Origin of the sequence: Streptomyces umbrinus (assembly GCF_030817415.1) — a bacterium.
Lineage (GTDB): Bacteria > Actinomycetota > Actinomycetes > Streptomycetales > Streptomycetaceae > Streptomyces > Streptomyces umbrinus_A.
This window is the reverse complement of the sequence record NZ_JAUSZI010000002.1, coordinates 1,479,249-1,593,520: the sequence shown is the minus strand read 5'-3', so window position 1 is coordinate 1,593,520 and position 114,272 is coordinate 1,479,249. Positions and strand designations below refer to the sequence as shown.

The 114,272-nt window shown below is 70.6% G+C and carries 101 protein-coding genes and 5 pseudogenes (2 of these 106 cut by a window edge); 52 read left to right on the top strand and 54 right to left on the bottom strand.

All coding sequences use genetic code 11. From position 1 onward, the window contains the following. The 3 genes and pseudogenes from QF035_RS07865 to QF035_RS07855 form a co-directional block, all read left to right on the top strand. On the top strand, positions 1–1,117 hold the 3' portion of the coding sequence (locus QF035_RS07865; protein WP_307519199.1) for an alpha/beta fold hydrolase. The gene continues 185 nt to the left of window position 1, outside the view; only the last 1,117 of its 1,302 coding nucleotides appear in the window; its start codon lies off the left edge, out of view; it ends in the stop codon at positions 1,115–1,117. Positions 1,118–1,226: 109 nt separating this feature from the next. Further along, a complete protein-coding gene (locus QF035_RS07860) occupies positions 1,227–1,961 on the top strand; it encodes a PIG-L deacetylase family protein (RefSeq protein WP_307519198.1) in 735 nt (244 codons plus the stop codon). Next, positions 1,958–2,924: pseudogene (locus QF035_RS07855) on the top strand (sigma-70 family RNA polymerase sigma factor). The gene QF035_RS07860 and the pseudogene QF035_RS07855 overlap by 4 nt, the downstream one beginning before the upstream one ends. Positions 2,925–2,937: 13 nt before the next feature. On the opposite strand, the gene QF035_RS07850 reads toward QF035_RS07855, so the two are convergent. Then, positions 2,938–3,135 (bottom strand): DUF5999 family protein, encoded by a 198-nt coding sequence (locus QF035_RS07850; RefSeq protein ID WP_143634823.1) that lies wholly within the window; start codon positions 3,133–3,135, stop codon positions 2,938–2,940. A gap of 217 nt (positions 3,136–3,352) precedes the next feature. On the opposite strand from QF035_RS07850, the gene QF035_RS07845 reads away from it, so the two are divergent. Beyond that, positions 3,353–4,192 carry a pentapeptide repeat-containing protein gene (locus QF035_RS07845; protein ID WP_307519197.1) on the top strand — a complete coding sequence of 280 codons (840 nt, stop codon included), beginning with the start codon at positions 3,353–3,355 and terminating at the stop codon, positions 4,190–4,192. On the opposite strand, the gene QF035_RS07840 is transcribed toward QF035_RS07845, so the two are convergent. Next, the gene (locus QF035_RS07840; RefSeq protein ID WP_307519196.1) at positions 4,160–5,683 is read right to left on the bottom strand and encodes a cytochrome P450; all 1,524 of its coding nucleotides are present in this window, start codon (positions 5,681–5,683) and stop codon (positions 4,160–4,162) included. The genes QF035_RS07845 and QF035_RS07840 overlap by 33 nt on opposite strands. 108 nt (positions 5,684–5,791) lie before the next feature. Here QF035_RS07840 and QF035_RS07835 point away from each other — a divergent pair, with 108 nt between their 5' ends. Together QF035_RS07835 and QF035_RS07830 are read left to right on the top strand one after the other, a co-directional pair. Next, on the top strand, positions 5,792–6,400 hold the full coding sequence (locus QF035_RS07835) for a TetR/AcrR family transcriptional regulator (RefSeq protein ID WP_307519195.1): 609 nt from the start codon (positions 5,792–5,794) through the stop codon (positions 6,398–6,400). Positions 6,401–6,497: 97 nt separating this feature from the next. Further along, entirely contained in the window at positions 6,498–7,223 is a 726-nt protein-coding gene (locus QF035_RS07830) for a DUF2470 domain-containing protein (RefSeq protein WP_307519193.1), read from the top strand. A 33-nt stretch (positions 7,224–7,256) separates the two neighbouring features. Here the strand turns inward: QF035_RS07830 and QF035_RS07825 are convergent, their stop codons facing one another. From QF035_RS07825 to QF035_RS07815, 3 genes are all read right to left on the bottom strand, one after another. Beyond that, a complete protein-coding gene (locus QF035_RS07825) occupies positions 7,257–8,327 on the bottom strand; it encodes a hypothetical protein (protein ID WP_307519191.1) in 1,071 nt (356 codons plus the stop codon). 96 nt (positions 8,328–8,423) lie between these two features. After that, positions 8,424–9,671, bottom strand: a complete 1,248-nt coding sequence (locus QF035_RS07820) for an FUSC family protein (RefSeq protein WP_307519189.1) — start codon at positions 9,669–9,671, stop codon at positions 8,424–8,426. A gap of 152 nt (positions 9,672–9,823) precedes the next feature. After that, a complete protein-coding gene (locus tag QF035_RS07815) occupies positions 9,824–10,318 on the bottom strand; it encodes an FBP domain-containing protein (protein ID WP_307519187.1) in 495 nt (164 codons plus the stop codon). 97 nt (positions 10,319–10,415) lie between these two features. Between QF035_RS07815 and QF035_RS07810 the strand changes: the two genes are divergently transcribed. Further along, a complete protein-coding gene (locus QF035_RS07810; protein WP_307519185.1) occupies positions 10,416–11,357 on the top strand; it encodes a DUF3626 domain-containing protein in 942 nt (313 codons plus the stop codon). Here QF035_RS07810 and QF035_RS07805 read toward each other — a convergent pair. Together QF035_RS07805 and QF035_RS07800 are read right to left on the bottom strand one after the other, a co-directional pair. Then, positions 11,318–11,947: pseudogene (locus QF035_RS07805) on the bottom strand (PAS domain S-box protein); the annotation flags it as partial. The gene QF035_RS07810 and the pseudogene QF035_RS07805 sit on opposite strands and share 40 nt — an antisense overlap. Before the next feature lie 2 nt (positions 11,948–11,949). Beyond that, complete coding sequence (locus tag QF035_RS07800) at positions 11,950–12,336, bottom strand: hypothetical protein (protein WP_307519184.1); 387 nt, start codon at positions 12,334–12,336, stop codon at positions 11,950–11,952. Between the two features lie 266 nt (positions 12,337–12,602). Here QF035_RS07800 and QF035_RS07795 point away from each other — a divergent pair, with 266 nt between their 5' ends. Both QF035_RS07795 and QF035_RS07790 read left to right on the top strand, forming a co-directional pair. Further along, entirely contained in the window at positions 12,603–15,776 is a 3,174-nt protein-coding gene (locus QF035_RS07795; protein WP_307519183.1) for a cytochrome P450, read from the top strand. A gap of 74 nt (positions 15,777–15,850) precedes the next feature. Next, entirely contained in the window at positions 15,851–16,822 is a 972-nt protein-coding gene (locus tag QF035_RS07790) for a phosphotransferase family protein (protein WP_307519182.1), read from the top strand. A 27-nt stretch (positions 16,823–16,849) separates the two neighbouring features. Here the strand turns inward: QF035_RS07790 and QF035_RS07785 are convergent, their stop codons facing one another. From QF035_RS07785 to QF035_RS07770, 4 genes are read right to left on the bottom strand one after another with little or no spacing between them, the layout of a single operon-like run. Continuing rightward, the gene (locus tag QF035_RS07785; protein ID WP_307519181.1) at positions 16,850–18,208 is read right to left on the bottom strand and encodes a GH1 family beta-glucosidase; all 1,359 of its coding nucleotides are present in this window, start codon (positions 18,206–18,208) and stop codon (positions 16,850–16,852) included. A gap of 47 nt (positions 18,209–18,255) precedes the next feature. After that, on the bottom strand, positions 18,256–19,095 hold the full coding sequence (locus QF035_RS07780; RefSeq protein ID WP_307530958.1) for a carbohydrate ABC transporter permease: 840 nt from the start codon (positions 19,093–19,095) through the stop codon (positions 18,256–18,258). Positions 19,096–19,138: 43 nt separating this feature from the next. Continuing rightward, positions 19,139–20,128: a carbohydrate ABC transporter permease gene (locus QF035_RS07775; RefSeq protein WP_307519180.1), complete on the bottom strand. Its 990-nt coding sequence runs from the start codon at positions 20,126–20,128 to the stop codon at positions 19,139–19,141. A gap of 7 nt (positions 20,129–20,135) precedes the next feature. Further along, positions 20,136–21,452, bottom strand: coding sequence for an ABC transporter substrate-binding protein (locus QF035_RS07770; protein WP_307519179.1), 1,317 nt, complete (start codon positions 21,450–21,452; stop codon positions 20,136–20,138). Between the two features lie 166 nt (positions 21,453–21,618). Between QF035_RS07770 and QF035_RS07765 the strand changes: the two genes are divergently transcribed. Both QF035_RS07765 and QF035_RS07760 read left to right on the top strand, forming a co-directional pair. Next, a complete protein-coding gene (locus QF035_RS07765) occupies positions 21,619–22,914 on the top strand; it encodes an ROK family transcriptional regulator (protein ID WP_307519178.1) in 1,296 nt (431 codons plus the stop codon). Positions 22,915–23,063: 149 nt separating this feature from the next. Next, complete coding sequence (locus tag QF035_RS07760) at positions 23,064–23,330, top strand: hypothetical protein (RefSeq protein WP_307519177.1); 267 nt, start codon at positions 23,064–23,066, stop codon at positions 23,328–23,330. A gap of 246 nt (positions 23,331–23,576) precedes the next feature. On the opposite strand, the gene QF035_RS07755 is transcribed toward QF035_RS07760, so the two are convergent. Further along, positions 23,577–24,536 (bottom strand): SDR family NAD(P)-dependent oxidoreductase, encoded by a 960-nt coding sequence (locus tag QF035_RS07755; RefSeq protein ID WP_307519176.1) that lies wholly within the window; start codon positions 24,534–24,536, stop codon positions 23,577–23,579. Positions 24,537–24,830: 294 nt separating this feature from the next. Then, a complete protein-coding gene (locus QF035_RS07750) occupies positions 24,831–25,853 on the bottom strand; it encodes a PHP domain-containing protein (RefSeq protein WP_307530956.1) in 1,023 nt (340 codons plus the stop codon). A 179-nt stretch (positions 25,854–26,032) separates the two neighbouring features. Between QF035_RS07750 and QF035_RS07745 the strand changes: the two genes are divergently transcribed. The 5 genes from QF035_RS07745 (at position 26,033) to QF035_RS07725 (ending at position 28,793) form a co-directional block, all read left to right on the top strand. After that, positions 26,033–26,269: a hypothetical protein gene (locus QF035_RS07745; protein WP_266758148.1), complete on the top strand. Its 237-nt coding sequence runs from the start codon at positions 26,033–26,035 to the stop codon at positions 26,267–26,269. A gap of 316 nt (positions 26,270–26,585) precedes the next feature. Next, on the top strand, positions 26,586–26,951 hold the full coding sequence (locus tag QF035_RS07740) for a hypothetical protein (RefSeq protein ID WP_307519174.1): 366 nt from the start codon (positions 26,586–26,588) through the stop codon (positions 26,949–26,951). A gap of 3 nt (positions 26,952–26,954) precedes the next feature. After that, a complete protein-coding gene (locus tag QF035_RS07735) occupies positions 26,955–27,707 on the top strand; it encodes a hypothetical protein (protein WP_307519173.1) in 753 nt (250 codons plus the stop codon). Between the two features lie 2 nt (positions 27,708–27,709). Beyond that, positions 27,710–28,081 carry a peptidase inhibitor family I36 protein gene (locus QF035_RS07730; RefSeq protein WP_307530954.1) on the top strand — a complete coding sequence of 124 codons (372 nt, stop codon included), beginning with the start codon at positions 27,710–27,712 and terminating at the stop codon, positions 28,079–28,081. A 250-nt stretch (positions 28,082–28,331) separates the two neighbouring features. Continuing rightward, positions 28,332–28,793, top strand: a complete 462-nt coding sequence (locus QF035_RS07725) for a hypothetical protein (protein WP_307519172.1) — start codon at positions 28,332–28,334, stop codon at positions 28,791–28,793. Positions 28,794–28,911: 118 nt separating this feature from the next. On the opposite strand, the gene QF035_RS07720 is transcribed toward QF035_RS07725, so the two are convergent. The 4 genes from QF035_RS07720 to QF035_RS07705 form a co-directional block, all read right to left on the bottom strand. Further along, positions 28,912–30,183: a ricin-type beta-trefoil lectin domain protein gene (locus tag QF035_RS07720; protein ID WP_307519171.1), complete on the bottom strand. Its 1,272-nt coding sequence runs from the start codon at positions 30,181–30,183 to the stop codon at positions 28,912–28,914. A 227-nt stretch (positions 30,184–30,410) separates the two neighbouring features. Continuing rightward, the gene (locus QF035_RS07715; protein WP_307519170.1) at positions 30,411–31,034 is read right to left on the bottom strand and encodes a VanZ family protein; all 624 of its coding nucleotides are present in this window, start codon (positions 31,032–31,034) and stop codon (positions 30,411–30,413) included. A gap of 15 nt (positions 31,035–31,049) precedes the next feature. After that, the gene (locus tag QF035_RS07710) at positions 31,050–31,238 is read right to left on the bottom strand and encodes a hypothetical protein (RefSeq protein ID WP_307519168.1); all 189 of its coding nucleotides are present in this window, start codon (positions 31,236–31,238) and stop codon (positions 31,050–31,052) included. A 10-nt stretch (positions 31,239–31,248) separates the two neighbouring features. After that, positions 31,249–31,899, bottom strand: coding sequence for a DUF4230 domain-containing protein (locus QF035_RS07705; RefSeq protein ID WP_266758159.1), 651 nt, complete (start codon positions 31,897–31,899; stop codon positions 31,249–31,251). 607 nt (positions 31,900–32,506) lie between these two features. Here QF035_RS07705 and QF035_RS07700 point away from each other — a divergent pair. Continuing rightward, a complete protein-coding gene (locus tag QF035_RS07700) occupies positions 32,507–33,145 on the top strand; it encodes a hypothetical protein (protein WP_307519166.1) in 639 nt (212 codons plus the stop codon). A gap of 536 nt (positions 33,146–33,681) precedes the next feature. On the opposite strand, the pseudogene QF035_RS07695 reads toward QF035_RS07700, so the two are convergent. Beyond that, positions 33,682–34,292, bottom strand: a pseudogene (locus QF035_RS07695) (nucleotidyltransferase domain-containing protein). Between the two features lie 204 nt (positions 34,293–34,496). Here QF035_RS07695 and QF035_RS07690 point away from each other — a divergent pair. Next, positions 34,497–35,066 carry a hypothetical protein gene (locus QF035_RS07690; RefSeq protein WP_307519165.1) on the top strand — a complete coding sequence of 190 codons (570 nt, stop codon included), beginning with the start codon at positions 34,497–34,499 and terminating at the stop codon, positions 35,064–35,066. A 109-nt stretch (positions 35,067–35,175) separates the two neighbouring features. Here the strand turns inward: QF035_RS07690 and QF035_RS07685 are convergent, their stop codons facing one another. Continuing rightward, entirely contained in the window at positions 35,176–35,592 is a 417-nt protein-coding gene (locus QF035_RS07685) for a MerR family transcriptional regulator (protein WP_307519164.1), read from the bottom strand. A gap of 56 nt (positions 35,593–35,648) precedes the next feature. Here QF035_RS07685 and QF035_RS07680 point away from each other — a divergent pair, with 56 nt between their 5' ends. Further along, positions 35,649–36,329: an SDR family NAD(P)-dependent oxidoreductase gene (locus QF035_RS07680; RefSeq protein ID WP_307519163.1), complete on the top strand. Its 681-nt coding sequence runs from the start codon at positions 35,649–35,651 to the stop codon at positions 36,327–36,329. A gap of 9 nt (positions 36,330–36,338) precedes the next feature. On the opposite strand, the gene QF035_RS07675 is transcribed toward QF035_RS07680, so the two are convergent. Further along, positions 36,339–36,719: an anti-sigma factor antagonist gene (locus QF035_RS07675; RefSeq protein ID WP_307519161.1), complete on the bottom strand. Its 381-nt coding sequence runs from the start codon at positions 36,717–36,719 to the stop codon at positions 36,339–36,341. Between the two features lie 187 nt (positions 36,720–36,906). Beyond that, positions 36,907–37,335: a MarR family winged helix-turn-helix transcriptional regulator gene (locus QF035_RS07670; protein ID WP_307519160.1), complete on the bottom strand. Its 429-nt coding sequence runs from the start codon at positions 37,333–37,335 to the stop codon at positions 36,907–36,909. Between the two features lie 105 nt (positions 37,336–37,440). Here QF035_RS07670 and QF035_RS07665 point away from each other — a divergent pair, with 105 nt between their 5' ends. Next, positions 37,441–38,898 (top strand): aldehyde dehydrogenase family protein, encoded by a 1,458-nt coding sequence (locus tag QF035_RS07665; RefSeq protein WP_307519158.1) that lies wholly within the window; start codon positions 37,441–37,443, stop codon positions 38,896–38,898. 58 nt (positions 38,899–38,956) lie between these two features. Continuing rightward, a complete protein-coding gene (locus QF035_RS07660; RefSeq protein ID WP_307519156.1) occupies positions 38,957–40,066 on the top strand; it encodes an NAD(P)-dependent alcohol dehydrogenase in 1,110 nt (369 codons plus the stop codon). A gap of 90 nt (positions 40,067–40,156) precedes the next feature. Here QF035_RS07660 and QF035_RS07655 read toward each other — a convergent pair whose 3' ends face one another. Next, positions 40,157–41,107: an NADP-dependent oxidoreductase gene (locus tag QF035_RS07655; protein ID WP_307519154.1), complete on the bottom strand. Its 951-nt coding sequence runs from the start codon at positions 41,105–41,107 to the stop codon at positions 40,157–40,159. Between the two features lie 70 nt (positions 41,108–41,177). Here QF035_RS07655 and QF035_RS07650 point away from each other — a divergent pair, with 70 nt between their 5' ends. Together QF035_RS07650 and QF035_RS07645 are read left to right on the top strand one after the other, a co-directional pair. After that, positions 41,178–42,194, top strand: coding sequence for a GlxA family transcriptional regulator (locus tag QF035_RS07650; RefSeq protein ID WP_307519152.1), 1,017 nt, complete (start codon positions 41,178–41,180; stop codon positions 42,192–42,194). Positions 42,195–42,274: 80 nt separating this feature from the next. Then, positions 42,275–43,153, top strand: coding sequence for a hypothetical protein (locus QF035_RS07645; protein ID WP_307519151.1), 879 nt, complete (start codon positions 42,275–42,277; stop codon positions 43,151–43,153). 19 nt (positions 43,154–43,172) lie between these two features. Here QF035_RS07645 and QF035_RS07640 read toward each other — a convergent pair whose 3' ends face one another. Then, a complete protein-coding gene (locus tag QF035_RS07640; protein ID WP_307519150.1) occupies positions 43,173–43,724 on the bottom strand; it encodes a TetR/AcrR family transcriptional regulator in 552 nt (183 codons plus the stop codon). After that, on the bottom strand, positions 43,721–44,083 hold the full coding sequence (locus QF035_RS07635; protein ID WP_307519149.1) for a DUF1304 domain-containing protein: 363 nt from the start codon (positions 44,081–44,083) through the stop codon (positions 43,721–43,723). The genes QF035_RS07640 and QF035_RS07635 overlap by 4 nt, the downstream gene beginning before the upstream one ends. Before the next feature lie 144 nt (positions 44,084–44,227). Between QF035_RS07635 and QF035_RS07630 the strand changes: the two genes are divergently transcribed. Continuing rightward, entirely contained in the window at positions 44,228–44,710 is a 483-nt protein-coding gene (locus QF035_RS07630; RefSeq protein ID WP_307519147.1) for a GNAT family N-acetyltransferase, read from the top strand. Positions 44,711–44,739: 29 nt separating this feature from the next. On the opposite strand, the gene QF035_RS07625 is transcribed toward QF035_RS07630, so the two are convergent. Next, positions 44,740–45,993 carry a PucR family transcriptional regulator gene (locus tag QF035_RS07625; protein WP_307519146.1) on the bottom strand — a complete coding sequence of 418 codons (1,254 nt, stop codon included), beginning with the start codon at positions 45,991–45,993 and terminating at the stop codon, positions 44,740–44,742. A gap of 102 nt (positions 45,994–46,095) precedes the next feature. Then, the gene (locus QF035_RS07620) at positions 46,096–47,526 is read right to left on the bottom strand and encodes an MFS transporter (RefSeq protein WP_307519145.1); all 1,431 of its coding nucleotides are present in this window, start codon (positions 47,524–47,526) and stop codon (positions 46,096–46,098) included. 253 nt (positions 47,527–47,779) lie between these two features. Between QF035_RS07620 and QF035_RS07615 the strand changes: the two genes are divergently transcribed. From QF035_RS07615 to ccrA, 4 genes are all read left to right on the top strand, one after another. After that, the gene (locus tag QF035_RS07615) at positions 47,780–49,513 is read left to right on the top strand and encodes a fatty acyl-AMP ligase (RefSeq protein ID WP_307519143.1); all 1,734 of its coding nucleotides are present in this window, start codon (positions 47,780–47,782) and stop codon (positions 49,511–49,513) included. Next, positions 49,510–53,655, top strand: a complete 4,146-nt coding sequence (locus QF035_RS07610) for an alpha/beta fold hydrolase (protein ID WP_307519142.1) — start codon at positions 49,510–49,512, stop codon at positions 53,653–53,655. The genes QF035_RS07615 and QF035_RS07610 overlap by 4 nt, the downstream gene beginning before the upstream one ends. A 13-nt stretch (positions 53,656–53,668) precedes the next feature. Next, a complete protein-coding gene (locus QF035_RS07605) occupies positions 53,669–54,649 on the top strand; it encodes an alpha/beta hydrolase (protein WP_307519141.1) in 981 nt (326 codons plus the stop codon). An 88-nt stretch (positions 54,650–54,737) separates the two neighbouring features. Then, positions 54,738–56,039, top strand: coding sequence for a crotonyl-CoA carboxylase/reductase (gene ccrA, locus QF035_RS07600; protein WP_307519140.1), 1,302 nt, complete (start codon positions 54,738–54,740; stop codon positions 56,037–56,039). Between the two features lie 6 nt (positions 56,040–56,045). Here the strand turns inward: ccrA and QF035_RS07595 are convergent, their stop codons facing one another. Further along, positions 56,046–57,509 (bottom strand): cytochrome P450, encoded by a 1,464-nt coding sequence (locus QF035_RS07595; RefSeq protein ID WP_307519139.1) that lies wholly within the window; start codon positions 57,507–57,509, stop codon positions 56,046–56,048. 359 nt (positions 57,510–57,868) lie between these two features. On the opposite strand from QF035_RS07595, the gene QF035_RS07590 reads away from it, so the two are divergent. The 5 genes from QF035_RS07590 to QF035_RS07570 are packed head-to-tail and all read left to right on the top strand — an operon-like array spanning position 57,869 to position 62,120. Next, entirely contained in the window at positions 57,869–59,485 is a 1,617-nt protein-coding gene (locus QF035_RS07590; RefSeq protein ID WP_307519137.1) for an ATP-binding protein, read from the top strand. A 5-nt stretch (positions 59,486–59,490) separates the two neighbouring features. Next, positions 59,491–59,901, top strand: coding sequence for a roadblock/LC7 domain-containing protein (locus QF035_RS07585; protein ID WP_055611716.1), 411 nt, complete (start codon positions 59,491–59,493; stop codon positions 59,899–59,901). Further along, positions 59,898–60,269 carry a DUF742 domain-containing protein gene (locus QF035_RS07580; RefSeq protein WP_189844169.1) on the top strand — a complete coding sequence of 124 codons (372 nt, stop codon included), beginning with the start codon at positions 59,898–59,900 and terminating at the stop codon, positions 60,267–60,269. Before QF035_RS07585 ends, QF035_RS07580 begins: the two co-directional genes overlap by 4 nt. Beyond that, positions 60,250–60,870: a GTP-binding protein gene (locus QF035_RS07575; protein WP_269651842.1), complete on the top strand. Its 621-nt coding sequence runs from the start codon at positions 60,250–60,252 to the stop codon at positions 60,868–60,870. Before QF035_RS07580 ends, QF035_RS07575 begins: the two co-directional genes overlap by 20 nt. Continuing rightward, the gene (locus tag QF035_RS07570) at positions 60,867–62,120 is read left to right on the top strand and encodes a cytochrome P450 (RefSeq protein WP_307519136.1); all 1,254 of its coding nucleotides are present in this window, start codon (positions 60,867–60,869) and stop codon (positions 62,118–62,120) included. The genes QF035_RS07575 and QF035_RS07570 overlap by 4 nt, the downstream gene beginning before the upstream one ends. A 110-nt stretch (positions 62,121–62,230) precedes the next feature. Here the strand turns inward: QF035_RS07570 and QF035_RS07565 are convergent, their stop codons facing one another. Then, positions 62,231–63,262 (bottom strand): 7-epi-alpha-eudesmol synthase, encoded by a 1,032-nt coding sequence (locus tag QF035_RS07565; RefSeq protein ID WP_307519135.1) that lies wholly within the window; start codon positions 63,260–63,262, stop codon positions 62,231–62,233. Between the two features lie 358 nt (positions 63,263–63,620). Between QF035_RS07565 and QF035_RS07560 the strand changes: the two genes are divergently transcribed. Next, positions 63,621–64,013, top strand: coding sequence for a VOC family protein (locus QF035_RS07560; protein ID WP_307519133.1), 393 nt, complete (start codon positions 63,621–63,623; stop codon positions 64,011–64,013). Between the two features lie 45 nt (positions 64,014–64,058). On the opposite strand, the gene QF035_RS07555 is transcribed toward QF035_RS07560, so the two are convergent. From QF035_RS07555 to QF035_RS07545, 3 genes are all read right to left on the bottom strand, one after another. Then, complete coding sequence (locus QF035_RS07555) at positions 64,059–64,526, bottom strand: peroxiredoxin (protein ID WP_307519131.1); 468 nt, start codon at positions 64,524–64,526, stop codon at positions 64,059–64,061. A gap of 72 nt (positions 64,527–64,598) precedes the next feature. After that, the gene (locus tag QF035_RS07550) at positions 64,599–64,892 is read right to left on the bottom strand and encodes a DUF4235 domain-containing protein (protein WP_373466615.1); all 294 of its coding nucleotides are present in this window, start codon (positions 64,890–64,892) and stop codon (positions 64,599–64,601) included. Between the two features lie 108 nt (positions 64,893–65,000). Next, positions 65,001–66,017 (bottom strand): glutathione S-transferase family protein, encoded by a 1,017-nt coding sequence (locus QF035_RS07545; protein ID WP_307519130.1) that lies wholly within the window; start codon positions 66,015–66,017, stop codon positions 65,001–65,003. Between the two features lie 93 nt (positions 66,018–66,110). On the opposite strand from QF035_RS07545, the gene QF035_RS07540 reads away from it, so the two are divergent. Then, positions 66,111–67,121, top strand: a complete 1,011-nt coding sequence (locus tag QF035_RS07540) for a cation diffusion facilitator family transporter (protein WP_307519128.1) — start codon at positions 66,111–66,113, stop codon at positions 67,119–67,121. Positions 67,122–67,313: 192 nt separating this feature from the next. Here QF035_RS07540 and QF035_RS07535 read toward each other — a convergent pair whose 3' ends face one another. From QF035_RS07535 to QF035_RS07515, 5 genes are all read right to left on the bottom strand, one after another. Beyond that, positions 67,314–67,763 (bottom strand): nitroreductase family deazaflavin-dependent oxidoreductase, encoded by a 450-nt coding sequence (locus tag QF035_RS07535; protein ID WP_269651851.1) that lies wholly within the window; start codon positions 67,761–67,763, stop codon positions 67,314–67,316. Between the two features lie 142 nt (positions 67,764–67,905). Then, positions 67,906–68,367, bottom strand: a complete 462-nt coding sequence (locus tag QF035_RS07530) for a carboxymuconolactone decarboxylase family protein (RefSeq protein WP_307519126.1) — start codon at positions 68,365–68,367, stop codon at positions 67,906–67,908. A gap of 111 nt (positions 68,368–68,478) precedes the next feature. Next, on the bottom strand, positions 68,479–69,111 hold the full coding sequence (locus tag QF035_RS07525) for a LysE/ArgO family amino acid transporter (protein WP_307519125.1): 633 nt from the start codon (positions 69,109–69,111) through the stop codon (positions 68,479–68,481). Between the two features lie 244 nt (positions 69,112–69,355). Continuing rightward, positions 69,356–70,816 (bottom strand): aldehyde dehydrogenase family protein, encoded by a 1,461-nt coding sequence (locus QF035_RS07520; RefSeq protein ID WP_307519124.1) that lies wholly within the window; start codon positions 70,814–70,816, stop codon positions 69,356–69,358. Between the two features lie 124 nt (positions 70,817–70,940). Then, complete coding sequence (locus QF035_RS07515) at positions 70,941–71,513, bottom strand: TetR/AcrR family transcriptional regulator (RefSeq protein WP_307519123.1); 573 nt, start codon at positions 71,511–71,513, stop codon at positions 70,941–70,943. Positions 71,514–71,660: 147 nt separating this feature from the next. On the opposite strand from QF035_RS07515, the gene QF035_RS07510 reads away from it, so the two are divergent. After that, positions 71,661–72,119, top strand: a complete 459-nt coding sequence (locus QF035_RS07510) for a nuclear transport factor 2 family protein (protein ID WP_307519121.1) — start codon at positions 71,661–71,663, stop codon at positions 72,117–72,119. Between the two features lie 50 nt (positions 72,120–72,169). After that, on the top strand, positions 72,170–72,685 hold the full coding sequence (locus QF035_RS07505) for a flavoprotein (RefSeq protein ID WP_307519120.1): 516 nt from the start codon (positions 72,170–72,172) through the stop codon (positions 72,683–72,685). 18 nt (positions 72,686–72,703) lie between these two features. Here the strand turns inward: QF035_RS07505 and QF035_RS07500 are convergent, their stop codons facing one another. From QF035_RS07500 to QF035_RS07475, 6 genes are all read right to left on the bottom strand, one after another. After that, positions 72,704–74,014 (bottom strand): alpha-glucosidase/alpha-galactosidase, encoded by a 1,311-nt coding sequence (locus QF035_RS07500; protein ID WP_307519119.1) that lies wholly within the window; start codon positions 74,012–74,014, stop codon positions 72,704–72,706. Next, a complete protein-coding gene (locus tag QF035_RS07495) occupies positions 74,011–74,958 on the bottom strand; it encodes a carbohydrate kinase family protein (protein ID WP_307519118.1) in 948 nt (315 codons plus the stop codon). The genes QF035_RS07500 and QF035_RS07495 overlap by 4 nt, the downstream gene beginning before the upstream one ends. Positions 74,959–74,963: 5 nt before the next feature. After that, positions 74,964–75,827 carry a carbohydrate ABC transporter permease gene (locus QF035_RS07490; RefSeq protein WP_307519117.1) on the bottom strand — a complete coding sequence of 288 codons (864 nt, stop codon included), beginning with the start codon at positions 75,825–75,827 and terminating at the stop codon, positions 74,964–74,966. Next, entirely contained in the window at positions 75,824–76,792 is a 969-nt protein-coding gene (locus tag QF035_RS07485; protein ID WP_307519116.1) for a carbohydrate ABC transporter permease, read from the bottom strand. Before QF035_RS07485 ends, QF035_RS07490 begins: the two co-directional genes overlap by 4 nt. 95 nt (positions 76,793–76,887) lie before the next feature. After that, positions 76,888–78,210 carry an ABC transporter substrate-binding protein gene (locus QF035_RS07480; RefSeq protein ID WP_307519115.1) on the bottom strand — a complete coding sequence of 441 codons (1,323 nt, stop codon included), beginning with the start codon at positions 78,208–78,210 and terminating at the stop codon, positions 76,888–76,890. 12 nt (positions 78,211–78,222) lie between these two features. After that, positions 78,223–79,068 carry an endo alpha-1,4 polygalactosaminidase gene (locus tag QF035_RS07475; RefSeq protein ID WP_307519113.1) on the bottom strand — a complete coding sequence of 282 codons (846 nt, stop codon included), beginning with the start codon at positions 79,066–79,068 and terminating at the stop codon, positions 78,223–78,225. A 516-nt stretch (positions 79,069–79,584) separates the two neighbouring features. Here QF035_RS07475 and QF035_RS07470 point away from each other — a divergent pair. The 3 genes from QF035_RS07470 (at position 79,585) to QF035_RS07460 (ending at position 82,403) form a co-directional block, all read left to right on the top strand. Continuing rightward, positions 79,585–80,493 (top strand): alpha/beta fold hydrolase, encoded by a 909-nt coding sequence (locus QF035_RS07470; RefSeq protein ID WP_307519112.1) that lies wholly within the window; start codon positions 79,585–79,587, stop codon positions 80,491–80,493. Positions 80,494–80,642: 149 nt separating this feature from the next. Further along, positions 80,643–81,659 carry an NAD(P)-dependent oxidoreductase gene (locus QF035_RS07465; RefSeq protein WP_307519110.1) on the top strand — a complete coding sequence of 339 codons (1,017 nt, stop codon included), beginning with the start codon at positions 80,643–80,645 and terminating at the stop codon, positions 81,657–81,659. A 96-nt stretch (positions 81,660–81,755) separates the two neighbouring features. Next, entirely contained in the window at positions 81,756–82,403 is a 648-nt protein-coding gene (locus QF035_RS07460; RefSeq protein ID WP_307519108.1) for an HAD-IA family hydrolase, read from the top strand. 21 nt (positions 82,404–82,424) lie between these two features. Here the strand turns inward: QF035_RS07460 and QF035_RS07455 are convergent, their stop codons facing one another. Then, positions 82,425–83,258, bottom strand: a complete 834-nt coding sequence (locus QF035_RS07455; RefSeq protein WP_307519106.1) for a phytanoyl-CoA dioxygenase family protein — start codon at positions 83,256–83,258, stop codon at positions 82,425–82,427. 64 nt (positions 83,259–83,322) lie between these two features. On the opposite strand from QF035_RS07455, the gene QF035_RS07450 reads away from it, so the two are divergent. Then, positions 83,323–84,249, top strand: coding sequence for a helix-turn-helix domain-containing protein (locus QF035_RS07450; RefSeq protein WP_307519105.1), 927 nt, complete (start codon positions 83,323–83,325; stop codon positions 84,247–84,249). Between the two features lie 13 nt (positions 84,250–84,262). Here the strand turns inward: QF035_RS07450 and QF035_RS07445 are convergent, their stop codons facing one another. Both QF035_RS07445 and QF035_RS07440 read right to left on the bottom strand, forming a co-directional pair. Continuing rightward, positions 84,263–86,161, bottom strand: coding sequence for a glycoside hydrolase family 9 protein (locus QF035_RS07445; protein WP_307519104.1), 1,899 nt, complete (start codon positions 86,159–86,161; stop codon positions 84,263–84,265). Between the two features lie 194 nt (positions 86,162–86,355). Further along, positions 86,356–87,633: an SLC13 family permease gene (locus QF035_RS07440; RefSeq protein WP_373466933.1), complete on the bottom strand. Its 1,278-nt coding sequence runs from the start codon at positions 87,631–87,633 to the stop codon at positions 86,356–86,358. A gap of 377 nt (positions 87,634–88,010) precedes the next feature. On the opposite strand from QF035_RS07440, the gene QF035_RS07435 reads away from it, so the two are divergent. Beyond that, on the top strand, positions 88,011–90,266 hold the full coding sequence (locus QF035_RS07435; protein ID WP_307519103.1) for a ricin-type beta-trefoil lectin domain protein: 2,256 nt from the start codon (positions 88,011–88,013) through the stop codon (positions 90,264–90,266). Between the two features lie 37 nt (positions 90,267–90,303). Here QF035_RS07435 and QF035_RS07430 read toward each other — a convergent pair whose 3' ends face one another. Further along, positions 90,304–92,709 carry a SpoIIE family protein phosphatase gene (locus tag QF035_RS07430; RefSeq protein ID WP_307519101.1) on the bottom strand — a complete coding sequence of 802 codons (2,406 nt, stop codon included), beginning with the start codon at positions 92,707–92,709 and terminating at the stop codon, positions 90,304–90,306. A gap of 286 nt (positions 92,710–92,995) precedes the next feature. Between QF035_RS07430 and QF035_RS07425 the strand changes: the two are divergent. Continuing rightward, positions 92,996–96,050, top strand: a pseudogene (locus QF035_RS07425) (glycoside hydrolase family 2 TIM barrel-domain containing protein). On the opposite strand, the gene qcrB reads toward QF035_RS07425, so the two are convergent. Together qcrB and sigJ are read right to left on the bottom strand one after the other, a co-directional pair. Further along, positions 96,022–97,770 (bottom strand): cytochrome bc1 complex cytochrome b subunit, encoded by a 1,749-nt coding sequence (gene qcrB / locus QF035_RS07420; RefSeq protein WP_307519100.1) that lies wholly within the window; start codon positions 97,768–97,770, stop codon positions 96,022–96,024. The pseudogene QF035_RS07425 and the gene qcrB overlap by 29 nt on opposite strands. After that, positions 97,767–98,750: an RNA polymerase sigma factor SigJ gene (gene sigJ, locus QF035_RS07415; protein WP_307519099.1), complete on the bottom strand. Its 984-nt coding sequence runs from the start codon at positions 98,748–98,750 to the stop codon at positions 97,767–97,769. Before sigJ ends, qcrB begins: the two co-directional genes overlap by 4 nt. A gap of 196 nt (positions 98,751–98,946) precedes the next feature. Here sigJ and QF035_RS07410 point away from each other — a divergent pair, with 196 nt between their 5' ends. The 3 genes from QF035_RS07410 (at position 98,947) to QF035_RS07400 (ending at position 102,019) form a co-directional block, all read left to right on the top strand. Beyond that, a complete protein-coding gene (locus QF035_RS07410) occupies positions 98,947–99,192 on the top strand; it encodes a hypothetical protein (protein ID WP_143634966.1) in 246 nt (81 codons plus the stop codon). 3 nt (positions 99,193–99,195) lie between these two features. Then, positions 99,196–99,573, top strand: a complete 378-nt coding sequence (locus tag QF035_RS07405) for a hypothetical protein (protein WP_055617647.1) — start codon at positions 99,196–99,198, stop codon at positions 99,571–99,573. Positions 99,574–100,147: 574 nt separating this feature from the next. Next, complete coding sequence (locus QF035_RS07400; RefSeq protein WP_307519098.1) at positions 100,148–102,019, top strand: RICIN domain-containing protein; 1,872 nt, start codon at positions 100,148–100,150, stop codon at positions 102,017–102,019. A gap of 55 nt (positions 102,020–102,074) precedes the next feature. Here QF035_RS07400 and QF035_RS07395 read toward each other — a convergent pair. The 5 genes and pseudogenes from QF035_RS07395 to QF035_RS07375 all read right to left on the bottom strand — a co-directional run. Beyond that, positions 102,075–102,203 (bottom strand): annotated as a pseudogene (locus tag QF035_RS07395) (2-hydroxyacid dehydrogenase); the annotation flags it as partial. A gap of 71 nt (positions 102,204–102,274) precedes the next feature. Beyond that, positions 102,275–103,444, bottom strand: coding sequence for a lactate 2-monooxygenase (locus QF035_RS07390; RefSeq protein ID WP_307530948.1), 1,170 nt, complete (start codon positions 103,442–103,444; stop codon positions 102,275–102,277). A gap of 164 nt (positions 103,445–103,608) precedes the next feature. Further along, positions 103,609–104,610: a hypothetical protein gene (locus QF035_RS07385; RefSeq protein WP_307519097.1), complete on the bottom strand. Its 1,002-nt coding sequence runs from the start codon at positions 104,608–104,610 to the stop codon at positions 103,609–103,611. A 99-nt stretch (positions 104,611–104,709) separates the two neighbouring features. Then, a complete protein-coding gene (locus tag QF035_RS07380; RefSeq protein WP_307519096.1) occupies positions 104,710–106,293 on the bottom strand; it encodes a purine-cytosine permease family protein in 1,584 nt (527 codons plus the stop codon). Between the two features lie 435 nt (positions 106,294–106,728). Continuing rightward, complete coding sequence (locus QF035_RS07375; RefSeq protein ID WP_307519094.1) at positions 106,729–107,301, bottom strand: hypothetical protein; 573 nt, start codon at positions 107,299–107,301, stop codon at positions 106,729–106,731. A gap of 307 nt (positions 107,302–107,608) precedes the next feature. Here QF035_RS07375 and QF035_RS07370 point away from each other — a divergent pair, with 307 nt between their 5' ends. Then, on the top strand, positions 107,609–108,040 hold the full coding sequence (locus tag QF035_RS07370) for a protease inhibitor (RefSeq protein ID WP_307519093.1): 432 nt from the start codon (positions 107,609–107,611) through the stop codon (positions 108,038–108,040). A 217-nt stretch (positions 108,041–108,257) separates the two neighbouring features. Here QF035_RS07370 and QF035_RS07365 read toward each other — a convergent pair whose 3' ends face one another. Continuing rightward, on the bottom strand, positions 108,258–108,449 hold the full coding sequence (locus QF035_RS07365; RefSeq protein WP_307519091.1) for a hypothetical protein: 192 nt from the start codon (positions 108,447–108,449) through the stop codon (positions 108,258–108,260). Between the two features lie 172 nt (positions 108,450–108,621). On the opposite strand from QF035_RS07365, the gene QF035_RS07360 reads away from it, so the two are divergent. The 5 genes from QF035_RS07360 to QF035_RS07340 all read left to right on the top strand — a co-directional run. Continuing rightward, positions 108,622–109,350 (top strand): MerR family transcriptional regulator, encoded by a 729-nt coding sequence (locus QF035_RS07360; RefSeq protein ID WP_307519090.1) that lies wholly within the window; start codon positions 108,622–108,624, stop codon positions 109,348–109,350. Between the two features lie 267 nt (positions 109,351–109,617). Further along, positions 109,618–110,472 (top strand): ABC transporter permease, encoded by an 855-nt coding sequence (locus QF035_RS07355; RefSeq protein WP_307519089.1) that lies wholly within the window; start codon positions 109,618–109,620, stop codon positions 110,470–110,472. Continuing rightward, the gene (locus tag QF035_RS07350) at positions 110,469–111,356 is read left to right on the top strand and encodes a carbohydrate ABC transporter permease (protein WP_307519087.1); all 888 of its coding nucleotides are present in this window, start codon (positions 110,469–110,471) and stop codon (positions 111,354–111,356) included. The genes QF035_RS07355 and QF035_RS07350 overlap by 4 nt, the downstream gene beginning before the upstream one ends. A gap of 143 nt (positions 111,357–111,499) precedes the next feature. Further along, positions 111,500–113,158 (top strand): extracellular solute-binding protein, encoded by a 1,659-nt coding sequence (locus QF035_RS07345; RefSeq protein WP_307519085.1) that lies wholly within the window; start codon positions 111,500–111,502, stop codon positions 113,156–113,158. A 39-nt stretch (positions 113,159–113,197) separates the two neighbouring features. After that, positions 113,198–114,272: the 5' portion of a LacI family DNA-binding transcriptional regulator gene (locus tag QF035_RS07340; protein ID WP_307519083.1), read on the top strand. 29 nt of this gene lie beyond the right edge of the window; only the first 1,075 of its 1,104 coding nucleotides appear in the window; it begins with the start codon at positions 113,198–113,200; the stop codon falls past the right edge of the window.

The following is a 114,272-nucleotide window of genomic DNA, read 5'->3' as shown; positions in this document are numbered from 1 at the left end:
GAATCGTTTCGTCGGCAAGCAGGCCTGGCTCGGCCGCGCCCTGGAGGACTATCGCGTCCTGCTGCTCGACCAGCGCGGCACCGGCAGCTCCACGCCCGCCAACCGGCAGACCCTCCCGCTGCGCGGCGGCCCCCGCGAACAGGCCGACCACCTCGCGCTGTTCCGCGCCGACTCCATCGTCCGCGACTGCGAAGCGATCCGCCCGGCCGTCACCGGCGGCGCCCCCTGGGCCGTCCTCGGCCAGAGCTTCGGCGGCTTCTGCGCGGTCCACTACCTCTCCACCGCGCCCGAGGGCCTCAGCACCGCGCTGATCACCGGCGGCCTGCCCACACTCGACGGCCACGCCGACGACGTCTACCGGGCCGCCTACCCGCGCATCGAGCGCAAGGTCGCCGCCCACTACGCGCGTTACCCCCAGGACGTCGAGCGGGCCCGGCGCATCGCCGAGCACCTCCTGCGGCACGAGCCCGTCCTGAACGGCGGCTACCGCCTCACCGTCGAGGCCTTCCAGTCCCTCGGCATCCTCCTCGGCGGCAGCGAGGGCAGCCACCGCCTGCACTACCTCCTGGAGAACGCCTTCGTCCGCACCGCCCAGGGCCCGGCCCTCTCCGACGCCTTCCAGGAGGACGTCCAGTCCCTCCTCTCGTACGCCGGCCACCCGCTGTACGCCCTGGTACACGAGGCCTGCTACGCCCAGGGCGACCGCCCCACCGCCTGGTCCGCCGAGCGGGTCCGCGCCGACTTCCCGCAGTTCGACGCCGCCAAGACCCTCGCGGGCGACGGTCCGGTCCTCTTCACCGGCGAGTCCGTCCACCCCTGGACCTTCGACTGCGACCCGGCCCTGCGCCCCCTCCGCGAAACGGCCGACCTCCTCGCCGAACGCACCGACTGGGCGCCGCTGTACGACCCCGACCGCCTCGCCGCCAACGAGGTCCCCGTCGCCGCGGCCGTCTACCACGACGACATGTACGTCGACACCGACCACGCCCTGAGCACGGCCCGCACGATCCGCGGCCTGCGCACGTACGTGACGAACGAGTTCGAACACGACGGGGTAAGGGCGGGCGGCCCACGGGTCCTGGACCGCCTGATTGAACTGGCGCGAGACGAGGCCTGACGAGGGGGCGCGGGCGAGTGTCTTTAGGGGCGCGGGGAACTGCGCGCCCAGCCACATGCGGCCCGCGGACTTCCAACGGCATGGTCACTTAAACGCATAACCTACGACCATGACCGAGCCGACGAACAACCAGCTCAAGTCCATGCCCGAGGACTGGAAGCGCGCACTTGCCGTCGTCGCCCACCCCGACGACCTGGAATACGGCTGCTCCGCGGCGATCGCATCGTGGACGGACGGCGGCCGCGAGGTCACCTACGTCCTCGCAACGCGAGGCGAGGCCGGCATCGACACCCTGGAACCATCCAAGTGCGGCCCGCTGCGCGAGCAGGAGCAGCGGGCCAGCGCGGCCGTCGTGGGCGTCACCGAGGTGGAGTTCCTCGACCACAAGGACGGCGTCGTCGAGTACGGCACCGCCCTGAGGCGGGACATCGCGGCCGCGATCCGCAGGCACCGACCCGAGTTGGTCATCACCCTCAACCACCGCGACACCTGGGGTGGCGTCGCCTGGAACACCCCCGACCATGTCGCGGTGGGCCGCGCCACCCTGGACGCGGCCGGGGACGCCGGCAACCGCTGGATCTTCCCGGAGCTGGGCCTGGAACCCTGGAACGGAGTGCGCTGGGTCGCCGTGGCGGGCTCCAGCACCCCCACGCACGCCGTGGACGCGACCCCCGGCATGGAGCGCGCGGTCCTGTCCCTGCTCGAACACCGCACCTACATCGAGGTGTTGACGGACGAGGACCCCGAGACGTACGTACGCTCCTTCCTCACCGGCTACGCGCAGACCACGGGCGAGCGCTTCGGCGGGAAGCCCGCGGTCGCCTTCGAACTCTTCAGCCGATGAGTGAGGGCGAGCGACAGACGGAGACGGCCATGAGCGAAGATCTGGCCCTGGCCTTCGAGACCCATCGCGGCCGGCTCCGGTCCGTGGCCTACCGGATGCTCGGCTCGCTCAGCGAGGCCGACGACGCCGTCCAGGAGACCTGGCTCAGGCTCAGCCGCTCGGACACCTCGCAGGTCAACAGTCTGGCGGCCTGGCTGACGACGGTGGTCGGCCGGATCTGCCTGGACATGCTGCGTTCGCGGACCTCACGGCGCGAGGAGTCCCTCGACACCCATGTCCCGGACCCGGTGATCGACCGGCTCGACCGGATCGACAGAACCGACCGGCTCGACCCCGAGGAAGAGGTGGTGCGGGCGGACTCGGTCGGGATCGCTCTGCTCATCGTCCTGGAGACACTCGACCCCGCCGAGCGCCTTGCGTTCGTCCTGCACGACATGTTCGCGGTGCCGTTCGACGACATCGCGCCGATCGTGGACCGCAGTCCGGCCGCCACGCGTCAGCTCGCCAGCCGCGCCAGGCGGCGGGTGCAGGGGGCGGCCCCGGTGCCCGACCCCGACCTGTCGAGGCAGCGGACGGTGCTCGACGCGTTCCTCGCCGCCTCGCGCGGCGGCGACTTCCAGGCTCCCCCAGGCTCTGAAGGAGCTGGGGGGACCCCCAGTCGCGGTGCTCCACCCGGACGTCGTCCTGCGCGCCGACTCCGGCGCCCTGGTCGGCGGCGCGGCGGTGTCGAAGCTGGTCCGCGGTGCCAAGGCGGTGGCCGAACAGGCGCTGCTGTTCCGGCAGTTCGCCGAGTACGCCAGGCCCGCGCTCATCAACGGCGCGGTGGGGGTCGTCACGGCGCCCGACGGGCAGCCGATGTCGGTCACCGCGCTCACGATCGTGGACGGGAGGATCGTCGCCATGGACATCCTGTCGGACCCGGAGCGGCTCGCGAGCCTGGAGTTCGGAGGAGTGCTGGCGTGAGGCCCTTTCGGGCTCAGGCGGCCACCGGCTCGCGCATCGTGCGCAGCGGGCCCACGATGCGTCCGTCCGGCAGGAGTTCGCCGGTGTCGTCGAAGACGATGGTGCCGTTGCACAGCAGGTTCCAGCCCTGTTCCGGATGGGCGGACACGATGACCGCGTCGTGGTGGTCGGGGCTGTCGGCGGTGGGGCACGTGGGCCAGTGGGTGCACATGACGTCTCTCCGGGGTCTGTGAAGGAGCTCTTTCCTCCGTGATAGCGGAGTTTGTTTTCAGCTGTATTAGAGACGCCTCAGGCGCCGAAAACTCATCGGTGAGTTCGTTGCCCGCAAGGGAGTTGGACGTCCGGGAGGGAGGTGGATGCCTGGGAGGGCGAACGGCCTCCCGGACGCCGGTGATCGGCAGAGGCGCGCGCTGCGTAGGGTGGAGGACATGCAAGACGAAACCGGCACCGCAGCACCCGTCCCCACCGAACTGAAGGCGGACTGCGCTCAGTGCTTCGGGCTGTGCTGTGTGGCGCTGCCCTTCACGGCCTCGGCGGACTTCGCGATCGACAAGGCCGCCGGAAGCCCCTGCCGGAACCTCCGGACGGACAACCGCTGCGGCATCCACACGGAGTTGCGGCAGCGCGGCTTCAACGGCTGCACGGTCTACGACTGCTTCGGCGCGGGCCAGAAGGTCTCGCAGGTCACCTTCGAAGGCGCGGACTGGCGCTCGGGCTCCGGGGAGCGGGCCCGGCTGATGTTCGACGTGTTCCCGGTCGTACGTCAGCTCCACGAGCTTCTCCGGTACCTCACCGAGGCGTTGGAGCTGCCCGCGGCCCGCCCGATCCACCCCGAGCTGCGCCGCGAGCTCGACCGGACCGAGGCGCTCACCCGCCGGGCCCCGGAAGAGCTTGCCGAGCTGGACGTGTCGTCGGTGCGCCAGGACGTCAACGTCCTGCTGCTGCGCGCCAGTGAGCTCGCGCGTGCCGGTCTCGGCCGGGGCAGGAAGAAGGAGCGCCGGGGCGCCGACCTCATGGGCGCCCGGCTCAAGGGCGCCGACCTGAGGGGCGCCAACCTCCGCGGCGCGTACCTCATCGCCGCCGACCTGGCGGGCGCCGATCTGCGGAGTGCGGACCTGATCGGCGCCGACCTGCGCGACACCGATCTCACGGACGCCGACCTGACCGGCGCGCTGTTCCTCACCCAGCCGCAGGTCAACGCCGCGAAGGGCGGCCCCGGCACCAGACTTCCGGCGTCAGTCACCCGCCCCGGTCACTGGACACCGTGAAGCCGAGGAGGTCTCGGACCCCGCCGGGAGCTCCGGCTGCGCGGGAGCCGCGGGGGAGCGGCGGTCGAGGTGCAGCGTCAGCCCCTCCGGCATCAGCGTGAGCCGCTCGGCCACCCGTAGCCGGTACGCCGGATCCGGCCGCAGCTCGTAGCGGCGCAGCAGCAGCCCCAGCACCAGCGTCGCCTCGTGCAGCGCGAACTGCCTTCCGATGCACGCCCGCGCACCGGTCCCGAACGGCTTGAACGTGTGCGCGGGCCGGGCCCGTACGGCACCCGGCTCGAAGCGGTCGGGATCGAACCTCTCCGCGTCCGCGCCCCAGACCTCGGGGTCGCGGTGCAGCAGCGGGATCAGGACCAGGGCCCACGCGCCCCGGCGCATCGGATGGACACCGCCGAGGACCGTGTCCTCCTTGGCCTCACGGGCGTACGCCGGCGCCGTCGGCCACAGACGCAGCGACTCGTCGAGCACACGCCGTACGTACCGGAGCCTGGCGACCTGGTCGTAGGCGGGCTGGGGTGTGTCGCCCCAGACTCGGTCGACCTCCGCGCGGGCGCGGGTGGCGATGTCGGGGTGCTGCGCGAGGTAGTGCAGCGCGAAGGAGAGCGCGCCGGAGGTCGTCTCGTGGCCCGCGATCAGGAAGGTGATGACCTGGCGGCGGATGTTCTCGGGAGTGAGGCGCTCGCCCGTCTCGGGGTGGGCCGTGTCCAGCATCCGGTCCAGCAGGTCGCCATCCCCGGCAGGCCCGTTGATGCGGGCCTCGACCACGTCGTCGACCGTGCGGTTGAGGTACGCCACGTCGGCGTCGTTGCGGCGGGTGGCGGAGCGCATCAGGACCGGGGCCAGTGGCACGGGGACGACGTTGAGCCGCTGCGCGTACATCAGGGCGCCCACCATGGCCGTGACGAAGGGGTGCGGCCGGGTGCGCTCGAACGAACCGAAGTCGTGGCCGAAGCCGGTGCGGGCGATCGTCTCCAGCGTCAGCTTGGTCATGTCGCCGGGCACGTCGACGGGCCGTCCCGCCGCCCGCTCGCCGTCCCAGCGGTCCGTCAGCCGGCCCGTCACCTCCAGCATCATCGCGTGGTAGCTCTCCATCGCGTCGCGGCTGAAGCCGGGCGCCAGCACGTCGTGCGCCAGTTGCCAGTTGGGCTCGTGGTTGTACGCGGTGAACAGGCCGTCCCCGGCGACCGGCCGCAGGTTGGCGACCCCCAGCCCCACGTGCTTGGCGAACCGCGACTCGTCCGCCATCTCGCCCGAGAGCTTCGCGCCCCACACGAAGACGATCTCCTTGCCGAACCCCTTGCGCCGGAAGATCGGCCCGAGCTGTCGCCCGACGCGCAGCGAATCCTGCAACGGGGTGCGGAGGTTGACGCCGACGACGTCACCGACCAACGGCACGCGGTGCGGCGGGCGCGGGATGCGGTGCAGCTCGGGCCAGCCCAGCTCGGCACTGCGGAACCCCTTCGGCAGCGTGCTCCTCGTCGTCCCCGCCATCACGCCATCTCCCTTGTGCCGACCGCCGGTTGGGCTTGTTGTACGCGGATTCAATAGCGACTGTCAGTGTGATCCCGCTGTTGAACCGACGTCAAGTAAGGTGCGGACATGGCCGCCAACGAGGGGGAGCGCACACGCCGTCGGCTGAGCACCGAGGAGCGCCGTGAGCAGTTGCTCTCGGTCGGGGCGCGGCTGTTCTCGGAGAGCCCGTACGAGGACGTCTGGATCGAGCAGGTCGCCGAACTCGCGGGCGTCTCACGCGGGTTGCTGTACCACTACTTCCCGACCAAGCGGGACTTCTTCGCTGCCGTCGTGGAGCGCGAGAGCAGGCGGATGCTGCGGGTCACCGCCGCCGTGCCCGGTGTGCCGGTGCGTGAGCAGATCGACGCCGGGCTCGACACCTTCCTGGAGTACGTCCAGGCGCACGCGCACGGCTTCCGTGCCTTCCATCGCGCCGAGGCGGCGGGGGACCAGGCCGTGCGCAGGGTGTACCGCGAGACGCTCGCCGCGCAGCAGCGGCAGATCCTGGAGGCGCTCGCGGCGGACCCGGAGACCGCCTGGACCGAGGAGGACCTGCCGGCGCTGCGGATCGCCGTGCGGGGCTGGCTCGCCTTCATGGCGGCGGCCTGTCTGGAGTGGCTCAAGGAGCCCGGCCTGTCCCGGGATCAGGTGCGCGACCTGTGCGCACGGGCGCTGTTGGGTGCCATCGCTCCGTGAATTCCCCGTCACCAAGGTGTGACGACCGGTGCCGCGTGGTTGGCGTAGACCCCGAACTTCGATAGGTTAGGCAAGGCTTACCTAAGGGAGGTTTGGGATGGGTGACCGTCACAGCTGGACGGCCGCGCCGGCCACGGCACAGCGTGCCCGCTCGGTGCTCGCCGCGGCATGGTCCTGCGCGGTGACCGCGGAGGGCGGTCGGGAGGAGTTCATCGGCGTGCACACCGTCGCTGAGGACGGCCGGGTGCTGCTGCACCTGCCGGACGACAGTACGCTCGCCGCGGCCGCGATCTGCGCACCGCGCGGAGAGCCGTCCGCCGTCCTCGAGTTCGCCGACGTGGCGCCCGTCCCCGTACGGCACCGGATCCGCGCCAGGCTCTGGATGGCCGGCTGGTTCGCGCCCGAGGAAGGGCACTTGGCGTTCCACACCACGCGCGCCGTGCTCCGCGAGCCCGGCGGGGCGGTCGTCGTCGACCTCGACGAGTTCGCCGTCGCCGAACCCGACCCGCTGGTCCTCGCGGAGGCGCAGCTCCTCACGCACCTCGCCGACGCCCACCCGGACGCGGTCGAGCGGCTGACCCGTCTCGTCGAACCGGACAGCCTGCACGGCGCCGTGCGCGTACAGCCGCTCGCCGTCGACCGGCACGGACTGACGCTGCGCATCGAGCGTGCGCGCGGCCACGGCGACGTACGGCTGCCCTTCCACCGGCCCGCCGACAACGTCGGACAGCTCACCGAGCGCATGCACGTCCTGCTCACACAGGCGAGCAGCGCGAGCTGCCCGCGTGCGCTGCAGCGGCAGCGCACGGAGGGCGACGGGTGAGGTGAACACTCCGGCCGCGGGCCGGAGCCGCTGTCACCACTCGCCGTCCACGACGGGCTTGCCCGGCGCGTCTCCCAGCGGCTTGACCTGCTGGGGCGACGGCGGCTGCCACGGCGTGTGGTCGTCGCCGAGCCAGTCGCCGACCGGCTTGACCTCGCCGAGCGCGTCCGTGGGATCGAGGTCCGCGGCGTCCTGGTCGTAGTAGTCGAACCAGGGCAGTCCGGCCCTGGTGTAGGCCGCGCGGTCGACGGGCGACGGCGGGGGCGCCTCGCCCGTGATGCGGCGCCACTCGGGCGGCGTCACGAGGTGGACGAAGACACGGCCGGCCGCCGTGGTCGCCCAGTCCGACAGCGGACGATCGTCCTTGTAGACCTCCTGGCGCATCGAACCGCCGACGCCGAGACCCATCGCCGCCGCGGCCCGCGGCGCACTGCCCGCCGCCGCCGGAGCCGGAGCGGGAGCGCCCCACTGGGGCGCGGAACCGGGCGCCATGGGCATCGCCGCGCCGTAGCCGGCCGCCTCGGCGCTCCTGCGGCGCTGCTCCGCCGCCTCCGCCAGCCGGCGCTGCTCCTCACGCCAGGCGTGCAGGGCGGTGTCGTTCAGCGGGAACGACTGCAGCTGTACGCCGCCCCACACCTCCTCGCCGGTGACCTGGCCCTCGACCGTGGCACCGAGACCGAGCGGGACCGCCACGAACTGACGGACCGTGCCCTTCCCGGAGTTGATGCCGTCGAGCCACGGCTGGCGGGGCAGGACCACGTAGTTCTGCGGATTCCGCGCCGGCCGGGGGCTCCACGGCTTGCCGGAGACCGCGCACACCTTCCCGACGCCCACCTGGAGAGCGGCCGGTTCCGACGTACCGCCGAAGCTCAGCCACATCGCCTCGCGCAGATAGACCGGCAGCATCACCCCGCCGCGCGCCAGCCACTCGGCGGGCACCGTCTCCGGGTAGTCCTCCACGCGCCGCAGCGGGAACTCGCCGAGCCCCGGGGGCAAGGGGTGCGTGCCCGTCTCGGGCAGACGCAGGGTACGGATGAACCGGACCTGCACACCGCCCGCCAGTCGCAGTGAGTTCCCGTCGATCCGCACGGTGCCGTCGGCCATCCGTAACTCCCTTTGTCGTCATGTGGACATGTCGTTCTGCGATCACCGTGCTCGTACGTCCCTCGTCGGGAGGGACGTCGTGCGGCGCGCAGCACGTCACGTAGTACGACGTGAGGGGGCGGTACGGTTCCGCCGTGCGGAGCGCAGCCGTCGGCGGAGGCGGTCCAGGCGGGGCATGCGCTCGCGCTGTTCCCGCGTACAGCGGTCCAGCTCCTCCAGGAGCCGGCGCGAGCGGTGCTCCATGTCGAGTTCGTCGAGTATCCGGGTGACCTCGGTGAGGACGGCCCCGTGCAACTGCCACTGCCGGGCGTCCCGCTGGACCTCCTCCAGGAGGAGCTGGCCCAGCTTGTCGCGGGTGGCGGTCGCGGCGACGAGCTCGGAGGCGAGCCGGGACTCCGCAGACTCCGCGCTGTGACTGACATCGGTGGTGACGAGGACGGCGAAACTGACCACGGCGTCACCCACCTCGGCGAGCAACTGCTCCAGGGTCGCCCCGATCTCCGCCTCGAACAACGGCTCCGGCGCACGCTCCTTGGCGAGGTCCGTGAGGGTGCGCGCGAGGACCCGCAGCACCACCGTGCAGATCTCCAGCGTGTCGAGGCCGGTGCGCAGCACGACCCGGTGCAGCAGTCCCTCCCGTACACGCGGATTGAGCCGCAGGCTGTCCTCGGCCTGTTTGAGGGCCGCGTCCACCTCGACGATGTCGTGGTCGAGTTCCCGTGCCTCGTGGAGCCGCGCCGCCGCGACCGCCACCGGTGTGCGGCCGGCGGCCTCCTCGCCGACGCGCAGCAGCAACTGCCGCATCCGGCGCGCCAGATCCTCGATGGACTCGCCGGCCGCGCCGACCCACACCGGGGGAGCGAACAGCAGATTGCAGCCGAACCCCACCAGAGCGCCGATCAGCGTCTCCAGGATCCGCGCCCAGGCCGTGTCGCCGACCCGGGTGACGCCGAGGACCAGCATGGCGCTGATCGCCACCTCGGGCACGAACTCGCTGACCCGCACCAGGTGCCCGACGGCCAGCGAGGCGAGGATGAGCAGCCCCAGACTCCACCAGGTCAGCCCCACGAGCGCGCTGAAGACGATGGCGACGAGGACGCCCGCCACCACGGAGTTGACGCGGCGTATGCCGGTCGTGAGGGTGGCGTAGAGCGTGACCTGGACGACGAGGAGCGCGGTCAGGGGAGCGGTGAGAGGGGCGGCCTCGGGACTGAACCGCAGCGCGACCACGTACGCGATCGTCGCGGCCGCCGCAGAGCGGACCGTCTGGACGATCACCGGCTCCTGGCGCCACTTCGCGACCCGGGCACTGCCCGCGGCCCACGCCTCACGTACATCTCGCATCCTTGGGCACTTCCCGTTCCACAGCCGCACCGAACTCGTCCATACGGCGCAGCTCACCCGAGACGACGGCAAGGAGGCACAGGCCGAGCGGCCAGTCTGACACGGCCGAGAACGCGTTGACCACGGCCGTTACGGCCAGGCGGCGCGGTCCGTCAGGCGTACAGATGGTCCAGGAAGGCCGACAGATGGCCGGTGGCGCGGGCGATCTGCTGCTCCAGGGTGAGGCTCTCCTCGATGCGGGACCCGGAGTTGAGTTCCTTCTTGCCGCGTACGTACAGGGAGCAGGCGAGGTCGGCGCACATGTAGATGCCGACCGAGTTGCCCTCGCGGCCGGCCGTGCCCGCCTTGCGTGCCGTCATCAGGGAGACGCCGTTGCCCGGGTGGGTCGTCAGGCAGACCGAGCACATGCTGCGGTGCAGGAAGCCCCGTTGCCTGGAGGGAAAGCGCAGGGTCACACCGGTGAGCCGGCCCGCCCGCTCGGTCACCAGACAGCTGCGATCGGGCGCTCCGGGATCTCGCCAGCCCAGGAAGTCCAGGTCGTCCCACGGCTGTTCGGCCAGATCGCGCGGTACCGCCAGCCGTTTGGCCTCGCCCTTGGAGCAGTTGACAAATGAGTTGCGGATGTCCTGCTCGGTGAGTGGTCTCATCGTGAAGGGTTCTCCTGGCGAATCGTGACCGGCGATGTCCAAACCTAGGGGGACTAGGTTCTGGCCTAGGGTAAGTAGCCGAGTCGAGGGAGATCCAGTGAATTTCGGGGACACCCACTCACCGCGTGCGCGGGCCCTGCGCCACGTCGCGGCGCTGTCGTCCGGCCCCGCCCTCGACCCGGCGCTCCGGCTGACCCTGAATCTGCACCCGGACCGCCTGGTGCGCGGGCGCCCGATCCTGGAGGCGCTGGCCGAGGACGGCACGTACCACTCGCAGTTCGTCACGGGCACCAGCAACGGCGGGCTGACGGCGCATCCGGGCGGCGACCGATGGCGCTGGGAGAGCCGGATGTTCGGCGGGGCGTACGACGCGGCGGCCCCGCACGAGCGGCCGGTGTACGGCGCGCTGAACTTCCGGCACCAAGTGGTCGGCGCCGCACCGAGATTCGGCTCCGCACACTTCCGGCTGGCCTCGGACGCGCTGTGGCGCGCCACGTTCTGCTATCCGGACAGCTCCGTCGATCCCACGGCGTTCGGGGTCGCCGACGGGATGCCCCTCATCGTCCTGGCCGAGGCGGACGACCGGGACGCCCTCGACGACTACATCGAGGCGCAGGTGCACGGACGGGTCGCCCTGGACCGGGACATGGAAGCGCTGGTCCTGGACCCCTGCTACCGCGGCACCCCCGTCGAGGCCGCGGCCCGGCGGCTGCCCTGCCCGGTCGAATGGCACCCCGGGTACCGGCTCTCCGTCGAGGAGTTGCGCCGCCACCCGGACTACCGCGGTCCGCGGTACGTCGAGCTGGGGGCGCGGATCGCCGAGGACGGGCACCTCGACCCGCGGGTCATCGGGGATGCGGCGCGCACCGGGCGTCACGACCCGCAGGACCTGAAGAAGGTGTGGCACTGCCTGGCCAGGTTCGGGGCGCCCGCCGGACGAACCGCCTCGACGAGCGAGTCGGCGGGCCGGGCGGCTCGCTGGTCGAGGGGAGCGGTGGTCGGCGGCCAGGTGCCGGGGGTGAGCACGCCCAGGGCGTAGGCGCGGGCGACGAGTTCCGTGCGGTTGGCCGCGTTCCAGCGGCGGGTGAGGCGGCGCAGGTGGTAGTTGACGCCGTCCACGGTGAGGCCCGTCTCGCGGGCGGCGTGCGCGGTGGTCGCACCGCCGGCGAGCAGGGCCAGGATGCGGGCCTCGGCCGGAGTGGCCGGCGGCTCGGCGGGAGCCGGCGTCGGCGTGTGCGGTTCGTGCTCGCCGAGCACGCGTAGCAGGACGAGCAGGTTGGTGGTCGCGTCGACGGTGTCACTGACCGGGTCGGCGGTCAGCTCCCCGTACCGCTCGGTGCCGCCGGGGGTCCGCCAGCGGACCGAGATCTGGTAGCGCGAGCGGTGGCGCAGACGCAGCGCCTCGGCGATGCGCTCCACCTGTGTCGCCTGCTGGGGCTGGAAGAGATCCAGTACGTCCCGGCCGCGGAGGCCGCCCGGAGTCGCACCCCGTTCCGCCGCCATCGCCGGGTTGGCCAGGACGATCGTCCCGTAGACGTCGCACACCGCGATCGGCATGGGGATGCGGTCGAAGAGGGCCATGGCCCGGTTGCGCCAGACCACCGCGGACTCGGGAGGTACGTCGGGCATGGTCAGGCGTCGTCGTCGCTGTCGTCGTCCGGGTGCGTGTGAGTGTCCGAGTTGGACAGACGGAGCGCGAGAGTGCGCAGGAGTTCGGTGCTCTTGATCTCGGTCCGGCCCGTGTCGTGGACCTCGGCGAGTTCCGAGAACAGGAAGGCGAAGGCGCCGACCAGGGAGATCGCCGCGGGCATCAGGGCGTCGATGACGGCCTGACCCGCCTCTGCCGGGGTCGCGTCGCCGGGGACCTCGACCGCCGGGAACACCTCGGTCACCAGCCTGCCGAGCTGTGCCTCTCCGGCGTCTATGTCGACCTCGACGTCCTCGTTGAGCCTGCGCACCATCTCCTGGGTCTCGGTCAGGACGCCGATGGCTCGCAGGATGATCTCGCTCTGTTCCATGTGGCGGAGCCTATGCGCTCCGCTTGTTCGGCGGGGGAGACGGCTGGGCGTTGTGATTCGGGTGCGGGTCCGCTGTGGCTGATCGCGCCCACGCGGCGGAGCCGCACAGTGACACAGCCCCGCGCCCCTAAAAGCCGCCCAGCCGCAAGCCCTGTCCGCCGAAAAGTAATGCACGATCATGTAGCCCTGTGGCGCGAAGGGTCCCGAGGGCTGGTTGAAGCTGGGACGGCCGTGACTTCCGTACCACGAAAGGCAGTTGTCGCGTCATGACCCCCAGCGTGTCGCATCCGCATGTTGTCGGGACCCTTGATGGTGTTCCTGTCGTCGACATTTCCGCCGTCGGGCCTGGCCGCACCCCACTGCAGCAGGTCATGGAGTTGAGCCGGGCCCACGGGCCGGTGCTCGTGCGGCGGCTGCACGGGCGGGACACCCTGTTCGTGAGTGACCTTGAACTGGTGACCGACCTCGCCGACGAGACGCGGTTCGCCAAGCATGTCGGGCCCGCTCTGGAGAACGTGCGGGAGTTCGCCGCGGACGGGCTCTTCACGGCGTACAACGACGAGCCGAACTGGGCCAAGGCGCACGACATCCTGATGCCGGCCTTCGCGCTCGGGTCGATGCGGACGTATCACCCGGTGATGCTGAAGGTGGCGCGCAGGCTGATCGACTCGTGGGACCGCGGGGCCCGCGACGGTGCTCCGGTGAACGTTCCCGACGACATGACGCGGATGACGCTCGACACCATCGGCCTTGCCGGGTTCGGCTACGACTTCGGGTCCTTCGAGCGGGACGAGCCGCATCCGTTCGTCGAGGCCATGGTCAGGTGTCTGGAGTGGAGCATGACCAGGCTGAGCCGCCTCCCCGGCCAGGACCACTCCGTTGCGGACGCGGCCTTCCAGGGCGACTCCGACTACCTGGCGCAGGTGGTCGACGACGTGATCGAGGCCCGGGTCTCCGAAGGAGAAGGCACTGCCGAGGACCTGCTCGGCCTCATGCTCTCGGCCGAGCACCCCGTCGACGGCACCAAGCTGGACACCGCCAACATCCGCAACCAGGTGATCACCTTCCTGATCGCGGGCCACGAGACCACGTCCGGCGCCACGTCGTTCGCCCTCTACTACCTCGCCAAGCACCCAGCCGTCCTGCAGCTCGTACAGCGCGAGGTGGACGCGATGTGGGGCGACACGGCCGACCCCGAGCCGACGTTCGACGAGGTCGGGCAGCTCGCGTACACCCGGCAGGTGCTCAACGAGGCGCTGCGGCTGTGGCCGACGGCCGCAGTGTTCGGCCGGCACGCACGTGAGGACACCCTCCTCGGCGGGCGGATCCCGGTGCGTGCCGGGCAGGGCGTCATGGTGCTCGCTCCGATGCTGCACCGGCAGCCGGTGTGGGGCGACAACCCTGAGCTGTTCGACCCCTCGCGCTTCACACCGGAGGCGGAGGCCACGCGCTCCCCGCACGCGTTCAAGCCGTTCGGCACCGGTGAACGCGCCTGTATCGGACGGCAGTTCGCGCTCCACGAGGCGACCATGCTGCTTGCGATGATCGTCCACCGCTACCGGCTGCACGACCACGCCGACTACCGGCTCACGGTCAAGGAGACGCTGACGCTCAAGCCCGACGGCTTCACGCTCGCGCTCACCCCGCGCACGACGGCCGACCGGGAGCACGCCCAACTCCCGGGCTCCGCACGGCAACAGGACGTCGTGGCCGACGAGAAGGCGCTGCCCGCCAGGGTGCGCCCCGGCACCCGGGCGCTCTTCCTGCACGGCAGCAACTACGGGACCTGTCGCGAGTTCGCCGCCCAACTGGCCGACGAGGCAGCCGCGTTGGGGTGCGAGACCGAGGTGGCGGCGCTGGACAAGTACGCCGACGGTCTGCCCGCCGACCGCCCCGTCGTCATCACCGCGGCCTCCTACAACGGCCGGCCCACCGACGACGCCACCGCCTTCGCCGCCTGGCTCGACGAGGCCCCGGCCGCCGCCGACCTGACATACGCAGTCCTGGGCGTCGGCGACCGCAACTGGGCCGCCACCTACCAGCCCTTCCCGACCCGCATCGACGACCGGCTGGCCGAACTGGGCGGCACCCGGCTCCTGGACCGCACGGCCGCCGACGCCTCGGGCGACCTCGGCGGAACCGTCCGCGGCTTCACCGCCGAGCTGCGCACGGCCCTGCTGGAGAAGTACGGCGACCCCGACGCCACGGACACCACCGCACTGGAGGACACAGCGGCGACCTACCAGGTCCGTACGCTGACCGGTGGCCCCCTCGACGCGGTCGCCGCCCGGCACGGTCTCGTCCCCATGACGGTCACCGAGGCCTACGACCTCACCGCCCCCGGGCACCCGCGGACGAAGCGTTTCGTGCGGCTGGCACTGCCCGACGGCACGGCCTACCGTACGGGCGACCACCTCACCGTGCTGCCCGTCAACTCGCCGGAACTCGTCGACAGGGCAGCGGCCGCGCTCGGCGTGGACCTCGACACCGTGCTCGACATCCGGGCGAGCCGTCCGCGGCGCGACGGAATCGCCGTGGACCGGCCGTTGACGGTACGTCAACTACTGTCGCACCACGTTGAGTTGCAGGGGCGTCCCAACCTCGACCGGTTGGCGGTGCTCGCCGCCGCCAACCCGTGCCCGCCCGAGCGGGCCGCCCTCGCCAACCTCCAGGCCTCCGATCAGCGGACCCTGATCGAGCTCGTCGAGGCGTACCCCGCGCTGCGTGGCTCACTGAGCTGGCCGCTGCTGCTCGAAGAGATCCTCACGCCGCTGCGCCCCCGCACCTACTCGATCTCGTCCTCGCCCGCCACCGACCCCTCTCACGCCGACCTGATGGTCTCGCTGCTGGAGGCGCCGGCCCGCTCGGGGAACGGCATCTACACCGGGACCGGCTCCGGCCACCTGGGCGCGGTCAAGCCGGGCGACACCGTCCTCGCCCGGGTCCAGCCGTGCCGGGAGGCCTTCCGCGTCGACCACTCGGCACCGGTCGTCATGGTGGCCGCGGGGACGGGTCTCGCCCCCTTCCGCGGAGCCATCGCGGACCGCGCCGCGACGAACAGCCAACTGGCCCCCGCTCTCTGCTACTTCGACTGTGACGCCCCGGACGCCGACTTCCTGCACGCCGAAGAACTCCGTGCCGCCGAGGCAGCCGGAGCCGTCTCCCTGCGTCCTGCCTTCCGCGCGGCCCCCGTCGACGGCGCGGCCTTCGTCCAGCACCGGATCGCCGCCGAGGCGGACGAGGTGTGGGACCTGCTGAACTCCGGTGCCCGTGTCTACGTCTGCGGCGACGGTTCACGCATGGCACCCGGGGTGCGCGACGCCTTCCGTACCCTGTACCGGGACCGTACGCAGGACGCCGACGACGCGGCCTGCGAGCGGTGGCTCGACGAGCTGATCGCGGCGGGCCGCTATGTGGAGGACGTCTACGCGGCCGGGTGAGCCGCGGGGCGGCGGATCGCCGACCGGGCGACGCGACACCGAGCGGTACAACGACGAGAACGGGGTGGGGCGGAATGTCGGAGGAGCGGGCCCGACGGATCCTGGAGGCGGCCGGATTTCCGCCCGGTAGCCTCGCCGGCTGCCGTCCGATGAGCGGCGGGACGTACAACACCGTCGAGGAGCTCCGCCTCACCAACGGCAGCCGGCACATGCTGAAGATCCCGCCACCGCCGACCGTCCCCGGCATGAGCCACGAACGCGAACTCCTCGTCTCGGAGGCGGAGTTCTACCGCGCCGCCGTCACGGTCGACGTGCCCGCGCCGCGAGTCGTGCACGTCTGCCTGGACGCGTCCGAGGGCTGCCACCTCCTGATGACGGTCTGCCCGGGTGACGGTTGGGGCGACGCCTACTCGGACGCCGAACAGACGCTGTTGCGCCGGGAGTTGGGGCGGCATGTGGCCCGGCTCCACCAGGTGACGGGGCCCGGCTTCGGCTACCCGTCCGGGGCTCTCGGGCCCCTGTCCGCCGACTGGCGTACTGCCTTCACCGCCATCTACGGCGCCGTCCTGGACGACGCCCGCCGGTATGAGGCCTGGCTGCCGCGCCCGGTGGACGAGGTGGCCCGCGCGGCCAAGACGGCGTACGACGCCCTGGACGAGGTCACGGACCCGCGCCTGGTGCACTTCGATCTGTGGCAGGGGAACATCCTGGTCGACCGCCCGGAAGGCGGCGGCGCGCCCAGGATCGGCGGACTGATCGACGGCGAGCGCATGTTCTGGGGAGACCCGCTCGCGGACTTCGTCTCCCTGGCGCTCCTCGGTGACATCAGGAAGGACCACGGCTTCCTGACGGGTTATCAAGAGGCGGGCGGACGAGCCGAGTTCACCGACTCGGCCCGTCAGCGCCTCGCCCTCTACCGCAGCTATCTCTACCTGATCATGCTCATCGAGACCGTCCCGCGTGGCGCCGGGGACGAGCAGGTCGCCTGGGTCAGGGAACGCGTCGCCCCGGAACTCACCGCGGCCCTGGACGAACTCGGCCAGTGAGCCGCGGACGAGCTCGGCCGGTGAGCCTCAGGCCGCCTTTCGCGCCCTCCCGCCGTGCTCCTGGATGATCTCCGCGTACCGTCGCCCGCTGCCCTTCACGGTGCGGCGCTGTGTGCGGTAGTCGACGTGCACGAGCCCGAAACGCTTGTCGTAGCCGTACGCCCACTCGAAGTTGTCCAGCAGCGACCAGGCGAAGTAGCCCGCAAGGGGAGCCCCCTTGCGGACGGCCGACGCGCAGGCCGCCAGATGCTGTTCCAGGTACAGGGTGCGCTCGGGGTCGTCGACCGTGCCGTCGGCGCGGACGACGTCCGGGTAGGCGGAGCCGTTCTCGGTGACGTACAGCCGCCGGGCGCCGTAGTCGTCGGTGAGGCGCAGCAGCAGGCTCTCGATTCCGGTCGCGTCGACCTCCCAGTCCATGCCCGTGCGCGGCACGCCCGGCCGGCGGACCGACTGGGCGAAGGGGGCCGGCCCGTCGGGGTCGTCGACGACGGCCGACGGGAAGTAGTAGTTGAGGCCCAGCCAGTCCAGGGGCTGGGCGATGGTCGCCAAGTCGCCTGCCCGCTCGGGGAGTTCGACCCCATATACCTCACGCATGTCCGCCGGGAAGCCGCGGCCGTGCACCGGGTCGAGCCACCAGCGGTTGGTGTGGCCGTCCAGGCGCCTGGCCGCCGCGATGTCCTCGGGGCGGTCGGTGGCGGGCTCGATGCTGGAGAGGTTGTTGACGATGCCGACCTCGGCGCCCGGGGCCGCGGCGCGGATCGCCTGGGTGGCCAGGCCGTGGCCGAGCAGCAGGTGGTACGAGGTGCGGACGGCCGCCGTGAGGTCCGTAAGGCCGGGAGCCATCCGCCCCTCCAGATGGCCGATCCACGCGGAGCACAGCGGCTCGTTTAGGGTCGTCCAGTGCTTGACCCGGTCGCCGAGGCGCTCGGCGACGGCCGTCGCGTACGCCGCCAGGTGGTACGCCGTGTCGCGCTCGGGCCAGCCGCCCCGGTCCTGGAGCACCTGCGGCAGGTCCCAGTGGTAGAGGGTCACCGACGGTGTGATGCCCGCCTCCAGCAGGCCGTCGACCAGCGAGTCGTAGAAGTCGAGGCCCTTGGCGTTCACCGGGCCGTCGCCGCCCGGCACGACGCGCGGCCAGGCGACCGACAGCCGGTACGCGTTGGTGCCCAGCTCCTTCATCAGGGCGATGTCCTCGCGCCACCGGTGGTAGTGGTCGCAGGCGACGTCCCCGTGGTCGTCGCCGTCCACCTTTCCCGGTGTGTGCGAGAAGGTGTCCCAGATGGAGGGCGAGCGGCCGTCCTCGGCGACGGCACCCTCGATCTGGTACGCCGACGTGGCCGTCCCCCACACGAAGTCCTGGGGGAGCGCGGCGAGGTCGATGGTCACAGAAGTCCTTTCGGAGGAAGGGGAGTTGGAGCGCGAGGAGGAGTCGGTCACTTCACGGCTCCGGCGGTGAGCCCGGCGACCAGATAGCGCTGGAGCAGCAGGAACCCGGCGACCACGGGGACGCTCACGACGAGCGAGGCGGCCATGACCTGGTTCCAGTACACGTCGTTCTGCGTGGCATAGCCCTTGAGACCGACGGCGAGCGTGCGGGTGGTGTCGTTGGTCATCACCGACGCGAACAGCACTTCGCCCCACGCGGTCATGAACGCGTACACCGCGACCGCGACGATTCCGGGGACCGCGGCGGGCACGACGACCCGGAAGAGAGCGCCGAGTGGCCCGCAGCCGTCCACCATCGCCGCCTCGTCCAAGTCCCGCGGCACCGACTCGAAGTAGCCGATCAGCATCCAGATCGAGAACGGCAGCGAGAACGTCAGATAGGTGAGGATCAGGCCGATCCGCGAGCCGAAGAGCGCGATGCCGGTGGCGTTGCCGATGTTCACGTAGATCAGGAACAGCGGGAGCAGGAAGAGGATCCCGGGGAACATCTGGGTGGACAGCACGGTCACGGTGAACAGGCGTTTCCCGCGGAAGCGGTAGCGGCTGACCCCGTACGCGGCGAAGATCGCGATCACCACCGAGCAGACCGTCGCCGCGCCCGCCACGATCAGCGAGTTGACGAAGTACTTCGCCAGCGGAACGGTCGACCAGATGTCGATGTACGGGCGGATGGTCAGCCCGCTGGGCACCCAGCGGAACTCTCCCGACACGTCCTGCAGCGGCTTCAGCGAGCTGGACAGCATCACGTACACCGGCAGCAGGACGAAGCCGGTCAGCAGGGTGAGGAAGATCCGGCGCGACCAGAGGAAGGACCGCGGCGCGGCCATCGGCGACCGCGGCGCCGACACTGACCGCTTGGACAGCGACTGGCTAGACATCGGCGGCCCTCCGTCCGCGCGAGGTCAGGACGAGGTAGATGCCTGTCACGACCAGCAGGAACAGCAGCAGCATCACGGACATCGCCGATCCCGTCCCGAAGTTCCATGTCACGAACGACGACTGGTAGATGTGGATCGAGATCAGGTCCGCCGCCTCCGGTGCCGCCTGGCCGAACAGCACGTACGGCGTGTTGAAGTCGTTGAACGTCCACAGGAAGAGCACCAGGACGAGCACCTGGTTGACCGGGCGCAGCGAGGGCAGCGTGATGCGGCGGATCTGCTGGACCATGCCGGCCCCGTCGATCGCCGCGGCCTCGTACAGTTCCTTGGGGATGTTCTGCAGGCCCGCCATCACGATGAGGAAGGCGAACGGCCAGCCCTTCCACACCGACACGACGAGCAGTGCGACGAAGCTGTTGTCGCCGATCAGCCAGAAGGACGGGCTGTCGGTGAGGCCCAGTTGGTCGTGCAGCACGTGGTTCACCAGGCCGTTGTCGCGCTGGAACATGAACGCCCAGGTGATGACGGCCGCGTACACCGGAAGCGCGTACGGGATGAGGAAGACCGCGCGCAGGAAGCCGCGGCCGCGGAACGTCTCCTGCATGTAGACCGCGGCCACCGTGCCGAGCAGCCAGCACAGGCCGACGGACAGCACGGTGAAGGCACAGGTGACGAAGAAGGAGTGGAGCAGCGCCTCGCCGACGGGCGCGTCGAAGTCCACGGACAGGCTGTAGTTGTCGAACCCCGCCCAGGGCGCGGCGCCCCAGTCGCGGATGTAGAACTGCGTGAGCTCCTTGAAGCTCATCACGATGCCGATGACCATCGGCACCAGATGGACGAGGAGTTCGAGCAGCAGGGCGGGCAGGAGGAGCAGGTACGGCAGGGCGATACGGCGTACTCGCCCGGTGCGGCGGCGCGGGGTGGGCCCTGTCGCACCGGGCAACGCCTCCTCCCCGACCGCGGGTTGAGCGGTCACGGTCATCGAACGCTCACTTCTTCGGCATCTGCTGCTGAGCCTCGGAGAGCTTCTCCTTGACCGAGGCGGTCGTGACCGGTCGTCCGGCCGCCGCGTCCGCGAACAGTTCCTTCACGGCCGTGCCGACCGCCGTCTCGAACTGCGACTCGTTGGGCACCTGGGGCAGCGGGGCCGCGCTCTTGGCGAGCGTGTCTCTGATCACCTTCAGCGCGGGCGTGCTGAACGCGGGGTCCTCCTGGGCCGCCGTGACCGGGGGGATGGACCCGTACGTCTTGTTGAGCGTCTTCTGTTCGGCGTCGCTCGTCATGAACTTCACGAACTTCAGGGCGCCGTCGATGTTGTCGGTGTTCTTGAAGACGGCCAGGTTGATGCCCGCCACCATCGAGTTGACGGCGGTGTCCGCCCCCGGGCTGCCGGACTGGACCGGCACCGGTGCGACACCCCACTCGTCGTCGCTCATGCCGTGCGCCTCTAGCGTGGTCGCGGCGGTCTGCCACAGCACCATCGCCGTCTTGTCCTTGGCGAAGTCCTGCAGCGACTGGTTCTGCGCGTACTCGGCGTTTCCGGGCGCGACGACCTTGTCCTTGGCCATCAGATCGACGTACTGCTTGACCGCCGCGACGGCCCCGTCGGAGGTGAAGTCGGGCTTCCCGTCGGCGTCGAAGAAGTCGGCGCCGTGCTGCTTGCCGAGGACGAAGACGTGGTGGATGTTCTCCGACGGGTTCGAACCCTCGGCGGCCAGCGCCCACTTGCCGTCCTTGGAGATCTTCTTCCCGTCGGCGACCAGGTCGTCCCAGGTTGCGGGCGGCCCGGATATCCCCGCGTCCGCGAACATCTTCTTGTTGTAGTAGAGCGCATACGCCATCGAGTACAGCGGCACCGCCGCCGGATCCGAGCCGGTGGCCCCCGCCGAGCCGAGCGCCGACTCGACGAACCGGTCCTTGCCACCGATCTTGTCGAAGTTCTTGGCGTCCCAGGGCAGCAGCGCGCCGGTCGCCTGGAGCGAGGCCGACCAGGTGTTGCCGATGTTGAGCACGTCCGGGCCCTGGCCCGAAGTGGTCGCGGCGAGGATGCGGTTGAGGAGGTCGGACCAGGGGATGACCTCCAGCTTGACCTTGATGCCGGTGTCCTTCTCGAACTTCTTCAGCTCGGGCGTGAGGATCTTCTTGTCGGCCTCGATGCTCGGCCCCTGGTTGGAGGCCCAGTAGGTGAGCGTCTTCGGCGAGTCGTTGGACCCGCCGTCCGTCGACGAGCCACCGCCGCAGGCGGTCACGGCGGCCAGCATGGAGACGGTGACCGCGCTCGCGGCCGCGGCTCGGGTTCTGCGCATGACGTCTGGCGTCCCTTCCCGGAGGGAGATGCGCGAGGGCGCCGCGTTCACTTCTCGAACGCCCTCACGGCTTAATTTAGAACGTGAGTTAAGACCCGGAAGAAACTCGCGTCAAGGGATGACGCAGGGGTATCTTGCAGGTCGGGGGACGGCGGGAAGGAACCACATGGCGGGGCGGAACGGGCGCACGGTGCGTGACCTGCGGCGGGGCAATCGCACAGCCGTGCTGCGGCGGCTCTACTTCGAGGGACCGATGAGCCGCTTCGAGCTCGGTCCGGCCACCGGACTGAGTTCCGGTTCCATCAGCAACGTCGTCGCCGAGCTCGTCGGCGACGGTCTGGTGGAGGAGGCGGGCAGCGTCGATTCGGACGGCGGCCGCCCACGCACTCTGCTGCGGGTCGCCCCCGCCAGCGGCCACATGATCGGCGTGGACGTCGGCGAGACCCGCGTACGCGTCGAGCTGTTCGACCTCACCCTCACCGAACTCGCCCGCACGGAACGGCCCTTGGAGCATCAGGGCTACGACGTCGACGTCATCGTCGGCCACATCCGCGACGGCATCACCGAGGTCCTCGCCGCTGCCGAGATCGCCCCCGAGCGGCTGCTGGGCGTCGGCATCGGAGTGCCCGGCATAGTGGAGCGCACTCCGGCCGAGGGCGCCGTGGTGCACGGCCAGACCATCGGCTGGCCGGCCGTCCCGCTGGAGTCCCTGCTCCGCACCGCCTGCGCGCTCCCGGACTCCGTCCCGTACTTCACCGACAACGGAGCCAAGACGCTCGGCCAGGCCGAGATGTGGTTCGGCGCCGGACGCGGCGCGGACAACGCGGTCGTGGTCCTCTTCGGCTCCGGCGTCGGCGCCAGCCTCGTCACGGACGACGTGGAGCGCGGCCGGGCCGTGGAGTGGGGGCATCTGACCGTACGGGTCAGGGGGCGCCGCTGCCGGTGCGGCGCGCTCGGCTGCCTGGAGGCCTACGCGGGCGCCGAAGCCCTCCTGGAGCGCTGGGAGGAGGCGGGAGGACAGCCGCCGAAGCGGGTCGACGAGGAGACCGCCCTCACCGCGATGCTCGCCGCCGCCTATCCCGCGGACGCCTCGGCGGCGGCCGACCCGATCGCGCTCGCCGTCCTGGAGGAGACGGCCGAGTACCTGGGCGCGGGCCTCTCCGACCTCATCAACCTCTTCCAGCCCGAGCGCATCCTCATCGGCGGCTGGGCCGGACTCCAGCTCGGCTCCCGCTTCCTGCCCGCCGTCCGCGAACACGCGGCCTCGTACGCACTCCGTCATCCCGCCGAGCGGGTCACCATCGAGCTCGGCGCCCTCGGCCCCGACGCGGTCACGGTCGGCGCGGCGATCCTCCCGCTCGCCGACTTCTTCGCGCACGGCGGACGACGCCCGGGCCCCGAACCGGGCGACAACCAGCTCCCGGCCTGGCGCGCGGCCATGGAGGAACGCGCTCCGCATTGACGCCTTCCGGGGGTTTCACCGGTCGCGTCGGCAGGTACCCGCACCAGGGCCGACGCGGAGGTCCGGCGGATTTCCGCCCGACGACGAATTCCGTCCGACGAGGAGTTCCGCGCGGCCAGGAGTCACACCGACGAGGAGGGGAGCGCGCCGTGAGCGACGACCGGACGAAGAGGCCCGAGGAGGACGCGGGTCCCGTCCCCCGGGACATGCCCGACCAACAGGCCCAGGAGGGCGGGGACCGCTGGGACGTCACGCCCGCCGACCCCACGCGGAACGAGGGCTCCGACGAGGACGCGCCGGAGCGGCACACCGACATCCCCGACACCGACGAGGCGGGCACGCGTCGGCGCGGCGACGAGGCCTCCAGCAGCACGGTGCACCCCGAACACCCGGGGGCGGAGGAGTCCCCGGCCTGAGCCTGTACGTCGGCCGGGCCATTCGCGCCCGGCGCGCCGATGGTCGTCCATGGCCGGTCGCGCCCGCGCGGCGGAGCCGGACACCGACATCCCCGACGCGGACGAGGCGGGCACGGAACGGCTCCGCCGGGGTGCCGTTTGGTGTCTGCGGGTCGGCGGGGGCTGGTCGCGCAGTTCCCCGCGCCCCTCTCGGGGCGGTGTATGAGAGCCGGACGGTGACCCGACCGCGCAGCCGGGGTCAGGTCCTCAGGCGAAGGCGTTCACGCCGGTGAGTTCCGCGGAGAGTGTCCACAGGCGGGCCGCTGACGCCGGGTCGACGGCGTAGTCGCGTACGCCGATGCGTTCGCCGTCGGCCGGGGCGGGGTCGGAGATGTCGCAGTCCTCGCAGTAGACGCCGCCCATGCCGGACAACTGGGGCGAGGTCGCCGCCCACACCTGGGTGGCCGCGCCCTGTTCGGGGGTCTTGAAGCCGGCCGGGTTCAGCGGGGTGCCGTTCTCGTCGATCCAGCCGCGCTCGACCATCTCCTCCTTGGGGAGGTGCCGCTGGAGCGGGGTGAGGATGCCGCCCGGGTGCAGCGAGAAGGCCCGTACGCCGGAGTCCTTGCCGAGGGCGTCGAGCTGTACGGCGAACAGGACGTTGGCGGTCTTCGCCTGTCCGTACGCCTGCCACTTGTCGTAGCCCTGCCGCCAGTGCGGGTCGTCCCAGCGGATGTCGGAGTAGTGGTGGCCGGCCGAGGAGACGGAGACGACGCGGGCACCGCCCGGGGCGAGCGCCGGCCAGAGCCGGTTGACGAGGGCGAAGTGGCCCAGGTGGTTGGTCGCGAACTGGGCTTCCCAGCCGGGGCCGACGCGGGTCTCCGGGCAGGCCATGATCCCGGCGTTGTCGATGAGGATGTCGATGGTGCGGTCCGAGGCGAGGAACCTCTCGGCGAAGGCACGGACGCTGTCCAGGTCGCCGAGGTCGAGCTCGTCCACCTCGACACCGTCGAGGGCGGCGACCGCCTCCTCGGCGACCGGCCTGCGCCGCGCCGGGACGACGACCCGGGCACCGGCCCTGGTGAGCGCGCGGGTCGTCTCCAGGCCGAGCCCCGAGTAGCCGCCGGTGACGATCGCCAGCTTCCCCGTGAGGTCGATGCCGTCGAGCACGTCGTCCGCGCTGCTCCTGGGGCCGAATCCCGAACCGATCTTGTGCTGTGCAGTGGTCATACGGCCGACGCTACGAATTGAAGCGCCCTCGAAGTCAAGCCGGGCCCGGCGTGGCGCGCGGAGAACGGGAAAGGCCCCGACCGGACGGGGGAATCACGGTCGGGGCCGTCTGTGGGTGGCCACGGATGGCGGTCGCCTCTCGGCGGAGTGCTCCACAGGGCTTCAGCCGAACGATCTTCCCTGTGGGCGGAAGGTGAGGCCCGGGGACACTGTCCCATCCGCACCCACAGCTGATTCAACGGGGAACTACCGGCGAGTGTTCCCAGGTCCACACGGCGTTTCCCGTGACGTGTGTCACGACGGGGTTTCACGACGCCCTGTCCACGCCAGCAGCTCCTCCGCGGTCCAGGTATTGACCACGCGCTCCGGAGGCACCCCGCACTCCTCGGCCCGCGCGCATCCGTACGGCTGCCAGTCGAGCTGCCCGGGCGCGTGGGCGTCGGTGTCCACGGAGAACAGCACACCCGCCTCGACCGCCCGGCGCAGCAGCCGGCGCGGTGGGTCCAGCCGCTCCGGGCGGCTGTTGATCTCGACCGCCGTTCCCGTCTCGGCACAGGCGGCGAAGACCTCGTCCGCGTCGAACTCCGACTCGGGCCGCCCGCGCCCGGTGACCAGCCGCCCCGTGCAGTGCCCCAGTACGTCGGAGTGCGGATCGCGTACGGCGGCGACCATCCGGCGCGTCATCGCGGCCGCGTTCATCCGCAGCTTGGAGTGCACGGACACGACAACGAGATCGAGCCGGTCCAGCAACTCGGGCTCCTGGTCGAGGGACCCGTCGTCGAGGATGTCGCACTCGATACCGGTGAGCAGCCGGAAGGGAGCCCAGCGCTCATTGAGTTCCGCGACGAGGGCGAGCTGTTCCCGCAGCCGCTCGGGGGACAGCCCGCGCGCCACCGTGAGCCGCGGGGAGTGGTCGGTGAGCACCGCCCACTCGTGCCCGAGCCGCGCCGCTGTACGGCCCATCTCCTCGATGGGGCTGCCGCCGTCGGACCAGTCCGAGTGCAGATGGCAGTCGCCGCGCAGCAGCGCCCGCAGCTCCTCACCGCCCTGGACGAGAGGCCCCGCGGCCTCCTGTTCCAGCTTCTCCAGATAGCCCGGTGCCTGTCCGGCCAGCGCCTCGCGCACCACCTGCGCGGTCTTCGGCCCGATGCCCTTCAGTGACTCCAGCGACCCCTCGGCGGACCGCCGGGCCACCTCGTCGGCGGGCAGCCCCGTGACGACGCCCTCCGCCGTGCGGAACGCCTGTACGCGATAGGTGGGGGCCAGGGACCGCTCCAGCAGGAACGCGATCCGGTCCAGGGCCTCGGCCGGGTCCATACGTCCAGCCTGGCGCAGCCCGCCGCCGCCCGCACGGCAGCCGACAGGGTCGCCTTGTGCCACCATGAACTGCGACCTCGTACGGACGCCGGCCAGGCCGGCGCCGCCGAGTGCCACGACGACCGACAGTGCCGCCCGGGCAGGCTTATCGGCGGCACGCGTGTGGAACCGGTGGGATCATGACTGAAATCGCAAGCCCCCACATCTCGCACCCGCGGATCACGGTCCTGGGCGTCCAGCCCGGCGATCCGCCCTTCCGCATCGTGGAGATCGACGGCGCTGTCATCGGCGAGGCCAGGAGCTTCACGGACGTCCTGATGGCCGCCGCGGCGTACGGGATTCCGGTGCATGACGCCGATGACCCCGCGGTGGTGCGGTGGGTCGGTGGAGACAAGCTCACCTGGCATCTTCGGTAGGGCTCCGCTGAAGGGAGTGGGTACACCGCGGGCCGGTGGGGGTTGGTCGCGCAGTTCCCCGCGCCCCTATGGGGGCGCGTCATGGTTCTCGCCCGCTGTTCGGGTGAATGTGCTCGGGAGCGCGCGGACCTGGGTTTTCGCGCCGTGGTGAGCCGTCGCGGGCGGGACGGCTTCGCGCATCGGAATGCACCGGGAGGCGAGCGCTGCCGCGCATGGGCCCGCTCCCACGAGGGCACTTTGATCTTGGCGGTCACCGTGATCACGATCCGGCCAGGTTGCCCTGCGCATATCCCTCCCTCGTACGACTGGAGTCGTCATGTTCCGTCGCCTCGCCCTGCCCGCGGCCCTGCTCGCCGCCGTCACCGTCCTGGGCGCCGCTCCCGTCACGACGGCCGCGCCGACGGCACCCGCCGCGGGCTCCGTGTGCTTCTGGACCGGGGCCGGACAGCACGGCACGTCCTGGTGCTACAGACCACCGGGCTATACGGACGTACCGGAGTCCCTGCACGACAAGGCGGCCTCGTTCCGCTCGGACGCGAACACCGCCGTGTACGCCATCGACTGGGCCCGTGACACCTGTTACCACCGGCTGATCCGGGCGCACGACCTGGCCGACAACTGGCCCTGGGGCGCCCGGCTCGACGGGGTGTCCGACACCACGATGGGCTGCGAGGTCGGCTGAGCCGTGCGACTGCTGCGTGCGCTCGGCGCCGCTGCCCCGGTCGTATTGGCGCTGCTGGCGTTGCTGGCACTGAGCGGGTGCGCCACGCAGACCGGCGCCGGACGGGACGCGCCTGCGCTGCCCAGGACCGAGCGGGAGCGGGACGACCTCATCAAGGCGGCTCAGCAGATTCTCGTCGAACGGTGCCTGGCCCGGCGGGGGCTGTCCTTGAAAGGAGCCGTCGGCGAACGGCCGGAAGACGGAACCGATGACGTCGCGGACCGGCGGCTGCAGGGCGCCCTCTTCGGCCGCGGCCGTACCGAACTGTCCATCACCCTCGCCACCGGATACACCGTCAAGGCACACACCGACGGCTGCCTCGCCGCCGCGCAGCGCGAGCTGTACGGGGACGAGCGACGCTGGTTCCGCGCCCAGGTCGTCGTGAACAACCTCCGCGCCGAGGCCGGGCTGCGGCTGAAGGGCGACCCCGACCACCGGGCGGCGCACGGCCGTTGGGTCCACTGCGTCACACCGGACCACGGACCGAGGCCCGAGCGGCCCGACCCGGCCGTCGCCGCGCGCTGCGACCGCGAGAGCGGCCTCGGCGCGGTGCGCGCCCGGTTGGAACCGGCCCTGCTGGACCAGGTCCGCGCCGAGCGGCGCGACCAGTTGACCACCTACCGGCAGCTGCGCACCCGCGCACTGCACCGCGCGGCGGATCTGTACGCCGAGCGGACCGTTCCGGAGAACCGAGAGAAAGGCAGTACCCCTTCGTGATCATCAAGCGCTTCGCCGTCTCCGCCGCCGCGGCCGTCCTCGCCCTGAGCGGCGGTCTGGCCCTGGCCTCGCCCGCCGGCGCCGCCAGCTGTCCGAGCGGAGAGTTCTGCGTCTGGGAGAACGCGAACTTCGGCGGTCAGCGGGCCAACTGGTCGGGCGACGACGGCTGGTGGGAGAGCTGGATCGCCGACACCGACTCCTCCTGGGCCAACCACGGCATCTCAGGACCCGGAATCAAGGACCACGTCCGGGTGTACGAGAACTCCGGGCAGGGCGGCGACATGACGATCTGTCTCTCACCCGGACAGGAGGTCGGTTACAACGGCGTGGCCAACGACCGCGGCGACTCGCACACGTGGGCCATGAACTGCTGACAGCCGCCGGCCGCGCGCCCGGCGGGTGACTTCAGGAGGGGAGTGGCACGCCCGAGCGATCGGGCGTGCCACGTGACTGACGGGGCGTATGACGAACGGGGCGCACGAGGGAGTGCGTGACGAATGTGCGGCAGATGTCCGGGAACGGCAACAGCGACGGAGGAGAGCACAACGCCCGCCTGGGGCGGCGGGTCTGCTCCTGTGACCAGCCCAACTCATGGGCACAGCAAGGAAAAAACGGGGTACTCACATGTTCCGCACCGTCACGCGCCCGACCAGGCGCGTCGCTCTCGCCCTCGGCTGCGCGGCCGTCCTCGGTCTCGGACTCGCTTCCACCGCTCCGGCCTCCGCCGCACCCGCCGCGGACCCGAACGACCGGTACACCGCCGAGGAGATCCACACCTTCCTCGGGGACTTCTACGGCGACCACGGGCCCGGCGACTTCGCCCGGAAGTACGGCATCTCCGAGCACCTGAAGGAGAAGGTCGCGCAGAGCGAGGGCGTCGACGTCCTGCTCTGCGCGCAGAACGAGCCGCGGTCCATCGACATCGGCCCGGTCAGCACGGCCCAGTCCGCGGGCGTCGGCTACGCCACGGTGACCACGCACTGGGGCGAGCAGGGTCAGGACACGGCGACCTTCACGGCGTATGTCGGCCTGGACGCCACGCGGCCGATCCAGCTGCAGGACACCGACTGCGAGGCGACCGAGTGACAAGCCGGTGCGGGCGTACGGCCGACTCCCCTCGTCTGTCGGCCGTACGCCCGCACCTGCGGGTAGTGCTCTCGCGTCGGCGGGTAGTGCTCCCGCGTCGGTCAGCTGTTCCGTCCGGTCAGCCCACGGTCCACTTCTGGTTGGCTCCGCCCGAGCACGTCCAGATCTGGAGCCGTGTGCCGTTGGCGGAGTTGTTGCCCGTCACGTCCAGGCACTTGTTGGCCTGTGGGTTCACGATGTCGCCGGCCGCGCTGACCACCCAGCGTTGATTGGCCCCGCTCCCGCAGTCCCAGAGCTGCACGGTCGAACCGTCCGCCGTGCCGTTGCCCGTGACGTCCAGGCACTTGCCCAGCGCCCGGATCGAGCCGTCGGAGGCCACGGTCCACTGCTGGGCGGCGGAGCTGTTGCAGTCGTAGAGCTGAACGGGCGTGCCGTTGGCGGAACTCGCGCCCGCCACGTCGACGCACTTGCCCGCGAGCCCCCTGATGGGCGCACCGCCACCGGAGCCGTCGCTCGTCGTCACCTTCACCTCGTCCACGACGAGTTGCTGGGGGAACTGGGTCGAGCCGTCCGGGTCGCCCGGCCAGTAGCCGCCCACCGCGAGGTTGAGGATCAGGAAGAACGGCTTGTTGAACACCCACTGCCTGCCGCCCAGATCGGCAGGGGTGCGCCGCTGGTAGACATTGCCGTCCACGGACCAGGTGACCGCGTCGGGGCTCCAGTCGATGGCGAAGGTGTGGAAGGCGTCGGCGAAAGCCTGCCCGCCCGGGAGTGAGTAGGCGGCGCCGATGCCGCCCGAGCCGGAGTAGCCGGGGCCGTGCAGGGTGCCATGGATCGTCGAGGGCTCGAAGCCGACGTTCTCCATGATGTCGATCTCGCCCGAGTTGGGCCAGCCGACCTGTCCGATGTCGTTGCCGAGCATCCAGAAGGCGGGCCACATGCCCTGCCCGCGCGGCACCTTCAGCCTGGCCTCGACCCGGCCGTACGTCGTCGTGAACTTGCCCGCCGTGTTGAGGCGGGCCGAGGTGTACTCACAACGCCCGTACCAGCACTGGTAGTTGTTCGGGTTCTCGCGGCGAGCTGTGATCACCAGGTGGCCCTGGCCGTCCAGGGCCGCGTTGCTGGCGCCGGACGTGTAGTACTGCCGTTCGTGGTTGTTGACGTTGTCGCCGGTCTCGATCTGCCATTTCGAGGAGTTGACGGCCGAACCGGCGGCGCCGTCGAAGGTGTCCGAGAACGTCACGGCCGCGGCGGCCTTCGGCTCGGGGGCCGCCTGTCCGGCGGCGGCCCGCCCCGCATCCGCGTGCGCGGGCAGAACCGCGGCGGATGCGAGGAGTACGGCGGACAGGGTGGCGAGGAGGCATCTGCGGAGCAGGCGTGGCGAGTCCACGACTCTCCCTTCCGTACGGCGATCCCTGTGGGGGATGGGTGCCGACTGAGGTGGGGGGTGCGCGCTTCGACTCTTGATTTAAGAGGTGAGGTAAGGGGACGTCAAGACTTTGGTACGTACCATTCCTTCACAACTTGACGCCCACCCTCACGACTTCACGCCTTCAAGCTCTCCCGTGCCGCCTCGCACCGGGCTCCGCGCGTTCACACCTTCAAGACTTGAGGCCTTCACGCCTCCGAGTTCTTGCGGCGGCGCTTGCGCGGATGCACCGCACGGTTCAGCCGCCGGCCGAGGAGCAGGTAACCGAAGAGCGCCCCGCTGGTGTTGAGGATGACGTCGTCGACGTCGAAGGCGCGCCCGGTGATCACCGCCCCCTGCACCAGCTCGACCATCATCATCACGGCCGCCGTAAGGAGGAGCACTCGCAGGATCCCGCGCGCCTTGGGGACCAGGACGGGCAGCAGCACCCCGAAGGGGATGCCGAGGACGAGGTTGCCGCCGATCTGCTTGAAGGCGTCACGCAGTTCGGGCTGGTCCAGATAGGCGCGCAGGGAACGGCCCGGATGCAGGTTGCTGTGCGTCAGGGCCTCGGAGGCCGGCGACGGCTGCAACGTGATCTGGGCCAGCGCGGCGGCGAAGGCCACCATCGCCGCGAAGGCGATGAGCATGACCAGGAACCGTACGACAAAGGGAAGCGGCCGTCGTTCGCCCGCAGCCGTCGACGGGCGGGGGTCGGACTTGGTGCCGGGGGAGCGCGACTTCTTGGTGCGAGGGCTGGCTTTCTTGGCGCCGGAATGAGATGTGGAGCGAAGGCGTAGTGCGATGCGCGGGCGTGACACTGCGCGGGCCATTCAACCCTCCAGTTTTCAACTGTCGTCCGAGGACAGGCGAGTACCCCCGAAGGGGTCGAAGATGCCGACGACATGTGCGCCGGGTCCGAGCCGCCGATCGCCCCGGCATTCCTTTGTGCTGCCGGAGCGATCGGTGTGTTCGGGCCGGAGGGCGACGGTGGCGTCGACAGGCGTGCGCGGGCCGAGGTCACGGGCCGGAGTCATGGGCCGAGGCTCATGACCCGTACGTCACCTTCACTTCCTTGAAACCAAGCGAGCCCAGCAGCCCCTTGAGCATGCCGGTGGTGTTCTCCTCGGCGCGGGCGGTCAGTTCGGTCTTCTTCGCGGCGTCACCGATGTGGCGGGCGGCGAGCCGCTGGACGGCCCGCTCGTCGTTCGGGTTGTCCGAGAAGACGTCGCCGAGCCGGTCGAGGAGACCGCGCTGCTTGGAGACGGCGTAGGACTGGTCGGGGTCGAGTGCGGGCTTGCCCAGGGCTGCGTGGGGGAGCCTGAGCGTGGCCGATGTGCGGTCCTTGTTGACCTTCACATCCTCGTCGCGGATCTTTCCGAGGTCGACGTAGGCGTCCACGGTGCCCGCGCCCACGTACAGGGTGCGGGTGCCGCGGACCGCGTCCGGCAGGTACTTGGTGTCCTTCTCCAGATCCACCACCACCTGGAAGTTGCCCGAGGCGGCGTCGTAACGGCTCATGTCCTGAATGGACTTGAGGAGTGTGGGTCCTGTCCGGTCGTGGGTTTCCTCGCGGAACACGTCACGCAGACCGGGCAGCAGGCTCAGCTGCAGTCCGGCACCGAGTATCACCAGAACCAGCACGACCGCGCTCAGGATCTTGGCCCATCCGGGCATGCGCTTCAGGGACGTCGTCATGTGGCCGCCCTCCTTCCTCCTTCCTAGTGCCCCCCAAATCCCTGGCCAGACAGGCGTGTTGACCGAATGGTCGACTGCGTAAGGACTCGGTGACTTCCCGGTGCGAGGGCTGTTGCCCGAGGCGCACCACGAGCAACGGACAGCCACACAAGGTGTCTTCCGCCAACCCCGTCGTTCCCTGCCTCATCGGGACGCGAAGGACACGCTCCGGCTGAGGTGACTGTGGGGCCCTGCCTTTGGGCGGTCCTCGGCACGCTCGAGCCGACCGGGAACCGGATGGACGCCGCTGCTGCGACGTGTTCGAGCTGGTGGAGGGCAAGATCAAGCGCTTCGACTGCTACCAGTTGGTGGCCGACTGACGTCTCACCGTGCTGGAACGAACTCGGTTCCAGCACCGGGTGACGACGAGCGGCGAGCCGATCTTCTGCCAGCTCGTCGTGGGCCGAACCGGGTGAGGTGAACGACCCACTGGCCCAGCCCCAGGCGCAGCAAGCCCAACCGGGGCACTGATGCGGGGGCTTGGCCCGTTGGGACAGGAGGTCGGCGAGGGGGGCAGGCGACGGGCCGGGGGCTTTCTGGCGCGTCGGCCCTGGTAGAACAGTGATCGATGGGCGTCCGGGAGCGTGAGCGCAAGGTGTACGGGCCGCTGTGGCGGGCCGGCCTGGAGGTGATCCCGAACGCTGTGCCCGACGGCACGATGCCGTTCGTCCTCGGACACGGCACCGAGGACGTGACCGGCGGTTTCTCCCACCGGTACGACACCCCGCGGCTCGTCGAGCGACTCAATGCGGACTGGTACGACCTCGCCGTCTCGTCGGGCCTTCTCGACCACCGGCGCGAGTTCCTCGTCCAGCTTCCACAGGGCACCCGGACGCACCGGGCCGCCCTGCGGAACCTGCACGGCGGCGGTCACGCCGCGCCTGCGGTCTGGACCCGGGTCCAACTCCTGGAGCGCTGGGACATCATGGGCCGGGGCGCGGCATCGGCGTTCCTCGGCGTGCACGGGGGCCACCCGGGCTTCGCCATGATGGCCCTCGACACCAGCGTGTACGTCCATGCCTCGACGGGCGAGACCGGCGTCGACGTGCTCGCGGTACGCCACCCGGACCGCTCGGAGAACATCCTTCGGCACCTGGAGTGGATCTCGCTTCACGACAGTCCCTACGCCAACCGCGAGTTCAAGGAACGGATCGCCGCCTGGCTCGCGGGCCGCCCAAGGAGCGCCGTCATCCCTTCAGAGCGCTGACGACGAGGCCCAGGCGGTCGGCCAGAAGGACGGGGCCGAACCGGGCGCGGCCCGGGCTCCAATGGTGTGGTCTGCCCGAACTCGCTCAGCGCGAACTCGACGAGCCGTGCGTATCCGGGGGGATCACCGAGACGGCACGGCTGGGCGATCAGGGGTGGACCTGCGAGTCCACGCCGAGGCGGAGTGATTCGAGGATCATGAACGTCGTGCCGGCCGTGTAGACGTCGGCGGCGGCGATGGTTCCGGGAACGTCCTCGTTGAGGTTGGAACTTCGAAGGGGCCCAGCCCGGCTCGATGCGGTCCCCGCCGGCGCGCAGCGTGTGGTGCTTCTCGAAGGTGATGTCGGGAACCGGCCGGGCGGGGTCGTTGTCGCGGGCCAGGAGTTTCTTCGCCTCGGCGTGGCCGATCCGGACCATGCGACGGCCGAACAACGGTCCCGGTGAGCATGCCGCGTCCCACGAGATCGTGGCCTCTTCCGAAACACTGGCATTGCGCCAGGACGGATTCCGGGTATGTCACCAGTCCCGTCGCCGGCATCAACGCAGTAGTCGGCTGACCCACGGATGTGCTCCGTAGGCCTGGGTGATGGCGTGGACGAGCCACTGTCGCTGATCGTCGGTGAGTACGGGCAGGGCTGCGGCAAGGTCTGTTTCGTCCTTGGGCCGGGGCTCCTTGGCCTTGTAGAAGAGTTGCACCTCCGGTGCGAGGTAGGGGATACCGTCGGTGGAGATCAGGCCCAGCTTGTCGAGCGGGCGACGCACTCGCGGATCACGGCGTGACACCCACTCCTGGCCATGGGATTCGTCGAGCATGATCTGGATCCGCCAGGGTTCGCCTGGCCCCGGCCGGCACCAGATGTCGTGCACGCTCTCAGGAGAACCTCGTCGGACACCCATGGACGAAGGCTTCCGGGCGGATCGGCGGCCCACCATTCCCAGTCCGGCAGGGCTTGTTGGACGGTGAGTTGGTCGCGTCGCAGGAGCAGGACATCGACGTCGCCGTGATCTCGGCTGCGATGGCCCACCGCGAGTTCAATCGCGAAGCCGCCCGCGACCCACCAGGGATTCCTCACATCCCGGAACCGGTCGGCGACTTCGGCAAGGGGCGCGGGATCCCAACTGCCCAAGGAGGTGTGCTCGTACGTCATGTCGCTCATCCTGTTCCGTTGGCCGCCTCGGTGCTGATGACCTGCAGGAGTCGGGCCCCAGGGCGTCGGTATGGGCGTGGGCACGGTCGCCGGAGGATCTCCCGAGGGGCGCGCCATTCGTTGCGGCAGGGCAAAGATGATCCGTCCGCCTTGCAGGCGTGACGCAGACTTTGCATACTGCATCTGCTTTTATCCGGGGGGATCATGCGCCACATCATCAGCGCATCCGCGCTCGCAGCAGCCTGCTGTCTGAGTCTCACTGGCTGTTCCGGCAATGACGACAGGAGCGATCCGCAGCCGAGTCCGCGCACCGCGCTCACTTTCGGGCAGAGCGCCGACACGGCTGGTGCCGGTGGTAAGGGCACCGCGCAGATCACCCCGGATGCCGTCGTCTACGTCGACAAGGCCGGCACTGAACGGCCGGAGCACGGTCTCTTCGCGGTCGTCAGGTTCGAAGCCGAAAATCGGTCCAAGACCCCGGTGACGACCACGGCCCGCCAGGGTGGCTTTCGGTGGAAGGCGTCCGACGGGAAGACCGTCAAGGCGGGGAACAGCGAGGGGGCGGGAAGGATCGCTCCCGTCGGATTCAGCGAGAGTGGTCCAGATATCTCGCCCAAGACCTACCAGGCCGACTCTGTTGTCTTCGATATCACCGCCGCCGAGAAGGGCGGCACCCTCGTCTACGTCGATGGCGACGACGTCGCATTCCGCTGGAAGATGCCCTCCACGGACTCAGGGTCCCCTGCTTCCGCGCTGAAGTCGGCATTGAAGTAGGGCTTCATCACTGAGGCTCATCACTGAGGAGCCCTCGCGGAACTGCCCGGTTCCTGGCCGGAGTGCCTCCGGCCGAGGCGTGTTCGAGCGTGGGCCTCAAGGGGCGCGCTCATGCCGGGGCACGCGACTGACCTGGTCTTTTGAGGGCAGACTCGTGTGGCGGATCTTCCCCGTCCAGGGGGGCCGTGTCGAGAACGGCGTCCAGTATGCGCCGGGAGCTCTCGAGTTGGCTGATCGCCTCGGTGATGCGGGTGCGTTCGCGCCGCAACTCACCGATGAAGGTGGGGCAGCCGGACGGCACGCTCAGTTCGTCCTTGTCGCGCACGCAGTGCACGAGCTTGGCGATGACCGAGGTGGAGAGCCCGGCGGCGAGCATGGCTCGGATGTGGTGCACCGCTGCGACGTCCGTCTCGACGTACTCGCGGTAGCCGTTGCCCAACCGGACCGGCCGGAGGCCTTGCTCCTCGTAGTAGCGCAACAGCCTCCTGCTCACCCCGGTTTCGTGAGCGAGGTCGCCGATTCGCATCCGGCCTTCTCCTTGACCTTCACATATCGCTGATCGTGAAGCAGGGGAGCCCGGCCATGTCAGGTGCAGTGATCATTGGTGCGGGACCGGGGATCGGGCAGGCTGTCGCCCGTCGGTTCGCCAGGAAGGGTCTGCCGATCACGCTGATCGCCAGGGGCGGGCAGACGCTGCGCGCCGTGGCGGGCGAGGTCGCTTCCCTCGGCGCACCTCTCGGCGCTTCTCATGGCGTTCCGATCGTCACGCTGCAGGCCGACTGCACCGACCGGGCCGAGTTGGACGCGGCCCTCGACCAGGCCATCGACGAGCACGGCGTACCGGAGGTGGCCGTCTACAACGCCGCGCTCGTCCGCGCGGACGAGCTGGGTGAGTTCTCGGTACGCGAACACATGGAGGCGTGGGCGGTCAATGTGGTCGGCGCGCTCAACGCCGCGGCACGCCTCGCGCCCGCGATGGCGGCGCGCGGCAGTGGAACGTTCCTTGTCACGGGCGGCATGCCCGAACCCGAGCCGCGGTACGTGAGCCTCTCCCTGGGCAAGGCGGGCGTCCGCACCCTGGTCGCGCTGCTCGATCAGCAGTACGGCCCCTCCGGAGTGCACGTGGCGAGCGTCACCGTGGACGGCCCGGTCGCTCTCGGCACCGATTTCGACCCCGACGACATCGCCGAGCACTACTGGCAGCTGCACACGCAGCCGCGTCATCTGTGGGACCGCGAGGTGCTGCACGCCGGCCGCTGCTGAGGAGCCCGGTCATAAGGACTCCGAGGCTGCCTCGGGCTGGCCGAGGGCCTCGTCCATGCTCGACAGCGGAGGCAGCACGTCGTCGAGCCCGGTCACGTGGAGGATGCGCAGGGTCAGCGGGTGGGTGCAGACCAGGTACAGCCGTCCGCCCTGGGCGAGGACCCGGCGCCGGGCCCGGTACAGCAGGCGCAGGCCCGAGCAGTCGAAGAACTCGATGTGCCGCAGGTCGAGCACGACCCGCGCGGCCGGGTGCCCCGTGGCCGCGTCCAGAGCCGGGACGATGTCCAGCGCCGCGATGATGTCGATCTCTCCGTGGAACTCCAGCACGGTGTGCCCGCGGTCCTGGTGGACACGCAGATGAGGAGTGAACGGCGCGGACTCGTTGCGCACGACGACATCACCTCCAACAAGGTCACCGGGGGCCAGGGTGACGTCGTTCCGTGAGCGTAGACGCGGCCGTGTGCGGCTGGCGGCCGCCCAACCGTTCCCCACTCAGCAAGTTACCCTCGATGGGGTGAATTTCAGCATGTTCGATTGACATATGTCTTCGATTTAAAGGACGTGTCGCCCGCCAGTTTCAGGACAGCGACTGCCACGCCTTCGACAGCGCCTGCCTGAACTGGTCCGTCTGGTGCGCCGTGAGATCCCGGACCATGCGCTCCTCCAGCTCCCGCACCGGCTCGGCGTGCCGAGCGAGCACATCGCGGCCAGACTCGGTGAGGAGAATCAGCAGCTCGCGGCGGTTGCGGTGATTGCGCTCGCGCCGTACCAGGCCGCGGGTCTCCAGGGACCGGATCACATCGGCCACGGACTGTGCGGTCACGAACGAGTCGCGGGCGAGCTGCGCCGCGGACAGGCCGTCGTGCCGCTCCAGGACGGTGAGCGAGGTGTACTGCAGTGCGGTGATCCCCGTGGGCTTCAGCAACTCGTCGAGGCGGGACCGTACGACGAGTTCCACCTGCTTGACCATGTACAGCAGCGACGGGGGTGCCTTGGTGACGACCATGCGTTCAGCGTAGGGCATTGACAGGAAACCTGTCTGTAAAGAGACTGCGAACCAACAGGAATCCTGTTGGTTGAAATCTTGGCGATCGAGGCTGAGGAGTGGGCAATGACGACCACCTTCGAGAGCGGGCCCGGGCAGCTGTTCATCGGTGGACAGTGGCGCGAGGCGGCCGACGGAGCGCGTACGGACGTGTTCGATCCGTCCACCGGCCAGGTGGTCACGACGGTCGCGGAGGCCTCCGCCACCGATGTCGACACGGCCGTACGCGCCGCGCGGAAGGCGTTCGACCGCGGACCGTGGGCCACGATGAGCGGTCGTGAGCGCGGCCGGGTGCTGCACCGCGTCGCCGAACTGATCCGGGAGAACGCGGACGAGATCGCGGCCCTGGAGAGCCAGGACGTCGGCAAGCCGATCACGCTGTGCCACGCGGTCGACGTGACGAACGCGGCCAACGACTACGAGTACTACGCCTCCCTCGCCTGGACCCTGGACGGGGCGACCCGGGACACCCCGCTCAACGGCCTCGCCTACACCAAGCCCGGCCCGATCGGTGTCGTCGCCGCGATCACGCCCTTCAACTTCCCGCTGATCCTCGCGGGATCGAAGATCGCCCCGGCGCTCGCGGCCGGAAACACGGTCGTGCACAAGCCGGCCGAGGAGACCCCGCTCAGCGCCCTCTACATGGCCGGTCTGCTCCAGGAGGCGGGCGTCCCGGACGGTGTCTACAACGTCGTCACCGGCACGGGACCGATCGCGGGCGAGGCGCTCCTGCGCAACCCCGGCGTCGACAAGATCGCCTTCACCGGGTCGACCGCGGTCGGCAGGCACGCGGCGAGCGTCGCCGGCGAGGGCCTGAAGTCGGTCACCATGGAACTCGGCGGCAACGCGGCGCACATCGTCTTCGAGGACGCCGACGTCGAGAAGGCCATCGGCGCGGTCATCAAGGGCTTCGTCTTCAACACCGGCCAGTTCTGCATGGGCGGCCCGCGCCTGCTCGTCGCACGCCCCCTCTACAACACCGTGGTCGGCATCCTCGCCGACGCCGTCCCCGGCGTCCCGGTCGGCGACCCCCGGGAGCCCGAGACCGTCGTCGGGCCCATGGCGGGGGAGCGGCACCTGAAGAAGGTCGAGGAGTACGTCGAGCTGGCCCGCAAGGAGGGCGGTCGGATCGTGTGCGGCGGCGAGCGCCTGGACCTGAACGGCGGCTTCTACTACAAACCCACGGTCATCGCGGGCCTGTCGAACGACTCCCGTGTGGTCCAGGAGGAGATCTTCGGCCCGGTCCTGACCGTGCAGCCCTTCGACTCCGAGGACGAGGCCGTCGAACTGGCCAACTCCACGCCGTACGGCCTGGCTTCGGGCCTGCAGACCACCGACCTCGCCCGCGCGCACCGCGTCGCGGACCGGCTCCAGGCGGGCATCGTGTGGGTCAACGACTGGGCGATGCTCGACCCCGCGGTGCCCTTCGGAGGGGTCAAGGCCTCCGGCTTCGGCCGCGAGTACGGGCCCGAGGCGCTCGCCTCCTACACCAAGGTCAAGTCCGTCGTCATCTCGTTCGACTGAGTGCCCCCGCAGCCAGGCTCACCCCTTCAACTCACCCTCACCCAAGGGAGTTCGCAGCATGTCCACCACCACTCGCGCAGCCGTGGTCGAGTCCGGGGGAGCGCCCTTCACCCTCGCCGACGTGGAGCTCGACGAGCCCCGCGCCCATGAGGTCCTGGTCCGAATCGTGGCCGCGGGCCTGTGTCACACGGACCTCGGGGTCGCGAGCGGCGGCCTGCCGTTCCCGCTGCCCGGCGTACTGGGCCACGAGGGCGCCGGGATCGTCGAGGCCGTCGGCCCGGACGTCACGGGCGTCGAACCCGGCGACCACGTCGTGCTGTCCTTCACCTCCTGCGGCTCCTGCCGCAACTGCCGCGACGGCCACCCGGCGTACTGCGCCGCCTGGCTGCCGCTGAACCTCCTCGGCGGCCGCCGCGCCGACGGCTCCGCCACCATCAGCCGTGACGGGGCCCCGCTCGGCGGCCACTTCTTCGGCCAGTCCTCCTTCGCCGAGAGGGCGTTGGTGGACGAGCGCAGCCTCGTCAAGGTCGACAGGGACATCCCGCTGGAGTCCCTCGCGCCGCTGGGCTGCGGCGTACAGACAGGCGTGGGCGCGGTCTGGAACGTCCTTGAGCCCCGTACGGGCGACACGGTCGTGGTCCTGGGCGCCGGCGCGGTCGGTCTGTCGGCGGTGATGGCCGCGGCACTGACGCCCGCGACGACGGTGATAGCCGTCGACAAGGTCGTCGAACGCCTGGAACTGGCACGCGAGTTGGGCGCCACCCACACCGTGAACGCCAACGAGGCGGACATCGTCGACGCGGTCCAGCTGATCACGAGCGGGGCCGGGGCCGACGGGGTCGTCGAGACCACCGGCAACGTCATCGTCCTGCGCAAGGGCGTGGACGCGCTCGCCGCCCGCGGTACGGCGGTGATCGTCGGCGCCCCACCGTTCGGTTCCGAGGTAGCCCTGGACGTCAACGGCATGCTCGGCGGCAAGCGACTGGTGGGCCTCACCCTCGGCGACCAGGAGACCCAGACCGCGATCCCGGCCCTGGTCAAACTGGTCCGCGAGGGCCGACTGCCACTGGACCGGCTGATCAGCACCTACGCGTTCGAGGACATCGGCCAGGCCGTCCAGGACATGGCCGCGGGCAAGACGATCAAGCCGGTACTGACATTCGCCTGAGTGCCCCGTAAGGGGCGCGGGGAACTGCGCGGCCGGCCACAACCGGCTCGCAGCTCAACACCACCTGTGGTACCCGCGCCCCACAAGGTGCTACCGAACCTGAAGAACAAGCTTCCCCACGGTCCGCCCGGTGTCCCCGAGCGCATGGGCCTTCGAGGCCTCGGCCAACGGAAACACCTCGGCAACCGCGGCGCGCAGCCGCCCCGCAGCCACCAGCTCGGCAATCGCCCGCATCCCGGCCTGATCGGCCTCCACGACCAGTTCGATCGCCCGCACACCGAGCCCCTGCGCCTCCTGGGCAAGCGCCGGCGACCCGGACGGCAGGATCGACACGAGCAGTCCACCCGGCCGAAGGGTCCTGAGCGACCGCGACCGGTAGTCGCCCCCGATCGTGTCCAGCACGACATCGACATCCCGCACGGCCTCGGCGAAGTCGGTCTCCCGATAGTCGATCGCCTCATCGACGCCCAGGCCCCGCAGGAACTCGTGCTTGCCCGCGCTGGCCGTACCGATCACGTAGGCCCCGCGCTCCTTGGCGATCTGCACGGCGAGATGCCCCACTCCGCCGGCCGCCGCGTGGATCAGCACCCGCTGCCCCGGCCGGACGTCCGCCGTGTCGACCAGCGCCTGCCAGGCGGTCAGCGCGGCCAGCGGGATCGCGCCCGCCTGTGTGTGGTCGACCTCGGCCGGCTTGTGCGCGAAGGCCCGCGCGGGGCCGGTGACGTACTCGGCGTGCGCCCCTACGCCGTACGGGTACGGCAGCATGCCGAAGACCTCGTCGCCCGGCTTGTGGAGGGTGACGCCGACGCCGATCGCCTCGACGACGCCGGACACGTCCCAGCCGAGGACGAACGGCGGCTTTCCGAGGAAGTTGCCGTTCGCCCGGTGCTTCCAGTCGGTCGGGTTGAGGCCCGCCGCGTGCACCCGGATCAGCACCTCGCTCGGCCCGGGCCTCGGGATCTCCAGCTCCACTTCCTTGAGGACCTCGGGACCGCCGAGGACGTCCTGACTGATCGCGCGCATCGTGTTCTCAGTGCTCATGCGCTCCAGCCTGCCGGGCCGCGAGAGCCGAGGAAATGGCATGATTGCCATTGTTCGATAGGATCGTGCCATGCTGCAGACGCAATGCGGGGAGCGCCCCGACCCCACAGAGACCTCCCGGCACGGGGAGTACGACGGACCCGTGGAGCGGGTCGTCGTCCTGGCCCTGGACGGGGTCTACCCCTTCGAACTCGGCATCCCGAACCGGGTCTTCGGCTCGGCCGAGGGCCGGTACGAGATCCTGACCTGCACGGTCGACGGGCAGCCGGTGCGCAGCAGCTCGGACTTCTCGATCACCGTCGAACACGGCCCCGAAGCGCTGCGTACGGCCGACACTGTCGTCATCCCGCCGTTCGCGCTGTCGCAGCTCAGCGATGATCTCCCCGAGGCGGTGGCCGGCGCGCTGAGGGCCATCCGGCCGGACGCCCGGATCGTGTCCATCTGCACGGGCGCCTTCGTCCTGGCGGCGGCGGGGATGCTCGCCGGACGCCGGGCGACGACGCACTGGCAGCTGGCCCCGCTGTTCCGGAAGATGTTCCCGGACGTGGACCTGGACGCCGATGTGCTGTTCGTCGACGAGGACTCGCTCCTCACCTCGGCGGGAGCCGCGTCCGGTGTGGACGTCTGCCTGCACCTCGTGCGCAAGGACCACGGCAGCGAGCTGGCCAACCGCGTGGCCCGGTCCTGCGTGGTGCCGCCGTGGCGGGACGGCGGTCAGGCCCAGTACATCGAGCAGCCCGTGCCCGAGCCCTCGACCGCGGGCACCGCGGCCACCCGGCAGTGGGCCCTGGAACGCCTCGGCGAACCGCTGACCCTGGGCGATCTCGCCGCGCACGCCCGGATGAGCCTGCGCACGTTCGTCCGCCGGTTCAACGACGAGGTCGGGATGAGCCCCGGCCGCTGGCTCATCCAGCAACGCGTCGTCCGCGCACGGCAGTTGCTCGAAGCCAGCGATCTCCCGGTGGATCAGATCGCGGGCGAGGTCGGCTTCGCGACCGGCACCTCGCTCCGGCAGCATCTGCACGCGGCGATCGGCGTCTCACCGCAGGCCTACCGGCGTACGTTCCAGACGGCCCGGCAGAGCTGAAGCGAACTCCGTCCGAACGTCCTGAGGGGTCTGTGCGTCGGAGGAGGGACACGGCGACACGGCCGGCAGGGGGCGGAGCTATGCGGGGGATCAAGGCGGGCGGACTGGCGGTGGCGGGCATCGTGACGGTCGCGACACTTGTGACGGTGCTGGTGGAGAGCGAGAAGGGGCACACCGACGGAGGGCTCCTCGACGGTGGACCCGCGTCGACCACGCCCTACAGCGGACCGCTGCGCGTGCCGCACAAGGAGTACGACGAGGACAGCCAACGGGCGACCGAGGCCGAGTCGGGCGCGGCGGGGCTGGCCCTGGAGTGCGAGGGGGACATCCACTCGGGCGGGTTCGGGGGCAACTGGAGCAAGGGCGACGGCGGTTCGACCCCGGCGGAAGGGCTTGAGGCGTACTTCGACATCGAGCAGCCGGGCGTCCCGAGGTCCGGCTATCGCGTCGAGCGCGACGACGGGGACCGTGTGCTGTTCTCGTACGACGTCGGGGGTCGGACCAAGGTCGCCGTCATCGTCGCCAAGGACCAGCCGAACCGGCCCGGTTGGGGCCCGGAGACGACCGCCTCGTGCGACCCGGCCGAGTTCCCCGAGAGTTTCACCGACGACCAGGGGTACGAGGTCTGGACGGACGCGCGCGGCCGTCGGCTCCCGGTCACCACCATCAGCAGTTCCCAGGGCTCGGAGCACTGCGACTGGCAGTCGGCCCATTTCCTCGAACTCGGGCACGGCGCGAAGCGCGTGCTGTACGCCCGTGATCCCGAGGGCGTGCTGTCCGGGCTGCTCACAGCCCCGTACGACGGCGATGCCGCCCTGCCCGACGGCGCCCGCGACACCGGCTACCGCCACGGCGAGTGGGAACTGTGGCTGACGGCCGACAAGAAGAAGGCGTACGTCCGCACGCCGGACGGGGTGGAGGCGTGGCCGGCGGTGAAGAAGGGGATGGGCTGCGATTGACCCTCCGTCCGGCGGCGTCCTACCGGCTCGCGTGCAGGGCCACGAGCAGCCGCCACACTTTGTGGGCGATCTCCTCGGGAGTGGCTTCGACGAGCCCGTGCAGCCAGTCGGCCAGAACGCCCGCGAAGGTCGCGGCGACGGCGGAGGCGACGAGCGGCGCCTCCGGCGCGCCGACGAGTTCACGCTCGGCGAGGCTGCGGGCCCGCAGGTCCCGGTGCAGGACGCGGCCCAGCGGTCCGCCGCCGCCCGGGCTCAACAGGGCGCGGTAGAGCGGGGCATGAGGGGGCAGGCCCGCGAAGAAGGTGAGCAGGGCGTCCGGTGCGGTCCTGGGGTCGGGCCTGCCCCGCCAGGCGTGCAGGGCGTCCACGGCGTCCCGTACGACATCGGCGCAGGCGTCGACGGCCAGCGCCTCCATGTCGGCGTAGTGCAGATAGAACGTGGCCCGGCCGACCCCGGCCGCGCGCACCAGTGCGGCGACGCTGACCTCCGCGAGCGGCCGTCGGGCGCACTCGTCGAGGAGGGCCCGGCGCAGCTTGGCCCGGGTGCGCTCGGCCCTGGGGTCGGAGGTCACCGGGCGACGAGGACGGCGGCCAGGGCGAGCGCGCCGGGCAGGGCCTGCGCGAACAGGATGCGGCGGTTCGCGGTGACCGTGCCGTACACACCCGCGACGATCACGCACGCCAGGAAGAAGACCTGTACGCGGAAGCCCGTGGGGTCGTCGGCGATGAGTCCCCAGACGAGGCCGGCCGCGAGAAAGCCGTTGTAGAGCCCCTGGTTGGCTGCGAGGGCGGCGGTGGCCTTCGCCATCTCGGGGTCGAATCCGTGCAGCCCGCGCCCCGGCTTCTTCTCCCACAGGAACATCTCCAGAACCAGGATGTACGCGTGGAGGGCGGCGACAAGGCCGACCAGGACGTTCGCGAGTGTCTGCATGGGGAGGTGGGATCCTTCAAGGGGAATTTCCTGGGATTTCCTGGACAGGTGTCTACTATACATGGACACCTGTCCAGGAAATCCCAGGCGTCGAGGAGCGCTGCCCGGTGGCACTGTCGGACCCGGCAGCTACCGTCCTGTCCCATGAGTGACCACCACGACCAGCCAGTCGTCCGCCGGGCCCGCCGCGAGGACCTCCCGGCGCTCGTCGCCTCCAGCACCGCCCTGTTCGCCGAGGACGCGGGCACCCGGGACGCGACCGTCGACATCAACTGGCCTCTCGCGCAAGGTGCGGAGAGATTCGCCAAGGGCATCGACGATCCGGCCCGGCTGTCGCTCGTGGCCGAGCACGGCGGGGAGGTCGTAGGTCACCTCGTGGGCACCGTCGCGGAGGGCTCGGCCATGCGCCCGGTGAAGCTCGCCACCCTGCACAGCCTGTACGTGCGCCCGCCCCACCGCGGCACCCGGACGGGAGCGGGGCTCGTGGCGGCCTTCCTCGACTGGGCGCGGGAACAGGGCGCCCAGCTCGCGGAGGTGACGGCGTACGCGGCCAACGCGGACGCGATCCGGTTCTACGAGCGCAACGGTTTCGGACCGCACACGCTCACCCTGGGCCAGTCGCTGTGATACTCACCTTCGGTCAGTTTCTGTGACGCTCACCGTGCCCGGGCCGCCCTCCGGAGCTTGAGCGCCCGCAGCGCCAACTGCATCTCGAACTGGGTGGTGGGGTCGTGCAGCCGGTCGCCGAACAACTCGTCGAGCTGACGCATGCGATAGCGGACCGTCTGCGGATGGACGGCGAGACGGGCGGCCACCTCGCTCGCGTTGTGGCCGCACTCGAGCCAGCTGAGAAGTGTCTCCGCGAGGCGCTCGCGCTGAGGCAGCCGGATGGTGTCCAGGGGGCGCAGATGCCGGTCGGCCATCGCCTCCACCAGCGCCTCGTCGCGGAACAGCATCAGCGTGGCCAGATGGTCCCGGCAGCGCACCATCTGCGTGTCCGGCAGCACGCCCCGCCGGGCCAGATCGAGCGCCTCCGCCGCCCACCGCAGCGACCTCGCCCCCTCCTGGAGCGCGACGCTCGGCCCCATGACGGCCCGTAGGCCCTGCAGCGCACCGGCGACGGCACGCGCCCTGCCCGGGCCCTCCGGATCGGGCACCACCAGCACGGCCGGGCGCACGTCGAACCGTGCCAGGAACTCCGGTGGCACGATGGGCGGTTGGGACGCCCCGGCCTGCGCCCCGTGATCGATGACGACCACGGCCAGCGAGCGGGGCACGGGCCACTGCGCGGTGTGCGCGAGATCCGTGATGGCCGCGACCGACGCGGGCGGGTCCACGATCAGCAGATCGATCAACCGCGAACGCCGCTGCTGCAGTTCACCGGCCGCGTGCAGCCGCGCCTCGGTGTACCCGGCCGTCGTCGCGGCCGCCATCTCGTCCAGGTGCAGGAACAGCGCCTCCCCGAACGCGGCCAGCACATGACGCGGCAGCAGATCGGCGTCGACCAGCGCGTTGATCCGGCGCCATGTCACCCGCGCGCCGAGCCGCAGCGCCGACTGGAACGCGTCGAGACTGCGTCCCTCGTCCGCCTCGCCCCGGCCGATGCGCTGATACGTCGCCGTCACCGGCTGCCAGTCGGTGTCCGGCTTCGCCATCCGCTCCAGGAACCCCTGCAGCGCATGCTCCACGCCCTGATGCACGACCTGCATGTACGTGTCGTCCGTCGGCCGCGCGTACTCCGGGATCTCGGTTCTGATCGCCCGTACGACCTCTTCGGTGATGTCGTCGAAGAACGGTCTGAGATGGTCGTGCAGACCCGAAGGGAACGCCTTGAACGGGCCCTGGGCCTCCTCGGCCCTCGCCGTGGCGTTCGTGGCCTCGATCTTCTCCAGCATGCGGAATCCGGTCACGCAGCGGCTCCTTCTGCGCACGGGAAGTGGGGCACGGTGACGATACCCGCAAGAATTCTGCCCAGCTTCATCGGCGACTGACAGACATGCACCGGGGGCTTGTCACTTCATGACAAGGGGAATCCTGCTTCTGCTCCGCGCCACCACCCGCCGATGACGCCCACGACGGCGCAGCGTCACCAGCGTCACGAACGCACCCGCGAGTACGCAGCACGCCGCGAGCCGGAGCCCGAGGTCGTAGCCCTCCAGGAACGCGTCGCGCGGATCGGTGCCGGAACGCAGCTCGGAGCTTTCACGCCGGGTGAGCACCACGCCCACCAGGACCACCCCGAACACACCGGAGACCTCGCGGGCCGCGCTCACCAGACCGGTCGCCATTCCCATCCCCGTCTCCGGAACCTGCGCGAGACAGCGCACGGTCAGGGGAGTGGTGAACGCGGAACCCCAGCCGATCAGGAGCAGCCCCGGCTGCAGATCCCAGAAGCCGGCCCGCGCACCCGCGCCCGAGACGTACAGCAGACCGACCGCCACCAGGCAGAGGCCACCCGCGATCGAGACATGCGCGCCCAGTGCGCGGGCCGCCCGCTCGGCCACCGGCGTCCCCAGCAGCAGCGCACCCGCCAGCGGCAGAAACGCCAGCCCCGCCCCCGTCGGCGAGAAGCCGAGCACCCGCTGGAGATAGAGGGCCGTGAAGAAGAACACCCCGTTGACGCCGATGCCCCACAGCACCTGCGCGGCGATCCCACCGGTGAGGAACCGGTCGCGCAGGAGCCGCAGTTCGACGAGCGGGCGCGCGGTCCGCGCCTCCACGACGACGAACACACAGGCGGCGACCGCCGAAACGCCCAGGCACAGCGGTACGGGCGCGGTGCCGAACCCGTGCTCCTGCCCGCGCACGAGACCGTAGGTGAGCAGATAGAGCGCGAGCACGGACAGCAGCACACCGGGCAGATCGAGACCACCTCGCCGAGGCGCGGACCGGCCGGGTACGGCCGGCATCAGCAGCAGCGCGATCAGCCCGAACGGGACGTTGAGCGCGAACACCCAGCCCCAGCCCCACCGTTGGGTGACGAAGCCGCCCACCACGGGTCCCAGCGCCAGCGCCACGGCCAGCGCCGCGGTCCACAGGCCCACGGCCGTCGCGCGCAGCCGCGCGGGCAGATCGACCGCGATGACGGCGAGCGAGGCCGGGATGACCATCGCGGCCCCGACCCCCTGCACCGTACGGGCTGCGATCAACATGCCCCCGCTGTCCGCGAGGGCGGCCGCCGCCGACGCCGCCGTGAAGACCAGGATCCCGGCCGCCAGCACGGATCTGCGTCCGAACAGATCGGTCAGCCGCCCGCCGGGCAGCAGCAGCGCGCCGAAACTGAGCACATAGCTGGCGGCCACCCACTCCAGGTCCGGCACCGTCAGACTCAGTTCGCGCTGCACGGTCGGCAGGGCCACATTGATGACCGTGTTGTCGAGCGTCGTGATGAACCCGGTCAGTGTGAGCAGGGAGAACAGCGCGAACAGCCGTGTACGTCCCACAAGACGCTCCTTCCGCCGTCGCACGGATTGTCGGCGGGAGAGCGCCGCCCGGGCTCTGGCCCACGGCATGGAATCGACGGCACGCCTTTGTCAGCGAACTGACAGAAGGCGGAAGGCGAACTGTCAGCACGTCGTCTAACCCACCCCTCGCCCGGAGGCGGAACCTGGGGCACCGCCCCAAGCGGACGCACTCGCCCCTCGTCCCTCCCGCTCTCGCTCAACTCGCGCCGCCGCCGACCCAGTTGGAGCACCCATGACCTCCGTCCGGCCCGCCGCCGAATCCGCCTCACTCACGGACCATCTGAGGCACTGGGCCAGACACCGTCCGCAGCAACGCGCCTTCAGCCACGTCGACTTCCCCGACAGCGCCCCCACCGGAGTGCACCGGGCCCTCGGATGGCGCGCCCTCGACGCCCGGGCCAGGGCCGTCGCCGACCGGCTCGTCCAGATCGCCTCCCCCGGCGAACGCGCCGCCCTCGTGCTTCCCCAGGGGCTCGACTACGCGGCGGGCTTCCTCGGCTGCCTGTACGCCCGCGTCATCGCCGTACCTCTCTTCGGTCCGCAACTCCCCGGCCACGAAGGGAGACTGGCGGCCGTGCTGGCCGACTGCGAACCGGCCTGTCTGCTCAGCGACTCCGAAACGGCCCGTGCGATGGGCGAGTTCATCCGCGAACGCGGCCTGCCGGAGGTTCCCGTCGTACCTGTGGACCAACTCCCCGTCCAGCGCGGTGGATTCATCGATTCGGGCGAACCGTCGGGCGCCGCCGAGCCGGACGACATCGCGTACCTCCAGTACACCTCCGGCTCCACCCGCATCCCGGCCGGCGTGATGATCAGCCACGCCAACGTCGTCGCCAACGCCCGCCAGGCCATCCAGGCGTTCATCGCCGACCCGGACGCCGCCACCACGGTCGGCTGGCTGCCCCTCTTCCACGACATGGGCCTCGTCCTCAGCATCGCCGCACCCGTCGTGGGCGGCTTCCCTTCCGTCCTCATGGACCCCTCCGCCTTCCTCCAGGACCCCGCCCGCTGGCTGCGCCTCCTCGGCTCGTACGAGGGCACCGTCAGCGCCGCCCCGAACTTCGCGTACGACTACTGCGTGGCCCGCACCGACCCGGGGCTCGTCGACGAACTCCGCCTGGACCGCGTACGGGTGCTCATCAACGGCAGCGAACCGGTGCGCGCCGGGACGGTGGACCGCTTCCACGCGACCTTCGCGCCCGCCGGGCTCGACCCGGCCGCGCACTGTCCGGCATACGGCCTGGCCGAGGCCACCGTGTTCGTGACCGCGAGCTCCCGGGACGAACCGTCCTCGGCCGTCGTCTGCGACGCCGGCGCGCTCACGGAAGGGCGGATCGAGGAGACGTCGGACGAGGCGGGGGCCGTCCTCGTCCCGTGCGGGACACCCGTCGGGCAGGAGCTGCGGATCGTCGGCCGGGACGGCGTCGTACTGCCGCAAGGGCGGGTCGGCGAGATCCAGTTGCGCGGCCCCAACATCGGCCTCGGCTACTGGAAGCGCGCCGGACTCACGGCCGAGACCTTCGGCTTCGGCGCGGCCGAGGACTGGCTGCGCACCGGCGACCTCGGCGCCCTGCACGAAGGGCGGCTTCTCGTCACCGGCCGCCTCAAGGACGTACTCATCGTGGACGGGCGCAACCACTACCCCCAGGACATCGAGGAGACCGTACAGACGGCAGTGGCCCTGATCCGCCGGGACCACCTCGCCGCGTTCGGAGTGACCCGGGCGGATGACGTGGGCGAGGACCTCGTCGTGGTCGCGGAACACCGGCGCGACACCGACCCGACGCCCAAGGACTCGCGGAACGCCGAACGCGTCGTGCGCGCCGCGATCTCCGCCCGCCACGGGCTGCGCCTCGGCTCACTGCGGCTCGTACCGCCGGGCTCCGTCCCCCGCACGAGCAGCGGCAAGGTGTCCCGCGCGGCAGCCCGGGCGCGCTTCCTCGACGGCGGGTTCGGGCCACGATGAGCGTGTCGCGCAGGGAGATCCGCGAGCTGGTCGCCGGGCGGCTCCAGGACTGGTACGGGGTCAGCCCGGGCCAACTCCCCGACGACAGGCCCCTGGCGGAGGTCGGCCTGACCTCCCGAGACGCGGTGGCCCTCACATCCGACCTGAGCGAACTGGCCGGAAGACGCCTCCCGGACACACTGCTGTGGGAGGCCCCGACGATCGACACACTGGTGAGAAGACTGGAGGAGACCCGGCCCCATAAGGGGCGCGGGGCTGTGACATATGCGGCTCCGCCGCGTGGGCGCGATCAGCCACGGCGGGCCGGCACCAACCGAACTACCGAACCGACCCCCGCAGTCGCCGTCATCGGCGTCGGCTGCCGATTCCCCGGCGGCGTCACGTCCCCGGACGAATACTGGCAACTCCTCACCGAAGGCCGCGACGCGGTAGGCACACTTCCGCCCGGCCGCTGGGACCCCTTCGTCCGGGATCCGGAACGCCTGCCGGACGACGTGAACCGGCACGGCGCCTTTCTCGGCGGCCTCGACGACATCGCCGGTTTCGACGCCGAGTTCTTCGGCATACCCGCCCACGAGGCGACCGCCATGGACCCGCAACACCGCATGCTCCTCGAAGTCACCCGGGAGGCCCTGGACCACGCGGCCCTCGCCGCACCCACGCTCGCGGGCACCCGCACCGGTGTCTTCGTGGGCATCAGTGGCAACGAATACGCGCACCTGACGACCGCCGACCTCCGAGCCGTGGACGCCTGGACGGCCACCGGCGCGTCCATGAGCATCGCCGCGGGCCGCCTGTCGTACGCCCTCGACCTGCGCGGCCCCAGCCTGTCCGTCGACACGGCGTGCTCGTCGTCGCTGGTCGCGGTGCACCACGCCGTACGCAGCCTGGTGACGGGCGAGAGCGACACGGCACTCGCCGCCGGGGTGAACCTGCTCCTGACCCCCGCCGTCACCCTCGGTTTCCAGCGCGCGGGCGCCCTCGCCCCGGACGGCCGCTGCAAGGCCTTCGACGCCGCGGCCGACGGGATCGTACGCGGCGAGGGCTGCGGAGTCGTCGTACTGAAACGGCTCCCTGACGCCGAACGCGACGGCGACCGCGTCCTGGCGGTGATCCACGCGACGGCCGTCAACTCCGACGGCCGTTCCAACGGACTGACGGCCCCCAACTCCGAGGCCCAGTGCGCCCTCCTCGCCGAGGCGCACACCGCCCCGACGACCGTGGACTACGTGGAGGCGCACGGCACCGGCACCGCCCTCGGCGACCCCATCGAGGCGAGCGCCCTCGGCGCCGTGCTCGGCCGGGGTCGCTCCCTGGACCAGCCCCTCCTGATCGGCTCCGCCAAGACGAACCTCGGCCACCTGGAAGCGGCCGCCGGTATCGCGGGCCTGATCAAGACCGTGCTCGCCCTGCACCACGGCGAGATCCCCGCCCACCTGCACTTCAACCGCCCGGGCCCGCATGCCGACCTCGACGCGCTCGGCCTGCGCGTGGTCGGCTCACCCGAACCCTGGCCCCGCTACTCGGGCACGGCCACCGCGGGCGTCTCGGCCTTCGGCTTCGGCGGTACGAACGCCCACGTCGTCCTCGCCGAACACCGCCCGGCCGCCCGGGCGAAGGGCCCCGCCGGACGCCCCGCGCTGCTTCTGCTCGACGGGCCGACCAAGGAGCGCGTACGCGCCTACGCCGGCGAACTGGCGGACTGGCTGGACACCCCCGACAGCCGACGCGTACGCGACGCCGAACTCGCCCGCACCCTCGCCGGGCGCACCGGCCGTGGCCGCCATCGCGCGGCCCTCGTCACCCGCGACCGCGCCGAGACCCGCACCGCACTCGGCCGTCTCGCGGCGGGCGACCCCTCCCCGCGGCTGGTCACGGGGGAGGACCGGCCGGGCGGGCCTGGACCCATGGTGTGGGTCTTCTCCGGCTACGGCTCCCAGTGGCCCGGTATGGGCCGCCAACTCCTCGCCACGGAACCGGTGTTCGCGGCCGCCGTCGACCGGCTGGAACCACTCGTCCGCTACCACGCGGGGCTCTCCCTGCGCGCCGGACTCCGACCCGACGCCGACCTCTCGACCCCCGCCGCGGTCATGCCCGTGCTCTACGGCATCCAGGTCGCCCTCGCCGAACTGTGGCGCTCGTACGGCCTCGAACCCGACGCCGTCATCGGCCACTCCCTGGGAGAGATCGCGGCGGCCGTCGTGTCGGGCGCGCTGGACCAGGCCACCGGCGCCCGGATCGTCGCCGTACGCTCCCGGCTGCTGGACCGGCTGACCGGCGGAGCCATGGCGGTCGTGGAGCTACCGGCGGCCGAAATTCCTGTGCTGGCGAGGGAGTTCGGCACGCTGGAAGTGGCCGTGCATTCCTCTCCCGCGCAGTGTGTGGTCACGGGCTCGGCCGAGGACGTGGCCGGGCTGGTCGCCCGGGTGACCGAGAACGGCGGCTTCGCCCGTTCGCTGGGTGTGTCGGGGGCGGGCCACTCGCCCGAAGTCGAGCCACTGCTCCCGGAGTTCGCGTGGGAACTGGGCGAGGTCCGGCACTCCGCACCCCGCTGCCGCCGCTACTCCACCGCGCTCGGCGATCCCCGCGAGACCGTGCCCTGCGACACGGAGTACTGGGCGGCCAACCTGCGCAACCCCGTCCGCTTCGCACAGGCGGTGCGCGCCGCAGCAGATGACGGACACCGCGTCTTCGTCGAAGTCGCCCCGCACGCCACGCAGTTGCACCCGCTGACCGACACCCTGCGCGATGCCGGCGCCGGGGACGCGCTGATCGTTCCCACCCTGCGGCGCGACACCGACGACGCGCTCGCCTTCCGTACCTCGCTGGCCACGCTGCTCGTCCACGGCGTACGGGTGGCCCAGCCGCGGGAGGGACTGCATCCCGAGGGCCGCATCGTGGACGTCCCGTCGCCCCGCTGGCGGCACCGTCGCTTCTGGGCGGGGGAGGAACCGCCCGAGGAGCCGCCCCGGTCAGCGCCTCTCGACCCGGCCGCCCGTCCTCTCGAACGGCTCCGGCTGTGCGTGGCCGCGGTCATGGGCTACAGCCCCGAACGTCTCGACCCCGACACCCCGTTGACCGACCTCGGTCTGGACTCCCTCACGGCCGTGCGGATACGGGCCGCGGTACAGCGGGAGTTCGACATCGAGGTGGAGCCCGGAGTACTGCTCAGACGCGGGACGCTGAGGGGCGTGGCCGAGCTGCTGGAGACCGGGGGAGAGGCGGAGACGGCCGGTGCTCCGGGAGGGCAGGCGACGCCCGGCGATCCGAAAGAGCCGGGGACGGCGGTGAGTTCGGCCGCCGACGCGCTCGTACGGGGAGGATCCGCAACCCGGCCCGACACCCCGACCCCTCTCCGCCGGTTCCCGGGAACCGGCCCAGGCACCCCCCTCTTCCTGGCCCACGCCGCAGGCGGATCCGCCGAGGTCTACGCCCGGTTGGCGCACTGCCTGGACGGCGACCGCCCGGTGTACGGCTTCGACCGGCAGCCCGACCCCGACGATGTGCCGGGACGGGCCGAGGAGTTCGCCCGGAGAGTACGAGGGGAGCTGCCCAAAGGCCCCTGGGTCGTTGGCGGTTGGTCGTACGGCGGTCTGGTCGCGCAGGAGGCGGCCCGGCGGCTCGCCCCGCACGGCAGAGTCGCCGCCCTGGTCCTGCTCGACTCGGTACTGCCTCTGCCCACCAGCCTCACCACGACCGACCTGGCCCTGCGGCACTTCCGGGACTTCGCCGCGTACGTGGAACGCACCTACGGCGCCGCGCCCGACCTGCCGTACGACGAACTCGCCGGGCTCGACGACGCGGGACGGATCGACCTCGTCGTCAAGGTGCTGCAGGACACCGTCGAACTGCCGGAAGCGGTCCTCGAACACCAGCGGACCTCCTACCTGGACCTGCGCAGCGGCGAGTGCCACCGGCCCGGCGGTTACGCGGGCCGCACCCTGCTCTACCGGGCGAGCGAGACCGCCCCGCACACCGTCCACGACCCCCGTTACGAACGCGGCGACGCGACGCTCGGCTGGGACGCGCACTGCGCCGACCTGACCGTCGTTCCGTTGCCCGGCCACCATCTGTCGCTGCTCGACCCCCCGGTCGTCGACACGCTGGCCGCACTGCTGACACGCGATCTGCGGGACTCCTGAAGGGACTTGCCCCATGACTCGTAAGCGGAGATGCGCCGCGCTCGCGGTGACAACGGCCCTGCTCGGCGCGGGAGTCGGGCTCAACGCCCCACCCGCGACGGCCGCTCCCGCCGCCGCGGTGGCCGCGGGCGCCACGATCGTCGCCCAGAAGTGGCTCGACGCCCGAACCGTCGACCTCACGGTCGCCTCCCCGGCGGTCGGCGCGTCCCTGCCCGTACGGGTGGTCCTGCCGACCGGCTACGCCGCGCAGCCCGACCGCACCTGGCCCGTGCTCTATCTGCTCCAGGGCGCGCACGACGACTACACGTCCTGGACGAGGGAGACGGACGTCGTCGACTTCCTCGCCGGCCAGGACGTCATCACCGTGATGCCGTCGTCCGGCCCCACCGGTATCCCCACCGACTGGTGGAACTACGGAAGCGCCGGCGCACCGGACTACGAGACGTTCCAGGTCGACGAGTTGATGGGGGTGCTGCAGCAGAAGTTCCGGGCGGGGACGAAACGTGTGGTCGCCGGTGTCTCCACCGGCGGTTACGGGGCCCTGGCCTTCGCCGCACGGCACCCCGGGACCTTCACGGCCGCCGCCTCGTACAGCGGGATCCTCGACACCACGGCGTTCGGCATGCCGACCGTGCTCAACGCGATCGTCGCCCGGGAACAACTGCTGCCGCTGACGCTCTGGGGCAGCCCGCTGCTCAACCGGGACAACTGGAACCGGCACAACCCCTCCGCGCAGGCCGCCAACCTCAAGGGCACCAAGCTGTACATCTCCCAGGGGAGCGGCCTGGCGGGCGGTGACTTCGACAACCTCGAAGGCGCGGTGCTCGAAGGCGCGCTCTGGTCCCAGGCGCACCGGTTCACCGATCGGTTGGACACCTTGGGCATCCCGGCCCAGGTGCACTTCTACAACGGCGGAGCACACGCGTGGCCGTACTGGCGACAGGAGTTCAAGGCGTCGTGGCCGATGCTCGCGGCGGGCCTCGGCCTGAGCTGACCCGGGCGCCGGCCTGAGCCGCCCCCTGACCGGGCCCCGGCCCGAGCGGACCTCTGACCCGAGTCGATCCCCTCAAGGAGGAACCACCATGGATGCCCTGGCCGAGGCAGTCGTCGCGGGAGCCGCCCGCAGCGAACTGGAGCACCTGCCCCCACCCGACCGCTTCACCGCCGCCCACCTGCGCGCGGAGGACGTCGACAGCTTCACCGGAGTCGCCGACAAGGACGTACGGAAATCCATCCACATCGGCGCGGTGCCGATGCCCGAACTCGCCCCGAACGAGGTGCTGGTGGCCGTCATGGCCAGCGGCATCAACTACAACACCGTCTGGTCGGCGATGTTCGAACCCATCCCGACCTTCAGCTTCCTGAAGCACTTCGGCCGCCAGGACCGCTGGGCGGCCCGGCACGACCAGCCCTTCCACGTCATCGGCTCGGACGCCTCCGGCGTCGTCGTGCGCACGGGTTCGGGTGTGCGCAGATGGCGGGTCGGCGACCCGGTCGTGGTGAGCCCGGTGTACGTCGACGAGGAGGACCCGGCGACCCACGCCGACGGCATGCTGGGCACCGGCATGCTGGCGTGGGGCTTCGAGACCAACTACGGAGGACTGGCCCACTACGCCGTGGCCAGGACCAGCCAACTCCTCCCCAAACCCGCTCACTTGACCTGGGAGGAGGCCGCCTCGAACCCGCTGTGCGCGGGCACGGCGTACCGCATGCTGGTCAGTGACCGGGGTGCCCGGATGACCCAGGGCGACGTGGTGCTGATCTGGGGAGCGGCGGGCGGCCTCGGCGCGTACGCGGTCCAACTGGTCCGCAACGGCGGGGGCATAGCCGTCGGCGTCGTCAGCAGCGAGCAGAAGGCGGAGTACGCCCGCCGGCTGGGCTGCCACCACGTGATCAACCGGGAGGAGATCGGGCTCAGCGGCAGCGAGCCGCCCGCCGATCCCGCCCTGGTCGGCAAGCGGCTCGGCAAGCTGGTCCGGGCCGCGACCGGGGAGGACCCGCACATCGTCTTCGAGCACGTCGGCCGGGCCACCTTCGGCGTCTCGGTCTTCGTTGTCCGCCGCGGCGGGGCGGTGGTGACGTGCGGCTCCAGCACCGGCTACCAGCACGAGTTCGACAACCGGTACCTCTGGATGCGCCTCAAGCGCGTCATCGGCAGCCACGGTTCCAACCTCCACGAACAGGCCGCCGTCGGCCGCCTCCTCGACCTCGGTCACCTCACTCCCGCCCTCACCGAGACCTACCCCCTCACCGACACGGCAGAGGCGGCCCGCCTGGTCCAGAACAACGCCCACCTGGGCAAGGTGGGGGTGCTCGCGCTGGCTCCCGGGCCCGGGCTGGGCGTCGTGGATGCCGAGCGGAGGGAGCGCCTCACCGGGATGTGACCGTCATCAGGAAGGAGCGGGTTGCTCCTCGTGCTCCTGGGCCTTCGTCGGGACCCGCGGCTGCGGTGTCATCGAGAGCTTGTCGGGCTTGACCGTGACGATGGCCTGGGGGCGCGGGGGAGCGGAGGCGAGGGTCAGCCGCCAGCGTTGGACGACGGTGGCCAGGACGATGAGGAGTTCGGTCCAGGCGAACTCCTCGCCGATGCACTTGCGCCGGCCGTCCCCGAAAGCGAGGAACGAGGAGCGGTTGATGCTCTTGGCGCGCTCGGGCTCCCAACGGCCCGGGTCGAAGGCCGCGGGGTCCGCATAGACCTCGGGGTCGTGCTGATGGACGTACGGGCTGTATACGACGTCCGCGCCCTCGGGGATCGGGACTCCGTCGAGGACGACCGGTCGCGTGGTCGTCCGGGTGACGAGCCAGGCGGGTCCGTACATGCGCATGGCCTCCTTGAGGACACTGCGCATGTACGGCAGGGAGCCCAGGTCCTCCTGGCGCAGCGGGCGTTCACCGCAGACGGCGTCGAGTTCGGCGTGCAGCTTCCGCTCGATCCCCGGGTTGCGGCTGATCTCGTACAGGGTCCATGCCAGGGTTGTCCCGGTGGTCTCGATCGCGCCCGTGAGGAGGGTGATCGCCTCGTCCTGGAGCTGTTGGCGCGAGAGAGGGCCCGTCTCGGGGTCGTCGGCCGTGAGAAGAGTGGAGAAGAGGCCGGTCCGTGACTCGGTGCCCTCGGCCTGCGCGCCGTCCTGATGGGCGGGGCAGCCGGGCGGGGGCGCGGGCTGCTCCGCGGACGCCAACTGGGCTCGGTGGTGGTCTATGGCCTGGTCGATGAGGACTCGCAGCCGGGCGACCCGCCGCTCGTGCGCGCGGTTCGCGGGCAGGGGCAGCTTCGTCACCCAGCCGGGCAGGATGGTCTGCCGGATCGTGCCACGCATGATCTCCGGCATGAGGCCCTGGAACTCCTGCTCGACGTGTCCCGGCAGGCCCGAGCCGAAGAGTGCCACGAGGAAGGTCGACAGCGTCAGGTCGTTCATGTCCTCGTACGTGTCACGCGCGACCCCCTCCGCCCAGGCCTCGGTCGCCGTCCGTACGTGGCTGATCATGACGTCGCCACGGGTGGCGATGTGGGACTTGTTGAACATCGGCTGCATCAGCCGCCGGTGCTTCATGTGCAGGTCGCCGTCGGCGATCGTGGCGAGGCCGTCGCCGAAGAACACCCGCAGCGCGTCGATGATCTTGCCGCCCTTCGCGAACGCGTCGACCTCCGTCACCAGCACTCGGCGGGTGACGGCCGGGTCGGTGACCACATAGGCGGCGGTGGGGCCTATCAGGATCTTCACGACGCTGCCCTGCTCGCGCAGCGCGTTCATGAACTCCAGGGGACGTCGGGCCAGTTGGTGTCCGTGTCCGATCAAGGGCAGGCGGCCGGGCGCGGTCGGTGCCGCGGCGGGAGAACCTGATACACCGCTCATCGGTGAGTCTCCTCAAGATCAACTCGGGTGCTGTGATCATGACATGCATGCCCACGCGATCCGTGTCGTACCCGCCGTTTTCGTCACACCGCCCTTCGGTGTGGCTGATGGGTTAAGGGATTTGTCGACCCGTAAGGCCAGGTCGGAGCGTGACGAAAGCTTCACAGAACCGGACGGGAGAGGTTGATCTGAGGTAGATCAAACCCGATAAGGTTCCCTGAGGCGCGGCGAGTTGACGGGACATCAATCGGTTGTCGCTCGCTGTCCACGCATGCCCGTCGCGGGGTGGATCACCGCGCGACGAGTGCTGCCCCGAGCTTCTCCCCCCCTGTTCGATCGTGTTGCTTCGAAGGATGCAGATGGAACTTGCCACTCCGCCACCGGAGGCGCGGGCACCGGCCGCCTGGTACAGCTGGTGGCTGATGCCGCTGGCCTTAGGCGCTGGAACCGTCGCCGCCGCGGTCGCCGGACCCGACTCGACCCAGATACCCGCGATCGTCTCCGGCGTCGCGGCGACGGCTGCGAGCGCCATCTCCGTACGACTTCTCGTCCGCTCCCAGCTCCAGCTGCGCCGCAGTGCCGGCGAGTTCAGGAACGCGCAGGCCGAACACTCCCAGCAGTGGCAGCAGCACGTGGCCGGTCTGGAGCGCAAGTACGCCGCCGAACGCTCCACGTTCGACGCGCAGTTGGCCGAGCAGGCCAAGGCCTACGAGGCGCGGATCGCCGAGCAGACGCAGGCCTGGCAGGAGCAGCTCGACCGGCAGCTCGCGGCCGTCGCCCAGCTCGCCGACCAGCAGCTGCCCGAGGCGCTGGAGCGGCTGCGGGCCGGTGACTCCATCGACGACGTCCTGCCCTCCGTCAACCAGTGCGCGGAGGTCGGCGCCGACCTGCAGGCCCAGCTGCGCAAGGTGCTCAGGACGGCGCTCATCGGCGTGGAGCAGGAGTTCAACCGCTCCACCTCCGCCGAACAGGCCGTCATCAGCATCGGCAGCCGTATCCACGTTCTGACCAGCAAGCTGCGCGGCCGGCTCCACGAGATGCAGGGCGAACACGGCAGGCTGCCCTCCGTCGCCCAGGGCCTGATGGAGCTCGACCAGCAGCTCGGCCCCGCCGACTCGCTGGCCGCGAGCATCGGCGTACTCGGCGGCTCGGACCGGCCCGGCCGGCAGTGGCAGGAGCCTCAGCGCCTGCTCAGCGTGGTGCGCGGCGGCATCGGCCGGATCAAGGACTTCGACCGCGTCCAGGTTCAGCACCTGCCCGAACTCGGCGTCGACGGCGGCATGGTGGACCACCTCACGCTGATCTTCGCCCATCTGCTGGACAACGCGGCACGCTACTCCCCGCCCACCGAGCCGGTGATCGTCTCCGGCAAGGAGGTGCCCAACGGCGTCGGCGTCGAGATCCAGGACTCCGGCAAGGGCCTCAACGAGGAGAAGAAGCAGGAGGCCCTCCAGTCGCTGGAGGGTGTGGCCCCCGGCCCCGGCCTCGGTGGCGTGTCCGAGGACGCCCATCTCGGTCTGCGCGTGGTGGGAGCCCTGGCCCGCCGGTACGGCATCAGGGTCACCTTCGCGGACTCCCCGTGGCTCGGCACCTCAGTGGTCATCGTGGTACCTCACAAGTACTTCAGCCAGTTGCCCGCCGCCGTCACGGCGCCGGCTCCTGCCGCCGCGGTCTCCGCCGCGCCGGGCACCGGTTCGGCCCAGGCCGAGGAACCGGGTCCGGCCGAGGAGCCGGAGGAGACCGGGGACACCACTCCCGGCGGTCTGCCCCGGCGCCGCAGGCGAGCCGAGTCCGAGAGGCCCAAGTCGGTCGCACGGGAGGAAGAGTCCACCGCCACCGCCTCGCACGCGGTGCCGCCGGACGAGTCCTTCACCGGCCTGGCCGCCTTTGCCACGGCCGGACGTGAGCCGGCCGCCGGACACGAGCCGGCCGCCGGACGTGAGTCCACAGAGCACCGCACTGAAGAGAGCGACTAGTCCACATGACGCAACAGGGAACCGACGTGAGCTGGGCGCTCCGCGATCTGGTGGAGAGCATCCAGGAGATCCGCTTCGCCCTCGTGGCCTCCAGCGACGGCAAGGCCATCACCTCCTACGGCGCCGACGACCCCGACGACGTGGACCGTTTCGCCGCAGTGGTGGCGGGCCTGCAGGCACTGGCCCAGCCCGTGGCCGAGCAGTTCCCCAAATACGCCGGGCAACTGCGCCTCGCGATGATCGAGGTCGACGGCGGTCACCTCTTCGTGGTGCGCGCCGGCGTGGAGACGTACCTCGGAGTACTCGCCAGGGAGGGGCTCGACCAGGGCCTGCTCGGCCACCAGATGAGGGACCTTGCCCGCAGGATGGGTGAGCTCCTCGGCACCACTCCGCGCCTGGAGGAGCACTCTGGATGAGTGGTCCCCGCCGACCCACGGACCCGTCCGGTCTCGAGCGCTACTACGTCCTCACGGGCGGTCGCAGCGGACCGGGCGGTTCGTCGTCGAGCCTTGACGTGGCGACCCTCATCACCTCCCGTGCCGCGGCCGTCCCCGGCCTGCAGCACGAGCACGAGGAGATCCTCAGGCGCTGCCGCGATCCGCTGTCGGTGGCCGAACTCGGCGCCCATCTCGGATTGCCCTTCAACATTCTCGCGGTGCTCTTGGCCGATCTGCTGGACGCAGGACGCGTTGAAGCCCGTGACCCCATCCCGGCGTCGAACGCCGGTCGCGGGCCCGACCTCGCGCTCCTTGAGGAGGTACTCAGTGGACTTGAAAGGCTTTGACCATCCCGACCGGCACCCGGCCGACGGCACTCTGCCGGCCGGCGCCCGCTCGGTGAAGGTGATGATCGCCGGCGGGTTCGGCACCGGTAAGACCACCATGGTCCGCTCGGTCAGCGACATCAAGCCGCTCACCACCGAGGAGACGCTGACCCAGGCCAGCGCCGACGTGGACAACCTGATCGGGGTGGCGGACAAGCAGGAGACCACCGTCAGCCTCGACTTCGGCAAGATCGGCATCAACGACCAGCTGGTGCTGTACCTGTTCGGCACTCCCGGTCAGGAGCGGTTCTGGTTCCTGTGGAACGGGCTGTTCAAGGGGGCGCTCGGGGCCGTGGTCCTGGTCGACACGCGTCGACTGGCCTCCAGCTTCCGGGCGATCGAGGAGATGGAGCGGCAGAACGTCCCGTTCGTGATCGCCCTCAACGTCTTCCCCGACTCCAAGGACCACCCGGTCGAGGAGATCCGCGACGCCCTGGACATCTCCCCGCACACCCCGATCGTGGCCTGCGACGCCCGCGACCGGGCGTCCAGCCGTGATGTGCTCATCGCGCTGATACGCCACCTCAAAGAACGCTCCGCAGTCGCTCTGGAGTCCCGATGACCGACCAGCCCTTAAACGGTCCCGACGCCCCGAGCGGCTGCCCGGTCGCGCACGGCGGGGGAGACGGACTCACCCGTCTCTACGGGCCCGACGCGGCGACCGACCCGATCGGTATCTACTCGCGGCTGCGCAAGCAGCACGGGCCGGTCGCGCCGGTACTGCTGGAGGGCGACATCCCGGCGTGGCTGGTCCTCGGCTACCGGGAGAACCGGCGGGTGCTCGACAACCCCCGCCAGTTCAGCCGGGATTCGCGGATCTGGCGGGACTGGAAGGAAGGGCGTGTCGAGAGCACCTCGCCACTGATTCCGATGCTGGGGTGGCGGCCCGACTGCGTCTCCCAGGACGGCGAACCGCACCGCAGGCTGCGCGGTGCGGTGACGGACAACCTGCAGGCCGTTGCGGGCCGTGGCATCCGCCGCCATGTCACACACTTCGCGAACAAACTGATCGACACGTTCGCCGGTGCGGGCAGTGCCGACCTGGTGGCCGAGTACGCCGAGTATCTGCCGATGCTCGTACTGACCAGGGTGTTCGGGCTCGCGGAGGGCGAGGGGCGGAAGCTCGCCGAGTCCTGCGCACAGGTGATGAAGGGTGGTGCGGACGCCCTCGTCCACAACGACCGCATCATGCAGATCCTCGGTGAACTCGCCGAGCGCAAGCGGGTGGAGCCGGGCTCCGACTTCACCACCGGGCTGCTGGAGCACCACGCCGACCTCGACGACGACGAGATACTCAACCATCTGCGTCTGGTGCTGATCACCGCCCACGCCACCACCAGCAATCTGCTGGCCCGGGTGCTCCAACTGGTGCTCACCGACGCCAACCGGCTCTCCGGTCTGGTCAGCGGGCAGCTGAACATCTCCGCCGTCGTGGAGGAGGTCATGTGGAACACCCCGCCGCTGGCCGTCCTGCCGGGGCGGTTCGCCGCGGCCGACCTCGAACTGGGCGGTCACCGTATCCAGGAAGGTGACCTGCTCGTCCTCGGCCTGACCGCGGGCAACGTCGACCCGGAGATCCGGCCCGACGTCGGCATCTCCGTGCATGGCAACCAGTCGCACCTCGCGTTCAGCGGGGGGCCGCACGAGTGCCCCGGGCAGAACATCGGCCAGGCCATCATCGAGACGGCCGTCGATGTGCTGCTGCACCGGCTGCCGGGGCTGCGGCTCGCGGTGTCTCCGGATGAGCTCACCTCTACGGCCTCCACATGGGAGGCAAAGCTCAACCAGCTTCCGGTCGAGTTCGCGGCGTAGGCGCTCCGCCGGGTGGTGGGGGGCGACTGTTGTTTGTTTGTTGGCCGGCGGTTGGATGTGGCTGGTCGCGCAGTTCTCCGCGCCCCTTTCGGGGCGCGGAGAACTGTCTTTCAGACTGCCAGCAGGTCGTCCAGTGAGCCCTGGCCCGCCAACTCGGCCTTGGCGGCCGGGGATTCCTTGTCCGCCGCGTAGCGGCCCGACGTGAGTGCCCACTCGTAGTTGCCGTTTATCCAGTGCTGGATGGCCTCGACGCCCATCCGGACCTTCGCGCGGTCGTCCTCGTCCAGGCTCAGTTCGTCGCACATCTGCGGTACCTGCGCCTCCAGTTCGAGGTACTCGGCAAGGCTGTCCGTGGTCATCCTGACCGCCTCGTCGGAGGCCTCCTGCCATCCGCAGCGACGCTCGCGGTGCAGGACGGCTATCAGGTTGTGACCGTCCCCTCGGCGTTTCTCGCGCTCGAAGGAGTGGATGTCGTTCATGAAGCCGATGGTGTCGGCGGCCAGGTCCCGCATTCTCTCCATCAGCGGATGCGCCTGCACCTCGGCGGGCACCTCGAAGCCGCGGCTGCGCTCACCGGCGTCGATGCTGTGGTGGATGCCGACAGTACGGCGGCGGAACTCGGCGTACTCCTGAAGGTCGAGCGTGCCGGCCAGGCCGCGGGCGGCCAGGTCGACCTCCTCGGTGTGCGCCACAAGAAAGCGGCCCCAGGAGGCCGCGAACCGCGTGCGCCATGTCAGAGACATGCCATCCGAAAGGTGGGCCCAGACCTCCGCCCACGCCATGGTGATCGGGCACGCCACTCTCGGAGTGATGCCCGCCGGACGCAAGGGGGTGGCGATGAGCTCCCGCGCGACCTCCGCTATGCGATCGGCGCGATCCGGCCTACCTGAGTCGAACTGGTCGTCGAACAGGAAGGCCAGCGAGAACCAGTTCATCAGGACGACCATGTCGTTCGCCGAAGCGTAGGGATAGGTGCGGGCTGCCGCCTGAGGCAGATCCCAGGAGCGGTATTCCTCGAATCCGGGCTGGCTGCGGACCAGGCCCTTGTCCCATACCCAGCGCAGATGGCGGGCGCGGGCATACTCGAGGTGCTCGCTGACGGGAGTGGTGAAGGGGAGGTCGAACCTGACGTCCTGCGGCATTCGCGTCCTCTCTTGAGACGATGCACAGGGCCCCCCATCCCTGTGGGGCGGACGTCGAAATTGACGCCCGCTGGCTCGAACTGCGTTTCCCGAGGCGAAAGTTGACTCGATTTACGCTACGAGGCTGCCCTGATCGTAAATGATCTATGCCGCGACCTCGGTGACTTGACCGTGACCTGCGTTACACCACTCCGTGACCTCGGTGATTTGTCGGTCTCCGTGGCCGAATGGGCACGTTCGCCACCGGCACCGACGGGGCGTGGGCGCGTGGCCGACTGATTTCCGCAGGCGGGGTACCCGGTCGCCGTGGAGCCGTGGGCGGAGCGCCGCTCGTGGTCGGTCGGTGTACGGAGGAGACATGGCACTGGTAGTGGCGGGCGTTGTGGTGTTGGACTGTGCCGAGCCCGAGAAGCTCGCCGCGTTCTACATGGAGTTCCTCGACGCGGAGGAGACGGACGCGTCGGCGAACCGTGTGGAGATCAGGGGAGCCGACGGGTTTCGGATCGCGTTCCGGCGGGACGTGAACGCCACTCCGCCGAGCTGGCCGCGCCCAGAGAACTCCCTGCAGGCCCACCTGGACTTCCACGTGGAGGACCTGGACGAGGCCGAGCGCAAGGTCATCGGGCTCGGCGGCCGGCCGCTGGAGGCCAAGGATCCGGCCGGTCCGTTCGAGGAGCGGGGATTCGCCGACCCGGCCGGCCACTCGTTCACCATACGCAGCAACCGGACCACCGCCCCCAAGCAGGGCTGAGAAGGCAGGCGGGGTCCGCGAAGAGCAGGGCTTGGCCGCGTTCGTTCAGCCGTTGTGCGTGCGCAGGGCCGCCAGGGCGCGGTTCGCGTGCGCGCTCATCTTGAACTCGCTGCGCACCACTTCCAGTACCTTCCGGTCCTCGGAGATCACGAAGGTGACCCGCTTCGTGGGCGCCATCGAGAAGCCCCGCTTCACACCGAACCGCTCGCGGATCAGCCCCTCCGGGTCGGACAGCAGCGGGAACCCGAGGGTGTGCTTCCCGGCGAACTCCTGCTGGCGCTCGACCGTGTCACCGCTGATCCCCACCGGACGGGCCCCGGCGGCGGTGAACTCGGCGGCCAGATCGCGGAAGTGGCACGCCTCGGCGGTGCAGCCGGCGGTCATCGCCGCGGGATAGAAGAACAGCACGACCGGCCCCTCGCCCAGCAGCTCGGAGAGCTTGCGCGAGGTGCCGGTCTCGTCGAGAAGCTCGAAGTCCTCGACGGTGTCGCCGACCTCTATCTGGTTCTTCACGATTGCTCCCCTGACTCCCGGCCGGCTCCGGGCCGACTGCGTGGAGGCCAACCGTACTGGACGGTACGGGAGTCAGTCGCGGCCCCCCTTGTCGTCGGAGGGCCACACTCCGGTCGACCTCTCGATGGCCGTCGCCCCCGTACGGTCCACCGCGCTGCGGACGACCGCGAAGAGGGCGCCCTGGATGGCCGCGGCCAGCAGCACCTCGCCCCAGCCGCGGTCCCTGTCCAGCGCGTCGGGCGCGTCCTCCTCGTGGCGTATGGCCTTCCAGGTCGCCTGGAAGGCCATCCCGGCGAGGGCCCCGCTCGCCCAGCCGAGCACGAACCCGAGGGGCTTGTACACGAGTGGCAGCTTCTTCTTCTGCACCTGGATCTCCTTCGGCTCGCATTTCCGGTCTCACCATGGCGAGTGTCCAGTTCAGCGGCACATACGCAAAGAGCCGGCGGGATGCGTGGCGGCCCAGGCGCCGACGGTTCAGGGCCTGCCCGCCGCCGGCACCTCCTCGCCCTCGCGCACCGGCCCCGGCGGACTCCCGTCCCCGAAGGGGCGCCCGCCCAGCTCCTCGCGGCCGTGCGAGGTGAGCCAGCCGGACAGGTCCGGCCCGAGCGGCACGATGCCGGTCGGGTTGATGCCCGTGTGGACCTGGTAGTAGTGCCGCTTGATGTGGTCGAAGTCGACGGTGTCCCCGAATCCGGGCGTCTGGAAGAGATCACGGGAGTACGCCCACAGAACCGGGTCCTCCGTCAGCTTCCAGCGGTTGCACTTGAAGTGGCCGTGATAGACGGCGTCGAAGCGGACCAGTGTGGTGAACAGCCGGATGTCGGCCTCGGTGATCGTGTCCCCGACGAGGTACCGCCGCCCCTCGAGCCGCTCCGACAGCAGCTCCAACCGCCGGAACACACCCTCGCAGGCCGCCGCGTACTTCTTCTGACCGTTGGCGAACCCGGCCCGGTACACCCCGTTGTTGACGTCCTCGTACACCTCCGCCATGACCTCGTCGATCTCGGCGCGGAGGTCCGCCGGGTAGAGGTCGGGCGCCCCTTCCCGGTGCAGGGCCGTCCATTCGGTGGCGAGGTCCAGGGTGAGCCGCTGGTAGTCGTTGGTCACCAGACGGCCGGTCGGCACGTCCACCAGTGCGGGCACGCTGACGCCGCCCGGAGCGCCCGGCTCCCGGGCCTCGTACGCCTCGCTGAGGAAGCGGATGCCGAGTACGGGGTCCCGGCCGTCCGGGTCGAGGGTGAACCGCCAGCTCCGGTCGTCCTGGATCGGGTCGGCGATCGCCATCGAGAGGGCGTCCTCCAGTCCCAGCAGCCGTCGGGAGATCACCGCGCGGCTCGCCCAGGGGCACGCCCGGCTGACGACGAGGCGGTAGCGCCCCGCCTCGACCGGCCAGCCGTCCCGGCCGTCCGCCGTGACGCGGTCCGCGAAGTGGCTCTTGGACCGCTTGAAGGACTTCTTCCCGTACGCCCTGTTGCCCTCGGTGTCGCTCATACCTGGCTCCTTCCGTGCGCGTGCTCTGGGGAGGGTTCCCCGAAAACCGCCGTCGCCCCGTGTGAGGGCCGGTGGGAGGGGCATTCGGCCGAGATGAGTCACAAGCCCTCCACACCGTCCGATCGCAGGACCCGGGTCACCGTGCTGGTGGCGCTGGCCGCGAACCTCGTGATCGCCGTGGCCAAGGCCGTGGGCGGGCTGATCGCGGGATCCCCCGCGCTGCTCTCGGAGGCCGCGCACTCGGTGGCCGACAGCCTCAACGAGGTCTTCCTCCTGGCTGCCCTGCGCCGCAGCCTGCGCCCTGCCGACAGCCGGCACCCGTTCGGCTACGGAAAGGAACGCTTCTTCTGGTCCCTGCTCGCCGCCGTCGGGATCTTCGTGATGGGCGGCTGCTTCTCCTTCTACCAGGGCTTCGACGCCCTCAGGAGCGGGAGCACGGAGACCCACGACGGCTATGTGGTCGGACTGGTCGTCCTCGTCGTCGCTCTGTTCGCCGAGGGCGCTTCCCTGCTACGGGCCCTCCACCAGGTGCGCAAACAGGGCGGCCTCGCCGCCGGAGCCCGAGACCCTGCCCTGCGTACCGTCGTCGCCGAGGACGGCACCGCCGTGCTCGGCGTGACTCTCGCGATCGCCGGGATGGCCCTTCACATGGTCACCGGCCGGATCGTCTGGGAGGCGTCGGCGTCGCTCGGCATCGGGGCGCTGCTCGTGTACGTGGCGTACCGGCTGGGCCGTGACGCACGCGACCAGCTGATCGGTCAGGCCGCGGATCTGGAATCGAGCAGTCGTATCCGCTCGCTGCTGGACGCCCAGCCCGAGATCGACTCGGTGGAGTCCCTGCTGACCATGCAGCTCGGCCCCGACTCGACGCTCGTCGCCGCCCGGGTCGACCTGGTCCCCGGCCTGGACAGTGAGGAGGTCGAGCTCGTCGCCGTGCGCATCAAGCGGTCCGTCGCCCACACGGTCCCGGAAGCCGACCAGATCTTCCTCGACGTGACGGATGCCGCCATCGCGCGCCGCGCCGCGCGGGCCGAACACGCGGATTCCCGCCCCGGCGCACACGTCGGCGGCCCCGCCGCGACGGGGGAGCGCGGCGGGGCCTGAGCGTCGGGTGCCCGGCGGTCCGGGAATCATGCCAACTTTTTTCGAACGAGTTCCGGGAGCCGCCGCGGAGCCACGGAAGAGCCCCTGTCGGGACTCGCCGCGGAGCCACCGAGGAGCCCCTGTCGGGACCAGAACGGCGGGCCGTACCGGAACAGTGCCCAGGTACGGCCCGCCGTCATGTGCCCGCGCTGCTCACGCCCCGGCGGCCGGCTCCAGTACGAAGACCGGGATCTCGCGGTCCGTCTTCTTCTGGTAGTCGGCGTAGGCCGGATACGCCGCGACCGCCCGCTCCCACCACTGGGCCTTCTCCTCGCCGGTCACTTCGCGCGCCGTCATGTCCTGGCGTGTCCCGCCGTCCTGGAGTTCCACGCGGGGATCGGCGACGACGTTGTGGTACCAGACGGGGTGCTTGGGCGCGCCGCCCAGCGAGGCGACGGCGGCGTACGTGCCGTCGTGCTCCACGCGCATGAGCGGCGTCTTGCGGATCTTCCCGCTCTTGGCACCCAGGGTGGTCAGTACGATCACGGGCAACCCCGTGTCCATCAACGTCGTTCCCTCGGTTCCGTTCGAGCTCTCGTACAGCTCGACCTGGTCGCGTACCCACTTGGTGGGGCTGGGTTCGTACTCACCCTTGAGAGGCATGACATCCATCCCATCGATCGTCGTTCGTGCGACTCGTGCCGACGTCGATTCAACACGGCCACCCAAGGGATTTCATCCCTCCCGCAGGCCCCTCCCGCCCACACCACTCGTGCAGACCACTCCCGCTCACCGGAAGCCGGACCTAGCCCCAGGTGGCGCCCGCGGGCTCCTTGACGGTGGCGTTGAGGCGGTTGAAGAAGTTGGTCGTCGCGATCCACAGGATGAGCGAGGCTAGCTGCCGCTCGTCGTAGTGGTCGGCGACCACGTCCCACAGCTCGTCCGGCACCGCGTCGTCGGAGCGGTCGCCGAGCCGGGTCATCGCCTCGGCCAGGGCGAGGGCCGCGCGTTCGGCGTCCGAGTAGAAGGGTGCCTCGCGCCAGGCCGACACCGCCCAGAGCCGCTCGTCGCTGAGCCCCGCCTTGTGGGCGCTGTGGCTGCCCCCGTAGACGCAGGCGCTGCACCCGTTGATCTGGCTCGCGCGCAGGTGCACGAGCTCGAGCGTCTCCTGGGGCACACCGCCCTTGCCGGCCGCCTTGATCAGCCCCTGGATGGCCTGCCCCGCGTCGGGAAGGATGGCCGCCGGGTTCTTCATCCGTGCCTGCATCAGGTGCTCCTCATGAGTTCCGAAAGTGTCTGTCATCGCCCTGACGGAGCGCGGCGCGCAAGTGTGACGGGCGGCCGGAATATTTTTCCGGGAGGCGTGCGATGCCGCCCGTCACGACGGCGCCATCAGCATGCGTACGGCCAGGGCGAGGATCACGGCACTGGACACCAGCGCCGTCACCAGCCGCCCCCTCCGACCCGTCAGAACCTGGCCCAGCAGCGCGCCGCCGCCCGCGAGCAGCAGTTGCCAGGTGGCCGACGCGGCGAAGGCGGCGAGGACGAACACCCCCTGTTCCAGGAGGCCGACGGCCTCACCGGCACTGCTGCCCAGCACCAGCGCCGCGAAGTACACGACGGTGGTGGGGTTCAGCATCGTGATGCCGAGCAGGGCCAGGTACGCGCGGCCGGGGCTCACCGGCGTCCGGTCGGAGCGGGTGGCGAGCCGCTGCTCGCGGTACTGGCGGAGTGCGGTGACTCCGCCTCGTACGGCGAGGGCGACGAGCACGAGTCCCGAGGCCCAGCGCAGCGGGACCAGTACGGGCTGGAGGGCGGTGGCGAGCGCGGAGCCGCCTAGCGCGGCCACCAGGGCGTAGAGCCCGTCGGCCGTCGCCACGCCGAGCGCGGCACACACGCCGATCCGCAGGGACGTACGGGCGGTGAGGGAGACGAGGTAGGTCGCGACCGCTCCGACGGGGATGGCGATGCCATAGCCCGCGAGAAGCCCCGCGACGAGCGCGGCGGTCACGACCGCGGAAGTGAGAGCCTCCGCGGTCGGCCGGACTGCTGCTGGACCCGCACCGGACGAACGGTTGCGAAGGTCGGCGGCAGAAGGGCTTCGGTCGTGGTCATGGGCAGATGGTGGCGTCGGGGCAGCCGCCTGGGCAACTCATTTGTCGTGTACGGGAACGCGTTACCGACCGGGGCGGGGAAGGGCCGCGGCACTCGCAAGGTGTGCCGCAGCCCGTGTACCGCCGAGTCGGGCGGACCGTCTAGAACGGGAAGTGCGCCTGTTGCGTCGCCAGTGTCACCCAGCGTGTGTTGCTGAACGCCTCGATGCCCCAGCGCCCGCCGAAGCGGCCGTATCCGCTGGCCTTGAACCCGCCGAAGGGGGCGTTCGGTTCGTCGGCGACGGACTGGTCGTTGATGTGCACGATGCCGGTACGGATCCGGCGGGCAACCCTGAGCCCGTGGGTGCCGTTCTCGGTGATGATTCCGCAGGTGAGCCCGTGTTCCGTGGCGTTGGCGAAGGCGATCGCCTCGTCATCCGTGCCGAAGGTGCTGATCACGGCGAGCGGGCCGAACGCCTCTCCGTGGTAGAGGTCGGCGTCCTCGGGAAGGTCGGTCAGCACGGTCGCCGGATGCACGGCGCCCTCGGGGGCGGCGCCGCCGGTCAGCACGGTGGCGCCCTTGGCGACGGCGTCCTCGACGAGCGCGGCGACCCGGCGGGCGGCGTCCGTCGTGACGAGCGGGCCGACGACGGTGTGCGGGTCGGCCGGGTCACCGGACGCGAGCGACTCGGTCTTCGCGGTGAACTTGGCTGTGAACTCCTCGGCGAGGCTCTCGTGGACGAGGATCCGGTCGGCGGACATGCAGATCTGCCCGGAGTTCATGAAGACGGAGAAGACGGCGGCGTCGACCGCGTAGTCGACGTCGGCGTCGTCGAGCACGATCACGGAGTTCTTGCCGCCGAGTTCCAGGACCGCGGGCTTCAGATGCCGGGCCGCGTGCACACCGATGATCCGGCCGACGCCCGTGGAACCGGTGAAGTTGACGGCCCGTACGCGCTCGTCGGCGATCAGGGCCTCGGCGACGGCGGCCGCGTCCTCCGGAGCGTTCGTGATCACGTTCAGGACGCCGTCGGGCAGGCCCGCGTCGCGCAGGACGTCTGCGACGAACAGCCCGCAGGCGATCGGTGCGTCCTCGCTCGGCTTCATCACCACGGTGTTGCCCGCGGCGAGCGGCGCGGCGACCGCCCGGACGCCCAGGATGACCGGGGCGTTCCACGGCGAGAACGCGGCCACGACACCCACCGGTTCACGGACCGCGAGCCCCAGCGCGCCCTCCTCCTGCGCGCTCAGCACCTCGCCGCGCGGCGCGGTCACCGCGGCGGCCGCCTCGCGGAGGATGTTCGCGGCAAGACCGACGTTGAACATGGCCCAGGGCCGGGTCCCGCCGACCTCGCCCGCCATGATCCGTACGGCCTCGTCGGTGCGGGCCTCCAGCAGATCGGCCGCGGTGAGGAAGATCTTCCGCCGCTGGGCGGGCCCGAGCTCGGCCCAGTCGGCGAACGCCGCGTCGGCGGCGTCCACGGCCCGGGTGACGTCCTCGACGCCGACCGCGGCGACCGTGGCGTACACCTGTGAGCTGTAGGGATTCACGTCCTCGGCGGTGCGGCCGGAGGTCGCGGGCAGGTCCTTGCCGCCGATCAGCAGGTCACGATGGAGGGTCATGCGCGGCTCTTCCCGTCGTGCGAGGCGCTGCACCGTGCTCCGAACGGGAGTCGTGGCGCGTTCGCCTGGTGAATAATTCTCCGTTGAATCTTCAAATGGAGTCTGCAACTCGACGGGGCGGCAGTCAATGGCCGACGGTCCCGCCGTATCCCTCCACCAGCATCCGGGCCGCCCGCCCGGCCTGCTCGGCGGGCTTCGAGCCGCTCTGCTCGATCCCGGCGGTGACCATGGCGCCTTCTGCCAGCAGATACACCTGGTCGGCCAGGTCGGGCGGCAGCCCGGCGTCGCGCACGAGGCCGGTCAGGTAGTTCTTGAAAGCCTGCTTGTGGGCGCGGACCTGGGTGGTGACCCGCTCCGACGTCGCGCCGAGCTCCCCGTACGAGTTGATCCAGGCGCAGCCCCGGAAGTCGGGCTCGCGGAACCACTCGCCGAGCCAGTCGAAGACCGCCAGGACGCGCCGCCCGGGATCCTCGTGTCCGGCCACGTGGTCGGACAGCCGCTGCCGCCAGCGGATGTCGCGGCGCTCCAGGTAGGCCACGATCAGCTGCTCCTTTGCGGGAAACAGCTGGTAGAGCCGCTTGAGCGAGACCCCCGACGCGCCGCGGATGTCGTCCATGCCGACGGCCTGTATGCCCCGTCCGTAGAACAGGGTTTCCGCCGCGTCCAGGGCCTGTTCCCTGGCGGTCGCGCTGTCCATGTACCGGCCCGCTCCTTGGCGTCTTGACGGGAGAACCAACGTTCTCTACGTTATCGGCCAGGCCGGAGAACGCACGTTCTCCCGCTCGTCGCACCGCCATTGAGCCGCGTCGCCTTCGAGTTGCACCGCCATCGAGAGGAAGCCGTCATGACCGACCGCCCGCCCCTGCCGCCGTTCACCCGTGAGACCGCGGCCCAGAAGGTCCAGGCGGCCGAGGACGCCTGGAACACCCGCGATCCCCATAAGGTCTCGCTCGCGTACTCGCAGGACTCGGTCTGGCGCAACCGCGACACCTTCGTCACCGGCCGCGCCCAGATCGTGGACATGCTCACCGACAAGTGGGGGCGCGAGCAGGAGTACGCCCTGCGCAAGGACCTCTGGGCATTCGACGGCAACCGCATCGCCGTCCGTTTCCAGTACGAGTGCCGCGACGCCGACGGCCAGTGGTGGCGCTCCTACGGCAACGAGCTGTGGGAGTTCGACGAGCACGGCCTGATGACCCGGCGCGAGGCCAGCATCAACGACGTACCGATCGAGGAGAAGGAACGCCGGATCCACGGCCCGCGCCCGGACGCGGAGCGAGGGGATTCCTTCCCCGTCCAGTAGCGGGCCGCGAGGCGCCGGGGCTGCGAGGCGGCGTTCAGTAGGGTTCCCGGGTGACTGAACAGGCCCGGAAGCCCTTCCTCTACGTCGTCGTCTGCGCCGCCGGAGTCGCCGAGGGGGTCGAGGAGTTGATCGCCCTGGCGCAGGAGCGGAACTGGGAGGTCGGGGTCTTCGCGACCCCGATCGCGACCGGCTTCTTCGACACGGCGGCGCTCGAGTCGCGGACCGGCAGGCCGATCCGGTCCGCCTGGCGTGCCCCCGGCGACCCGCGCCCCTTCCCCGACCCGGACGCCGTCACCGTGGCGCCCGCGACGTTCAACACCATCAACAAATGGGCGGCCGGGATCTCCGACACCCTCGCCCTCGGCACACTCTGCGAGGTGTACGGGATGGGGGTGCCCATCTCCGTACTCCCCTGTGTGAGCGAGGCGTTGACGGCCCACCCCGCGTATCAGGACAGCCTGAAAAGGCTGCGCGGGATGGGCGTCCGGTTCGGCGAGCACGCCTTCGGCGGCCCCGCGGGCCGGGAGTTCCGCTGGGAACAGGCCCTGGACCTCCTGGAGCGGTGACCCGGTACGGGCCGGGTGTCAGTGCCCCAGCTCCTCCCGCAACTCCGGCTGCAGCAGCTCCCGATGAGCCCGTACGAGGTCGTCGCACAGGTCCCAGATCCGCTCCACCGGAAGGGCCGCCGCCGTCGCGGGGTCGGCCATCGCGGCATGGCGGATGTGCCGCGGATCGCCGTCCGTGGCCGCGCGGACGACCAGGTCGGTGACGGAGACGTATGCACTGTTGAGCGCCGCGCACTGCGGGGGCAGTGCCCCGACCCGGGTCGGCTGGACGCCCAACGCGTCGACCAGACAGGGCACTTCGACCACGGAACCGGCGGGCAGGTTGTCGATGAGCCCGCGGTTCGGGACGTTCCCGTAGATCGTGCGCGGGGTCCCCGTGACGACACTGTGGATGACCTGGGGCGCGTACTCCATCGTGCCCTCGACGGGCAGGGGAGCGTCCGCGAGCAGGGCCCGGCGGGTGCGCTCGTAGTCGGCGGTGTTCTCCGCGATGATCTCCAAGTACGCGCCCACCGGCAGCCGGAGACGTTCGATCTCGGTGTCGTGGTGCAGATACCAGGGGACGTACTCGGCGGAGTGCTCGCTCGTCTCGGTGGGGTAGTGGCCCAGCCTGCGGTACATGTCGACCCGTACGCGGCGCAGGAGGCCCGGATCCTTCGCGATCGCGGCGTCGAGGAGCGGGTGGAGGTCGCGGCCGTCGCGCTCGAAACGCAGCACCCAGGCCTGATGGTTCACGCCGGCGGCCAGATAGGAGACCTCCTCGAAGGGGACACCCACCAGATTCGAGAGGTCGTGCATCGTCCAGTACACCGAGTGGCACAGACCGGTCGTGCGCAGGGCCGGTGCGATCCGCGACAGGTACAGGACGTTCATCGCCATGGGGTTGGTGTAGTTCAACAGCAGGGCGTCCGGGCAGAGTTCGGCCATGTCCTCGGCGAGACCGCGCAGCACGGGGAAGGTGCGCAGGGCGCGGAAGATGCCGCCGATACCGAGGGTGTCGCCGATGGTCTGGCGCACTCCGTAGCGGGCCGGGACGTCGAAGTCCGTGCGGGTGGCCTCGTTCATGCCGACCTGGACGGTGTTGACGACGAAGTCGGCGCCTTCGAGGGCGGCGCGCCGGTCGAGGTGCGCGGTGATCGTCGGTTTGGCGCCTCGCTCGTCCGCGATCTGGCGGGCGGCTCCCTCCGCCGTGGCCAGCCGTTCCTCGTCGATGTCGTGCAGGGCGATCCGGGCGTGCCCCAGCTCGGGGAAGGCGAACAGATCGGCCAGGAGCCCCTGCGTGAACACCACGCTGCCGGCTCCCACGAAGGCGATCTTTACCTCGGTCATGTACGGCTCTCCAGGTCGGTGTGGGCGAGTGCCTCGTGCCACGTCGGCTGTGCCGCCGTACCGCCGTGGCCGCGGGTCGAGAGGGAACCGCAGACGGCGGCCAGCGCAAGGGACGAGCGCAGGTCAAGACCGCGCAGGGTCGCCGCGACGAAACCGGCGTCGAAGCTGTCGCCTGCGCCCACGGTGTCGACCGGCTCCACCGGCACGGCCGGTACGCGCCGGACCCGTTCTCCGTCGTGGGCGAGAGCGCCCTCGGAGCCGTCCTTGACGACGACCAGCGGGACGATTCCCGCCAACGCGGCTGCCGCCGCCTCCAGTTGGGTCTCGCCGGTGAGTGCGCGGGCCTCGGCGGCGTTCGGCAGCAGGATGTCGGTGAACTCCAGTACGGGTTCGAGCAGTTCGCGGTCCCATCTGTCGTCGGGATCGTCGTTGGTGTCGAGCGAGGTACTCGCCCCGTGGGCCCTCGCCCGGGCGAACACGGTTGCGAGGGACCGGGCCAGACGGGGCATCAGGAAGTAGGACGCCGCGTGCACGTGCCGGGCGTCGGCCAGCAGTGCCTCGGGCACGTCCTGCGCACTCGTCGCCGTCAGACAGCCGGGCGACGTGAGGATGGCCCGGTCGCCGTCCTTGTCGTTGAGCACCACCGTCAGGGGCGTGGGCAGGTGAGGGTCGATGGTGAGACGAGTGGTGTCGACGCCGTGGTCGGTGAGCTCTCCGCGGACGAACGCGCCCGCGGGGTCGTCCCCCACGCGCCCGGCGAAGGCCACCCGCAGCCCCAGCCGTGCCGCTCCGCACGCCATGATCGCCGCCGAGCCGCCGAGGACCAGCCCGCCCCGCTCGACGAGCTGTTCACGCTGGCCGAAGGCCACCGCGCGGGGCACCGGACCCACTACGACATCGGGATTGACGTCACCGATCACCAGGAGGTCGAAGGAACGGGACAAGGCGGCTACCCCTTCAGTCCGCTGGACGTGAGCGACTGGACGAACGTCTTCTGCGCCAGCAGGAACGCCACCAGCACCGGCAGCACCGTGATGACGTTGCCCGCCATCACCGCGGACCACCGTGCGTGGTGCTGCCCCTGGAAGGTGGTCAGACCCAGCTGGAGCGTGTACTGGGTGTCGTGGTTGATCGCGATGAGCGGCCAGGACAGGTCGTTCCACGTCGTGAGGAACGTCAGCACCGCGACCGTCGCGAGGGCGGGCCGGGCCAGCGGCATGACGATCGAGAAGAGCACGCGCAGCCGCGAACACCCGTCGATCCAGGCGGCCTCCTCGATCTCCCTCGGCAGTGTCAGGAAGAACTGCCGGAACAGGAACACGGCGAAGGGCGTCACCAGCGACGGCACGATCAGCGCACCCAGCGTGTCGATCAGACCGAGCCACTTCATCACCAGGAAGGTCGGGATCATCGTCAGCTGGAACGGGATGACCATGGTCGCCAGCATCAGCCCGAGCAGCACACGCGACCCCGCGAACCGCATCCGCGCGAACGCGTAGCCGCCGAGCGACCCGAGCAGCAGATTCGACACCACGGCGACCGACGCGACGATCAGCGAGTTCGCGAACCAGCGCGGGAACATCGCGTTGCCCAGCACATACCGGTAGCCGCCCAGATCGATGCTGTCGGGCCACAACGCCGGCGGAAACCGGTTGATCTCCGCGTTCGTCATCACCGAACTCAGCAGCAGCCACACCAGCGGCAGCGCGAACGCCAGCGCCAGCGGAGCGAGCAGCAGATGCCAGGGACTCACGCTGCGCGAACTCGCCCCGCCCGCACTTACCTTGAGCGCACTCGTCGGACGCGTACTCATCGGAAGGCCCCTTCCACGACGCGCCCCTGCCGACGCCGCACGACACGCAGTGCCACCCCCGCGACCAGCATGGCCAGCGCGAGGACGTACGCGGCCGCGGCTCCGTACCCGGCCGTGAACATCTGGAACGCCTGCTGCCAGACGAAGTACACGATCACGGTGGTCGAGCCGAGCGGGCCGCCCTTGGTGGTCACGTACACGAGGTCGAAGACCTGGAGCGCGGTGATCAGCTGCCACAGCAGCAGGAACACCGTCACGGGAGTGAGCGCCGGGAGGGTGATGTGCCGCAGTACGCGCCACCGGCCGGCCCCGTCGATGCGGGCGGCCTCGACGAGTTCGCGCGGTACGTCCTGCAGCGCGGCGAGATAGACGACCACGCAGAAGCCGACACCACTCCACAGCGAGATCAGGACCAGCAGGTAGATGGCCTGGTCGGGGTCGGTCAGGAAGCCCTGCGGCGAGACGCCGAACTTGTGCAGCAGCGAGTTGGCCGCGCCGAACTCCGGATCGAGGATGAACGAGAACAGCACGCCCTGCGCGGCCGCGGACACCACGAACGGGATGAAGAGCAGGGTCCGGTAGAGGCCGATGAACCGGATACGCCGGTTGAGGGCGAGTGCGAGCGCCAGGCCGCCGAGCAGGCTCAGCGGCACGAACAGCGCCGAGTACAGCAGCGTATTGCCGACCGCCGTATGGAAGTTGGGGTCCTGGGCCAGTGCCCGGTAGTTGTCGAGGCCCACCCAGCGGCCCGGCGTGACCAGGTCGTCGGCGCGGAACGACAGCAGCAGCGACCAGACGACCGGGACGATGCCCAGGCCGAGGATGACGAGAACCGACGGGGCGATGAACGCCCAGGCGGTGGCCTTCTCCCGCCGGGCGCGCCGCCGCGCGCCGCGCCGGGAGGCGGCCGGTGCCCGCGGCTGGGACTGCGGTGCGAGGGTGATGGCGCGGGGCAGTGATGTCATGCGGCCTTCCTCCCTTGGTACAGCGCGGGATCAGCACGGTTTGAGCGGGGATCCACGAGGGATCCGTGAGGCATCACGAGGATCCGTGAGCGTGGTCAGCGCGGGATGAGCAGCGCCGCGTCGGCCTTGTCGGCGCACCGGCGCAGCGCCTTGGCGGGGGAGTCCCGGCCGAGCAGCACGGAGACGATCGCCTCGCCGAGCGCCTGGGAGATCTGCGGATACGCGGCATGGACGGGCCGGACGCGGGCGGAGTCCAGCGCGTCGGTGAACACCGCGAGTCCCGTGGTCTCCCGGGAGTGCTTCCGCCACTGCGGGCGCCGCTCCGTCGCGGAACCGAGGGGCAGGCTCCCGGCCCGGATGTCCCACCGGGCGTCCTGCTCCGGCCGCATCATCCACTGGACGAACTCCACGGCCGCCCGCGAGCGCGCGGAGCCGTTGTCGAAGACGGTCCAGGTGTCGGGGCCCGAGATCGTCACAGGGCGCCCGCTGTAGGACGGCAGCGGTACGACGTCGTAGTCCACCTCGGCGTCCAGGATGTCCGGCAGCTGCCAGGGTCCGGTCGCCACCATCGCCATCCGGCCGCCCAGGAACACCTGGTACATCTGCTCGCCGCCGGGCTTCGGATCGACGTACACGCTCTTGTCCCGGACGAGTTGCCGCAGGGTGTCGAGCGCCCGGACGCCCTGGCCGGCGAAGCCGATGCTCTTGCCGTCGTCGGCGACGACGTCCCCGCCCAGGTCCCAGATCATCGGCCACAGCCGCCAGACCGTGTCCTCGTCAACCGTGCCGGGCCAGCCCGTTCCGAAGACGCCCCGGCCGGAGTCGGTCAACTTCCGTGCCGTGTCGGCGAATTCGTCCCAGGTCCAGCCCGCTTCGGGGAAGGGAACACCGGCCTGCCGGAACAGCTTCCTGTTGTAGACGACGGCCAGCGAGTCGAGCAGTGCGGGAGCGGCCCGCACCTTGCCGTTGACGCTGACTGCTTCGCGTACCGGCGCCCAGAAACTGTTCCAGGGCGTGGGGCCGCCGCGCATCGCGTCGGTCAGGTCGACGACACGGGGGCTGCGAGCGATGCTGGCGAGGTCGGAGCCGAAGACGTACGCGATGTCCGGATACGAACCGGCGGCCAGCGCGGCCGTCACCTTCTGCAGCATCGCGTCGGAGATGACCCCGCCGCCACCGGCGTCCACCCGGATCCTCGGATGCGTCCGGTTGAACTCCGTGACCAGCGCCTGTATCGCGTCCTTGGCGATGTCGACCTGGCCGTGCCACAGCTCCACGGTCACTCTCCCGTCGGCATCCACGCCGTCGGACGCGCCCTGCGAACAGGCGCCCAGCAGCGGCGCGGCGGCGATCGCGGCAGCCCCTTTGAGCAGGCCGCGGCGCTCAACAGGGCACAGAACACCTCGGGTTCGAGTCATCGGGAGCCTCCGTCAGCGGGTCTTGCGGACGTAGTCGGCGCTGTCGGGCGTCGACACCAGCACATCCCGGCGCACGATGCTCAGCCGGTCGCCGAAGCCCGAACGGGCCTTCCTGAAACCGTTGTCGGTGTACTCGATCACCACGACCCGGTCGTCGAACGCCTCGGCGTACTCACCGCACTCGTCGTACTCGCCGCACTCCTCCGCCACCGCGAAGTCGAGCCCCGTACGGCCTCGTTGACCGGCCAGCTCCACGGTGTTCTTCTGCCCGATGGCCAGGCCCCGGGAGTGCGCGTGGTCCGAGAGCAGTTTGACGAAGGCGGTGGCGTCGGCGGAGCTCAGCAGACCGCGGGAGCGGGTGAAGCTGTCGAGGTTGTCCGGCTCGACGGCGTCGTAGCCCTTGTCCGCGCAGCCGTCGATCCACTCGTTGATCCTGGCCGCGACGCGCTCACGCCTGGCGGGCGTGCCGATGTCGAGCAGGGCCTCGTCCCAGTCGCCGTCGACGACGACCTTGCCTTTCTTGTCGCGCAGCAGCAGGTCGGCGGGCCAGTCGTCCCGCTCGTCCGGCTGGGCCTGGAACGCGTTGACGTAACAGATGTTGTAGAGGCCGCGCGCGGGTTCGGCCTTGCGGTCGCGGGCGACGACACGGACACCGGCGGGCGGCGGATAGGCGCCGCCGATCTGGTAGTCGAAACCCGCGTGCACGGGGGGCAGCCGAACGGCCTTGGGGCTCGGCTTCGTGGACTCGTCCGGGCCCTTGTCGTCCGGATCCGACGTACAGGAGGCCAGTGCCGCGAGGACGATCAGGGCAGCGGCCGCCCGGAACACTCCCACGCGGGCGCCACGCTTGACGGGCATGTCCGCTCCATCAATCGCGAGTACGTCCCCGCCTCGGACCCCGTGACGGTCCTGGCGACTTTGGCCGGACTGAGAACCTTGTCCGATACCGGCTGGGCGTACCTCTGCGTGCCGGGCTGCGCGGCCCGGCACGCCCAGGATCAAACCGTGCGAATTCTTGCGCGTCAAGTCCGCGCAGGGTGTGTTGTGGCTCCGCCGGGGTCTGTTGCCGGCTGCGGGTGGGTGGGGGCTGGTCGCGCAGTTCCTCGCGCCCCTAAAAGATCGCGCAGTTCCCCGCGCCCCTGGGTGGGTGGGGGTTGCGGCCCGTTGGACGGGTGCAGCACCCCGCCCCGTCAGGGGCGCGGGGAACTGCGCGAGCAACCCAAGACGGCCGACAGTCGGCAACGGCCCTGAGCCACCGGCTTCTTGGGGGCGCGGGGAACTGCGCGAGCAACCCCCACCCGCCCGCACCCGACGACGACAAGGCCGGCCACCCCACGGCAGGGCCCGCCCGAGGGGACGTTCTAGTGTTTGATCATGATCCGAGACCACGTCACCCTCGCCGTCCACGACCACGGCGGCAAGGGCACCCCGCTCCTGCTGCTGCACGGCGCCGGCCGTACTCTCGCGGACTGGGCCGCCGTCGCCCCGCTCCTCGCCCGCCACCACCGGGTGCTGGCCGTGGACCTGAGAGGACACGGGTACTCGCCGGACGGCACGTGGGGCATCGCCGAGGTGCTCGCGGACATCGAGGCGGTCCTGGACACGCACGGCATTCCCGGGGCGCTCCCCGTCGGCCACTCGCTCGGCGGGATGCTCGCCGTCCGGTACGCCCTCGACCACCCGGGAATCACTCCGGGCGCGGTGAACCTGGACGGATACGGGTGGGGGAGCCCCGGCCAGTACGTCGGCCTCGATCGGGCGTACGTCGAGGAACGGCTCGCCCAGGTACGGGAGTTGGCCGCGACGGTCGCGGGCCAGGTCGTTCCCCCGGGCGGGCTCAAGGACCTGCTCGCCCAGCAGAGGGCGATGTCCGTGCAACTGGGCATCCCTTACGAGCTGTTGGAGGCGGGTGTCCGGCGCTCCGTCCACGAACGCACCGACGGACAACTGGAGTTGCGGCCCGGGCGGGAGCACGCCCTGGAGCTGCTGGCCGAGATCGACTCGCTCGACCTCTTCGCGCTCTTCCGCCGCATGGACCGGCCCCTGCTGCTCGGCCGCGCGCTGCGGCCGGTGCCCTCGATCCCGGGCCTCGACTGGTTCGACGAGCTGATGGCGGCCTACGCGAAGGGACTCGCCCGGGATCTGGCCGAACTGGCCGACAGCCGTGCCGAGGTGACCGTCGCCGACATCGACGGCACCCACGCGATGCTGCTGGAGAACCCGCGCCCCGTCGCCGACGCGATCCTGGGCTTCGCGGCGGGGCTCTCCGTCGACCGACCGTGAGGCCTGACCCTGTGAGCGGTCGCTGCTCGGACCCCTGAACACGAGAGACGGGCGCTAGGCCATGGTGCCGTGCCGGCGGCGTCGGGCTACCGTTTGGCGAGGCCGACGCCAGTGCCTGTACGAGAACCGTGACGGAGGCAAGGAGAGCCGTGAGCACCCCGCACAAGCCGCTCGTGATCCTGCAAGCCGACCCGCACCCCAAGGAACGCATCTTCACCCCGGACGCACTGGCCCGGCTCGACGACCGCTTCACCGTCGTGGAACCGGACACCGGGGAAGCCTTCGACAAGGCGCTGCCCGACGCGTTCGCCGTCGTCGGCCAGCCCGATCTCCCGGCCGAACGCCTCGCCCGGGCAGGCGAGTTGAAGGCCCTGCTCAACGTCGAGGGCAACTTCTTCCCGAACGTCGACTACGAAGGGTGCTTCCGTCGCGGCATCCACGTCCTGGGCTGCGGACCGGCCTACGCCCAGGCCGTCGCCGAGTACGCACTCGGGCTCGCTCTCGACCTGGCGCGCGGCATCAGCCGCGAGGACCGGGCCTTCCGCGCCGGACGCGAACGGTACGTGTCCGACGGCAACGCCGACGCCGTACTTCTGCGCGGCGCGGACGTCGGCCTGATCGGATTCGGGAACCTCGGCCGAAGCCTCCACCCGCTCCTGGCGCCCTTCCGCCCCACCCTCCGCGTCTACGACCCGTGGCTGCCGGCCGCCGTCCTGCGCGAGCAGGGTCTCGTCCCGGCCGGCCTCGATGAGACCCTGACCCGCAGCCGGTTCGTCTTCGTCCTCGCGACCGTCACGGACGACAGCCGTCATCTGCTCGGCGAGCGTGAGCTGGGCCTTCTGCCCGACGGCGCGCGGCTCGTGCTGGTCAGCAGAGCGCCCGTCGTGGACTTCCCGGCGCTGCTCGCGCGGGTGGCCGAGGGCAGGCTGCTCGCGGGCATCGACGTCTGGCCCGACGAACCCGTCGCCGCCGACGACCCGGCCCGCGAACTGGAGGGCCTGGTCCTCTCCGCCCATCGTGCGGGCGGTATCCCGGAGGCTTTCCTGACCATCGGCGACATGGTCGTCGACGACCTGACCCTGCTGGCCCAGGGGCTGCCGCCCGCCCGGATGCAGACCGCCGCGCGCGAGCTCGTCGGCCGCTACCGAAACCGTCCCGTCACCTGAGGGCGCGGCCATGTCCTGCTTTCCCGGCGGCCACCCCGCCCCCGGGAAAGCAGGTCGGGTGACGTGCCCGGAACCGCCCCTGTGAGGTGCATTTCAGTGAACATCCCCTGCGAGGGCCTCCTGTTCGACAACGACGGCGTGCTGGTCGACTCGGATCTGGGCGTCGACCAGGCATGGAGCAAGTGGGCCCGCGCCCGCGGTCTGGCCGCCGACCGGGTCACCGCGATGGTGCACGGGCGGCGCTCCGCCGACACCGTCGCACTGCTCGTGCCCGATCCCGGGGAACGGCCGGCCGCCCTCGCCGAGATCGACCGCCTGGAGATCGAGGAGGCGGCCACCACGACCGCACTGCCCGGCGCCCTCGGCCTGCTGACGAGCCTGCCGCCGGGCAGCTGGGCCGTGGTGACCTCCGGAGTGAACGCGCTCGCCCGGGCCCGTATCGCCGCCGCGGGCCTGCCCCTGCCGCCCGTCCTCATCACCGCGGACGACGTCAGCCACGGCAAACCCGCCCCCGACGGCTACCTGGCGGCCGCCGGGAAACTGGGCACGGACCCGGCACGCACGGTCGTCTTCGAGGACAGCGCGGCCGGTGCCACGGCGGGCGCCGCGGCCGGGGCGTACGTCATCGGCGTCGGGCCGCGCGGTCTGGACACCGACGCCCCCGTCGTCGTACGGGCTCTGCGCGGGCTGACCTGGCACGACGGCGTACTCGACCTGGGCGCGGCGGAGTTGCTTCGCTCCTGACCCGGAGGGAACCCGAGGGGCTCAGTGCGGTCCCGCCGGCTCGAACTCCGTGCCGCACGGGCCCGCGCCCTCGCTTTCCCGCAGCGGGACGGGCTCCCCGCTCATCGAAAGGGTGGGATAGAAGCGGCCGATGCGCTCGGCGGAGCGGCCGACGTAGTGCCCGATGTACGAGCGGCGGAAGCGGTCGGCGCTGTGGTTGGGCTGGGAGCCGTGCACCAGGCTGCCGTTGAAGAACAGGACGTCCCCCGGTTGCATGTCGACCGGAACGGGGGCCAGTCCGGGCGGCGGCGGGACGTACTCGCGGGCGAACGACAGCCCCTCGTCGGCCTCTTCGGGGCAGAACACGTCCATGCGGTGGGTGCCCGGGACCACTTCGAGGCCGCCGTTCTCCCGGTCGATCACATCGCAGGCGACCCAGGCGGCCACACAGGTGCCCGGCTCCACCCGCAGATAGAAGTTGTCCTGGTGCAGAGCCTGGCCGCGGGCGCCGGGCGGCTTGAAGTAGAACATGCTCTGCGCCGCCAACACCTCCTCGCCCAGCAGCAGTTCGAGGATGTCCCGCAGCCGGGGTTCGAGAAGGTGGCGCAGCGCCAGGTCGTTGATGCGGTGCGGGTTCATGACCCGGGGGTAGACGTGCAGCGGGTCCGCCGGGCCCGTCGTCCCGGTCGCGCGGGGTTCGAAGTGCCCGGGGACCGGTCCGCGGGCGTGCAGCGCGGCGAACTCGGCGCACAGCGCGTCGATCTGGGCCGGGGCGAACAGCCCGCGCGCCACGGTGAAGCCGTCCTCCTCGAAGCGCCGCACGACGTCCCCGCCCGCGCCTGCCTCTGTTGTCGCCCCCCTGTCCGTGACTGTCATACGACCGTCCCTTCGCGTCGGTGTCCTGTATGCCTCACGCTAGGCAGAAGCGCCTTCCGGGAGGATGCCTGTGCGTGCTGTCCAGTTGCCCGAGCCTGCTGTCCCGGCCCCGCCGCCCGGCCTCGTGACGGTCGGCCGCTTCGACCAGCGCCCCGGCTACAGCATCAGCCGGCCGGACGGCGCCGACAGCTGGCTCTTCGTCTGGACCACCGGCGGTGAGGGCCGGCTCGCCCAGGGCGCCGCGGAGACGGGGGCGGGCGCGGGAGACCTCGTCGTCCTCGGCCCGGACCTGCCCCACCACTACGCGGTCGCACCGGGCGCGAGGCACTGGGCGTTCTGGTGGGTGCACTGCCAGGCACGGCCGACCTGGACGGAGTGGCTGCGGCCGTACGCGCTCGGGGACCGGCTGTACGCCGTCACACCGGTCCCGGACGGTGTGCGGGGACGACTGAACTCGGCGTTCCGGCGGATGCTCGCGGACGCCCGGTGGACCGGGGCAGGGGCCCCGCCCGAGGAAAGGCCCGAGGAAGAGCTCGACGGGGAGCCCGAGGACGTCCGGGTCGCCGTGGCCCACGGAACCGCCGCCCGCGAGCTCACCCTCTGCTCCCTGGAGTCCGCCGTCCTGCTTGCCACCGCCACGGCCCGCGGGGAACCCGACCGGTCCGGCCTCGACGCACGGATCCGGCAGGCCGAGGCGCTCATCGCGGCCGACCCGGGCGCCCCGCACACCGTGGAATCACTGGCCGCTGGGGTCTCGCTCTCGCCCTCCCGCTTCGCGCACCTCTTCACCCAGCAGCTGGGCCGGTCCCCGATGCGGGCACTGCTGGCCGCCCGGCTGCTGCACGCCGCGCGGCTCCTTGAAGCCACCGACCTGCCGGTGGAACGGGTCGCCGCGGCCTCCGGCTTCAGCAGCCCGTTCCACTTCAACCGGGCCTTCCGGCAGCGCTACGGAGCCCCGCCCGGCGCGTACCGGGCCGGGCTCCGACGCTGACGACCGTCGTGATCTAGTCGCGCGGCGGGCAGCGCTCGGCGGCGAAGGCCGCCAGCCAGGCCAGCGGGGCGTTCCAGTTGACCGTCACCTCGTTGGTGGAGTACGAGCCGATGTCGTCGATGTAGCAGGCCGCGGGGGAGCACCCCGCCAGGTGCTCCTGCGCCACCGGGTCCTGCAGACCGCTGTTGGGACCGCCCGCGAGGGAGCCCGACGGCGGGTTGGGCAGCGAGGCGTCGTACTGGTTCGCCCAGAACCTGTGGTGCTGGTTGCGGGCGTACGTGTCGCCGTAGCCGGTGACGTACGAGAGGTCGAGCGCGTTGCGGCCCAGCAAGTAGTCCATCGACTCCAACACCCCGGCTCGGTACCGCTGTTGACCGGTGAGCGCGTAGGCGGTGGCCATGACGATCGCGTTGTTGGTGACCTGGCTGTTGGAACCCCACACATACCCGTTCGCGGGGATGGGCACCGCATAGCCCTGGCCCGCCATCATGGCGAGGTGTCCGTCGGCCGCGGCCGTCACCGACGCGCGCACACGCCTGATGTCGGAGGCGGGCAGGCCGTTCGGCACGGTCGCCAGGGTCAGGCGGCCGAGCGCCGCGGTGTCGGCCCAGTTGAAGCCGGTCGGCGTGAGCGCGCTCGACGAGGTGTGCCAGGGCGAGGACGTGACCGCGTCCCGGTAGGCGCGCTCCCCGGTCGCCGCGTACAGCTCGGTCGCCGCCCAGTAGAAGTCGTCCGTGACCTGGGTGTCGTTGTAGGGGCCGCCGCCCGTGCTGTCCGATTCCGGGGCGTAGACCGCGGGGTTGGCCTTCGCCGCGGTCCACGCCGTACGGGCCACGCTCAGACACCGCTTCGCGTACGTGGAGTCGTACGGCTTGAAGACACGCGCGCACTGGGCCGCCGTGGCGGCGAGGTTGAGCGTGGCCGCGGTGGACGGGCGGTGCAACTCGCGCGGCTGGGCGTCGAGTTCGGGGCGGGTCGGGATGCCCGTCCAGGCCGCGTCATGGATCTTGTGGAAGGCCATACCGGCGTACGGCTTGCCCTCCGGCACCTGCATCCGCATCAGGAAGTCGAGCTCCCAGCGGGCCTCGTCCAGCACGTCCGGGACGCCGTTGCCGCGCTCGGGTATCCGCAGGGTCGAGTCGCCGAGCGCGGACGCGTTGCCCGCCCGTTCGGCCCGCGCGAAGGAGTCGACGAGCGTCCAGACGGAGATCCCGCCGTTGACGACGTACTTGCCGTGGTCGCCCGCGTCGTACCAGCCGCCCCGCACGTCCTGGGTGTAGTCGCACACCCCGGCCTGACAGGGCACGTTCGTGTCGCCCTGGTTCGGCGCGACTCCGATGTGCGCGGCAGGGCGCGCGTAGGCGGGACCCACCAGCGAGGCCTCGATCGGCGTGCCGCTGCGCTGGTGGTAGAAGAACGCCATCGCGTCCGAGCGCAGGCTGTCGTAGAGGTCCGCGCGGATGTCGAAGGGCGTGCTGTTCTGCCCGTCGACCACCAGGACGAACCCCGAGCCCGCCTTCCGGTACGCGGAGAAGTCCGCGGTGTGGGTCGCCTCGCCCGAGGCCGTGTCCGCCCCGTGCACGACGGTCCGGCCGGAGGCGGCCACGGCGCCCGACGCGTTGCGCAGCTGCCAGGTCAGCGGCTGGGTGGCCGCGGTGACCACGGTGGCCCGCTTGGGGCCGTCCGGCAGGTAGCCCGCCTGGTTCACGCGCACGGGCGTCGTCGCGGCGGCGGCCGGGTCCGCGGCGGACGGCGGTGCGGCCGACGGTGATCCGGCGGACGACAGCCCGGTCGCGCCGGGGGCGAGGGCCATGCCGCCGGAGAGCAGGGCCGCCGTGAGCAGGGCGGCCGTCGTGCGTTTTCTCGTACGGCGTCTTGTGGGGCGGCGGTGCACGTGCGGGAACGTGAGCATGGAGCGCCTCCCGGTGCCTGGACTGGGTCCACGGATGCCGTCTCACGGGGACGACAGGACAGTGGGAGCGCTCCCAAAACGGAGCATTGCATGGCCATGTCACAGCGTCAATGCTCCGCGCACGACCTGGCCGGGCCGCGGCGGCCGACCCGGTTGAGGTGCCCCGGTCGAGGTGCCCCGGGGGCGTGCGCGCCTCAGGCTCCGAACACGCGCAGCGAGAGCCAGAGGGCCACCACGGCCGGGATCAGGGTGGCGGGCACGGTGATCAGGCCGAGCCGCGTGAACTCGCCGAGATCGACCTCGTGTTCGTGCTGATGCACGATGCGCCGCCACAGCAGCGTGGCCAGCGATCCGGCGTAGGTGAGATTGGGGCCGATGTTCACCCCGAGGAGTACGGCTAGGACCGGGCCCGGGCCCGCCACGGCCGCCAGGGGCAGCAGCACCAGGACCGCGGGCAGGTTGTTGATGAGGTTCGCCAAGACGGCCGCGAGGGCCGCGATGCCGAGCAGCGCCAACAGGCTCGACGAGTCGGGGACCAGATGGCCGAGCACGTCCGCGAGGCCGTTGTCGACCACGGCACGTACCACGATCCCGAGCGCCAGGACGAAGGCGAGGAAGGCCGGTGAGGTGGCGCGCACGACGGCGAGCGGTGTGGTGCGCCCGCGGACCAGTGCCCGGCCGGCCAGGACGAGCGCCCCGGCCAGTGCGGCCCAGGCAGGTTCGATCCCGAGCGCGGACGCCACGGCGAAGCCCGCGAGCGTACAGGCGACCGTGACCAGCGCGAACACGGGCAGCTCGACCGGCTCGACCGTGGTCGGCTCCGGGGCGTCGCCCTTGAGGTCGCCGGCGAAGAAGCGCCGGAAGACCAGATACTCGGCGGCGATCGCGACGGCCCACGCGGGCCCCATCAGCACGGCGAACCGGGTGAAGCTCAGACCGCTGGCCGTGAACGCCAGCAGATTGGTGAGGTTGGAGACGGGCAGCAGCAGCGAGGCCGTGTTCGACAGGTGGGCGGTGGCGTACACGTGGGGCTTCGGGCGGGCGCCGAGCCGGGCCACGGTCGCGAACACCACCGGAGTGAGCAGGACGACGGTGGCGTCCAGGCTCAGTACGGCCGTGATCACCGAGGCGAGAAGGAAGTTGGCGGCCAGCAGCCGTTGTGGCCGCGCCTTGGACGTACGGGCCAGCCAGGCGCCGCACGCCTGGAAGAGCCCCTCGTCGTCGCAGAGTTTGGCGAGCACGAGCACCGCGGCCAGGAAGCCCACCACAGGCCCGAGCAGCTCGGCCTCGGCGCGTGCGTGGTCGAGCGTGATCGCGCCGGCCGCGATCACCACACCGGCGGCCGGGACCGCCACGGTGGCCTCCGGCAGGCCGAAGGGACGGATCACGGCACAGGCCAGTACCGCCACGAGGAGAACGGCGGAAAGGGCTGTGGCGAGTGTGGAACTCAGGGTTCGTCCTTCGGGAGTGATTGTCGGTTTCGTTTGATCGAATCAGACGGCCTGTTGCGGAGGTGAACGGGGGCGTGTCCAAGACCCCGACGTCGAGCTCCTTCCCTGCGTTCTTGGGTTGCATATTCCAACGAATTACCGGCAGCGGCCCCCTTCTCTTCCGGTGCCAAATCGGTACTTACTTCGAGTAACTTGAGAGTGTGTGATTCCGAATCGCATTGCTTCGGGCTTCTGTTGACACTTTGTCTCCGCCAAAGACGCTGAGGGGAATGGAGGATTGAGAGCGTTCTCTTGTTCCGGGCGGTGCGTTGTGCAAAGGTGCACCCGTAAGCGTGCAGGAAAAATTCCTTACCCCTTGGTATGGACTATTTCTGCGGGGGCTATGGAGGAAAGTGCACGTGAGCGACGCGACCCCGTCGAATTCCCCTACAACCGGAAGCCTGTTCGATGCGACGGACGAACGGCTCACTGCAGACCTGAAGAAGGGCTCGGGCAAGACACCCGCCCAGTATCCCTCCGGGGAACTGCTCGCCCGGCACTGGGTGCCGGTCTTCTCGTACGCCCGACTGTGCACGAACGGTGCGCAGTACGCCGGAATGCTCACCACCGCCGCATTCACCCGGCTCTTCGGGGAGTCGGTTCGGCACACCGGTCCGAAGGCCGCGTGGCGGCCGCAACTGCTGGTGACCGTGCGCCGAATAGCGGGCGAATGGGACGCGGACAAACGCCGGGAGCTGCTCCATCCCGAGCTGCGGTCCGACCCGAACGACAAGGACCGGGCCGCGGACCGGCTTCTCCCGCCGGAGAACAGGCGGCTCGTGTCGCGCGCGTTCCATCGGCTGCCGGAGTCCGCCCGCTGTGTTCTGTGGCATGCAGAGGTGGAGGCCGAGGATCTCGCGGTACCGGCCCGCCTGCTCGGAATCTCCGTCGAGGACGCTTCCGTCGCGCTGGAACGTGCGCGGGAACTGCTGCGCCAGAACTGCCTGGAGAACCATCGCGAACTCGCCCCCGACGAGGAGTGCCGCCGCTACAGTCGGCTGCTCGACGTATCGCTCCGGCCCGGCGGCAGGATCTGCCCCGATCTGCAGGAGCACATGGCCGGCTGCCCGCACTGCCAGTCCACGGCCGGCCAGCTGGACCAGTCGGGCGGCCGTCTCGCCGGCCTGCTGGCCGAGGGGGTGCTCGGGTGGGCGGCCCAGCGGTATCTCGACTCCAGGCCGGGACGCCGGGTCCGGGCGGAGGAGACGCAGGCGGGTCCCGTGGTGTCGGTGGCTCCGGGCATGGACCCGCATCCGGGTGGGGGCTCGTACCCGGCGGCCGCGGGATCCCGGCCGGGCGCCGGGGCCGGGCCCGTTGAGGGTTCCGTACCTCAGCCGGGTACCGGACATCCCTCGCGGCACCCCTCTGACGCCGATCCCAACTCGGACACCGATTCCGTCTGGGGGCCCAGTCCCCTGCAGGCTTTCGATGCGCCGGGCCCCGCGCCCCGCCCGGATCTCGCCCGTCACCAGGGAGCCGGCGCCCACTCGGCCGCCGGTCCGAGCGCCGATCCCGGTCCGGTGACCGGGTCCCACTCGACTACGAGCGGCCAGGCGAGTACGGCCAGGGCCTCGGGAGCAGGCTCCCACCGGGATACCGGTCGCCGTGCGGGCGCCGCCCTCCACAGCGCGGGTCCGCGCCACGCCGTACGGCTTCCCCCGCATGCGGACGCCCCCCCGGGCGACCCCGGCAGGCGCTCCCCGCGCCGACGCAACCTCGCCCTGGCCATCCTTGCCGTGAGCGGCTGTGTACTCGTGCCACTGGCCCTGTGGTCCGGCGGGGACAGCACGGGGCAGCCCTCCTCCTCGGATGCCGGAACGGCGTCGGAGGAGCCGGACACCAGGCCGACCAGGGTCGGCACCGGCGGCACGGAGACCGGCACCCTCAGCGGGCGGCTCCGCAACGTCGCGAGCGGCGACTGCGTTGGGATCGCCGACGGCAAGGCCACCGCGGGCGTGGAGGCCACCGTCGCCACCTGCGGCTCCTCGGAGCGGCAGCAGTGGGCGTACGAGAGCGACGGTCTGCTGCGCAGCCTGGCCGACAAGGACCTGTGCCTCGACTCCCGGCTCCCCTCCTCGGTCAGGCTGGGTCCGTGCGACGGCGACAAGGATGAGGTGTCCGTCCGCTACGACCTCACCCTTGAGGGGAACCTGGTGCCCCTGGGGCGCCCGAAGCTCGCGCTGGCGCCCGTCTCGGGGGACGAGGAGACGGGCCTGGTCCTCAAGACCCGTAGCGAAGGCAAGGCCCAGCGCTGGGAGATCGACACCTCGGTGGACTCGCTCCAGATGGAGTGGATCACGTCGTACACGAACAGCGACACGGCCAAGCCGACGCGCGCCCCGAGCCCGGAGCCCACCCGCACACCACCCCCGCCGCCGAAGCCCGCGCCTTCCCAGACGCTCCCACCGCCTCCGCCCCCGACGCCCGCCCCTGCTCCGAGCTGGGTGTGCTACGGCTACTACTGCTGGTACGACGGCGGATCCGCCGGTGGCTATGGCGGTGGCAGCGGTTACGGAGGCGGTTACAGCGGTGGCTATGGAGGAGGCGGATACGGGTACGGCGGGGGCGGTTATGGAGGCGGTGGCTACGGCGGAGGCGGGTACGGCGGCCGATGAGCCGAGGGTCCGTCAGGCACCCCGGGGTCAGGGCGCGTCACTCCTCGCCGAGTGTCAGCTCCGCCCAGATCGTCTTGCCCTCGGTGGTGTGACGGCTGCCCCAGCGCTCGGTGAGCTGGGCGACCAGGAGCAGACCGCGGCCGCCCTCGTCGAAGATCTTGGCGCGGCGCAGATGCGGCGCGGTGTGGCTGGAGTCCGACACCTCGACGATCAGCGTGGTGGCGTCGTGGATCAGCCGTAGCCGGATCGGACGCTCGCCGTACCGGATGGCGTTGGTGACGAGTTCGCTCACGACCAGTTCGGTCGTGAAGCCCGCCTCGCTCAGGTCCCAGGTCTCCAGCTGCTGAACGGCCTGCTTGCGGATCGGGGCGACGAGGGCCGGATCGGCGGGGATGTCCCAGGTCGCCACCTGCGAGGTCGGCAGCCCCTTCGTCCGGGCGAGCAGCAGGGCCACGTCGTCGGAGGCGCCGGTCGACGGGAGCAGCGACTGGAGGATGTCGTGGCAGGTCTCGTCGAGGGAGCCCGCGCTGCGTCCGAGCGCCCGGCACAGCACCGCTCGGCTCTCGTCCGGGTCACGGTCGCGGCTCTCGATCAGACCGTCGGTGTAGAGGGCGAGCACGGTGCCCTCGGGCAGCCGGAGCTCGACCGACTCGAACGGCAGCCCGCCCAGGCCCAGCGGAGGCCCCGGCGGTACGTCGACCTCCTCGGGCGAGCCGTTCGGCCGCAGCATCAGCGGTGGCGGGTGGCCCGCCCGGGCGAGTGTGCAGACGCGGGTGACCGGGTCGTACACGGCGTACAGACAGGTGGCTCCCACCTCGCCCGTGGTTCCCTCGCCGGCCTCCGAGGAGAGCCGGACGACCAGGTCGTCGAGGTGGGTCAGCAGCTCGTCCGGTGCCAGGTCGATGTCGGCGAGGGTGCGCACGGCGGTCCGTAGCCGCCCCATCGTGGCGGAGGCCTGAACCCCGTGGCCGACGACGTCTCCGACGACCATGGCGACGCGCATCCCCGACAGCGGGATCACGTCGAACCAGTCGCCGCCGACCCCGGCCCGGGCCGCGGGCAGATAGCGCGAGGCCGCCTCGACGGCGGCCGTCCGGGGGAGCGTCCGGGGCAGCAGACTGCGCTGCAGGGCGATCGCGGTCTCGCGCTCGCGGGAGAAACGCCGGGCGTTGTCGATGCAGACGGCCGCCCTGGCCGTGACCTCCTCGGCCAGCAGAACGTCGTCGGCGGTGAAGGGGTCGGGGCGCCGGAACCGGGTGAAGACGGCGACGCCCAGCGTCGCACCGCGGGCCTGGATCGGAACGGACATCGTCGTGTGGATGCCGAGTTCCCTGACGCGCTCGCCGCGCGCCGGATCCCAGGCGAGCCAGTCCGCCAGTGTCCTCATGGGGTCCGAGGCCACGATGGGCCGACCGGCGACCAGGGAGTCGGCCTGCGGCGAGGAGGCAGGGTAGACGTCGATCTGGCCCAGCTTGACCACGGCCTCCGGATTGCCGGGGTTCACCGACCGGTGGGCGGCCCGGCGCAGGCTCACGGGAGCGGAGATCGGGCCGGTGTACGGCTCGCCGCCGTGCTCCGGCGGATCCACGAGGTCGATGCTGACGAAGTCGGCGAGCGCGGGCACGCAGACATCGGCCAGCTCCTGGGCCGTACGGGTGACGTCGAGTGTGGAGCCGATGCGGATGCTCGCCTCGTTCACGATCTGGAGGCGCTCCCGGGCGAGGTACTGGTCGGTGAAGTCGTGGGCGGACAGACAGACACCGACCACCCGGCCCTCGGCGTCGGTCAGCGGCGCCATCCGCGCCAGCCAGGCCAGCGCGCCGTCCGTGTTGCCGGTGCCCAGGGTCTGTACGTCCTGGCGCTGCCCGGTCAGGAGCACCTGGAGCATGGACGCCTCGAGCTCGTCGTTCTGCGGTCTGCCGCCGATCTCGGGGATGCGCAGCCCGCGGATACGTTCCTCCGGGAGGCCTATCGACTCGGCCATCACCGCGTTGACCCGTCGAAGCCGCAGCCGTTCGTCGAAGAGGGCGGTGGCGCAGGGTGACTGCTCCAGGAACATGGCGGAGAGGGAATCGGCCTCCGTCCGCGGCTCGCCGTTCTCCAGCGGGGTGACGACGAGCCAGTCGCTGCGGTCGCCGAGCTCGGGGCTGCGCCGGTGCGCGAGCAGCCATACGTTCAGGGTCCGCCCGTCCCGGTGGCGCAGCGCGAGTGTCTCGTTCCAGCGGTGGTCGGCCGACGGGGGGAGCAGGGCTCCGGCGTCCGGGGCCAGGAGGTTCGCGGCGGGGAGGCCCACGACCTCGGCCGGGGCATGGCCGAGCAGGCGCCGGGCGCCCTCGTTCCACTCGACGAGGATGCCGTCGCCGTCGATGACGGCCCGCGCGGTGGCGGTCTCGTCGAACGGGTACCCCGGGCTGTCGTCCGAGGATTCGTTGTGGCTCCTCATTGACGCCACTCCACATTGCGCACACTCACATTGAACCCTCCCCCAGCCGAAGCAGGGGGATTCCTGGCTCAGGAAGCCTCACCGGTCAGCGACCTGTGAGGTCTTACTCCCTCAGCACCAGGCGGGACGGAACCTGCCCGGTTGCCCGAAAGCATTGGTGTGCGCCGGCCTGGTTCTCGCTCAGCGCATCGTGCGTGCTTGGTTCTCGCTACGCACAGTGGGCAGCCTACCCGATCGCGTAGGGGCCGATGCGACGCGCTGGAAAGGAAGCGCTACCGGAGGGGTGATGGTTACGTCCTCGCGGGCACCTCCGACGGACACCGCTTTCCGGGCCCGGCCCGCCACCGGAGGGCGGACCGTCCCGCTCCACGACGGCTGGCGCTTCGCGCTCGTCGATCCGGCCGGCCTCACCGACCCCACCGGCGCGTACGCCCGGGCCGCCGAGCCCGACTACGACGACTCGGCGTGGCGGCGGATCGCCGTACCGCACGACTGGAGCATCGAGCTCAGCCCCACCACGGAGCACGGCGCGACCAGCGGCACCGGATTCTTCCCCGGCGGCCTCGGCTGGTACCGCATCGCCTTCACCCTCCCGAAGGCGTACGCGGACAAGCGGGTCTCCGTCGAGTTCGACGGCGTCTACATGGACTCGTCCGTGTACTGCAACGGGCAGCTCGTCGGCCAACACCCGTACGGCTGCACGGGGTTCGCCCTCGATCTCACCGATCTGCTGCACACGGACGGCAGCACCCCGAACGTCATCGCGGTCGAGGTCCGCAACCGGCTCCCCAGCAGCCGCTGGTACTCGGGCAGCGGGATCCACCGAGAAGCCCGCCTCGTCGTCACCGACCCGGTGCACGTCCAGCGGTGGGGCACCCAGGTGACGACACCGGAGACCGGGAAGGACCGCGCGCTCGTACGGGCGCGGACGAGCGTCGTGAACGCGTCGGGCGAAGCGAGACGGGCCGAGGTGAGATCGGCGGTCGTCGACCCGGACGGCCGTACGGTGGCGCGCGGGACGTCCACCGTCACGGTCGGCGCTGACCCCGCGACCGTCACACACGACCTCACCGTCCGAGGCCCACGGATGTGGGACATCGACACACCAGCGCTCTACACCCTGAAGACCGAAGTCCGAGTCGACGGCCGCACCGTCGACACCTACGAAACCCCCTTCGACATCCGGCACTTCACCGTCGACGCCGACAACGGCCCGACCCTGAACGGCCGTTACCTCAAGCTCAGAGGCGTCAATCTCCCTCACGACCTGGGTGCCCTCGGTGCCGCGGTGAACGCGGACGCCGTGGAACGCCAGCTGAAGATCATGAAGAGCATGGGTGTCAACGCCCTGCGCACCTCGCACAACCCGCCCGTCCCCGAGGTGATCGCGGCCTGTGAGCGGCTCGGCATCGTGATGATGGTGGAGGCCTTCGACTGCTGGCAGCGCGGCAAGAACCGGTACGACCACGGGCGTTTCTTCGACGCGCACAGCGACGCCGACATCACCGAGATGGTCCTGGCCGCCCGCAACTCGCCAGCCGTCATCATGTGGTCCATCGGCAACGAGATCTCCGAGTTCACCTCCACGGAGGGCCTCGGTATCGCGGACCGGCTGATCGCCGGGGTGAAGGCGCTGGACACCACCCGCCCGATCGTGATCGGCTCCCACCGGCGCCGCAGCCTGCCCGCCGTCGGATCACCTGCCGACCTGATCCTCGCCAAGATCGACGGACTCGGCCTCAACTACAACACCGCCGCCTCGGTCGACGCCCTGCACGCCCGCTATCCGCGCCTCTTCCTCTTCGAGTCGGAGTCCTCGTTCGAGACCTCCACCCGTGGGGCGTACCAGGAGCCGGAGCGCCTCAACACGGGCGAGACCACACCCCCGGCCGGCGCGCGACCTCCTCGTACGACAACAACCTCGCCTCCTGGACGATGAGCGGCGAGTACGGGCTGAAGAAGGACCGGGACCGGAAGTGGTTCACGGGCGAGTTCCTGTGGTCGGGGATCGACTACCTCGGCGAGCCGACGCCGTACGACGCCTTCCCGGTCAAGGCGTCCTTCTTCGGCGCGGTCGACACGGCCGGCTTCCCGAAGGACATGTACCACCTCTTCAAGAGCCAGTGGACCGAGAAGCCCATGGTCCATCTGCTCCCGATGAACTGGACCGACCACCGCCCGGGCGAGGTGGTCGACGTCTGGGCGTACTCGAACGTGGACACGGTCGAGCTCTTCCTCAGCGGAAAGTCCCTCGGCACAAGGAAGTTCGACGAGAAGAAGACCACCGACGGGCGTACGTACCTGGAGACCATCGAGGCGACGGGCGACGACAAGACCGTCACCGGCGGTCCCTGGCCGGGGAGTTACACCAGTCCGAACGGCAGCGCGGGCAAACTCCACCTCACCTGGAAGGTGCCGTTCGCGCCGGGCGAGCTGAAGGCGGTGGCCCGGCGTGACGGCAGGACCGTGGCCACCGATGTCCTGCGCACCGCCGGGGATCCGCACGCGCTGCGCCTCACCTCCGACCGCAAGTCCCTTGGCGCCGACGGCCGTTCGCTGTGCTTCGTGACCGCCGAGGTGGTCGACGCCCGTGGCGTGGTGGTGCCCGGCGCCGACCACTCCATCGCCTTCGACGTCGACGGCGAATCGCTGGCCGGCGTCGACAACGGGCGCGAGGAGAGCGCCGAGCGCTACCAGGCGAGCACCCGAACGGCCTTCCACGGCAAGGCCCTGGCGATCGTCCGCTCCGGCACCGAGGACGGAAGTCTCACGCTTCGGGCACGCTCGGCGGGACTGCGGACTGCGGACGGCGACCGTGACCGACCGCGCCACGACCGCCCGAAAGTCCTCACCCCGGCGGCAGATTCGCTCCCGACCCCGGACCGGGCGCACCCAACTACCCTCTGGCGGACGCCAGTTACTCGGGCCGTCCGGACACCCTGCCCGCCGCGATGGTCGACGGCGACCCGGCCACCGGTTGGTCCAACGCGTTCCTCAAGGCGGCCACGGCCCTGCTGCCCGCCTTCGACGGCGCCCGCGAGGAGGACTGGGTGTCCGTCGAGTGGGGCCGTGCCCGCTCCTTCGACCGGATCGAGATCTCCTTCACCGTCGACGCCACGCACTCCCTGCCCGCTTCGGTGGAGGTCGCCGCCTGGGACGGGCGCCGCTATCGGCCCGTGCGGGGAGCCGACGTCGACTGGGCCACCGCGTCCGACGCGCCGACGGTGGTCACCTTCGACGCGGTACGCGGCACCCGGCTCCGGGTCACGATGAAGAGCCGCCACCCGGGTGAGGTCCGGGGCGCCCTGCGGATCAGCCGTCTGGAGGCCCCGCCTCGCTGACCTGACGCCCACTCACCTGATGCTCCCTCATCTGCCTTTCGCCCGGCCGCTGTTCGACGGCTGGGCGCTCGGTGGCCGGGTGTTCGTCGGCCAGGTGCTCGTTGGGCCGGTGGGCCTGCCGGTACTCCTCGGCCGTCGGCTTCGGCACCTGGGTGCCTTCGCCGTACAGCGCGCGCGAGAGCCGGGCCCGCAGACGCAGCATCGGCATCCGGTGGTTCGGGCTCGGCACGCCGTTCGCGTCCTCGGCCGGGCCGATTTCGAGCGGCCGGGGCTGCTCGTGCTGGGTGAGGGTGTGCAGTTCGGCGGGGGAGAGGGGCCGGTGCAGTTCGACGTACTCGCCGTGCGGGAGCCGTTTGATCACGCCGGTCTCGCGGCCGTGCAACACCAGCTCCCGGTCCCGGAGCTGGAGGGCCAGACAGATGCGCCGGGTCGCGACGAAGACGATGACCGGGACGACCAAGAGCGCGATGCGGACGGCCCAGGTGACCGTGTTGATCGACAGATGGAAGCGGGTGGCCACGATGTCGTTGCCGCCGCCCGCGAGCAGGATGAGGTAGATGCTGATCCACGCCGTGCCGATGGACGTGCGGATCGGCCGGTTGCGCGGACGGTCCAGGAGATGGTGCTCGCGCTTGTCACCGGTGATCCAGGACTCCAGGAACGGATAGGCCCCGATGAAGATGAGCAGGAGCGGGAAGACCACGATCGGGATCAGCACGCCGAGGACCAGCGTGTGTCCGGCGATGTTGATCTCCCAGCCGGGCATGATGCGCACCAGGCCCTCCGCGAAGCCCAGATACCAGTCCGGCTGGGCCCCCGTGGACACCTGGTCGGCGCGGTAGGGACCGTACGACCAGACCGGGTTGATCGAGGCGACCGCCGAGATGAGTGCGATCACCCCGAACACCAGGAAGAAGAAGCCGCCCGCCTTCGCCATGTAGACCGGCATGAACGGCGCGCCCACGACGTTCCGTTCGGTCTTCCCGGGGCCGGGGAACTGGGTGTGCTTGTGGTAGACGACCAGGATCAGATGCGCGACCACCAGGGCCGCCATGATCCCGGGAATCACCAGAATGTGCAGTGAGTAGAAGCGCGCGATGATGTCGTGCCCGGGGAACTCGCCGCCGAACAGGAAGAACGACAGATACGTTCCGACGATCGGCACGGACAGGATCGCGCCGTCCACGAACCGCATTCCGGTGCCGGACAGCAGATCGTCCGGCAGCGAGTAGCCGAAGAGGCCCTCGAAGAGTCCGAGGAACAACAACGTCCAGCCGAACAGCCAGTTGACCTCACGGGGCTTGCGGAACGAGCCCGTGAAGAAGTGCCGCATCATGTGCATGAGCATCCCGGCGATGAAGATCAGCGCCGCCCAGTGGTGGATCTGCCGGATCAGCAGACCGCCCCGCACGTCGAAGCTGATGTCCAGCGTCGAGGCGTACGCCTCCGACATCCGGACGCCGTTCAGCGGGACGTAACTGCCGTGGTAGGTCACCTCGTTCATCGACGGATGGAAGAACAGCGTCAGATAGACGCCGGTCAGGATCAGGATGACGAAGCTGTAGAGGCAGATCTCCCCGAGCAGGAACGACCAGTGGTCCGGGAAGACCTTGCGCAGATACTTCTTGCCGAGGCTGTGGGTGCCGAGGCGGCCGTCGAACCAGTCGGCGACGCGCTGACCGGAGGACTCCTTTGCCGCCTGTCGTCCGGTGGTGGTCACGCTGTCCCCTCCTTCTGGTGCTGCTCGTCCTTCTCGGCCAGGTGCACGTGCGTGAGCTTTTCGGGGTTGGAGACGATGTAGAGGCCGGACACCCGGTCGCCCTCCGGGGTGAGGTCCATGACCATCACCGCGTACGGGGAGTCGCCCGTGAACAGCACCGCGGCGTCGTCGCCGTTGACGCGCCGGTAGCGGATGTCCAGCGCCGGCACGCCGTCCCGTGAGGCGTAGGAGGCGATGAGGCGGATCGCCTTGTCCCGCCCGTGTATCGGCCGCAGCCCCGCCGGACGCCGTTTGCCGCCGCCGTCGGTCCACATCGTCACGTCCGGCGCGAGGATCTCCATCAGGGCGCCGATGTCTCCGCCGAGAGCGGCCTCGACGAACCGCTCGGTCGCCTCTCTTCGCACCCGCGGATGTGCCTCGTACAGCGGACGGCGGGCGTGTACGTGCCGGCGGGCGCGGTGCGCGAGCTGGCGGACGGCCGCGGGGCTGCGGTCGATGACCTCGGCGATCTCGGTGTGGGCGTAGCCGAACACCTCGTTCAGGACGAACACCGCCCGCTCCAGCGGGGACAGCGACTCCAGGACGACGAGCATCGCCATCGACACGGACTCCCCGCGCAGCACACGGTCGGCGGTGTCCGCGGACACCACCTGGGTCTCGGCGGACTCGGCCACGAGCGGCTCGGGCAGCCAGGGCCCGACGTACGTCTCACGTCGGCGGCTGATCACGGCCCGCCGTTTCAGCGCGTGGTTCACCGCTATGCGTACGAGGTACGCGCGCGGGTTGTCGATCTCCTGGTCCGGCGCCCGGTCGCGGCTGCCGGACCAGGACAGCCAGGTGTCCTGGAGTACGTCCTCGGTGTCCGCGACGCCGCCGAGCATGTTGTAGACGATCGCGAACAACAACTCGCGGTGGTCGATGAACAACCGGGTCGCCGTGGTCAGTGCCTCGTCGGTCGCCGGTGCCGGACTCTCGGACATGCGTGTGCCTCCCGTAGCGCGCTCACCCATGCGAGGGCCGAGAGGGTCCGGAATGTGACAGGCGGAGGCTGAAATGTGACGCAGGTCTCAGGTGGGCTGCTTCGGGCTCGTGGCGTCGTACTTGCTCGGTACCGTTGGCCATAGCACTTGACCTGCGGGTATTTACGAGTAAGTACCCGCGCGGTACCGTGAGGGCATGCCTGCTCTCAACGTGGAATTCAGCGAGCGCGAGCTCGAGGATCTGCGGCAGATCGCCAAGGAGCGCGGTACGTCGATGAAGGCCCTGGTTCGTGAGGCGGCCGCGGCCGACATCGTGCGGCACCGAGCGCTGCAGGAAGGCGCGGACGTCTTCCGCCGGTTCTTCGCCGCGCACGCGGACGAGTTCGCCGCTGCCTTCCCCGACGACGAACCACCCACCAGGGGCGAGGGGCGGGCCGCCTGACTCATGGCACCCGTCATCCATATCGACGTGCCCTGGCTGCTCCAGCGCCATGAAGAGGTGCTGCCCGACCAGCCGACCGTCAACGACTTCTCGGTGCTCGTGGCCGCCGTGGCCCGGCACAGAGTGGACCCGCCCCGGCTCGGGGTGGACTCGGACCCGGCCTGGCGCGCCGCCGCGCTGCTGCACACCCTCGCCCTGCTGAAGCCGCTGCCGTCCGCCAACGCCCGTTTCGCCTGCGCGACGGCGGTCTCGTACATGTTCGTGAGCGGCGTCGGGATCGATCCGCCGTACGGGGCGCTCGTGGACCTCGCCCGCGACCTGATCTCCGGCAAGGTGGACGTCTTCGCGGCGGCCGACCGTCTGCGGTCCTGGCAGATCTGAGCCACGCCGCGACAGGTGGGAGCCGTCCCGGACGTGACGACCCGCCCTCGGGGCCGCCGACCGAGGGCGGGAGGATCGGGGTCGGCGGCCTGTTTCGCGCGGGAGAGCCGCCGTCCCGTGCGGGGCCTCCGAGAAGGGCCGCTACCAGTGGACTACGCCTTGTCGCGTGCGGGGAGCGTGCGAGAGGCGCCGGCGTGGGCGCGCGCTTCACACGGGGCGCATGGCAACGATTGCCATTTCGAAATGTGGTACGGCCGAGGTGAGTTGCCCTAGGTGGGGCTGACTTTCCTTCAATGCGCGGATGTTGCTGAAGTAGCTCAAGTGCCTTGTTGGGTGTGAGAGTTTTGTGCAAGGGTGAACTTCCTCGCACATGGCCAATGGTCAGGTCTGATTCGCTGCTCGGGATTTCATCGTGCCGTTGGGCTCAAAAGGCTCGCGGACGACGGACGTCGAGTGGTCGACATCCCGGCCGCTTTCCGTGCGTCGAGCCAAAAAGGTATGCACCAACCAGGAGCTCCTTTTCGGCGGTCACGACTTCTGCGTGCCACCTTGTGCCTTGGAAGGAAACCGCTCAGTGCACACCCCCCACCCGCCTCGCCCGCCGTATCCGCCGGGCTCCGGAGCCGATCCCGGGGAATCCGACGAGAGCCTCGCCGCCCTCCTCAGAGCGCAGCCGGAGGGCGAGCTCACCCACTCCGTGGCGCTGCTGCTCGCACGACACTGGCAACCGACGCACGACTACGCGGTCATCTGCCTCGCTTCCTCGGCGAACGTCGCCTCCATGGTCACCGCCGCCGCGTTCCAACAGGTGCTGGAACGCCTGCGGCGCGCCGGGTCCGCCGTCGCCCTGCGCCCCCAGCTCCTGGTGGCCGTGCGGGACATCATCAAGGCGTGGTCCGCGGAGGACCGGATATCCGCGGTGCTGCCGGATCTCCGGAAACCCGCCGGGGGCCGCGGTATGCGCGCGACGAAGTCCATGACGCCGGAAAATCGCAAGCTCGCCGAACGTTCTTTCCAGTCCCTCCCGGGACTCGCCCAGTGCGTGCTGTGGCACACCGAGGTCGAGGCCGAGCCCATATCCGTACCGGCCGGTCTGCTGGGTATGGATACCGACACCGCGTCGGCCGCCCTGGAACAGGCCCGGGAGAAATTCCGCGAGGGCTGTGTTCGGGCCCATCGTGAACTCGCGCCGAACAAAGACTGCCGCCACTACAACCGTCTCCTGGACGTTCCGATTCGCCGCGGGGGCGCGCTGCTCCCCGATGTGCAGCAGCATCTCCTGGAGTGCCGCTTCTGCCGTTACGCGGCCGAGCAACTCAGTCATTTCGAGGGCGGGTTGGGCGGTCTGCTCGCCGAGTCGATGCTCGGCTGGGGCGCCCGCCGCTATCTGGAGTCGCGGCCGAGCCGCGGCCACTCGGGTGCCCGTCCGGGCCGCAGCAGCGGCAGACGCCCGGGCGGCGGCGACCGCCCCCGGCTGCTGTCCCAGCTCTCGCCCAGGCGGTCCCGGCAGGGGCGCCACTCTTCGCCGGGCTCCCGGCACTCGAAGGCGCTCCTCACCGGAGCGGGCCTCGTCTCGGTGGCCCTGCTCGCCTCCGTCCTGGTCGCCAGCCTGTGGTCGTCGGACGACGGCGACGCGGATCCCTCGGCCTCGGCCGGCGCGTCCAGCAGCGTCGTTCCGGGGGCCGACGGACAGACCCCACCCACCAACTCCTCGTCCCCGCCCAACTCGGCGGGCCTGCCGACGCCTCCCGGACAGACCCGGCTGCGCAACCTCGCCGCGGACCTCTGCCTCGACATCAAGGACGGCAGGGCCAGGGCCGGTGTCGGCACCAAACTGGAGACGTGCTCCGCGGCCAGGACACAGAAGTGGTCGTACGAGGAGGACGGCCTCCTGCGCAGCGTCGCCGAACCCGAGCTGTGCCTGGACTCCCATGTGGACGCGGGCGTCGTCGTCCTGGGCCGCTGCGTCGGCGCGTCTGCCAAACGGGGCGACGACGTGCGCTACGACCTCACCGTCCAGGGCGAGTTGCTGCCCCGCTGGCAGGAGGGGCTCGCCGTCGCGCCCTCCTCCACGGACCCGGACGCGGAGGTCGTGGTGAAGATCCGCGACAGGTCGGACGAACAGCGCTGGCTGACCGACGCCACGACGGCCAGCCCGGAGTCGCTGTCGATCGCCGGAACGGGCGCGCCGTCGTCCGGCCGTCCGGACACCGAGCCGACGTCCGTCACACCGGACTCCGGAAGCGACTCCGAGTCCGACTGTGCCGAGTCCCCGTGCGAGGCGGAGCCGTCTGCCGCGGAGAAGGACGCGGAGCCGGAGCCGACCACCACCGTGTCCGGGCCGTACACGGAGCGCCGCGCGGTAACCGTCGACGACTCCGCCCCGCGGTCCGACGCGCCGGTGCCCCTGCTGCTGGCGCGGACGGTCTCGAACCTCGGTCTCTGACCCGATCCTGCCGCGACCCGATCCTGTTCCGGCCAGGTCCTGCTCCGGCCGGGTGCTAGGAGACGACGTCCCGGGGTGGTTCGCCCGCCAGGAACCCGGTGACGTTCTGGACGGCGGCCAGCGCGATCCGAACGAGGGTCTCGCGGGTGACGCCGGCGACGTGCGGCGAGAGCACCACGTGGGGCGGGATGACGGCCAGGACGTTCTTGGCAGCGGCGGGAGCAGCCCCGGGGGCAGGAACAGGGGAGTCGCCGGTCATACGGTCTCCTCGGCGAGGTCGTCGGTGCTGACGGTCGCCGGGCCCGCGTGACCGGACAGCGCGAGGGTGAGGTCGAGTTCGGCGAGCAGACAGCGGATGACGTGCTCCACCCCAGCCTGGCCGTCGAGGCCGAGCCCATAGGCGTACGGACGTCCGACGAGTACCGCCTCGGCGCCCAGTGCGAGTGCCTTGAAGATGTCGTCCCCCGTGCGGATCCCGCCGTCGAAGAGGACGGTCAGCCGGTCACCGGCCGCCTCGACGACCCGGGGCAGTGCGTCGGCGGCGCCGACGGAGCCGGCCACCTGGCGGCCGCCGTGGTTGGAGACGACCACCCCGTCCATCCCGGCGGTGACGGCCCGGCGGGCGTCGTCCGGGTGCAGGATGCCCTTGAGGACGATGGGACCGTCCCAGTTCTCGCGCAGGAACTCCAGGTCGGGCCAGGTCTTCGCGGGGTCGGCGAACATCCCGACGAAGTGCATGACAGCCGCGTTCGGATCCTCGTCCACGGGCTTGGCCAGACCCGCCTGGAACGCCGGGTCGGAGAAGTAGTTGGCCGTGCCAATCCCGTGCAGGAACGGGAGATACGCCTGGTCGAGGTCACGCGGCCGCCAGGCGAGCAGCGGCGTGTCCAGCGTGACGAACAGCGTGCTGAATCCGGCCGCCTTCGCCCGGTTCAGAAAGCTCTTCGTGACCTCGCGGTCCTTCGCCCAGTACAGCTGGAACCAGCGCTCCGCGTCGCCCATCGCCTCGGCGACCTGCTCCATCGGGGTGCTGGACGCGGACGACAGGATGTACGGCACCCCCTGCGCCGCGGCGGCCCGGGCGGCGGCCGACTCGGCGTCCGGGTGCATGATCGACAGCACGCCGACCGGCGCGAGGGCGAGGGGAGCGGGCAGCGGGCGCCCCAACACCTCGACGGACAGATCGCGTTCGTGCACATCGCGCAGCATGCGGGGCACGATCCGGCGCCGTTCGAGCGCGGCCCGGTTGGCCCGCGCCGTGCTGCCGTTGCCCGCGCTGCCCGCCACATAGCCGACCGGACCGGGTTCGAGCCGCTGCTCCGCCAGCTCCTCCAGCCGGGTCAGATCGGTGGGCAGCCGGGGCACCGCGCCCGTCATGCCGTTCAGATAGATCTCGTACTGGAAGTCCGCCCAGTGCTTCGTCATCCGTACGTCCCGCCTCTCGCCCTTGATCTCGCCGTCGAGACCGTGCCGTTCGCGCTGGAGACCGTGCCCTGTTTCCGCGGACACCACGCCGTTCCTGCGACGATCCTGACGAGCGGGACAAGATCCGTCCACCGTCGACGCGAAGATCGCCGGGCCGGTCGGTCTCAGCTCGGGAACGAGACCCGTACGGCGACGAGTTCGCCGGCCGGGCCGAGCTCCGCCGACACGGGGAACCAGCCGTCGCCCTGACCGGTCATGGTGCAGAGCACGCGCGCGCCGCCGACCTCGACGGTTCCGGACTCGACCGCGGAGGCGCGGACCTCACGCATGACCTGCCAGTGGTGGGAGTGCGGGCGGAAGTCCACCATCAGCCGCCGCCCCGGGGCGGCCTCCTTCCAGTCGAAGAGGGCACCGGCCCGGCGCATCGCCTCCGACACGGTCAGCCCCGTCCAGCCCCTGACCCCGTCCTCGCCGGGCTCGCCGAGCGCGGGAGCCGCGAACTCGGCGGCGGCCTCCTCCTCGGCGGCGCCCCAGAACGCGACGTCGGCCAGTCCGTCCACGGGCTCGTCGTGCTGCCAGGCGTTCAGCGCGTCGGCGTCCCCGAAGAGCAGCCGGGCCCAGTCGACCCGGATGTCGCCGAGTTCCACGCGCTTGGCGGCGGGGGCCGGGTCCACCGGGATCACGATGCCGGCGCCGGACGCCAGCACCGGGAGGGCCCGGTCGCGGGGCAGGCCGCCGAGCGCCACGACCGGCACCCCGTGCATCAGGAAGCAGCCGCCGCCCCGCGTCGCGCACCGCCGGACCCGCTCCCGGTGCGGCACTCGCTCGGCACAGGCCTCCAGCCGGGCGTCGAAGCCGTGTTCCCGGCAGTGCGCGTCGAAGAGTTCACGCAGCCGCGCGACCGAGGACGCCGGGATGTCGTGGAGCATGCGGCCGGGCTGCCGGTCGAACGAGTGGGCCGCGGTGTCGGCGTCGGGGCCGGTGATCGAGAAGTCGGTCGCTCCGCTCACATCGGCGGCGACCTCCGGATCCTGGACGCCGAACGCCCCCGGGTCCACCTCCGCAGGCGACCGCTCCCCGCTCCACATGCCCAGGTGACCACCGTCGAGGACCACCAACTCACCGGACGGACACGTGATCGCGCCCAGCTCGTAGATCTCTTCCATGGCGCGGCAGTCTACGAAGGCACCGCTCCTCGACGACCCCCGGCCGAGCGGGCTGTCCGGTTTTCGCCCCCCGAAGTGCTCAGAAGCCGTCAGAAGTCGTCAGGAGCCCTCGGTGGCCAGGACCGGGCGGTTCTCGTCGGCCTCGCTGCCCGGTCCGGTGATCGGTGGTACCGGTACATCGACGGTACGGACCAGGCGAGCGCCCTCCGGCCCGTACGCCGCCCGCGGTTCGGGGAAGAACCACAGCAGCGACAGGAACAGCACGGCGGAGACCGCCAGAGAGATCGGCAGGCCGATGTCGACCCCGCCGGCCAGGTCACCGAGCGGGCCCACGAACTGGCCGGGGATGTTCGTGAAGAGGACGCCGATGACGGCGGAGACCCACCAGGCGGTCATCCCGCGCCAGTTCCAGCCGTGCGCGAACCAGTAACGGCCGCCCCGCTGGCGCCGGTTGAAGACCTGCAGCGCGTCGGGGTCGTACCAGCCGCGCCGGGTGAAGAAGCCCAGCATCATCACGACCATCCACGGCGTCGTACACGTGATGATCATCGTGGCGAACGTGGAGATGCTCTGTACGAGGTCGAAGCCGAAGCGCCCGACGAAGATGAACGCGATGGACAGCACGCCCACCAGCACCGTCGCCTGGACCCGGGACAGCCGGGGGAACACGGACGAGAAGTCGAGCCCGGTCCCGTACAGCGCGGTCGTGCCCGTCGCCATGCCGCCGATCAGCGCGAGCAGACACACCGGCAGGAAGAACCAGCTCGGCGAGATGGCCAGCAGCCCGCCCACGAAGTTCGGGGCCGCGGGATCGACGTAGTCCGGTGCCTTCGCCGCGATGATGCTCGCGGTCGCCAGGCCGAAAACGAACGGCAGCAGCGTCGCGATCTGCGACAGGAACGCGGCGCCGATCACCCTGCGGCGGGGAGTGCTCGCCGGGATGTAGCGCGACCAGTCGCCGAGGAACGCGCCGAAGGACACCGGGTTCGACAGCACGATCAGCGCGGAGCCGATGAACGACGGCCAGAACAGATCCTGTGTCGCCGCGTCGGCCGACGCCGTGAAGATCCCCGCGTACGAGGGGTCGAAGTCCCCGGCGAAGGCCACCGCGCCGAGCAGGAACAGCAGGGTCGCCGAGGTCACCGCGACCTTGTTGACGAACAGCATGAAGCGGAACCCGTACACGCACACCGCGAGCACCAGCACGGCGAACAGCGCGTACGCGACGACGTACGACAGATCGCTGCGGCTCAGTCCGAAGAGCCGGTGCGCACCGCCGACCAGGGCGTCGCCCGAGCTCCACACCGAGATGGAGAAGAACGCGACCGCGGTGAGCAGCGACAGGAACGAACCGACGACCCGGCCGTGCACGCCCAGGTGGGCGGAGGAGGAGACGGCGTTGTTCGTCCCGTTCACCGGCCCGAAGACCGCCATCGGACACAGGATCAGCGCACCCGCGATCACCCCGAGGAGCGTCGCCGCGAGCCCCTGCCAGAAGGAGAGGCCGAAGAGGATGGGGAAGGCCCCGAGTACGCAGGTGGAGAAGGTGTTGGCCCCGCCGAAGGCGAGCCGGAAGAGGTCGAGCGGGCTCGCGGAGCGGTCCGCGTCGGGGATCCGCTCGACGCCGTAGGGCTCGACCTCGGTGAGGGACGGGGGCTGCGTGGCGGGGGAGTTCTGGGACAAGGAGGGGCTCCAGCGAAGGACCGACACCCCGAGGGGCGTCAGGGCGGGGGAGCGCGCGGTGACGCGGCTGGCCGGACGGCGTGTCGCTGTCGCTTGGGTGCGCGGAGCGCGGGGAAGCCGTCCCTTGGTGCGGTGATCTGCCGAAGCTAAGGGCTGGGCCGAGGCCCGCACCAGTGGACGAACCATCCATGTTCGCGGTTGCCGGTGGACGAATGTGTCATCGGCTCTTGTCGGTTGCCGGTGGACGAACCGCACGGCCTCGCGGTCGGCCTTGTGTCAGGTGAGCATGGCCGTCACGGGCCGTTGCTCACGGGCGCGAGAGCCGCGAATCCGCAGGCGAGCAGCACGAGCACGGTCAGGTGTGCCCGCAGGCCGTGGACCAATGTCCGCATGGAGTCCTCCTGTTGAAGTCGAGTCCGCAGCTCGGCTCCGTTGTCAGCTGTCCGTCGGAGTGTCCTCGGGGCCCGCGTCCTCAGCAAGGGGTCCCGGAGCGTCGGGCCCCTGTGCGCGGACCCGCTGTACGTGTTCCAGGGAATCGCGCAACTCCGTGAGCCAGTCGTCCGCATGGCGCTCGACGAGGCGGACGCACCAGGCGAGCGCGTCACTGCGGCTGCGGGCGACACCGGCGGCGATCAGGGTGTCGAGGACCTGCCGCTGCGGCTGCCGCAGGCGCGTCATCACGGGCGCCGCGACATGCGTGAACAGGGCTCGCTCACCGCCGCACTCCACACCCCACGAGACCTTCTTGCCGAAACGGTGCTCGGCCTCGCGGGCCACGGCGACCCGGGCGTCGCGGGTGCGCTCGCGGAACTCCTGGATACGAGAGCCGACGGCCGCCTCCCGCTCGGCGTCCGAGGCGCTCTCGGCGAGCCGGGGTTCGGGGATGCGGCCGATGACGGTGATCTCCTCACGGTCGACCGTGACCTCGCCGAGGCTCTCGAAGAGGTCGTCGGGCAGACGGCCGACGAACCAGCCGCGCAATTTCTCGTGCTGTTCGGCTGTAATCATGTAATGACGATTACTCGCTTGCGGCCCGGACGCAAGGGTCCTGCGCTCAGCTGGAAGCGGAATGTTTCAGGCCTATTGCTGAGCAGTGCATATCCGGCCAGCGTGTCCACTCGGTGACGCAGGGTCCGCTCAACTCCGGGGTCGGCGTGTTCGAATTCCGTAACTTCGCGCCACTGATTCAATACGCAAGGTTACTGAAACGCGTGGGGTCGACGTGTGTTTCCGGCGCGGACTCGGCAGACTCGCGCTCGCCGCACCGGCACTCGACCGAGCCGGCGGCAACCAACCGAGCGGAAGGATGCACACAATGCCGAACACCGCGCGCTGGGCAGCGACGATCACGCTGACGGCCACCGCCGTATGCGGACCCCTCACCGGGTCCGCTCTCGCCGCCACCCCCTCGCCGAACTCCCTCTACGCCCCCTCCTCCCTGGTGCTCACCATGGGCCACGGCGAGCTCAAGGCCGACGCCGCTCCCGAACGCGCGGTCACCCTGACCTGTGCGCCGACCGCCTCGGGAACCCACCCGGCCGCGGCGTCGGCCTGCGCCGAACTCCGGGCGTCCGGAGGGGACTTCAACACCCTGCCAGGAAGAACCGAAGCCATGTGCACCCGCGAATACGATCCCGTCGTCGTCACGGTCGACGGTGTCTGGCAGGGCAAGCGGGTGTCCTATGAACGCACCTTCTCCAACGAGTGCGTGAAGAACGCCTACGGGTCGACCGTCTTCACGTTCTAAAGGGACCGGGATCGCGCGGTTCGCCGATGTGCGTCGACGGAGGCCCGCGGATGCGGATGGGGAGTGCGGGTCCCCTCGCGGAGTGCCACGCGATCTCGCAACAGGGGCCGGCGGAGACGGAGTGGGGCCGTCTCCGCCGGCCCCGGCGTCATTCCCGGGACGGCCGCGGCGTCAGTCCTGAGCCGAGTTCGGCCTCAATCCTGAGCCGATCTCGGCGTCATGTCGAAGCGGTGATGCTCCAGGAACCCACTTCGCGGTAGGCGGAGTCGGAGACGGCCGCCCCGTCGCCCGGCTTCAGCTCGTAGTGCTGGAGGTTCCCTCCCCAGTAGCGGAGGATCCGCCCCAGCTCCCGCGCGGCGTCTCCCTCCCAGGCGGTGTCACCCATGTCGACTTCGAGAACGAACTTCATGGCGAGGCTCTCCTCTTCCTGGTCCTGTGCCCCGGTCTTGTTCCGGACTGCTCTCCTTAAATCGTTTCATTGAAGTGCTTCTTGAGACTTGATCCGAGTTCGTGCCAGTCCAAGGCCACGGTCTACTCTGTAACCCTCAAATCGGGGTGAAGCGGCAGGCTGAGGAGACCGGATGGGTGACCGACTGCGGGCCGTCGATCTCGCGCGGGAGGCGGGCATCTCGACGCAGCAGGTCCGTAACTATGTGGAGACGGGCATCCTGCCGCCCGTCGAGCGCACGGACAGCGGCTACCGGGTGTTCACGACCGCACATGCCGAAGCACTCAGGGCCGGCCGCGCGCTGGCCGTCGGGCACGGCTGGCCGACGACCGGCGCGATCATGCGGGCCGTGCACGGGGGCGACCTGGAGACCGCGCTCGCCGTCCTCGACGAGAGCCACGCCGGGCTCCACCGGGAGCGCACCGAACTCGCCGAGGTCATCCGGGCGCTGGACACGCTGATCACCCACGAGGCCGAGCCGCCGGACCGGGACCGTGGCGGGATGCGCATCGGCGAAGTGGCCGACGCCATCGGGGTGCAGACGCCCGTACTGCGGCTGTGGGAGACGCGAGGCCTGCTGCGGCCGACGCGGGAGAAGGTCACCGGATACCGCCGCTACTCCGCCTCGGAGGCGCGGCTGGCCCAGATCGTGGCGCTTCTGAGGCGCGGTCACCATCCGTTCTCCACCATCGAGTCGGTCCTTGCCGAACTGCGCACCACCGGCAGCCCTGAGCGCGTACGAGCCGAACTGGCGGGCCGGGAACGCGAGTTGCACCTGCGGAGCCGGAGCCGGCTGGAGGGCTCGGCCGCTCTCCACGCGTACCTCCAGGGGATCGCGCAACAGATTACGAAAACGTTTTAAGCGGTCTCCGCAGGTCGGCGGGCGTACCGCACCAAGGCCAACTACCGGTCTGTGTCAGAAGTGTTGACCCTGGATTGGAAACGTTTTAATTTCCCCTCACCCAACAGCCAGAGGCGAGGAGGCTCCGTGGCCGCGGTGGTGCGGGAGCGTGCAGGTACAGAGGCGGTGACCCCATCCCGCCGTCGTCCGACCGGTGCGTTCAGGGGGAGAAAAGGTTTCCAGAGCCACAGGAGCGGGAGCCGGAGAAACCGGGCGCTGTTCCTGCTGATGCTCCCCGGGCTCGGCTACTTCCTGCTGTTCCACTACGGCGCACTGGCGGGCAACGTCATCGCGTTCAAGGACTACGTGCCCTTCGACGGCATCTGGGGCAGTCCATGGGTGGGACTCGGCAACTTCCAACGGATGTTCCAGGACGCCGAGTTCTGGGACGCGGTCCTCAACACCCTCTGGATCGCGGTCCTCCAGATCGTCTTCTACTTCCCCGTACCGCTCGCCCTCGCCCTGCTCCTGCACACCCTCACCTGGACCACCGTCCGCCGCTTCGTGCAGTCGGTCGCGTATCTGCCGCACTTCATCTCATGGGTGATCGTGGTCGCCCTGTTCCAGCAGGTCCTCGGTGACACGGGGCTGGTGAACGGCTACCTCGGCGACGCGGCCCTGAGCACCGTCGACATCATCGGCAACCCCGATGCCTTCAGACCGCTCACCGTCGCCCAGGTGATCTGGAAGGACGCCGGCTGGGGCACGATCATCTTCCTCGCCGCGCTCTCCCAGGTCGACGAGCAGCAGTACGAGGCCGCCGCCATCGACGGCGCCGGACCCTGGCGACGCTTCTGGCACGTCACCCTGCCCGCGATCCGGCCGGTGATCGTCCTGCTGCTCATCATGCGGCTCGGCGACATCCTCTCCGTCGGGTTCGAGCAGATGCTGCTCCAGCGCGACGCGGTCGGCCCCGAGGCCGCCGAGATCATCGACACCTTCGTCTACTACCAGGGCATGGTCGGCGGCGACTACGGATTCGCCGCCGCCGCGGGCCTGTTCAAGGGCGTGATCGGCGCCCTGCTCGTCTACGCGGCCAACAAGGTCGCCCATCGCCTCGGCGAACAGGGGGTCTACAAGTGAGCGCCCAAACCCGGCCGGCCTGGATGGAGAAACCCAGACCCCTGACCCAGGCGGCGAAGGCCGTCGCGCTCGTGGCCGTCGTCCTCCTGGTCTGTGTGCCGTTCCTGGTGATCCTCTCGACCTCGCTCGCCTCGCCCAAGGAGGTGGTCGACAACGGCGGCTGGGTGCTGTGGCCGACCGAGCCGACCCTCAAGGCGTACCGCGACATCCTCGACGGCGGCATCGTCACCCACGCCCTCGGCGTCAGCGCGGGCGTGACCGTCGTCGGCACCCTGTTCAGCCTCTTCTGCACGGTCACGCTCGCCTATGCCCTGTCGCGCCCCGGCGTCTTCGGCGGCCGGCCCGTGCTGATTCTCGTCCTGTTCACGTTCCTCTTCCCGCCCGGCATGATCCCCAGCTTCCTGCTGGTCAAGGAGCTGGGCCTGCTGGACTCGTACGGGTCGCTGATCTTCCCCGTGCTGATCAACGTGTTCAACCTCGTGGTGCTGCGCGGCTTCTTCCAGTCGATACCCGACGAGCTGTACGAGGCCGCGCGGCTGGACGGGGCGGGGGACTGGCGGGTGCTGTGGTCCGTCGTGCTGCCGCTGTCCAAGGCCGCGCTCGCCGTCGTCGGGCTCTTCTACGCGGTGGCGTACTGGAACTCCTGGTTCTACGCCTCGCTGTATCTGGAGAGCGACCACTGGCCGCTTCAACAGGTGCTGCGCACGTATGTGGTGGCCGGTTCGGGGCTCACGGACACCGCGACCAGTGAGGGCGCCGTCAATGCTCCGCAGACCGTGCAGATGGCTGTGCTGGTGATCGCCACGGTGCCGATTCTTTTGATCTACCCGTTCCTGCAGAAGTACTTCACCAAGGGTGTGCTCACCGGGGCCATCAAGAGTTGAGCGTTCCCGCGGGTTGTGATGAATCCGTCGGCCGGTGGGGGCTGGTCGCGCCCACGCGGCGGAGCCGCACATTGACACAGCCCCGCGCCCCTGAAGGGGCACGCCGGTCCCACCCATTCCTCCAGAGCTGGGAGAGAACACGTATGTCCAGTACACCGCTGTCCCGTCGTGCCCTGATGCGTACCGCTGCCGTGGGCGCTGTTGCGATCGCAGCTCCGGTCGGGCTGACCGGGTGTTCCACGGAGTCGAGGGGTGACGGGGTGTCCAACGCGGGCAAGAAGCTCGCTCCCTGGCCCGCTTACAAGGCCTTCGCGGGGCCGAAGCCGGATCTCGCGCCCACCGCGGAGGGGGTCCAGCCCGGATACACCTCCTACCCGGCCGACCTGGCGCGGTCGGTGTCCCGCACCCCGGGAGACGGCTCCACCGTCAAGGTGATGTCGGTGTCGTTCGGTACGCCGCCGAAGCCGGCCTCGGCCAACAAGTTCTGGCAGGCCGTGGAGAAGGCGCTCGGTGTGAAGATCGAGTACACGGTCATCTCGCAGACGGACTACCAGAAGAAGATGGCCACCGTGATGGCGGGCGATCCGGGTGAACTCCCGGACATCATCAACATCTTCTCCGGGTTCGCGCTGCCCCGCGAGGCCCAGTTCGTGCAGCGGCGTGCCGAGGACCTCACGCCGTTCCTCTCCGGGGACGCGGTCGAGGACTATCCGAACCTCGCGAACATCCCGACGCACGCGTGGCGCGACATGGGCCGGATCGGTGGCCGTATCTACGGCATCCCCCTGGAGCGGCCGTTGCCCGGATCCACGCTCTGGCTCAACGACGAGTACTTCGAGGACGCCGGGATGAAGGAGGGGTGGACCGATCAGGACTTCGCGGCGGTCGCCAAGAAGGGCACGGGCGGGAAGAAGTACGCCCTGGGGGCCGCGGTCGGATCCGTGTTCGGGGACGGGTTCCACTCGGCGGCGCACGGTGTGCACGCCCGGGGCTGGTCAGCGAAGAGCGACGGCACGTTCCTGCCGGTCGTGGCCGACGAGCGGTACAAGCAGATGCTCGATTTCCAGCTCGGGCTGCGCAAGGCGGGCTCCTACCACCCCGATGCCACATCCATCTCCCAGATCGACATGATCGCCCTCTACTACAACGGGACGGTCGGCTCGCTGCAGGACGGATTCGGCGGCTACCTCCCCAAGTTCCTTGAGAGGGGCCGCAAGTACACCCCCGCGCCCGCTCTGCCGTACAGCGTGGGCGGTACGCCCGGCGGGATCGTCGGAGCACGCCGCTCGTTCGGCTACACCGTCGTGAAGAAGGCGAAGAAGGAGCGCGTGCAGTTGCTGCTGCGCATCCTCGACTATCTCGCGGCTCCGTTCGGCAGCAAGGAGTGGGAACTGGTCCACTACGGCGTCGAGGGCACCCACTTCACCCGGGCCGAGGACGGTTCGCCCGAGCCCAACGCGCTCGGCCAGGTCGAGAACAACACCAACCTGCCGCTGAAGTACCTCGCCGAAGGACCCCAGGCGCTGTTCGTGCCCGGAATGCCCGACGCCGTGAAGGCCCTGCACGCCTGGCAGGTGAAGACCGTTCCGCACGCCGTCCGCAATGCCTCGTACGGGCTGCAGTCCCGGACGTACACCGACCGGGGCACCACCCTCGAAACGCTCCTCAAGGACACCGCCACCGGGATCATCGCGGGACGCACTCCGCTGTCCGAATGGGACGCCACCGTCAAGACCTGGCGGCAGCGGGGTGGCGACAGAATGGCCGAGGAGTTCGCCAAGGACTACGCCGCCAACAACTGACGCGGCAGGCCGGGCGGTTGTGAGGGGAGACACGGGGAGATGGGCAACGACATGGCAGAGGCGGAGCCGACGGCGAAGCGACGCGTCACCATTCGCGAGGTCGCCGAGCGGGCAGGCGTGTCCATGGCCACCGTCTCGCGTGTGCTCAGCGGCAACCACCCCGTGCCCGCGTCGACCCGGGCCCGTGTGCTGCGCGCGTCCCGCGACCTCGACTACGTGGCCAACGCGCACGCCCGCGCCCTGGTCGGCGGCGGCCGCAAGATGGTCGCCGTCGTCCTGCGGCAGGTCACCAGCCCCTTCTACGCGCAGGTCGCCGAGGGCGTCGAGGCCGAGGCGGCCTCGCGCGGCTGGCTGTGCCTGGTCGGCACCACTGGCGGGGACCCGCAACGCGAGCTGGAATTCGTGCAGTTGATGCGCGAGGAGGGCGCCCGGCTGGTCATCCTCGTCGGCGGGGTCGTCGAGGACGACGCCTACCGGGAGCGCGTCGCGCACTACGCCCAGGCCCTCGACTCGGCCGGCGCGCGCCTCGTGCTGTGCGGCCGGCCCGCGCCCGACCCCGACATCCCCGCGCTCGTCGTCGAGTTCGACAACGAGGCCGGCGCCCACGCCATCACGGGCCATCTCCTCTCGGCGGGCCACCGCGGGATCGTGTTCCTCGGCGGACTGCCCGGAAACACGGCCCTGGACGCCCGCGTCGCCGGATACCGTGCGGCGCTCGCCGAGCACGGCCTGCCGCCCGAGGCCGCCCACGTCGTCGACTGCGGTCTCGGCCGGGCTGCGGGCCACCGGGCGATGGCCCAACTCCTCAAGGAGACACCGGACTTCACCGCCGTCTTCGCCGGGGACGACATGGTCGCCGCCGGAGCCCTGCGGGCCATCGCCGAGGCCGGGCTGCGCGTGCCCCACGACATCTCCGTCGTCGGCTACAACGACATCCCGCTCGCCGAGGACTTCAACCCGCCGCTCACCACCGTGCGCACCCCCGCCGAGGAACTCGGCCGGGCCGCCGTACGCATCGCCCTGCGCGACCCCGAGCACGCAGCGGGCGCCCACCATCTGCTCGGCACCCACATCGTCGTGCGCGACAGCGTCCAGCCGCCCCCGCAGGCGCCGC

Bases quoted from the DNA above. Each gene is read 5' to 3' on its own strand.
- QF035_RS07860 (WP_307519198.1), top strand. From the start codon at position 1,227: ATGACCGAGCCGACGAACAACCAGCTCAAGTCCATGCCCGAGGACTGG.
- QF035_RS07850 (WP_143634823.1), bottom strand. From the start codon at position 3,135: ATGTGCACCCACTGGCCCACGTGCCCCACCGCCGACAGCCCCGACCAC.
- QF035_RS07845 (WP_307519197.1), top strand. From the start codon at position 3,353: ATGCAAGACGAAACCGGCACCGCAGCACCCGTCCCCACCGAACTGAAG.
- QF035_RS07840 (WP_307519196.1), bottom strand. From the start codon at position 5,683: ATGGCGGGGACGACGAGGAGCACGCTGCCGAAGGGGTTCCGCAGTGCC.
- QF035_RS07835 (WP_307519195.1), top strand. From the start codon at position 5,792: ATGGCCGCCAACGAGGGGGAGCGCACACGCCGTCGGCTGAGCACCGAG.
- QF035_RS07830 (WP_307519193.1), top strand. From the start codon at position 6,498: ATGGGTGACCGTCACAGCTGGACGGCCGCGCCGGCCACGGCACAGCGT.
- QF035_RS07825 (WP_307519191.1), bottom strand. From the start codon at position 8,327: ATGGCCGACGGCACCGTGCGGATCGACGGGAACTCACTGCGACTGGCG.
- QF035_RS07820 (WP_307519189.1), bottom strand. From the start codon at position 9,671: ATGCGAGATGTACGTGAGGCGTGGGCCGCGGGCAGTGCCCGGGTCGCG.
- QF035_RS07815 (WP_307519187.1), bottom strand. From the start codon at position 10,318: ATGAGACCACTCACCGAGCAGGACATCCGCAACTCATTTGTCAACTGC.
- QF035_RS07800 (WP_307519184.1), bottom strand. From the start codon at position 12,336: ATGGAACAGAGCGAGATCATCCTGCGAGCCATCGGCGTCCTGACCGAG.
- QF035_RS07795 (WP_307519183.1), top strand. From the start codon at position 12,603: ATGACCCCCAGCGTGTCGCATCCGCATGTTGTCGGGACCCTTGATGGT.
- QF035_RS07790 (WP_307519182.1), top strand. From the start codon at position 15,851: ATGTCGGAGGAGCGGGCCCGACGGATCCTGGAGGCGGCCGGATTTCCG.
- QF035_RS07780 (WP_307530958.1), bottom strand. From the start codon at position 19,095: ATGGCCGCGCCGCGGTCCTTCCTCTGGTCGCGCCGGATCTTCCTCACC.
- QF035_RS07775 (WP_307519180.1), bottom strand. From the start codon at position 20,128: ATGACCGTGACCGCTCAACCCGCGGTCGGGGAGGAGGCGTTGCCCGGT.
- QF035_RS07770 (WP_307519179.1), bottom strand. From the start codon at position 21,452: ATGCGCAGAACCCGAGCCGCGGCCGCGAGCGCGGTCACCGTCTCCATG.
- QF035_RS07765 (WP_307519178.1), top strand. From the start codon at position 21,619: ATGGCGGGGCGGAACGGGCGCACGGTGCGTGACCTGCGGCGGGGCAAT.
- QF035_RS07755 (WP_307519176.1), bottom strand. From the start codon at position 24,536: ATGACCACTGCACAGCACAAGATCGGTTCGGGATTCGGCCCCAGGAGC.
- QF035_RS07750 (WP_307530956.1), bottom strand. From the start codon at position 25,853: ATGGACCCGGCCGAGGCCCTGGACCGGATCGCGTTCCTGCTGGAGCGG.
- QF035_RS07745 (WP_266758148.1), top strand. From the start codon at position 26,033: ATGACTGAAATCGCAAGCCCCCACATCTCGCACCCGCGGATCACGGTC.
- QF035_RS07740 (WP_307519174.1), top strand. From the start codon at position 26,586: ATGTTCCGTCGCCTCGCCCTGCCCGCGGCCCTGCTCGCCGCCGTCACC.
- QF035_RS07725 (WP_307519172.1), top strand. From the start codon at position 28,332: ATGTTCCGCACCGTCACGCGCCCGACCAGGCGCGTCGCTCTCGCCCTC.
- QF035_RS07715 (WP_307519170.1), bottom strand. From the start codon at position 31,034: ATGGCCCGCGCAGTGTCACGCCCGCGCATCGCACTACGCCTTCGCTCC.
- QF035_RS07710 (WP_307519168.1), bottom strand. From the start codon at position 31,238: ATGACTCCGGCCCGTGACCTCGGCCCGCGCACGCCTGTCGACGCCACC.
- QF035_RS07705 (WP_266758159.1), bottom strand. From the start codon at position 31,899: ATGACGACGTCCCTGAAGCGCATGCCCGGATGGGCCAAGATCCTGAGC.
- QF035_RS07700 (WP_307519166.1), top strand. From the start codon at position 32,507: ATGGGCGTCCGGGAGCGTGAGCGCAAGGTGTACGGGCCGCTGTGGCGG.
- QF035_RS07690 (WP_307519165.1), top strand. From the start codon at position 34,497: ATGCGCCACATCATCAGCGCATCCGCGCTCGCAGCAGCCTGCTGTCTG.
- QF035_RS07685 (WP_307519164.1), bottom strand. From the start codon at position 35,592: ATGCGAATCGGCGACCTCGCTCACGAAACCGGGGTGAGCAGGAGGCTG.
- QF035_RS07680 (WP_307519163.1), top strand. From the start codon at position 35,649: ATGTCAGGTGCAGTGATCATTGGTGCGGGACCGGGGATCGGGCAGGCT.
- QF035_RS07670 (WP_307519160.1), bottom strand. From the start codon at position 37,335: ATGGTCGTCACCAAGGCACCCCCGTCGCTGCTGTACATGGTCAAGCAG.
- QF035_RS07665 (WP_307519158.1), top strand. From the start codon at position 37,441: ATGACGACCACCTTCGAGAGCGGGCCCGGGCAGCTGTTCATCGGTGGA.
- QF035_RS07660 (WP_307519156.1), top strand. From the start codon at position 38,957: ATGTCCACCACCACTCGCGCAGCCGTGGTCGAGTCCGGGGGAGCGCCC.
- QF035_RS07655 (WP_307519154.1), bottom strand. From the start codon at position 41,107: ATGAGCACTGAGAACACGATGCGCGCGATCAGTCAGGACGTCCTCGGC.
- QF035_RS07650 (WP_307519152.1), top strand. From the start codon at position 41,178: ATGCTGCAGACGCAATGCGGGGAGCGCCCCGACCCCACAGAGACCTCC.
- QF035_RS07645 (WP_307519151.1), top strand. From the start codon at position 42,275: ATGCGGGGGATCAAGGCGGGCGGACTGGCGGTGGCGGGCATCGTGACG.
- QF035_RS07635 (WP_307519149.1), bottom strand. From the start codon at position 44,083: ATGCAGACACTCGCGAACGTCCTGGTCGGCCTTGTCGCCGCCCTCCAC.
- QF035_RS07630 (WP_307519147.1), top strand. From the start codon at position 44,228: ATGAGTGACCACCACGACCAGCCAGTCGTCCGCCGGGCCCGCCGCGAG.
- QF035_RS07615 (WP_307519143.1), top strand. From the start codon at position 47,780: ATGACCTCCGTCCGGCCCGCCGCCGAATCCGCCTCACTCACGGACCAT.
- QF035_RS07610 (WP_307519142.1), top strand. From the start codon at position 49,510: ATGAGCGTGTCGCGCAGGGAGATCCGCGAGCTGGTCGCCGGGCGGCTC.
- QF035_RS07605 (WP_307519141.1), top strand. From the start codon at position 53,669: ATGACTCGTAAGCGGAGATGCGCCGCGCTCGCGGTGACAACGGCCCTG.
- ccrA (WP_307519140.1), top strand. From the start codon at position 54,738: ATGGATGCCCTGGCCGAGGCAGTCGTCGCGGGAGCCGCCCGCAGCGAA.
- QF035_RS07595 (WP_307519139.1), bottom strand. From the start codon at position 57,509: ATGAGCGGTGTATCAGGTTCTCCCGCCGCGGCACCGACCGCGCCCGGC.
- QF035_RS07590 (WP_307519137.1), top strand. From the start codon at position 57,869: ATGGAACTTGCCACTCCGCCACCGGAGGCGCGGGCACCGGCCGCCTGG.
- QF035_RS07585 (WP_055611716.1), top strand. From the start codon at position 59,491: ATGACGCAACAGGGAACCGACGTGAGCTGGGCGCTCCGCGATCTGGTG.
- QF035_RS07580 (WP_189844169.1), top strand. From the start codon at position 59,898: ATGAGTGGTCCCCGCCGACCCACGGACCCGTCCGGTCTCGAGCGCTAC.
- QF035_RS07570 (WP_307519136.1), top strand. From the start codon at position 60,867: ATGACCGACCAGCCCTTAAACGGTCCCGACGCCCCGAGCGGCTGCCCG.
- QF035_RS07565 (WP_307519135.1), bottom strand. From the start codon at position 63,262: ATGCCGCAGGACGTCAGGTTCGACCTCCCCTTCACCACTCCCGTCAGC.
- QF035_RS07560 (WP_307519133.1), top strand. From the start codon at position 63,621: ATGGCACTGGTAGTGGCGGGCGTTGTGGTGTTGGACTGTGCCGAGCCC.
- QF035_RS07545 (WP_307519130.1), bottom strand. From the start codon at position 66,017: ATGAGCGACACCGAGGGCAACAGGGCGTACGGGAAGAAGTCCTTCAAG.
- QF035_RS07540 (WP_307519128.1), top strand. From the start codon at position 66,111: ATGAGTCACAAGCCCTCCACACCGTCCGATCGCAGGACCCGGGTCACC.
- QF035_RS07535 (WP_269651851.1), bottom strand. From the start codon at position 67,763: ATGCCTCTCAAGGGTGAGTACGAACCCAGCCCCACCAAGTGGGTACGC.
- QF035_RS07530 (WP_307519126.1), bottom strand. From the start codon at position 68,367: ATGCAGGCACGGATGAAGAACCCGGCGGCCATCCTTCCCGACGCGGGG.
- QF035_RS07520 (WP_307519124.1), bottom strand. From the start codon at position 70,816: ATGACCCTCCATCGTGACCTGCTGATCGGCGGCAAGGACCTGCCCGCG.
- QF035_RS07515 (WP_307519123.1), bottom strand. From the start codon at position 71,513: ATGGACAGCGCGACCGCCAGGGAACAGGCCCTGGACGCGGCGGAAACC.
- QF035_RS07510 (WP_307519121.1), top strand. From the start codon at position 71,661: ATGACCGACCGCCCGCCCCTGCCGCCGTTCACCCGTGAGACCGCGGCC.
- QF035_RS07500 (WP_307519119.1), bottom strand. From the start codon at position 74,014: ATGACCGAGGTAAAGATCGCCTTCGTGGGAGCCGGCAGCGTGGTGTTC.
- QF035_RS07490 (WP_307519117.1), bottom strand. From the start codon at position 75,827: ATGAGTACGCGTCCGACGAGTGCGCTCAAGGTAAGTGCGGGCGGGGCG.
- QF035_RS07485 (WP_307519116.1), bottom strand. From the start codon at position 76,792: ATGACATCACTGCCCCGCGCCATCACCCTCGCACCGCAGTCCCAGCCG.
- QF035_RS07480 (WP_307519115.1), bottom strand. From the start codon at position 78,210: ATGACTCGAACCCGAGGTGTTCTGTGCCCTGTTGAGCGCCGCGGCCTG.
- QF035_RS07475 (WP_307519113.1), bottom strand. From the start codon at position 79,068: ATGCCCGTCAAGCGTGGCGCCCGCGTGGGAGTGTTCCGGGCGGCCGCT.
- QF035_RS07470 (WP_307519112.1), top strand. From the start codon at position 79,585: ATGATCCGAGACCACGTCACCCTCGCCGTCCACGACCACGGCGGCAAG.
- QF035_RS07455 (WP_307519106.1), bottom strand. From the start codon at position 83,258: ATGACAGTCACGGACAGGGGGGCGACAACAGAGGCAGGCGCGGGCGGG.
- QF035_RS07450 (WP_307519105.1), top strand. From the start codon at position 83,323: ATGCCTGTGCGTGCTGTCCAGTTGCCCGAGCCTGCTGTCCCGGCCCCG.
- QF035_RS07445 (WP_307519104.1), bottom strand. From the start codon at position 86,161: ATGCTCACGTTCCCGCACGTGCACCGCCGCCCCACAAGACGCCGTACG.
- QF035_RS07430 (WP_307519101.1), bottom strand. From the start codon at position 92,709: ATGAGGAGCCACAACGAATCCTCGGACGACAGCCCGGGGTACCCGTTC.
- sigJ (WP_307519099.1), bottom strand. From the start codon at position 98,750: ATGTCCGAGAGTCCGGCACCGGCGACCGACGAGGCACTGACCACGGCG.
- QF035_RS07410 (WP_143634966.1), top strand. From the start codon at position 98,947: ATGCCTGCTCTCAACGTGGAATTCAGCGAGCGCGAGCTCGAGGATCTG.
- QF035_RS07405 (WP_055617647.1), top strand. From the start codon at position 99,196: ATGGCACCCGTCATCCATATCGACGTGCCCTGGCTGCTCCAGCGCCAT.
- QF035_RS07390 (WP_307530948.1), bottom strand. From the start codon at position 103,444: ATGACGAAGCACTGGGCGGACTTCCAGTACGAGATCTATCTGAACGGC.
- QF035_RS07385 (WP_307519097.1), bottom strand. From the start codon at position 104,610: ATGGAAGAGATCTACGAGCTGGGCGCGATCACGTGTCCGTCCGGTGAG.
- QF035_RS07375 (WP_307519094.1), bottom strand. From the start codon at position 107,301: ATGATTACAGCCGAACAGCACGAGAAATTGCGCGGCTGGTTCGTCGGC.
- QF035_RS07370 (WP_307519093.1), top strand. From the start codon at position 107,609: ATGCCGAACACCGCGCGCTGGGCAGCGACGATCACGCTGACGGCCACC.
- QF035_RS07365 (WP_307519091.1), bottom strand. From the start codon at position 108,449: ATGAAGTTCGTTCTCGAAGTCGACATGGGTGACACCGCCTGGGAGGGA.
- QF035_RS07360 (WP_307519090.1), top strand. From the start codon at position 108,622: ATGGGTGACCGACTGCGGGCCGTCGATCTCGCGCGGGAGGCGGGCATC.
- QF035_RS07355 (WP_307519089.1), top strand. From the start codon at position 109,618: ATGCTCCCCGGGCTCGGCTACTTCCTGCTGTTCCACTACGGCGCACTG.
- QF035_RS07345 (WP_307519085.1), top strand. From the start codon at position 111,500: ATGTCCAGTACACCGCTGTCCCGTCGTGCCCTGATGCGTACCGCTGCC.